This window comes from Actinoplanes hulinensis (genome assembly GCF_019429605.1).
Taxonomy (GTDB): Bacteria; Actinomycetota; Actinomycetes; order Mycobacteriales; family Micromonosporaceae; genus Actinoplanes; species Actinoplanes campanulatus.
The window spans coordinates 1-115,343 of record NZ_JAHXZI010000006.1; the positions used below are offsets into that span (position 1 = coordinate 1).

At 70.6% G+C, this 115,343-nt stretch carries 91 protein-coding genes and 2 pseudogenes (1 of these 93 running past the window's edge); 51 read left to right on the forward strand and 42 right to left on the reverse strand.

Going from position 1 to position 115,343, the window contains the following annotated elements; all coding sequences use genetic code 11:
- Nucleotides 1–258 precede the first annotated feature (258 nt).
- Nucleotides 259–3,156 carry a glycosyl hydrolase gene (locus KZ829_RS12515; RefSeq protein ID WP_220144042.1) on the forward strand — a complete coding sequence of 966 codons (2,898 nt, stop codon included), beginning with the start codon at nucleotides 259–261 and terminating at the stop codon, nucleotides 3,154–3,156.
- A gap of 19 nt (nucleotides 3,157–3,175) precedes the next feature.
- Here KZ829_RS12515 and KZ829_RS12520 read toward each other — a convergent pair whose 3' ends face one another.
- The 3 genes from KZ829_RS12520 to KZ829_RS12530 all read right to left on the reverse strand — a co-directional run bounded on the left by KZ829_RS12520 (nucleotide 3,176) and on the right by KZ829_RS12530 (nucleotide 7,366).
- Entirely contained in the window at nucleotides 3,176–4,345 is a 1,170-nt protein-coding gene (locus tag KZ829_RS12520; RefSeq protein WP_220144043.1) for a GGDEF domain-containing protein, read from the reverse strand.
- 44 nt (nucleotides 4,346–4,389) lie between these two features.
- On the reverse strand, nucleotides 4,390–5,724 hold the full coding sequence (locus KZ829_RS12525) for an extracellular solute-binding protein (protein WP_220144044.1): 1,335 nt from the start codon (nucleotides 5,722–5,724) through the stop codon (nucleotides 4,390–4,392).
- A 139-nt stretch (nucleotides 5,725–5,863) separates the two neighbouring features.
- Nucleotides 5,864–7,366, reverse strand: coding sequence for a PP2C family protein-serine/threonine phosphatase (locus tag KZ829_RS12530; RefSeq protein WP_220144045.1), 1,503 nt, complete (start codon nucleotides 7,364–7,366; stop codon nucleotides 5,864–5,866).
- Between the two features lie 48 nt (nucleotides 7,367–7,414).
- On the opposite strand from KZ829_RS12530, the gene KZ829_RS12535 reads away from it, so the two are divergent.
- Nucleotides 7,415–7,708: a ribosomal protein L7/L12 gene (locus KZ829_RS12535; RefSeq protein ID WP_220144046.1), complete on the forward strand. Its 294-nt coding sequence runs from the start codon at nucleotides 7,415–7,417 to the stop codon at nucleotides 7,706–7,708.
- 1,242 nt (nucleotides 7,709–8,950) lie between these two features.
- Here the strand turns inward: KZ829_RS12535 and rho are convergent.
- Nucleotides 8,951–10,030 (reverse strand): transcription termination factor Rho, encoded by a 1,080-nt coding sequence (gene rho / locus KZ829_RS12540; protein WP_220144047.1) that lies wholly within the window; start codon nucleotides 10,028–10,030, stop codon nucleotides 8,951–8,953.
- A 183-nt stretch (nucleotides 10,031–10,213) separates the two neighbouring features.
- Here rho and KZ829_RS42865 point away from each other — a divergent pair.
- Nucleotides 10,214–10,427: pseudogene (locus tag KZ829_RS42865) on the forward strand (helix-turn-helix domain-containing protein); the annotation flags it as partial.
- Between the two features lie 156 nt (nucleotides 10,428–10,583).
- Here KZ829_RS42865 and KZ829_RS12550 read toward each other — a convergent pair.
- The 3 genes from KZ829_RS12550 to KZ829_RS12560 are packed head-to-tail and all read right to left on the reverse strand — an operon-like array spanning nucleotide 10,584 to nucleotide 13,281.
- Nucleotides 10,584–11,438: a L,D-transpeptidase gene (locus KZ829_RS12550; RefSeq protein ID WP_246635544.1), complete on the reverse strand. Its 855-nt coding sequence runs from the start codon at nucleotides 11,436–11,438 to the stop codon at nucleotides 10,584–10,586.
- A 41-nt stretch (nucleotides 11,439–11,479) separates the two neighbouring features.
- A complete protein-coding gene (locus KZ829_RS12555) occupies nucleotides 11,480–12,628 on the reverse strand; it encodes a sensor histidine kinase (RefSeq protein ID WP_220144049.1) in 1,149 nt (382 codons plus the stop codon).
- On the reverse strand, nucleotides 12,625–13,281 hold the full coding sequence (locus KZ829_RS12560; RefSeq protein ID WP_220144050.1) for a response regulator transcription factor: 657 nt from the start codon (nucleotides 13,279–13,281) through the stop codon (nucleotides 12,625–12,627). The genes KZ829_RS12555 and KZ829_RS12560 overlap by 4 nt, the downstream gene beginning before the upstream one ends.
- A gap of 117 nt (nucleotides 13,282–13,398) precedes the next feature.
- On the opposite strand from KZ829_RS12560, the gene KZ829_RS12565 reads away from it, so the two are divergent.
- The 5 genes from KZ829_RS12565 to KZ829_RS12585 all read left to right on the forward strand — a co-directional run bounded on the left by KZ829_RS12565 (nucleotide 13,399) and on the right by KZ829_RS12585 (nucleotide 17,803).
- Nucleotides 13,399–13,851 (forward strand): beta/alpha barrel domain-containing protein, encoded by a 453-nt coding sequence (locus KZ829_RS12565; RefSeq protein ID WP_220144051.1) that lies wholly within the window; start codon nucleotides 13,399–13,401, stop codon nucleotides 13,849–13,851.
- Nucleotides 13,848–14,906: a peptidoglycan-binding protein gene (locus tag KZ829_RS12570; RefSeq protein WP_220144052.1), complete on the forward strand. Its 1,059-nt coding sequence runs from the start codon at nucleotides 13,848–13,850 to the stop codon at nucleotides 14,904–14,906. Before KZ829_RS12565 ends, KZ829_RS12570 begins: the two co-directional genes overlap by 4 nt.
- Nucleotides 14,903–15,571 (forward strand): ABC transporter ATP-binding protein, encoded by a 669-nt coding sequence (locus KZ829_RS12575; protein ID WP_220144053.1) that lies wholly within the window; start codon nucleotides 14,903–14,905, stop codon nucleotides 15,569–15,571. Before KZ829_RS12570 ends, KZ829_RS12575 begins: the two co-directional genes overlap by 4 nt.
- An 11-nt stretch (nucleotides 15,572–15,582) precedes the next feature.
- Nucleotides 15,583–16,758 carry an ABC transporter permease gene (locus KZ829_RS12580; RefSeq protein WP_220144337.1) on the forward strand — a complete coding sequence of 392 codons (1,176 nt, stop codon included), beginning with the start codon at nucleotides 15,583–15,585 and terminating at the stop codon, nucleotides 16,756–16,758.
- Between the two features lie 97 nt (nucleotides 16,759–16,855).
- Nucleotides 16,856–17,803 (forward strand): S-4TM family putative pore-forming effector, encoded by a 948-nt coding sequence (locus tag KZ829_RS12585; RefSeq protein WP_281428114.1) that lies wholly within the window; start codon nucleotides 16,856–16,858, stop codon nucleotides 17,801–17,803.
- A 142-nt stretch (nucleotides 17,804–17,945) separates the two neighbouring features.
- On the opposite strand, the gene KZ829_RS12590 is transcribed toward KZ829_RS12585, so the two are convergent.
- A complete protein-coding gene (locus KZ829_RS12590; RefSeq protein WP_220144055.1) occupies nucleotides 17,946–18,581 on the reverse strand; it encodes a TetR/AcrR family transcriptional regulator in 636 nt (211 codons plus the stop codon).
- 91 nt (nucleotides 18,582–18,672) lie between these two features.
- Between KZ829_RS12590 and KZ829_RS12595 the strand changes: the two genes are divergently transcribed.
- From KZ829_RS12595 to KZ829_RS12620, 6 genes are all read left to right on the forward strand, one after another.
- A complete protein-coding gene (locus KZ829_RS12595; protein WP_220144056.1) occupies nucleotides 18,673–19,821 on the forward strand; it encodes an acyl-CoA dehydrogenase family protein in 1,149 nt (382 codons plus the stop codon).
- A 17-nt stretch (nucleotides 19,822–19,838) separates the two neighbouring features.
- Nucleotides 19,839–20,588 carry a 3-oxoacyl-ACP reductase FabG gene (gene fabG / locus KZ829_RS12600; RefSeq protein ID WP_220144057.1) on the forward strand — a complete coding sequence of 250 codons (750 nt, stop codon included), beginning with the start codon at nucleotides 19,839–19,841 and terminating at the stop codon, nucleotides 20,586–20,588.
- A 15-nt stretch (nucleotides 20,589–20,603) separates the two neighbouring features.
- Entirely contained in the window at nucleotides 20,604–21,761 is a 1,158-nt protein-coding gene (locus KZ829_RS12605) for an acyl-CoA dehydrogenase family protein (protein ID WP_220144058.1), read from the forward strand.
- A 66-nt stretch (nucleotides 21,762–21,827) separates the two neighbouring features.
- Entirely contained in the window at nucleotides 21,828–22,793 is a 966-nt protein-coding gene (locus tag KZ829_RS12610) for an ornithine cyclodeaminase family protein (protein WP_220144059.1), read from the forward strand.
- 79 nt (nucleotides 22,794–22,872) lie between these two features.
- The gene (locus KZ829_RS12615; RefSeq protein ID WP_220144060.1) at nucleotides 22,873–23,481 is read left to right on the forward strand and encodes a CG0192-related protein; all 609 of its coding nucleotides are present in this window, start codon (nucleotides 22,873–22,875) and stop codon (nucleotides 23,479–23,481) included.
- Complete coding sequence (locus tag KZ829_RS12620) at nucleotides 23,478–24,329, forward strand: DUF4037 domain-containing protein (protein ID WP_220144061.1); 852 nt, start codon at nucleotides 23,478–23,480, stop codon at nucleotides 24,327–24,329. The genes KZ829_RS12615 and KZ829_RS12620 overlap by 4 nt, the downstream gene beginning before the upstream one ends.
- Here the strand turns inward: KZ829_RS12620 and KZ829_RS12625 are convergent.
- A complete protein-coding gene (locus KZ829_RS12625) occupies nucleotides 24,326–25,669 on the reverse strand; it encodes an FAD-dependent oxidoreductase (protein WP_504739914.1) in 1,344 nt (447 codons plus the stop codon). The two genes, KZ829_RS12620 and KZ829_RS12625, sit on opposite strands and share 4 nt — an antisense overlap.
- A gap of 214 nt (nucleotides 25,670–25,883) precedes the next feature.
- Between KZ829_RS12625 and KZ829_RS12630 the strand changes: the two genes are divergently transcribed.
- The 6 genes from KZ829_RS12630 to yicI all read left to right on the forward strand — a co-directional run bounded on the left by KZ829_RS12630 (nucleotide 25,884) and on the right by yicI (nucleotide 35,414).
- On the forward strand, nucleotides 25,884–28,784 hold the full coding sequence (locus tag KZ829_RS12630; protein WP_220144063.1) for a glycoside hydrolase family 3 protein: 2,901 nt from the start codon (nucleotides 25,884–25,886) through the stop codon (nucleotides 28,782–28,784).
- 90 nt (nucleotides 28,785–28,874) lie between these two features.
- Nucleotides 28,875–29,891, forward strand: coding sequence for a LacI family DNA-binding transcriptional regulator (locus tag KZ829_RS12635; protein ID WP_220144064.1), 1,017 nt, complete (start codon nucleotides 28,875–28,877; stop codon nucleotides 29,889–29,891).
- Between the two features lie 99 nt (nucleotides 29,892–29,990).
- Nucleotides 29,991–31,301, forward strand: coding sequence for an extracellular solute-binding protein (locus KZ829_RS12640; protein WP_220144065.1), 1,311 nt, complete (start codon nucleotides 29,991–29,993; stop codon nucleotides 31,299–31,301).
- Between the two features lie 61 nt (nucleotides 31,302–31,362).
- Nucleotides 31,363–32,262 carry a carbohydrate ABC transporter permease gene (locus KZ829_RS12645; RefSeq protein ID WP_220144066.1) on the forward strand — a complete coding sequence of 300 codons (900 nt, stop codon included), beginning with the start codon at nucleotides 31,363–31,365 and terminating at the stop codon, nucleotides 32,260–32,262.
- The gene (locus KZ829_RS12650; protein WP_220144067.1) at nucleotides 32,259–33,146 is read left to right on the forward strand and encodes a carbohydrate ABC transporter permease; all 888 of its coding nucleotides are present in this window, start codon (nucleotides 32,259–32,261) and stop codon (nucleotides 33,144–33,146) included. Before KZ829_RS12645 ends, KZ829_RS12650 begins: the two co-directional genes overlap by 4 nt.
- Nucleotides 33,147–33,155: 9 nt before the next feature.
- On the forward strand, nucleotides 33,156–35,414 hold the full coding sequence (yicI, locus tag KZ829_RS12655; RefSeq protein ID WP_220144068.1) for an alpha-xylosidase: 2,259 nt from the start codon (nucleotides 33,156–33,158) through the stop codon (nucleotides 35,412–35,414).
- Between the two features lie 45 nt (nucleotides 35,415–35,459).
- Here yicI and KZ829_RS12660 read toward each other — a convergent pair whose 3' ends face one another.
- Both KZ829_RS12660 and KZ829_RS12665 read right to left on the reverse strand, forming a co-directional pair.
- On the reverse strand, nucleotides 35,460–38,702 hold the full coding sequence (locus KZ829_RS12660; protein ID WP_220144069.1) for an NACHT N-terminal helical domain 7-containing protein: 3,243 nt from the start codon (nucleotides 38,700–38,702) through the stop codon (nucleotides 35,460–35,462).
- Nucleotides 38,703–38,829: 127 nt separating this feature from the next.
- Nucleotides 38,830–39,171, reverse strand: a complete 342-nt coding sequence (locus tag KZ829_RS12665; protein WP_220144070.1) for a hypothetical protein — start codon at nucleotides 39,169–39,171, stop codon at nucleotides 38,830–38,832.
- A 320-nt stretch (nucleotides 39,172–39,491) separates the two neighbouring features.
- Here KZ829_RS12665 and KZ829_RS12670 point away from each other — a divergent pair, with 320 nt between their 5' ends.
- Nucleotides 39,492–41,927 (forward strand): phosphoketolase family protein, encoded by a 2,436-nt coding sequence (locus KZ829_RS12670; RefSeq protein ID WP_220144071.1) that lies wholly within the window; start codon nucleotides 39,492–39,494, stop codon nucleotides 41,925–41,927.
- Between the two features lie 234 nt (nucleotides 41,928–42,161).
- Nucleotides 42,162–42,614, forward strand: coding sequence for a peptidoglycan-binding domain-containing protein (locus tag KZ829_RS12675; RefSeq protein ID WP_220144072.1), 453 nt, complete (start codon nucleotides 42,162–42,164; stop codon nucleotides 42,612–42,614).
- Nucleotides 42,615–42,620: 6 nt separating this feature from the next.
- Here the strand turns inward: KZ829_RS12675 and KZ829_RS12680 are convergent, their stop codons facing one another.
- The 6 genes from KZ829_RS12680 to KZ829_RS12705 all read right to left on the reverse strand — a co-directional run bounded on the left by KZ829_RS12680 (nucleotide 42,621) and on the right by KZ829_RS12705 (nucleotide 47,927).
- Complete coding sequence (locus KZ829_RS12680) at nucleotides 42,621–43,373, reverse strand: energy-coupling factor ABC transporter ATP-binding protein (protein WP_220144073.1); 753 nt, start codon at nucleotides 43,371–43,373, stop codon at nucleotides 42,621–42,623.
- Between the two features lie 4 nt (nucleotides 43,374–43,377).
- Nucleotides 43,378–44,127 (reverse strand): cobalt ECF transporter T component CbiQ, encoded by a 750-nt coding sequence (cbiQ, locus tag KZ829_RS12685; protein ID WP_183222077.1) that lies wholly within the window; start codon nucleotides 44,125–44,127, stop codon nucleotides 43,378–43,380.
- Complete coding sequence (locus KZ829_RS12690) at nucleotides 44,124–44,465, reverse strand: PDGLE domain-containing protein (protein ID WP_220144074.1); 342 nt, start codon at nucleotides 44,463–44,465, stop codon at nucleotides 44,124–44,126. Before KZ829_RS12690 ends, cbiQ begins: the two co-directional genes overlap by 4 nt.
- Entirely contained in the window at nucleotides 44,462–45,157 is a 696-nt protein-coding gene (locus tag KZ829_RS12695) for an energy-coupling factor ABC transporter permease (protein ID WP_220144075.1), read from the reverse strand. Before KZ829_RS12695 ends, KZ829_RS12690 begins: the two co-directional genes overlap by 4 nt.
- A gap of 64 nt (nucleotides 45,158–45,221) precedes the next feature.
- On the reverse strand, nucleotides 45,222–46,193 hold the full coding sequence (locus tag KZ829_RS12700) for an Acg family FMN-binding oxidoreductase (protein WP_372453864.1): 972 nt from the start codon (nucleotides 46,191–46,193) through the stop codon (nucleotides 45,222–45,224).
- 57 nt (nucleotides 46,194–46,250) lie between these two features.
- Nucleotides 46,251–47,927, reverse strand: coding sequence for a GAF domain-containing sensor histidine kinase (locus KZ829_RS12705; protein ID WP_220144076.1), 1,677 nt, complete (start codon nucleotides 47,925–47,927; stop codon nucleotides 46,251–46,253).
- An 85-nt stretch (nucleotides 47,928–48,012) separates the two neighbouring features.
- On the opposite strand from KZ829_RS12705, the gene KZ829_RS12710 reads away from it, so the two are divergent.
- The 5 genes from KZ829_RS12710 (at nucleotide 48,013) to KZ829_RS12730 (ending at nucleotide 52,977) form a co-directional block, all read left to right on the forward strand.
- The gene (locus tag KZ829_RS12710) at nucleotides 48,013–48,660 is read left to right on the forward strand and encodes a response regulator (RefSeq protein ID WP_183222082.1); all 648 of its coding nucleotides are present in this window, start codon (nucleotides 48,013–48,015) and stop codon (nucleotides 48,658–48,660) included.
- A 222-nt stretch (nucleotides 48,661–48,882) separates the two neighbouring features.
- Entirely contained in the window at nucleotides 48,883–50,283 is a 1,401-nt protein-coding gene (locus KZ829_RS12715; protein WP_220144077.1) for a flavin-dependent oxidoreductase, read from the forward strand.
- Nucleotides 50,280–50,723 (forward strand): MarR family transcriptional regulator, encoded by a 444-nt coding sequence (locus tag KZ829_RS12720; RefSeq protein ID WP_220144078.1) that lies wholly within the window; start codon nucleotides 50,280–50,282, stop codon nucleotides 50,721–50,723. Before KZ829_RS12715 ends, KZ829_RS12720 begins: the two co-directional genes overlap by 4 nt.
- A 27-nt stretch (nucleotides 50,724–50,750) precedes the next feature.
- Nucleotides 50,751–52,433, forward strand: a complete 1,683-nt coding sequence (locus KZ829_RS12725) for a CocE/NonD family hydrolase (protein WP_220144079.1) — start codon at nucleotides 50,751–50,753, stop codon at nucleotides 52,431–52,433.
- Nucleotides 52,434–52,503: 70 nt separating this feature from the next.
- Nucleotides 52,504–52,977 carry a DUF3237 domain-containing protein gene (locus KZ829_RS12730; protein WP_220144080.1) on the forward strand — a complete coding sequence of 158 codons (474 nt, stop codon included), beginning with the start codon at nucleotides 52,504–52,506 and terminating at the stop codon, nucleotides 52,975–52,977.
- A gap of 480 nt (nucleotides 52,978–53,457) precedes the next feature.
- On the opposite strand, the gene pflA is transcribed toward KZ829_RS12730, so the two are convergent.
- The 3 genes from pflA to KZ829_RS12745 are packed head-to-tail and all read right to left on the reverse strand — an operon-like array spanning nucleotide 53,458 to nucleotide 58,414.
- Nucleotides 53,458–54,192, reverse strand: coding sequence for a pyruvate formate-lyase-activating protein (gene pflA, locus KZ829_RS12735; protein WP_220144081.1), 735 nt, complete (start codon nucleotides 54,190–54,192; stop codon nucleotides 53,458–53,460).
- Nucleotides 54,189–56,429, reverse strand: a complete 2,241-nt coding sequence (gene pflB / locus KZ829_RS12740; RefSeq protein WP_220144082.1) for a formate C-acetyltransferase — start codon at nucleotides 56,427–56,429, stop codon at nucleotides 54,189–54,191. The genes pflA and pflB overlap by 4 nt, the downstream gene beginning before the upstream one ends.
- An 8-nt stretch (nucleotides 56,430–56,437) precedes the next feature.
- On the reverse strand, nucleotides 56,438–58,414 hold the full coding sequence (locus KZ829_RS12745) for a hybrid sensor histidine kinase/response regulator (RefSeq protein WP_220144083.1): 1,977 nt from the start codon (nucleotides 58,412–58,414) through the stop codon (nucleotides 56,438–56,440).
- A 108-nt stretch (nucleotides 58,415–58,522) separates the two neighbouring features.
- Here KZ829_RS12745 and KZ829_RS12750 point away from each other — a divergent pair, with 108 nt between their 5' ends.
- The gene (locus KZ829_RS12750; protein WP_220144084.1) at nucleotides 58,523–58,912 is read left to right on the forward strand and encodes an ATP-binding protein; all 390 of its coding nucleotides are present in this window, start codon (nucleotides 58,523–58,525) and stop codon (nucleotides 58,910–58,912) included.
- Here the strand turns inward: KZ829_RS12750 and KZ829_RS12755 are convergent.
- The 7 genes from KZ829_RS12755 to KZ829_RS12785 all read right to left on the reverse strand — a co-directional run bounded on the left by KZ829_RS12755 (nucleotide 58,909) and on the right by KZ829_RS12785 (nucleotide 67,139).
- Nucleotides 58,909–59,310, reverse strand: a complete 402-nt coding sequence (locus KZ829_RS12755) for an Hpt domain-containing protein (RefSeq protein WP_220144085.1) — start codon at nucleotides 59,308–59,310, stop codon at nucleotides 58,909–58,911. The genes KZ829_RS12750 and KZ829_RS12755 overlap by 4 nt on opposite strands.
- Nucleotides 59,311–59,361: 51 nt before the next feature.
- A complete protein-coding gene (gene rhaI / locus KZ829_RS12760) occupies nucleotides 59,362–60,513 on the reverse strand; it encodes an L-rhamnose isomerase (RefSeq protein ID WP_220144086.1) in 1,152 nt (383 codons plus the stop codon).
- Nucleotides 60,510–61,541 carry an ABC transporter permease gene (locus KZ829_RS12765; protein WP_220144087.1) on the reverse strand — a complete coding sequence of 344 codons (1,032 nt, stop codon included), beginning with the start codon at nucleotides 61,539–61,541 and terminating at the stop codon, nucleotides 60,510–60,512. The genes rhaI and KZ829_RS12765 overlap by 4 nt, the downstream gene beginning before the upstream one ends.
- Nucleotides 61,538–62,533 carry an ABC transporter permease gene (locus KZ829_RS12770; protein ID WP_220144088.1) on the reverse strand — a complete coding sequence of 332 codons (996 nt, stop codon included), beginning with the start codon at nucleotides 62,531–62,533 and terminating at the stop codon, nucleotides 61,538–61,540. The genes KZ829_RS12765 and KZ829_RS12770 overlap by 4 nt, the downstream gene beginning before the upstream one ends.
- A complete protein-coding gene (locus tag KZ829_RS12775; RefSeq protein WP_220144089.1) occupies nucleotides 62,530–64,035 on the reverse strand; it encodes a sugar ABC transporter ATP-binding protein in 1,506 nt (501 codons plus the stop codon). The genes KZ829_RS12770 and KZ829_RS12775 overlap by 4 nt, the downstream gene beginning before the upstream one ends.
- 3 nt (nucleotides 64,036–64,038) lie before the next feature.
- Nucleotides 64,039–65,067 (reverse strand): autoinducer 2 ABC transporter substrate-binding protein, encoded by a 1,029-nt coding sequence (locus KZ829_RS12780; RefSeq protein ID WP_220144090.1) that lies wholly within the window; start codon nucleotides 65,065–65,067, stop codon nucleotides 64,039–64,041.
- 1,109 nt (nucleotides 65,068–66,176) lie between these two features.
- Nucleotides 66,177–67,139: a DUF3618 domain-containing protein gene (locus KZ829_RS12785; protein WP_220144091.1), complete on the reverse strand. Its 963-nt coding sequence runs from the start codon at nucleotides 67,137–67,139 to the stop codon at nucleotides 66,177–66,179.
- Between the two features lie 160 nt (nucleotides 67,140–67,299).
- Here KZ829_RS12785 and KZ829_RS12790 point away from each other — a divergent pair, with 160 nt between their 5' ends.
- A complete protein-coding gene (locus KZ829_RS12790) occupies nucleotides 67,300–67,635 on the forward strand; it encodes a hypothetical protein (RefSeq protein WP_220144092.1) in 336 nt (111 codons plus the stop codon).
- A gap of 892 nt (nucleotides 67,636–68,527) precedes the next feature.
- Here KZ829_RS12790 and KZ829_RS12795 read toward each other — a convergent pair.
- The 3 genes from KZ829_RS12795 to KZ829_RS42870 form a co-directional block, all read right to left on the reverse strand.
- Nucleotides 68,528–68,944 carry a phage holin family protein gene (locus KZ829_RS12795; RefSeq protein ID WP_220144093.1) on the reverse strand — a complete coding sequence of 139 codons (417 nt, stop codon included), beginning with the start codon at nucleotides 68,942–68,944 and terminating at the stop codon, nucleotides 68,528–68,530.
- Nucleotides 68,945–69,257: 313 nt separating this feature from the next.
- The gene (locus KZ829_RS12800; protein ID WP_220144094.1) at nucleotides 69,258–69,938 is read right to left on the reverse strand and encodes a response regulator; all 681 of its coding nucleotides are present in this window, start codon (nucleotides 69,936–69,938) and stop codon (nucleotides 69,258–69,260) included.
- On the reverse strand, nucleotides 69,935–71,095 hold the full coding sequence (locus KZ829_RS42870) for a sensor histidine kinase (RefSeq protein WP_220144095.1): 1,161 nt from the start codon (nucleotides 71,093–71,095) through the stop codon (nucleotides 69,935–69,937). Before KZ829_RS42870 ends, KZ829_RS12800 begins: the two co-directional genes overlap by 4 nt.
- A gap of 180 nt (nucleotides 71,096–71,275) precedes the next feature.
- On the opposite strand from KZ829_RS42870, the gene KZ829_RS12810 reads away from it, so the two are divergent.
- The 3 genes from KZ829_RS12810 (at nucleotide 71,276) to KZ829_RS12820 (ending at nucleotide 76,843) form a co-directional block, all read left to right on the forward strand.
- Nucleotides 71,276–72,001 carry an ABC transporter ATP-binding protein gene (locus KZ829_RS12810; protein ID WP_220144096.1) on the forward strand — a complete coding sequence of 242 codons (726 nt, stop codon included), beginning with the start codon at nucleotides 71,276–71,278 and terminating at the stop codon, nucleotides 71,999–72,001.
- Nucleotides 71,995–74,241 carry an ABC transporter permease gene (locus KZ829_RS12815; RefSeq protein WP_220144097.1) on the forward strand — a complete coding sequence of 749 codons (2,247 nt, stop codon included), beginning with the start codon at nucleotides 71,995–71,997 and terminating at the stop codon, nucleotides 74,239–74,241. The genes KZ829_RS12810 and KZ829_RS12815 overlap by 7 nt, the downstream gene beginning before the upstream one ends.
- 190 nt (nucleotides 74,242–74,431) lie before the next feature.
- A complete protein-coding gene (locus KZ829_RS12820) occupies nucleotides 74,432–76,843 on the forward strand; it encodes a serine/threonine-protein kinase (protein WP_246635546.1) in 2,412 nt (803 codons plus the stop codon).
- A gap of 139 nt (nucleotides 76,844–76,982) precedes the next feature.
- Here KZ829_RS12820 and KZ829_RS12825 read toward each other — a convergent pair whose 3' ends face one another.
- Nucleotides 76,983–78,317 (reverse strand): aminotransferase class I/II-fold pyridoxal phosphate-dependent enzyme, encoded by a 1,335-nt coding sequence (locus KZ829_RS12825; protein ID WP_308285454.1) that lies wholly within the window; start codon nucleotides 78,315–78,317, stop codon nucleotides 76,983–76,985.
- 59 nt (nucleotides 78,318–78,376) lie between these two features.
- On the opposite strand from KZ829_RS12825, the gene KZ829_RS12830 reads away from it, so the two are divergent.
- The 9 genes from KZ829_RS12830 (at nucleotide 78,377) to KZ829_RS12870 (ending at nucleotide 90,283) form a co-directional block, all read left to right on the forward strand.
- Entirely contained in the window at nucleotides 78,377–79,867 is a 1,491-nt protein-coding gene (locus KZ829_RS12830; protein ID WP_220144099.1) for a CoA-acylating methylmalonate-semialdehyde dehydrogenase, read from the forward strand.
- 10 nt (nucleotides 79,868–79,877) lie between these two features.
- Nucleotides 79,878–81,215 (forward strand): aspartate aminotransferase family protein, encoded by a 1,338-nt coding sequence (locus tag KZ829_RS12835; RefSeq protein WP_220144100.1) that lies wholly within the window; start codon nucleotides 79,878–79,880, stop codon nucleotides 81,213–81,215.
- Between the two features lie 155 nt (nucleotides 81,216–81,370).
- The gene (locus KZ829_RS12840; RefSeq protein WP_308285455.1) at nucleotides 81,371–82,807 is read left to right on the forward strand and encodes a gamma-aminobutyraldehyde dehydrogenase; all 1,437 of its coding nucleotides are present in this window, start codon (nucleotides 81,371–81,373) and stop codon (nucleotides 82,805–82,807) included.
- Between the two features lie 45 nt (nucleotides 82,808–82,852).
- Nucleotides 82,853–83,977, forward strand: a complete 1,125-nt coding sequence (locus KZ829_RS12845; protein ID WP_220144101.1) for an ABC transporter ATP-binding protein — start codon at nucleotides 82,853–82,855, stop codon at nucleotides 83,975–83,977.
- Nucleotides 83,978–84,018: 41 nt separating this feature from the next.
- Nucleotides 84,019–85,227, forward strand: a complete 1,209-nt coding sequence (locus KZ829_RS12850; protein WP_220144102.1) for a polyamine ABC transporter substrate-binding protein — start codon at nucleotides 84,019–84,021, stop codon at nucleotides 85,225–85,227.
- A gap of 3 nt (nucleotides 85,228–85,230) precedes the next feature.
- Nucleotides 85,231–86,094 (forward strand): ABC transporter permease, encoded by an 864-nt coding sequence (locus KZ829_RS12855; protein ID WP_220144103.1) that lies wholly within the window; start codon nucleotides 85,231–85,233, stop codon nucleotides 86,092–86,094.
- Complete coding sequence (locus KZ829_RS12860) at nucleotides 86,091–86,885, forward strand: ABC transporter permease (protein ID WP_220144104.1); 795 nt, start codon at nucleotides 86,091–86,093, stop codon at nucleotides 86,883–86,885. Before KZ829_RS12855 ends, KZ829_RS12860 begins: the two co-directional genes overlap by 4 nt.
- A 156-nt stretch (nucleotides 86,886–87,041) precedes the next feature.
- Entirely contained in the window at nucleotides 87,042–88,421 is a 1,380-nt protein-coding gene (locus tag KZ829_RS12865; RefSeq protein WP_220144105.1) for an aspartate aminotransferase family protein, read from the forward strand.
- 722 nt (nucleotides 88,422–89,143) lie between these two features.
- Nucleotides 89,144–90,283 carry an endo-1,4-beta-xylanase gene (locus tag KZ829_RS12870; RefSeq protein ID WP_246635547.1) on the forward strand — a complete coding sequence of 380 codons (1,140 nt, stop codon included), beginning with the start codon at nucleotides 89,144–89,146 and terminating at the stop codon, nucleotides 90,281–90,283.
- 91 nt (nucleotides 90,284–90,374) lie between these two features.
- Here KZ829_RS12870 and KZ829_RS12875 read toward each other — a convergent pair whose 3' ends face one another.
- Nucleotides 90,375–92,462, reverse strand: coding sequence for a glycoside hydrolase family 3 protein (locus KZ829_RS12875; protein WP_220144106.1), 2,088 nt, complete (start codon nucleotides 92,460–92,462; stop codon nucleotides 90,375–90,377).
- Between the two features lie 170 nt (nucleotides 92,463–92,632).
- On the opposite strand from KZ829_RS12875, the gene KZ829_RS12880 reads away from it, so the two are divergent.
- Nucleotides 92,633–93,061, forward strand: coding sequence for a response regulator (locus KZ829_RS12880; protein WP_220144107.1), 429 nt, complete (start codon nucleotides 92,633–92,635; stop codon nucleotides 93,059–93,061).
- Between the two features lie 64 nt (nucleotides 93,062–93,125).
- Nucleotides 93,126–95,225 (forward strand): sensor histidine kinase, encoded by a 2,100-nt coding sequence (locus KZ829_RS12885; RefSeq protein ID WP_246635548.1) that lies wholly within the window; start codon nucleotides 93,126–93,128, stop codon nucleotides 95,223–95,225.
- A 6-nt stretch (nucleotides 95,226–95,231) separates the two neighbouring features.
- On the opposite strand, the gene KZ829_RS12890 is transcribed toward KZ829_RS12885, so the two are convergent.
- The 6 genes from KZ829_RS12890 to KZ829_RS12915 all read right to left on the reverse strand — a co-directional run bounded on the left by KZ829_RS12890 (nucleotide 95,232) and on the right by KZ829_RS12915 (nucleotide 103,496).
- A complete protein-coding gene (locus tag KZ829_RS12890) occupies nucleotides 95,232–96,503 on the reverse strand; it encodes an NAD(P)/FAD-dependent oxidoreductase (RefSeq protein WP_220144108.1) in 1,272 nt (423 codons plus the stop codon).
- A gap of 4 nt (nucleotides 96,504–96,507) precedes the next feature.
- Nucleotides 96,508–96,963, reverse strand: a complete 456-nt coding sequence (locus tag KZ829_RS12895; protein WP_183222112.1) for an Lrp/AsnC family transcriptional regulator — start codon at nucleotides 96,961–96,963, stop codon at nucleotides 96,508–96,510.
- 48 nt (nucleotides 96,964–97,011) lie between these two features.
- The gene (gabT, locus tag KZ829_RS12900) at nucleotides 97,012–98,280 is read right to left on the reverse strand and encodes a 4-aminobutyrate--2-oxoglutarate transaminase (protein ID WP_220144109.1); all 1,269 of its coding nucleotides are present in this window, start codon (nucleotides 98,278–98,280) and stop codon (nucleotides 97,012–97,014) included.
- 2 nt (nucleotides 98,281–98,282) lie between these two features.
- Nucleotides 98,283–99,719, reverse strand: a complete 1,437-nt coding sequence (locus KZ829_RS12905) for a gamma-aminobutyraldehyde dehydrogenase (protein ID WP_220144110.1) — start codon at nucleotides 99,717–99,719, stop codon at nucleotides 98,283–98,285.
- A 140-nt stretch (nucleotides 99,720–99,859) separates the two neighbouring features.
- Complete coding sequence (locus KZ829_RS12910) at nucleotides 99,860–101,065, reverse strand: PP2C family protein-serine/threonine phosphatase (protein ID WP_220144111.1); 1,206 nt, start codon at nucleotides 101,063–101,065, stop codon at nucleotides 99,860–99,862.
- 46 nt (nucleotides 101,066–101,111) lie between these two features.
- Nucleotides 101,112–103,496, reverse strand: coding sequence for a beta-xylosidase/alpha-l-arabinosidase (locus tag KZ829_RS12915; RefSeq protein ID WP_443611883.1), 2,385 nt, complete (start codon nucleotides 103,494–103,496; stop codon nucleotides 101,112–101,114).
- A 290-nt stretch (nucleotides 103,497–103,786) separates the two neighbouring features.
- On the opposite strand from KZ829_RS12915, the gene KZ829_RS12920 reads away from it, so the two are divergent.
- The 3 genes from KZ829_RS12920 to KZ829_RS12930 all read left to right on the forward strand — a co-directional run bounded on the left by KZ829_RS12920 (nucleotide 103,787) and on the right by KZ829_RS12930 (nucleotide 106,930).
- The gene (locus tag KZ829_RS12920) at nucleotides 103,787–105,097 is read left to right on the forward strand and encodes an extracellular solute-binding protein (RefSeq protein ID WP_220144112.1); all 1,311 of its coding nucleotides are present in this window, start codon (nucleotides 103,787–103,789) and stop codon (nucleotides 105,095–105,097) included.
- Between the two features lie 80 nt (nucleotides 105,098–105,177).
- A complete protein-coding gene (locus tag KZ829_RS12925; RefSeq protein WP_246635549.1) occupies nucleotides 105,178–106,023 on the forward strand; it encodes a carbohydrate ABC transporter permease in 846 nt (281 codons plus the stop codon).
- A gap of 10 nt (nucleotides 106,024–106,033) precedes the next feature.
- Nucleotides 106,034–106,930, forward strand: a complete 897-nt coding sequence (locus KZ829_RS12930; RefSeq protein ID WP_220144344.1) for a carbohydrate ABC transporter permease — start codon at nucleotides 106,034–106,036, stop codon at nucleotides 106,928–106,930.
- Here the strand turns inward: KZ829_RS12930 and KZ829_RS12935 are convergent, their stop codons facing one another.
- A complete protein-coding gene (locus KZ829_RS12935) occupies nucleotides 106,931–107,965 on the reverse strand; it encodes a LacI family DNA-binding transcriptional regulator (RefSeq protein WP_220144114.1) in 1,035 nt (344 codons plus the stop codon). It abuts the gene before it with no gap.
- A gap of 204 nt (nucleotides 107,966–108,169) precedes the next feature.
- Nucleotides 108,170–109,051 (reverse strand): LLM class F420-dependent oxidoreductase, encoded by an 882-nt coding sequence (locus KZ829_RS12940; protein WP_220144115.1) that lies wholly within the window; start codon nucleotides 109,049–109,051, stop codon nucleotides 108,170–108,172.
- A 68-nt stretch (nucleotides 109,052–109,119) separates the two neighbouring features.
- Here KZ829_RS12940 and KZ829_RS12945 point away from each other — a divergent pair, with 68 nt between their 5' ends.
- The 4 genes from KZ829_RS12945 (at nucleotide 109,120) to KZ829_RS12960 (ending at nucleotide 111,787) form a co-directional block, all read left to right on the forward strand.
- A complete protein-coding gene (locus tag KZ829_RS12945) occupies nucleotides 109,120–110,031 on the forward strand; it encodes a formylglycine-generating enzyme family protein (RefSeq protein ID WP_220144116.1) in 912 nt (303 codons plus the stop codon).
- Between the two features lie 122 nt (nucleotides 110,032–110,153).
- Entirely contained in the window at nucleotides 110,154–110,345 is a 192-nt protein-coding gene (locus KZ829_RS12950; protein ID WP_220144117.1) for a hypothetical protein, read from the forward strand.
- Nucleotides 110,346–110,458: 113 nt separating this feature from the next.
- Nucleotides 110,459–110,935 carry an Hsp20/alpha crystallin family protein gene (locus KZ829_RS12955; protein WP_220144118.1) on the forward strand — a complete coding sequence of 159 codons (477 nt, stop codon included), beginning with the start codon at nucleotides 110,459–110,461 and terminating at the stop codon, nucleotides 110,933–110,935.
- A gap of 660 nt (nucleotides 110,936–111,595) precedes the next feature.
- The gene (locus KZ829_RS12960; RefSeq protein WP_220144119.1) at nucleotides 111,596–111,787 is read left to right on the forward strand and encodes a hypothetical protein; all 192 of its coding nucleotides are present in this window, start codon (nucleotides 111,596–111,598) and stop codon (nucleotides 111,785–111,787) included.
- A gap of 33 nt (nucleotides 111,788–111,820) precedes the next feature.
- On the opposite strand, the pseudogene KZ829_RS12965 reads toward KZ829_RS12960, so the two are convergent.
- Nucleotides 111,821–113,924: pseudogene (locus KZ829_RS12965) on the reverse strand (catalase).
- Between the two features lie 38 nt (nucleotides 113,925–113,962).
- Between KZ829_RS12965 and KZ829_RS12970 the strand changes: the two are divergent.
- Nucleotides 113,963–114,799 carry a P1 family peptidase gene (locus tag KZ829_RS12970; protein ID WP_220144121.1) on the forward strand — a complete coding sequence of 279 codons (837 nt, stop codon included), beginning with the start codon at nucleotides 113,963–113,965 and terminating at the stop codon, nucleotides 114,797–114,799.
- Here KZ829_RS12970 and KZ829_RS12975 read toward each other — a convergent pair.
- Nucleotides 114,786–115,343, reverse strand: the 3' portion of a protein-coding gene (locus KZ829_RS12975; protein ID WP_220144122.1) for a MerR family transcriptional regulator. 258 nt of this gene lie beyond the right edge of the window; the window shows 558 of its 816 coding nt (coding positions 259–816); its start codon lies off the right edge, out of view; its stop codon occupies nucleotides 114,786–114,788. The two genes, KZ829_RS12970 and KZ829_RS12975, sit on opposite strands and share 14 nt — an antisense overlap.

The following is a 115,343-nucleotide window of genomic DNA, read 5'->3' on the forward strand; positions in this document are numbered from 1 at the left end:
ATCGAACTCCAAATACCAGGCCCGCGGCCCGAACATCGACCGGCGCACCTACCAAGCCACCATCGCCATCAACATCATCACCAACGGACCTTGACGAACCCGACGCTGGCCTAACTGAACGGCGTTGCGGCTAGATCTGGTCGAGGCTCGACCGCAAAAAGTCGGAAACATTGACGAAATCCATTGTACGCATTTACCGTCTGGGCCAGAGAGCGCTCTCACGGGCGGCTGCCACGGGTCGAATGCAGTGGAGGCGTGATGGGATCTGTCAGCGGCCGGGCCCTCGCACTGATCGCCGCCGCGGCTGTCGTGGCCGGATTCGGGGCGGTGGCGGTCAGCGGGACGGCGGACGCGGCCACCGTCGGCGCGGGCAGCTACACCGAGACCCTGCCGGCCGGCGCGAGTCTGCCCACCGGCTGCGGAGACCTGGCCACGAACCCCCGCCAGTTCATGACCGCCGGCGCGCCGGCCGGCCCGGTGCCGACCAACGACTGGTGGTCGTCGCTGGTCTACAAGAAGTTCGACTGCGCCTACAGCGAGAACCTGCACGCGCATCCGACGAGCTACGACACCACCGCGGGCGGGCTGGGCTTCTCCTACAACACCACGCCGCAGATCAGTGGCTCGTCCACCGGCGTCGGCGAGTACCACTACATCTACCAGGAGGATTTCACCGCCGGGGTGGCCGGGCTGAACGCCCCGCGGACCCTGGTCGACTCCTGGACCGACTGGACCGTCACGCCGTACTGGAGTGACGGCACCCGGACCATGAAGGCGACCATCGGGCACGGCCTGCCGTTCGCCTACTTCCAGATCACCGGCGGCAATGCCCAGATCACCGCGAAGAGCACCCCGGCCGTCTGGTCCAACAGTGGATCGCGGATCGGCTACTCGGTCGCCGGCAAGGACTACGTCGCGTACGCGCCGACCGGGGCCACCTGGTCGGTCAGCGGCACCGTCATCACCTCCACCCTGGCCGGCAAGGGCTACTTCTCCATCGCGGTGCTGCCGACCACGCCGGCCACCAGCGCCGCGGACAGGACCGCCCTGGCCGCCGGCTTCGGCACGTACGCGCACCACCACGTCACCGGCACCCAGGTCTCGTACGCCTACCACCAGGCCACCAGCCGGGTCACCACCACATACGCGTACACCACCACCGCGCGGGAGGGTTCCGGCGCCGGGACCGTCGTCGGCCTCTACCCGCACCAGTGGCGGGCGCTGACCGGCGCGACACCCCTCGCACAGACCTACGTCACCGCCCGCGGGGCCATGAAGCTGCTCGTCGGCGCCTCGTCGTACACCACCTCGGCGGTCTACCACGGAGTGCTGCCCGAGGTGCCCGCGGTCGCCGACAGCGGCGGGGCCGACCTGAGCACCCTCAACGCCTACCTCGACCAGGTCAAGGACAACCCGGTCAACGTGACGAGGAACGACACCTACTGGACCGGCAAGGCGCTCGGCATCGGCGCCCGGATCGCGGAGATCGCCGACCAGTTCGGCCGCACCGACGTACGGGACACCGCGCTGACGGCCATCCGGAGCAGGCTGACCGACTGGTTCACCGCCACCGCGGGCAAGACGGAGAAGCTGTTCTACTACGACCGCAACTGGGGCACGCTGATCGGCTACCCCGCCTCGTACGGCTCCGACGCGGAACTCAACGACCACCACTTCCACTACGGCTACTACATCGCCGCCGCCGCGACGCTGGCCAAGTTCGACCCGTCCTGGGCGGCGGGCTCCGGCTACGGCGGCATGGTGGACCTGCTGATCCGCGACGCCAACAACTACGACCGTGGCGACAACCGGTTCCCGTACCTCCGGGACTTCGACATCTACGCCGGGCACGACTGGGCGGCCGGGCACGGCGCCTTCTTCGCCGGCAACAACCAGGAGTCGTCGTCGGAGGGGATGAACTTCGCCAACGCGCTGATCCAGTGGGGGCAGGCGACCGGCGACACCGCGATCCGCGACGCCGGCATCTTCATCTGGACGACGCAGTCGGCCGCGATCAACGAGTACTGGTTCGACACCCGCGACGAGAACTTCCCGTCGGCGTTCGGCCACGGCACGGTCGGCATGGTCTGGGGCGACGGCGGCGCGTACGCCACCTGGTTCGCCTCGGCGCCCGAGCAGATCCACGGCATCAACATGCTGCCGGTCACCGGCGGGCACTTCTACCTGGGCGACGACCCGGCGTACGTCAGGCGCAACTACACCGAGATGGTCACCAACGCCGGGCACGAACCGGCGCTCTGGCAGGACATCGCCTGGCAGTACCTGGCGCTCGGCGACGGCGACGCGGCGCTGGCCAAGTTCCGGGCCGGCAGCGGCTACACCCCCGAGGAGGGTGAGACCAAGGCGCACACGTTCCACTGGATCCGCAACCTCGCCGCCCTGGGCACGACCGATCTCACCGTCACCGCCGACCACCCCCTCTACCGGGTGTTCAGCAGGAACGGCGCCCGGACGTACGTCGCGTCCAACATCACCGGCGCGCCGCTCACGGTGACCTTCTCGGACGGCAGGGTGCTGGCGGTGCCGGCCGGGCGGACGGTCGCCGGCGGCGCGGTGAACTGGTCCGGTGGCAACGCGACCGGCGGCGGCATCAACCCGACTCCCACCCCTACGACCCCCTCCGGCCCGACGCCGACGCCGACCACCCCCAGCCCGCCGGCCGGTGGGGGAGCGGTCCGGTACCTGCAAACCGGTGCCGTGCTGGCCGATGCCGCGGGTACGGCCGGCACCGCGACCGTGGCCAGGGCCTCGGGCGCCAACGACAACCAGCCGCACTCGCCGATCACGTTCACCGCGACCGGGCTGAACATGGCGTACCGTTCCGGCGCCGCGACCGCGTTCGGCATCTCGGTGGACGCCGGCACCTCGGTCGGCAACGCCACCCAGGTCCGTGTCTCGTACGACCTGACCGGCAACGGCAGCTTCGACCGGGTCGAGACGTTCCGCTACTTCGCCACCGATCCGGTCACCGGGTGGGAGCGGTACACCGGCGCCGTCGGTCAGGTCACCACCACGGGGACCTTCGGCGACCTGGCGAACGGCACGGTCAAGGTGGAGATCTGGAGTGCCATCGGCTCCGCGGCGAGCACGGTCTCGCTGGGCGAGCTCTCCACGGTGACCCTGCCGTATCAGTGAGCCGGCAACCTGGAGACTGTCAGGCTGACATCGGGGTGGACGGGACCGCCAGGTCCACACGATCGTGCCGCGGGTCCCGCATGGAATCGTCGAACACGGCGAACTGCCCCTTGCCGCGGTTCTTGGCCGCGTACATGGCCAGGTCGGCCTGGCGCAGCATGTCCGAGCGGTCCCGGTCCGGGGCCGCGCCCGCGATCCCCACGCTGCCGCGGGTGAGCACCCGCGTACCGCCGGCGTCGACAGGTTCGGCGAGCGCCGCGATGATCCGCTGCGCGAGACCGATCGCGGTGTCCACCCCACCGTCCTCGATCAAGATCGCGAATTCGTCCCCGCCGAGACGTGCCGGGGTGTCGCTATCCCGCAGGGATCCGCGCAGCCGTCGAGCCACCTCCACGAGCAGCGCATCGCCTGCCGCGTGGCCGAGGCTGTCGTTGACCCGTTTGAAGTCGTCGAGATCGATGAACATGACCGCCGGATCCCTGCCCGACCGCAGGGCCAGGTCCACACGTTCGGCGAAGAGCGAACGGTTGGGCAGGCCGGTGAGCGAGTCGTGCTCCGCCTGATGGCGAATCGCCTCGGCGTTCTGATTGGCCAGCACCAGCGCCGCGCGCTCCTGCCGCAGCAGTTCGGCGGTGGCGGTGGCGGCGGCGCGGTCCGCCCGCTCGAACCGGCGTAGCAGGGCGCCGATCATCAGGGCGGTTAGCGCCATCGTACAGACCAGAAGATAGTCGGCCGTGGCGGCCGCCCGCCGGCCGCCCGCGAGCGCGGTCTCCGACAACGCGGTGATCCGGGTGTTGAGCTGCTCGAACTTCGGGTCGGTCTCCTGCCATTCGACCTGGGCGGCGGCGGCGCTGTCGTCGACGACGAGCAGGGCCAACTGCTTGTCGAGCACGACGTGGTATTCGTCCACCAGCCGACTCAGTTCGAGACTGGTGGCGCCGGGCAGGACGACCGCGAGCCGTTCCAGGATCGCCCGTTCGCTTCCCCGGATGCCTCCCACCTCCCGGGCCACCTGGACCGGGGCATTGCCCGCGGCCAGCGTCTTCCATTGCAGGGAACTCTCCTCGTTGAGAAGCAGTCCGAGGCTGTGCAGTTGCGCCGCGACCTGGCTCTCGGTCGCGGCGCGCCGGTGGGAGACGATGTTGAGGTAGGTGACAAGTGCGAGGGCGATCACGACGGCCGTCAGCATCTTCCCCCACCGATGGTGTCGCCACCAGGCCAGGAAGCGGCGCATCACCGAGCCCGCATGATGGCGACACGGACGTTCTCATTGGCCGCGAGCAGCAACCGGCGAAGGTCGTCCGCGGGCATCGGCGTCCCCGACGTCATCACGAACTCCCACAACGTGCTGAAGTCCTTGGTCAGGGCTGCCTCGATGTCGCCCCACGCCGCGACGGCGGGGTACTGCCTGCCGAAGTTCTGCGCCTGCGCGAAGGCCCGGTAGACGGGGTCGGTGTCCAGCGCGGCAGCCCGCACCGTCTCCAGCCTGGCCGGCCAGATTCCCGCCGCCCGCACCGCGTACCGATCCTGGCTCTCCGTCCCGGTGAGGAACCGCACCCATTCCAGTGCCGCGGTGTGGTGTGCCGACCGGGCGAAGATCGCCAGGTCACTTCCCCCGAGGAAGGTGTACTGCCCCTGGGGCCCGGCCGGGAGCGGCGCGGTCGACCAGCCGGAGCGCAGGCCGGCCCGGTCCGTGCCGGTGCGGAACCTGGACACCGCGTCCGGACCCTGCATCAGGACCGCGGTCTCCCCGTCCGCGAACGCGGCCATGGCGGCATCGGTGTCCTTCGTCAGCAGGTCCCGCTTGTTGTAGTTGGCCATCAGGCGCTGGTAGTAGTCGACCCCCGCGAACACCTCCGGGGTGGACAACGCCGGCGTCGTGCCGTCGGCGGACAGCAGATCTCCACCGGCGCCCCAGATGAACGGGGTCACGTTGTGGACGACGTTCCAGTCGTTCTTGCCCGGCTGCCCGAGCGGTGCGACCTTGCCTTCGCGCTTGATCGCGGCGAGCGTCCGCTCCAGCGCGTTCCAGTCGGCGAACGCCTTCGCGGGATCCAGCCCCAGCCGGCGCAGCACGTCGGTGCGGTAGAACAATGCCCGGACGTCGACGAACCACGGCACGGCGGTCACGGCGCCGGTGCCGGCCGGCTTCGTCGACGTCCAGCTCGCCGGTACGAAGGCCGCCTGCCCACCCAAAGAGTGGATCTCGGCGTCGCTGTACGGTTGCAGTGCCCCGGACTTGGTCAGGTCACCCACCCAGGTCGTGCCGAGCTGTGCGACGTCGGGGGCATCGCCCCCGCCCACGGCGGTGCTGATCATGGTCAACGCGGCGGCCCAGTCCAGCATCCGCAGCCGCACCGTGATGTTGGGGTGCAGCCTGTGGAACTCCTCCGCCTCGGCCTTCATCGACTCCTCGGCGTTCACTCCGTTCGGCATGAACCAGAAGTTGATCGTCACCGGCGGTTCCGACGCGGCGTACGACAGCGCCGCCGCGGCCGGCGCGCTCTCCTTCGCGCACGCTGTGGTCCCCACCAGCGACAGCGGCAACACCAGGAGCGCGGCCGACACCGATCGCAGGCGCCGAGTCAAGCCTTTGGACGCGTTCACAACCACACCGCCAAAACATTGGATCACCGGGCGCTGAACCATCGGCGATCCCGTCCCCGGCTTTAGGCCGGTTCTCCACCGATCGTGATGCGGAGCGGGGCTAGCTCAGCACGCGGACGGCGAGGGTGCAGGTGTCGTCGTCCGGGCTCGGGGCGTAGAGCAGCCGGTGGAGGCGGGGCAGCGGCGCCGTGCCCGGGTCGGCGGAGACGGCCGACAGGTGGCCGCGGACCTCCCCGGAGCGGCCGTCGATGCCCAGATCGCGGCGCTCCACCAGACCGTCGGTGAAGAACACGACCAGGTCGCCCGGCTCCAACTCGGCGCTCACCTCAGGGAAGCTCGTCTCCGGCTCGGCGCCCAGCAGCAGACCCGGCGGACGGTCCAGCTCGTGGCTCGCGCCGGCCCTGCCGAGCAGCGGTGACAGGTGGCCGGCCCGGGCCCACGGCAGCGAGCGGGTTCGCGGGTCGTAGATCGCCACCAGCGCGGTGCCGGTGATGCCGAGCTGGGCGCACAGCCGGTTCATGTGCCGGAGCAGCTCGCCGGGCGCGTGGATGCCGATCGACAACCACGCCACCAGGGCGAACCGCAGATGCGCCATCCCGCTGGCCGCCTCCAGACCGTGCCCGGCCACGTCGCCGATGGCCAGCGCCACCCGGCCGTCCTCCAGGTTCTGTGCGTGGTACCAGTCGCCGCCCACCTGGACGGCGCTCTCGGCCGGCAGATAGCTGACCATCGCTTCCAGCCCGGCCAGTGTGAACGGCGCCGACGGCACCGGCTGGATCATGTTCTGCAACTGGCCGGCCAGACGGTGCTCGGCCAGCGCCGTCATCTCCCGGGTCCGCAACTTGTCGCTGAGCCGCTCGATCTCGGTCCGCGAGTCGACCCGCGCTGTCACGTCCTGCACCACGGCGTAGATCTTCACCGGCGCCCCGGCCGCGTCCCGGGCCACGTCGGACAGGATCCGCAGATGCTTGGCCTGCTCGCCGATCAGGAACCGGACGGTCACGTCGGAGGTGGCGCCGCTGTCCAGCGTCTGCCAGGCGGTCTCGGCGATGCCGCGGTCCTCCGGCAGCATGGCCCGCGCCTGATCGGTACGCGACAGCGGCCCGTCGGCCGGGCCCCGGCCGAAGATCCGGTACATCCCCGGGGACCAGTCGCTGCGGCCGGTGACCAGGTCGTACTCCGCCCAGCCGAGACTGCCCAGCACCTCGGTGTGCTCCAGCCGGCGCTGGTACTCGTCGACCCGCTGCCACCAGATCAGCAGCCCGCCCAGCACCCGGTAGACGCTGATCTCGAAGCGGGACTCGGCGACCGCGCCGGTGCGCGTCTCCTCGTGCCGGAACTCGTCCATCCGCCCCGGGACGCCGGTCTCCAGCACCTCGGTGTACAAATTCCACAACGGACCGCCGACCAGTGCCGGGTACAGCTCGCCGAGCAGACTGTCGACCCGCTGGGTGCCCCGGCCGAAGATGTCCCGGGTCCGGTCGCTGGTCGCCGCGATCCGGAAATCCCGCAGCTCACCGGAGGACCCGCGAACGGGCACGACCCAGGTGCAGCCCACCGGAATCGCGGCGAGCAACTCCCGCACCACGGACTCGTCCGCCATCCGAGCAGCCTATCGGTGCGAAGGGCGGTCGGGTGCCACCATCCTGCTGTGGACGTACTTCTTCTCCTGATGCCGTTTGTCCTGATCCTCTTCGTTCTCGTGGGCGCCCAACTCGGCAACGCCTCGCGGGACCGTGCCCGGACAGGCGCCCGCCTCGCCGCCGTCGAACGCAAACTCGACCTGCTGCTCGCGCACCTGAGCGTGGCCGATCCCGAGTCCGCCCACCCCGACGTCCTGGACCATCTCCGCAACGGCCGCAAGATTCAGGCGATCAAGGCCTATCGCGAGCACACCGGCGCCACGCTCGCCGACGCGAAGGCGGCCATCGATCGCATGACCTGAACCCGTTCCTTGTACGGTGTTCCCCGTCCCCAGCAACGGCGGCCGCTTTGCGGCACCCCGCGAGCACCTGCCACGCAAGCCTGTGCCGCGACCGCCGGGCTGAGCTCGGTTGGACACCCCCGCATGTGCCGCCACTCGCTCCGGGTGGGTTGTCGCGGCGGCGCTTCCCAGGAAACGGGGGCGCCGCTCCCGGCCGTCACGCCGCTCCCGCCAGGCGGGTGGTGGCGCTCGATGCCGGTCGCGCCACGGGAAACCCGCTGGGAGTCACTAACCGTGACCGCAATCTTGGGTACCTGAGGGTGCGTGGCACATCCGTGCTGTTCCGGAGTCTCTTCCTCGGTTGTCGCCGGGGTGGATGTCAAGTCGTCCGTTCGCGTGTTTCCCGCCTTCGCCGCGAGGTTTAGCCGGTCACCGCCAACCGTTCAAGCCACCCGCAGGTATCGATGTGGATCTTGGGTGATCGTCACCGAACGCGCGATCTTGCGCCATGGTGGTCATCCGGATGTATCCGATCACCCAAGGTCTTCCAGCGGAAATGGATCATGGGCGATGATCGACCGCCGGACAACAACCAGGAATCAAGATCGGCCCGACAGCCACCATCACCCAAGATCGCCGGTGAGCCGGGGTGACGCCACAGCCATCCGAATGCGCGACTCGACATCGCGGCCACCCACAACCGAGAAACAGGCTCTCCGGCGCCCTCGGCCCTCCACAAGAACCGGTAAACGAAGTTCCGGCCGGCCGGGCTTTCGACGGTGAAAGCACACAAACGCCGCCACGTGAGCGGCCGTCGCGGCGATAGGCCACGTCGGCGACCACGACACCGCCACCGTGCGCGCCCACCCTCGCGAAAGCGCGCCCACCCACCCCGGGCGACCGGCGCAACGGCAGAAAGCGGGCAGCTCTCGTGCCTGGGAAGCAAGGCCGTGACCACTCGCTGAGGGTGACCGGCGCGGAGGGGAGTGGGTACTCCGGTGTCTGGGAAGCAAGGCCGTGACCACTCGCTGAGGGTGACCGGCGCGGACGGGAGTGGGCAACCCCGATGCCTGCGAGCGAGAGGACGACCACCGCTCAGGGTGACCGAAAGGCTGGGCGGGTGAGGCCATCGCGCGGCCGTGACCGGCGGGGGACACCAGTGGCGGCGACGGGGCCGGCCCGCCTGGGCACCGATCTCAGCCCGGCGGGCGCGGCACGGTCTGGACGGCGCAGTGGGCTCGCGGGGAGCGGGCGGGACTCGGCTCACCCGTACGATGAAGAGATCTTGTGAAGGAAGACCGCGTTGCTGGGCGTCGCGCGAAGCTGTTCGAGCAGCTGGGCCATTTTTTCGCGGCCGGACAGGGCGCGGCGCAGGCGGGCGGTGGCGGCGAGTTCGTCCGGGTGCAGGAGCAGCTCGTCGTGGCGGGTGCCGGAGGCGGGCACGTCCACGGCCGGGAAGACGCGGGCCTCGGCGAGTGAGCGGTCCAGCTTGAGTTCGGCGTTGCCGGTGCTCTTGAACTCCTCGAAGATCACGCCGTCCATGGCCGAGCCGTTCTCCACCAGGGCGGTCGCGATGATCGTGACCGAACCGCCGCCCTCGAAGGCGCGTGCCGCACCCAGCAGGCGTTTCGGCGGATGCAGGGCGGAGGTGTCCAGGCCGCCGGTGAGAGTGCGGCCGCGGGCCGGCGCCAGCAGGTTGTGGGCGCGCGCCAGGCGGGTGATCGAGTCGAGCAGCAGGACGACGTCCTCACCCTGTTCGGCCAGGCGTTTGGCGCGTTCGGCGGCGAGTTCGGCGATGCGGGCGTGCTCGTGCGGCGGGCGGTCGAAGGTCGCGGCGATCACCTCGCCCTTCACCGAGCGGCGCATGTCGGTCACCTCCTCGGGACGCTCGTCGATCAACAGGACCATGAGGTGGCATTCGGGATGGTTGCGGGCGATCGCCTTGGCCGTCTCGTGCAGGATCGTGGTCTTGCCGGCCATCGGCGGGGCGACGATCAGGGCGCGCTGGCCCTTGCCGATCGGCATGAACAGGTCGATGACGCGGGTGGTCAGCAGGTGCGGTTCGGTCTCCAGGCGCAACCGCTCGTGCGGGTGCAGCGAAGTGCGCTGGTAGAAGTCGGGCCGGGGTCCGGGCGGGCGGCCGTTGACCGCGGTGAGCTGGAGTTTCGCGGGCCGGCCGAGGGCCTGGCCGGTGATGTGGTCGCCGCGGCGCAGATGCAGGCGGCGCATCTCGGACGTGGCGATCGGCAGGTCGGTGGGGGACGGCGCGTAGCCGTCGGTACGGATCCAGGGGCGGTCGTCGACGAGGTCGACGAGACCGTCCACGGGGACGGGACCGGTCATGGTGGTGACTCGTTTCGAGAATGCGCGCCGACGGCGCGGAAAGCCGGTGAACGGCTCGGGGAGGTGGATCAGCGGGGGCGATGAGAAACGCCTGCATCCGGGATCCGGTTGGGCCTACCGTAGCACCGCCGGGCGCGCCGGGCCATGATGGCAGCGGACGAGTCGGCGGAGGGGAGACGGGGCATGCCACTGTTGCGGCGGGTCATCGGGGCGGTGCTGCGGCGCATCCGGCTGGGTCAGGGCCGGACGTTGCGGGAGGTGGCCGCGGCGGCCGGGGTGTCGCTGCCGTACCTCTCCGAAGTGGAGCGCGGCACCAAGGAGGCGTCGTCGGAGGTGCTCGCGGCGATCTGCCGGGCGCTCGGCCTGCCGATGCCGGATCTGCTCGACGAGGTGCGCCGGGAGATGCTGCGCGAGGCGGCGCCGGCTTCGCCTCGTGCGGTGGCGCCCGCGCACGCGTCGAAGATGGTCACCCGGTTGGCGGTGAACCGGGGCGGCGGTGGGCCGCGGTGTTCGGTGGGCCGGTGGATGCGCTGCGCCTCGGTGGCGCAGCCGGTCAGGCTGTGACCACGACCGGGGTGCCCGGGTCCAGCTGAGCGAGCAGTTTCCGCTGGACCGCGGCCGGCGTGCGGACGCAGCCGTTGGAGACGTCCTTACCGAAGACCGAGCTGTTCGTCCACGCGTGGATGCCGGTGTGCGCCTTCCGCAGGCTGGCCGCCATCTTCTCCGGCTCCTCCGGGACCGAACCGAGCACCAGCGCGTCCAGCCCGGCGTAGACGCTGCCGGACGTGCCGGTGCGGCCCATCACGAAGGTGCGGCCGAGCGGTGTGGGGGTGGCGTCGGTGCCGATCGCCACGGTCCAGTGGGCCTGCTCGGCGCCCGCGCGCAGCCAGGTGAGGCGGCGTTCGCCGAGGTCGACGACGAGCTGGTCGCGCAGCGGCTCGGACTGCCAGCCGGCCTCCGGCACCCAGCCGACGGTGCGGTTGGCGGCCGGGACGAGCACGGCGGCCCAGCCGTTCTGCCGGGCGACGATCGGGGCGACGACCGGCAGGCCGCTGATCCGGGGCGGCAGCCAGGCGCGGGGGCGGCCGCCGGGGGCGTCGTACAGCGCCATCCTGGTCCGCGGGCGCAGCGCCTCGGTGAGGGCGGTCACCGACTCCGGGTCGGGGTCGGTGGGCAGGCCGCGCGGGCCTTCCGCGTAGGCGATCACCGGCAGGCCGTCCGGCGGCTCGGGGGCGGCCGGCACGGTCGGCGTGGTGGCGCTCGGCACGGTGGCGGCCGATGGCGGGGCGCTGAACGTGGCGGGGTCCGGCTCGTTTCCGCGGGCCAGCCCGACCGCCACGACCAGCGCCATGATCAGGGTGGCCGCCGTCAGCAGCAGGAGGTTGACGCGGGTCCGGCTGGTCGGCATCCGCCCAGGGTAACGTTGTCCCGTTAGAGGTAATTACCGCCCTATCCGCCCGCGACCGGCAGTGTGACCGTGACGACCAGGCCACCGCCGTCGCGCGGCCGGGCGGTGACCGTGCCGCCGTGCGCGTGCGCGACCGACCGGACGATCGACAGGCCCAGCCCGGAGCCCTTGGCCGAGGTGATGCGGTCCCCGTCGAGACGGCGGAAGGGCTCGAACAGGGTCGGCAGGTCGTAGGGCGGCACGACCGGCCCACTGTTGCCGACCGTGATCGACGGGCCGGGGCCGCTCTCCACCCGCACCCAGCCGCCGGGGCCGGTGTTGTGCCGGATGCCGTTCTCCACCAGGTTGCGGGTCATCTGTTCGAGCAGCAGGCCGTCCCCGACGGCCGGGGCCGGCCCGGCCACCACGGTGACCTTGACGTCGGCGGTGGCGGCCTCGGCGGCGGTCTGCTCGGCCACGTGCACGACCACGTCGGCCAGGTCGACCGGGGAGTGGTCGGCGAGTTCCTGTTCGGACCGGGCGAGCAGCAGCAGCCCCTCGATCAGCCGCTCGTGCCGGGAGTTGATCTTCAGTAGGTCCTCGCCGAGGCGCAGCACGTCGGGGGAGGCGGTCCGGCGGTGCATGGCCAGCTCGACCAGGGCCCGGTTCAGGGTGAGCGGGGTCCGCAGCTCGTGCGACGCGTTCGCCACGAACCGCCGCTGCGTGTCGAAGGTGTGCTCCAGCCGCTCCACCATGCTGTCGAACGTGTCGGCCAGTTCCTTCACCTCGTCGTCCGGGCCGTGCAGGTCGATCCGCTGGTGCAGGCCGCGCTCGCTGGCCGGGGCGGCGGCGATCCGGCGGGCCGTCGCGGTGACCCGGTGCAGCGGGCTCAGCATTCGGCCGGTCAGCGCCCACGCGGACGCGAACGCGACCACCGCGACCAGGACGAACGCCACCACCTCCATCTGCAGCAGCGAGCGGCTCACCTCGGCGGCCTGCGCCTCCATGAACCGGTCGGCGGCCTCACCGGTGAGCGTGACGTCGTTGACGTGCAGGATCCTCTTCAGCTCCCGGTCGCCGCTCGGCGGGATCAGCGAGAGCGGCAGCTTCTGGCGGAACAGCAGATAGGTGATGCCGAGCAGCACCACCCCGGCGATCATGAAGAAGCCGAAGTAGACCAGGGTCAGCCGGAGCCGCAGCGTCGGTCTCATGAGATCCGGTACCCGACGCCGGGCAGGGTCTCGATCACCTGCGGGTCGCCCAGTTTGCGGCGCAGCTTGAGGATGGCGAGCCGGACCGCGCCGGTGAACGGGTCGGCGTTCTCGTCCCAGGCCTTCTCCAGCAGATGCTCGGCGGAGACCACCGCCCCGTCCGCGCGCAGCAGCTCGAACAGCACGGCGAACTCCTTCTTCGACAGCGAGACGTACCGGCCGTCCCGGGTGACCTCGCGGCGGGCCGGGTCCAGGGTGATGCCGGCCCGGCGCAGTGCCGGCGGGCTGCCCGGCCGGGTGCGGCGGCCCAGCGCGAGCACCCGGGCGGCCAGCTCCGGCATGGCGAACGGCTTGGTCAGGTAGTCGTCGGCGCCCAGCGACAGCCCGCCCACCCGGTCGGTGACCTCGGCGGCCGCGGTCAGCATCAGGATCCGGGGCTCGGCGCCGGCCGACACCATCCGGCGGCAGACCTCGTCGCCGTGCACCCGGGGCAGGTCGCGGTCCAGGATCACCACGTCGTAGTCGTTGACGTCGACGCGCTCCAGGGCGGCCGCGCCGTCGCCGGCCACGTCGACCGCGTGGGTCTCCTCCCGCAGCCACTCGGCGATCGCGTCCGCCAGCAGCTGCTCGTCCTCCACCACCAGGATCCGCATGCGCCCGATGCTGCCACCAGCCGCGTTTCCGCGCTGTTGGCATTTCGGCAAACGCTCCGGAAACGGCACGCCGCGTTGCATCGGGGGCCCGAGTTCCCTTGCGAAGGAGAAGAGATCATGCGGTTGGCAATCGTGGGTGTTTCACTCGCCCTTCTGCTCGGCGGCTGCGCCGGCGGAGAGAAGCCGTCGACGGCGCCGTCCCTGGACCCGCACGCCCGTAACCTCAGGTTCGCCGAGTGCCTGCGGGAGCAGGGCCTGGACGTGCCCGACCCGGAGCCGGGCAAGGGCATGATGCTCAAGTTCGGGCCGGGCAGCGACCAGCGGAAGGTGCAGGCCGCCATGGAGGCCTGCCGGGAGTGGGCGCCGTCCGGGATGACCGGCGGAGGTGCGGCGGACCCGGAGCGTGACGAGCGGCTGCGCAAGCAGTCCCAGTGCATGCGCGACAACGGGGTCGAGGCCTTCCCCGACCCGGAGAACGGCCAGATCCGCATCGACGCCAGCGCCGGCGAGGACCCCGACTTCGAGGCCGCCGAGAAGGCGTGCGCGTCGATCATGCAGGGCAGCCGATGAGCGGCCGCATCCTCAAGGTCGTCGCCGGGGTGGTGGTGATCGCCTCGGCGGGGACGGCCGCGGTGCTGGTGGCCCGCCCCGAGGCGGGCGCCGGTTCCGGCACGGAGAACCGGCTTCCGCCGGCCGGCGCCACGGTCAGCCGGCAGACGTTGCGCGAGTCGGTGGAGGCCGACGGGGAGCTGGGGTACGGGCCGGCGCGCACCGCCGCGGCCCGGCGGAACGGGACCGTCACCTGGCTGCCGGACAGCGGCGCGACGGTGACCCGCGGGAAGCCGCTCCACCGCATCGACGACGATCCGGCGGTGCTGATGTACGGCACGACTCCCGCGTACCGGTCGTTGTCTCCCGGCGCGGAGGGCCGGGACGTCGCTCAGCTGGAACGCAACCTGGCCGCCCTCGGCTACGACGGCTTCACCGTCGACGACGAGTACACGAGCTCGACGGCGAGCGCGGTCGAACAGTGGCAGGAGGACAACGGCCTGCCGGAGACCGGGGTGGTCGCGCTCGGCCAGGTGGTCTTCGCCTCCGGCGCGGTCCGGGTGGACTCCCTGATCGCCGAGGTCGACCAGGCCGTCGGGCCGGGCCGGGACCTGCTCACCTGGACCCGCACCGGCAAGGTGATCACGGTACGCCTGGACGTGTCCGACGCCGGCGTGGCGAAGGTGGGCGCGGCCGCCGAGGTCACCCTGCCCGGTGGCAGGACCGCGGCCGGGAGGGTCACCGAGACGGCCACCGTCATCGAGCCCGCCGAGAAGGCCGGCGACGACCCCACCACCGAGGCCGAGGTACAGGTGACCCTCACCGACGCCGAGGTGGCCGAGGGACTCGGGTCGGCGGCCGTGGACGTCATGTTCACCGCCGCCGAGCGCCGGGACGTGCTGACCGTGCCGGTGGCGGCGCTGCTCGCGGCGCCGGGCGGCGGCTTCCTGGTCGAGGTGGTCGACGGCGCCGCGGTACGCCGGGTGCCGGTGCGGACCGGACTGTTCGCCGACGGCCGGGTCGAGGTCACCGCGGACGGGCTGGCCGAGGGCATGACCGTGGGGGTGCCCGGATGATCGAGCTGATCGAGGTGTCCAAGACCTATCCGGGCGGGGTGACCGCGCTGGACCGGGTGACCGCCCGCGTCGAGCCGGGTGAGCTGGTGGCCGTGGTCGGCCCGTCCGGCTCCGGCAAGTCCACCGTGCTCCACCTGATCGGCACCCTGGACCGGCCCAGCTCCGGCACGGTCCGCATCGACGGGCACGACGTGGCGGGACTGTCCGACCGGCGGCTGTCGGCGTTGCGGGCCACCCGCATCGGGTTCGTCTTCCAGCAGTTCCACCTGGCGGCCGGGACCAGCGCGCTGGACAACGTCGCGGACGGTCTGCTCTACCAGGGGATCCGGCGCGCGGAGCGGCGGAGCCGGGCGGCCGAGGCCCTGGACCGGGTCGGCCTCGGCCATCGGCTGCGCCACGATCCGCACGAACTGTCCGGCGGGGAGAGACAGCGGGTGGCGATCGCCCGCGCGGTCGTCGGCCGGCCGCCGCTGCTGCTTGCCGACGAGCCGACCGGGGCGCTCGACTCCCGCTCCGGGGAGGGCGTCATGGAGCTGCTCACCGAACTGAACGAGGCCGGCACCACGGTCGTGATCATCACGCACGACCGGGAGATCGCCGCGTCGCTGCCCCGCCAGATCCGGATGCGTGACGGCCGGGTCCTCGCCGAGCGGGTGGCGGCGTGAGGCCGGCCCGGATGCCGTTCGCCGACGTGGTCCGGGTCGGCGGGGTGGGCCTGCGGACCCGGCCGATGCGGGCGTTCCTGTCCGCGCTGGGCATCGCCATCGGCATCGCCGCGATGGTCGCGGTGGTCGGGATCTCCTCGTCGTCGGGCGCCGAGCTCGACCGCACCCTGTCCGCGCTCGGCACCAACCTGCTGACCGTCCAGCCCGGCAACACCATCCTCGGCGAGGAGGCGGAACTGCCGCTGGAGGCGGAGCCGATGATCGAGCGGGTGGACGGGGTGGAGCGGTCGTCCGCCATCGGGCGGGTCGACGGCGCCAAGGTCTACCGGTCGGCGGAGATCCCGGAGGCGCAGACCAACGGCCTGGTGGCCTACGCGGCCCGGGAGAGCCTGCCCGGCACGGTCGGCGCGACCCTGCACGACGGGGTCTGGCTGAACGCGGCGACCGGCGGCCACCCGGCCGTGGTGCTCGGCGCGGACGCGGCCCGGCGGCTCGGCATCGGCGCGGCCGGACCGGACACCCAGATCCTCGTCGGTGGCGTCCGGTGCACCGTGATCGGCATCCTGGACCCGGTGCCGCTCGCCGCCGAACTGGACAGCGCCGCCCTGCTCGGCTGGCCGGCCGCGATCCGGTGGCTGGACTTCGACGAGCACGCCACCACGGTGTACACCCGGTCGGTGGAGAGCCGCCTGGAAGCGGTGCGCGAACTGCTCCCGGCGACCGCGAACCCGGCCGCCCCCAACGAGGTGAGCGTGTCCCGGCCGTCCGACGCGCTGGCCGCCAAGCAGGCCACCAACCAGGCGTTCGCCGGGCTGCTGCTCGGCGTCGGGGCGGTGGCGCTGCTGGTCGGCGGGGTCGGGGTGGCCAACACGATGGTCATCTCGGTGCTGGAGCGTCGCCCGGAGATCGGCCTGCGGCGGGCGCTGGGCGCCACCCGTGGGCAGGTGCGGGTCCAGTTCCTGGCGGAGTCGCTGCTGCTGTCGGCGCTCGGCGGGGCGGGTGGCGTGCTGTTGGGGGTCACCGTGACTGTCGGTTACGCGGCGTACGAGCAGTGGCCCTGGGTGATTCCGGAGTGGGTGCTCGCCGGAGGACTGGCCGCAACCCTCCTCATCGGCGGGCTGGCAGGGCTCTACCCGGCGGTACGCGCCGCTCGGCTCTCCCCGACGGCGGCCCTCCAATCGCCTTAAACCTTACCGCCATCTGGAGATATAGAAGAACATGTCTGCTAAACGGAGCTAATCTTGGCGGTATCCGATGTGATCCGTGGTGCAGGCGGTGGCGCGCATGTCCGAGCGGAGATCTGTGGTGCGGCAGCGCCAGCTGGAGCCGACGCTCTGTCACCTTCTTCGAGCGATGACGGTGTCGCACGCCCGGGTGCGCCGCCTCGCCGCGTTACGGATCGCCATCTCGGTCACGCTCGCCGCGATCGGGCTCGGCACGGTCTTCGCCGGGTCGCTGAACTCGACGCCGTTCATCCGCTCGCTGAGCATCGTGGTGACCGTGGCCGGGGCGCTGTGGGCGCTGGTCTACTCGTTCGGGCTGGCGTCCTGGGCGAACCAGGAACTGCGCCGCGCCGCGCTGCTCCAGGAGGCCTTCGAGGTGCGGCTGTTCCACCTGCGGTGGAACCACGTGCTGGCCGCCGACGAGGTGCCGGCCGAGGACGTGCACAAGTTGAGCAGCCGGTTCCGCGGTTCGGAGACCTCGCTGCGGGCGTCGTACGCGATGCCGAACCTGCCGTCCCCGTTCGACGTGCTGATCCGCCAGCAGCTCAACCTCGCCTGGGGCGGCCGGGTCCGCCGCCGGTACGCCAAGGCCGTCCTGGTCGGGCTGCTCGCCTGGGGCGCGGTGGGCCTGCTCACGGCGATGGTCCGCGGCTCGACGGTCACCGACTTCGTGGTCCAGTGGTGCGTCCCGTCGCTGGGCATGCTGATGCTCGGCTGGGACACGTTCCGTGAGCAGCGCGGCATCTACGACGAACGGCGGCGGGTGGCCCGCTGGTCCCGGGGCCGCTGCCTGCAGAGCGCGGCGGCGGCCCAGGACCCGGTGGTGGCCCAGGACCTGTGGCTGCTGGCCCGGCAGGTGCAGGACCAGCTCTTCCTGGCCCGGCGGCGGGCGCCCCGCGTGCCGTCGTGGTTCTTCCACCGCTACTTCGTCCAGGACAGCAGCGACTTCACGGCCGGTCTGGCCGAGACGCGCCGCGATCTGCTGAACGCCGGCCTGCGCCGCTCGTGATCACCTTCGGGCGGGCCCCCCCCGCACACACCGGGCGCGACGGGGGGCCGGCCCCCGCGGGGGCGGGGGCCCGCGACGCGCCGCGATGTGCTGACCGCGGGCCGGCGCCGAGTGTGAACCCCTTCGGCCGGCCACCCCTGTCTCAGCGCTGAGACAGGGGTGGCCGGCCGAGGCGGGCGGCGAGGCCGTCGACGAACATCAGCAGGGCGAACTCGAAGCTGTCCCGGTCGACCGCGTCGGCGTGCTCGCGCAGCCGGTGGGCGTCGCCGAGGGACGGGTAACGATCCAGGTAGACCTGCACGTCATCGACGAACCCGCGGGAGAAGGAACCCATCGCCGCGCCGAGGACCAGGTATTTCGTGGAGGCGCCGATCATCGTGGCCTCCCGTGGCGGCCAGCCGGCGGCGACCAGGCCGCCGTGGATGGCGTCGGCGCGGCGCAGGGAGGCGTCACGCTGGCCGGGGCCGCGGGCCAGGAACGGGACGATGTTGGGGTGCTCGGCGAGCGCCGCCCGGTAGGAGCGGGCCCAGGTGAGCAGGCCCTCCCGCCAGCCGTGGGTGAAGGCGGTGACGTCGACCTTCTCCATGATCTCGCTGGCCACGTCGTCGAGCAGCTGCTCCTTGGTGGGGTAGTGGAAGTACAGCGCGGGGGCGCTCACCCCGAGGGCGGCCGCCAGCTTGCGCATGCTCAGCCCGTCCAGCCCCTCCCGGTCGATGATCTCCAGGGTGGAGGTGCGGATGCCGGCCTGGCTCAGCAGTGGCGTCGTCGGCCGGGGCATGCGTCCTCCCGAGGGGCTTGGTTCAACTAACGGTGTTAAGTTAGCATGGCCCGAGAAACCTGACAGTGTTCAGTAAATCCAGGGAGTCGCCGTGGATCTCAGCCTGACGGCGGAGCAGCAGCAGTTCCGTGACCTCGCCCGCGAGTGGGTCGACCGGGAGGTCGTGCCGCACGCGGCAGAGTGGGACCGCGCCGAGCAGGTCGACACGAAGATCGTCGGCAAACTCGCCGACCTGGGCTTTCTCGGCCTCGGGATCGACGAGGAGCTGGGCGGCTCGGGTGGGGATTTCCTCACCTACGCCCTCATGATGGAGGAGCTCGGGCGCGGCGACACCTCGGTGCGCGGCATCGTCTCGGTGTCGCTCGGGCTGGTCGCCAAGAGCATTCAGGCGTACGGCGTGGAAGCGCAGAAGACACGCTGGCTGCCGGCCCTGTGCTCGGGGGAGATGCTCGGCTGCTTCGGCCTCACCGAGCCGGGCACCGGCTCGGACGCCGGCTCGCTGATCACCAGGGCGGTCCGCGACGGCGACGACTGGGTGATCTCCGGCGAGAAGATCTTCATCACCAACGGCACCTGGGCCGGAGTCGCGTTGATCTTCGCGCGCACCGGGGGGCCGGGCCCGAAGGGCATCACGGCCTTCCTGGTGCCGACGGATGCAGACGGATTCGTCCGGAGTGAGATCAAGGGCAAGCTCGGCCTGCGCGGCCAGGCGACCGCGTCGATCAGCCTCGACGAGGTCAGAGTGGGTGACGACGCCCGTCTCGGCGCCGAGGGCGACGGTTTCAAGATCGCGATGACCGCGCTGGACAAGGGCCGGATCGCGGTGGCCTCGGGCTCGGTCGGCCTGGCCCGCGGCTGTCTCGAGGCTTCGATCGCGTACGCGAAGGACCGCACCCAGTTCGGCAAACCGATCGGCGGCTACCAGCTGGTCCAGGAGATGATCGCCGACATGGCGGTCGAGACCGACGCCGCCCGCCTGCTCGTCTGGCGCGCCGCCGGCCTGGTCGACCGGGGCCTGCCGTTCCGGACCGAGGCGTCGATGGCCAAGCTGTTCGCCACCGAGAGCGCCGTCAAGGCCGCCAACCAGGCCATCCAGATCTTCGGAGGGTATGGCTACGTCGACGAGTTCCCGGTCGGCAAGGCCATGCGGGACGCCCGCGTCACCACCCTCTACGAGGGCACCAGCCAGATCCAGAAACTGCTCATCGGCCGTGCGCTGACCGGGATCAGCGCGTTCTGAGACAGGGGATTCGCCACATGAGTCGGGTAGTCATCGTCACCGGAGCCGCGCGCGGCATCGGCGCGGCCACCGCCATCCAGTTCGCTCGCGAGGGCTCCGCCGTCGCGGTGCTCGACCTCGACGAGCAGGCCTGCGCCGAGACCGTCGAGCGGATCCGCTCGTCCGGCGGCACCGCCGTCGCGTTCGGGTGCGACGTCTCCGACGAGGCCCAGGTGGACGCCGTGATCAACAAGGTCGCCGGCGAACTGGGCGGGGTGGACGTGCTGGTGAACAATGCCGGAGTGCTCCGCGACAACCTGCTGCACAAGATGTCCGTGTCGGACTGGGACATCGTGATGAACGTGCACCTGCGCGGCGCGTTCCTGTGCAGCCGGGCGGCACAGCGGCACATGGTCCCGAAGCGGTCCGGAAAGATCGTCAACACGTCGAGCGTGTCCGCGCTCGGCAACCGGGGCCAGGCCAACTACTCGGCCGCGAAGGCCGGCATCCAGGGCCTCACCCGGACGCTGGCCATGGAACTCGGCCCGTTCAACATCAACGTCAACGCGGTGGCGCCCGGTTTCATCGTCACCGAGATGACCGACGCCACGGCCGCTCGGGTCGGCGTCTCGGCCGCCGATATGCGGGCGAAGGCAGCGGAGATCACGCCGCTGCGCCGGGTGGGGCGCCCGGAGGACGTGGCACGGGTGGTCGCGTTCCTGGCCAGTGACGCGGCATCCTTTGTCACCGGCCAGACGATTTACATCGACGGCGGACGCCGTCTCTAGCAAGAAGGATCATCAATGCGTCGAACCGTCTTCAACGAGGACCACGAAGCGTTCCGGCAGACCCTGCGCGCCTTCGTCGAGACCGAGGTAGTGCCCCGTTACGACCAGTGGTTCGTCGACGGTCAGGTGCCGCGGGACTTCTACAAGCAGCTGGCCGAGCTCGGCCTGTTCGGCATCGAGGTGCCGGAGGAGTACGGCGGCGCCGGTATCGACAGCTTCAAGTTCGCCGCGGTTCAGACCGAGGAGACGATGCGGGCCGGGGTCTCGTTCGGTGCGGCCGGCGCACACGTCGCGCTGGGCCTGCCGTACCTGCTGGAACTCGGCACCGAGGAGCAGAAGCGGCGCTGGCTGCCCGACTTCGTCTCCGGCGACACGATGTACGCGCTCGCCATGACCGAGCCGGGCACCGGCAGCGACCTGGCCGGCATGAGCACCACGGCCCGTCTCTCCGACGATGGATCTCACTATGTCCTCAACGGCGCGAAGACCTTCATCACCGGCGGTGTGCTCGCCGACCGGGTGATCGTCTGCGCCCGGACCTCCCCGCCCAAGCCGGACGACCGCCGCCACGGCATCACCCTGCTGAACGTCGACACCACGCTGCCCGGCTACTCGGTCGGCCGCAAGCTCGACAAGCTGGGCCTGCGCACCTCCGACACCGGCGAGCTGGCGTTCGTCGACGTGAAGGTGCCGGTGGAGGACCGGCTCGGCGAGGAGGACAAGGGCTTCTACTACCTCGGCAAGAACCTGCCGAAGGAGCGCCTCAGCATCGCCTACGGGGCGTACGCGCAGGCCGCCGCCGCCGTCCGGTTCGCCACCCAGTACGTGCGGGACCGCAAGGTGTTCGGGCAGGCGGTCGCCAGCTTCCAGAACACCAAGTTCGAGCTGGCCGCCTGCCAGGCCGAGGTGGACGCCGCGCAGGCCGTCGCCGACCGCGCCCTGGAGGCCCTCGACGCGGGCGAGCTGACCGCGGCCGAGGCGGCGTCGGCGAAGCTGTTCTGCACCGAGGTGGCGCACCGGGTCATCGACCGGTGTCTCCAGCTGCACGGCGGCTACGGCTTCATCAACGAGTACCCGATCGCCCGCCTCTACGCCGACAACCGGGTCAACCGGATCTACGGTGGCACGTCCGAGGTGATGAAGATGATCATCGCCAAGGACATGGGTCTGTAGGAACCACCCTAGGCGGTCACCGCTGTCTCAACGGCGAGACAGCGGTGACCGCCTAGGGTGGGCGGCATGCTCGTGCTCTCCGCCGCCGACGTGCACGCCCTGCTCACCCCCGCGGCCTGCCGGGAACTGATGCGTGAGGCCCTCGTCGCGCTCGCCGGCGGGCAGGTGTTCCTGCCGTTGCGCACGGTGGTCCGCCCGCCCGAGCTGGACGGGCTCATCGCCCTGATGACCACCCACCTGCACGGGCCGCGCCCGGCGTTCGGCATGAAGTCGGTCTGCGTCTTCCCCGGCAACCCGCGCGCCGGCAAGGACGCTCACCAGGGTGTGGTCACCCTCTTCGACCCGGACAGCGGCGAACCGCTCGCCGTCGTCAACGCCTCGGCCGTCACCGAGATCCGCACCGCCGCGGTGTCCGCACTCGCCACCGACGTGCTGGCCGGACCGGCCGCCCGAGTCCTCACCGTCTTCGGGACCGGCGTCCAGGCCCGCGCCCACCTGCACGCCCTCCGGCCGCTGCGCCCGTTCACCGAGATCCGCATCGTCGGCCGCACCCCGGCGGCCGCGGAACGCCTCGCCGCGGCGGAGCCCGGCACCGTGCCGTTCACCGATCCCGCCGCCGCGGCCGCCGGCGCCGACGTCATCGTCACCGCCACCACGTCGGCCGATCCGGTGCTGTTCGCCGAGTGGGTGTCGCCGGGCGCGCACGTCAACGCGGTCGGCTCGTCGATCCCCACCGCCGCCGAGCTCGACCCGCACCTGCTCGCCGCCGCCACCCTCGTCGCCGACCGCCGGGAGTCGCTGCTCAACGAGTCGGGCGACTACCTGCGGGCGGCCGCGGCCGGACTGATCGATCCCGGTCACGTGCACGGCGAACTCGGCGAGATCCTCACCGGCCGAGTCCCGGGCCGGACACGCCCGGGTGAGATCACCGTCTTCAAGTCGCTGGGCCTGGCCATCGAGGACGTCATCGTGGCCCGCCACCTCTACGAACAGGCCCTCACCACCGGCCGCGGCCACCACGTCGCGTTCTGAACACCCGGCCGGCTCCCAGGGCTGTTCGGTGGCGGCGGCCTCGACGTCGGATGTGTTCGCGGGGCATAGGCTGCCTGGCATGGCTCTTCTGCACAAGGCGACGATCGTTCCGTCCAAACTCGAACTCCTCGCCCGCTGGCTGCCCGGCCGGTCCTGGGGCGGTGACGGGGCGGTGACGCGGGTCGCGGCGGCCAGGTTCGACGACCCGGCCGGGCAGGTCGGCATCGAGACCTTGATCATCCGGGCCGGGGAGGGTGCGCTGCTGCACGTTCCGCTCACCTATCGGGGTGCGCCGCTGGCCGGAGCCGAGGCGTTCCTGATCGGCACCACCGAGCACTCGGTGCTCGGCACCCGCTGGGTCTACGACGCGGTCGGTGACCCGGTCTACGTGGCCCAGCTCGCCGAGACGATCCGGGCCGCCGGCCGAGAGGCGCCCGAGGAGGTGGAGAGCGGAGGCGTGCGGGTCTCCCGCGAACCGGATCTGGCGCTGCGCGGCTCGGGCGCCGAACCGCCGGCCTTCGGCGACGTCGTCGAGGTGACCGGCGACGACCCGGTGGCCGTGCGGTCGGCGACGCACGAGCTCACCGTGGCCCGGCGGCTCGGCGCGAGCCTGCCCGGCGCCACCCTGACCGGCGCCTGGGACGGTGACGGCGCCCCCGCGGTGCTCGCCGCACTGACCCCCCGATGATCGACGATCACCACCGGCTGCGTGGGCTCGGCGAGCGGTTCGCCGCCGGCTTTCCGGGTCTTTCCGGGGTGCGGGCGGTGCTGCTCACCGGCTCGGTGGCGCGCGGACTGGCGGATCGCTGGTCGGACGTCGAGCTGATGGTGTTCTGGGACGGCGAACCCGCCGACGGGTCCCGGCGGGCGGCGGTCGCGGCCGCCGGGGGAGAGCTGACCGCCTTCCACGGCTACGACCCGGACAACGACGAGTGGTCCGAGGACGTGCTGCTCGACGGGGTGGAGATCCAGGTCAGTCACCGTACGGTGGCGGGCGCCGAGGGCTGGGTCGCCGACGTGACCGAGCGGTTCGACCCGGACCTGACGAAACAGGACCTGATCGCCCTGATCCGGTACGGCGTGGCCCTGCACGACAGCGGTGTGGTCGCGGGCTGGCGGGCGCGTACCGAGGTGTACCCGGACGCGCTCGGGCTCGCCATGGTCCGCGCCCACCTGGAGTTCCGGTCCGCCTGGCAGCGCCGCAAGCTGCTGGCCCGCGGCGACGTGCTGCCGCTGGCCCAGGACCGGCTGGACACCGTCCGCAACGTGCTGCTGGTGCTGCTCGGCCTGAACCGGGTGTGGTTCCCGCACCTCGGCTTCAAGTGGGTGCGGGATCTCGCCGAGGGACTGCCGCTGGCTCCGGCCGCCCTGCCGGCGCGGCTCGAGGCGGTGCTGACCGCCACCCCGGCCAGCGCGGTCCCGGCCGCCGACGCGCTGATCATGGAGACCCTGGAACTGGTCGCGAAGCACCTGCCCACGGCCGGCGCCGAGGAGGAGATCACCCACCAGCTCACCCCTCGCCCGGGACCGGGCTAGCCCTCCAAGGCCTGCTCAGCCTTGCGGGCGGCGATCAGAATGGGATCCCAGACGGGGGCGTAGGGCGGGGCGTAACCGAGGTCGAGGGAGGTCATCTCGGTGACGGTCATCCGGTTCCAGACGGCGACCGCGAAGGCGTCGATGCGTTTGGCGGCCTCGGTCCGGCCGACGATCTGGGCGCCGAGGAGCATGCCGGTGCCGCGTTCGGCGAGCACCTTGACGGTCATCGGCACGGCGCCGGGGAAGTAGCCGGCCCGGTTGGTGGATTCGATGGTGGCGGTGACGTAGCTGTACCCGGCGGCGTCGGCCTCCCGCGAGGACAGGCCGGTCCGTGCCACCTCGAGGTCGCAGATCTTGGTGATCGCGGTGCCGACGACGCCGGGGAACGTCGCGTAGCCGCCGCCGATGTTGATGCCGGCCACCCGGCCCTGCTTGTTGGCGTGCGTGCCGAGCGGCACGTGTGCGGGCCGGCCGCTGATCCGGTGCAGGACCTGGGTGCAGTCGCCGGCCGCCCAGATCCCGTCGGCGACCTGTTGCCGCAGGTCGGTGACGAGGCCGCCGGTCGGGCCGAGGGGCAGTCCGGCGGCCTCGGCGAGGGCGGTGTTCGGGCGCACGCCGAGGCCGAGGACGACCACGTCGGCGGGAATGGTCCCGGCGTCGGTGACCACGGCCCGGACCCGGTCGCCGTCGGTCTCCAGCGCGCTCACCGTCACCCCCGTACGCAGGTCGATGCCGAGCCCGCGCACCGCTTCGGCGACCAGCGCGCCCATGTCCGGGTCGACCGTGGACATCGGCTGCGGCGCCTTCTCCACCAGGGTCACGGTGAGCCCGCGGCGGACCAGGGCCTCGGCCATCTCTACGCCGATGTAGCCGCCGCCGACGACGACCGCTGTCGAGAGGCCGGGCGCGAGCCACTCCCGCAGGGCGGCCCCGTCACCGAGCGTCTGTACGCCGAAGACCCCGCCGGCCGGGGTGTCGGCCCACGGTGGACGGACCGGGGTGGCGCCGGCCGCGTAGACGAGCTGGTCGAACCCCTCGTCGAAGACGCGGTCGCCGGCGCGCACGGTGACGGTGCGTTTGTCCAGGTCGATACCGGTGACCTCGTGCCCGGTGCGGACCTCGATCCCGTCCTGGCGGAACCTCTCGGGATCGCGGGCGATCAGCGCTTGCGGGCCGTCGACGAGGCCGCCGACCCAGTACGGGATCCCGCACGCCGAATACGATGTGTAGTCACCACGCTCGAAGGCGAGGATCTCCAGGTCGTCCGGCCCGCGGCGGCGCCGGGCCTGGGACGCGGCGGACATGCCGGCCGCGTCGCCGCCGATGACGATGAGTCGCACGCCGCCCATTCTGCCTCGTGTTACCGGCCGATTTCCGCTGAAGCCGCGGGCGGCGGTTGCCCGCCGCATCAGCCGGGATCTATGGTGACCTCACCGTACCCCGGAAACACCGTCGCATTTATCCGACCGCCCGTCGAAGCGCTTCGACCGATTCCTGAGAAATCGGATATCGCCGTGGACGGGTTATCAGCCGTGCCTTTAAAAGGAGACCACCATGCGTTTCCGACGCGGCCTCACCGCGCTCGCCGCCGCTCTGCTGGTCGTGCCACTGGCGCCGGGAGCGGCGCACGCCGGCCCCGCCTATCCGTTCCGCGACCCCACTCTGCCGCTCGCCACCCGCGTCGACGACCTGGTCGGCCGGCTCACCCTGGACGAGAAGATCTCCCTGCTGCACCAGTACCAGCCGGCCATCCCACGTCTCGGCATCGGACTGTTCAAGACCGGCACCGAGGCTCTGCACGGGGTCGCCTGGTCCAACGACCACCGCAACAACTCCGCCAAGATCGACGCCACGGCCACCGTGTTCCCGCAGGCCGTGGGCCTGGCCAGCACCTGGGACCCGGAGCTGATCACCCGCGTCGGCGAAGCGGTCGGCGACGAGTTGCGCGGCTTCCACGCGCGGGACCCGGTGGTCTGGGGCCTGAACGCCTGGGCGCCGGTGGTCAACCTGCTGCGCGACCCGCGCTGGGGCCGCAACGAGGAGGGCTACTCCGAGGACCCGCTGCTCTCCGGCGCGATCGCCACCGCGTACGGCGAGGGACTCCAGGGCGACGACCCGGACCACCTCAAGGTCGCTCCCACGCTGAAGCACTACGCCGCCTACAACAACGAGACGCTGCGCGACCGCACCTCGTCGAACGTGCCGCAGCGGGTGCTCAACGAGTACGACCGGAAACCCTTCGAGATCGCGCTGCGCAACGGGGCCGCGACCGGGGCGATGGCCTCATACAACCTGATCAACGGCCGGCCGGCGACCGTCGACCCGGACCTCGGCACGTTGCTGCGCGACTGGAGCGACCAGCGGCTGTTCAACGTCAGTGACGCGTGGGCGCCGACCAACCTGACCGGCTCGCAGGCCTACTTCGTGACCCAGGCCGAGGCGAACGCGGCCACCGTCAGGGCCGGGCTGGACAGCTTCACGGTCAACGACGCGAACGGGGCGCCCACGGTCACCGCGATCAAGGAGGCGCTCGCCCAGGGCCTGCTCGCCGAGTCCGACATCGACGCCTCGGTCGGCAACGCGCTGAGCATCCGTTTCCGGCTCGGCGAGTTCGACCCGGACGGCGGGCCCTACGCCGGCATCACGCCGTCCGTGATCGACAGCCCGGCGCATCGCGCGCTCGCCCGGGAGACCGCCGGCGAGGCGTCGGTGCTGCTCAAGAACAACGGCATCCTGCCGCTCAAGGCGGGCGGCTCGGTCGCGGTGGTCGGTCCGACGGCCGACAAACTTTACAGCGACTGGTACGGGGGACAGCTCCCGTACCGGGTCAGCGTCCTGGACGGCGTCACCGAACGCGCCTCGTCGGTGGCCACCAGCACCGGCAGCGACCGGATCGCACTCAAGGACACCGCCACCGGCCGGTACGTCGCCGCGCTGGACGGCGCCGTGATCGGCACCGCGGCGGAGGCCGGCCCGGCCGCCCAGTTCGACAGCGTGGACTGGGGCGACGGGGTGTCCACCTTGCGCAACGTGGCCAACGGCAAGCTGGTCACCTACGCGTGGGGCCCGTTCGTGGCGAACTCCGACGAGCCGAACGGCTGGTTCGTGCAACAACAGTTCAAGATCGAAGACCAGGGTGACGGTACGGTCGTGCTGCGCTACGCGGGCTACGAGACCCAGGAGCCGTGGTTCCCGGACACCGACTACGTGACCGTGGGCGCTGACGGCAACCTGACCCTGGGCGCCGCCTCCGCTGCCACCAGGTTCACCAGGGAACTGCTGGTCGACGGCGTGGCCGAGGCCGCCGCGCAGGCGAAGAAGGCGCAGACCGCGGTGGTCGTGGTCGGCACCGACCCGTTCGTGGCCGGCCGTGAGGCGCACGACCGGGTCTCCACCGACCTGGGCGCCCGCCAGGAGGCCCTGATCAAGGCGGTCCGGGCGGCCAACCCGCGGACCGTCGTGGTGCTCCAGAGCAGCTACCCGCAGACGGTCACCTGGGCGCAGCAGCACGTGCCCGGCATCCTGTGGACCACGCACGCCGGGGCGGAGACCGGGCACGCGGTCGCCGACGTGCTCTACGGCGAAGTCAACCCGTCCGGCAAGCTGACCCAGACCTGGTACTCGTCGACCGCGCAGCTGCCGGACGACCTGCTCCGGTACGACATCATCGCCACCAAGCAGACCTACCTGTACAGCGACGCGAAGCCGCTCTACGCGTTCGGTCATGGCCTTTCCTATTCAGTTTTCAAGTATGGAAAAGTTTCGGTGAACGGGACAAAGGTCTCCGTCACCGTGACGAACGCCGGCAAGCGGGCCGGTGACGAGGTGGTCCAGCTCTACACCCACCAGCGCACCTCCCGGGACGAGACCGCGAACAAGCAGCTCCGCGGTTTCCGCAAGGTCTCGCTCGCGGCGGGGCAGTCGAAGACCGTCACGTTCGACCTGAGGCCGTCCGATCTGGCCCGCTGGGACCAGACCCGGCAGCGCTGGGTGGTCGAGACCTCGGTGCACGACGTGCTGGTCGGCTCCTCGTCGGGCGACATCCGGCAGCGCGCCACACTCGCCGTCAAGGGCGAGACCGTCCCGGCCCGCGATCTCTCCGCTCCGACCAGGGCGGAGACCTTCGACGCGTACGCCGGGATCAAGCTCCTCGACGAGAGCAAGGCGAGCGGAACCGTGGTCGGCGCCTCGGCCGCCGGCGACTGGATCGCGTTCGAGGACGCCGCGCTGCGCGGTGGAACCACCTTCACGGCCCGCGCCTCCGGGGCCGGGACGATCGAGGTACGCCTCGGCTCGCCCACCGGCCGCCTGCTCGGCACCGCGACGCTGGCCGACACCGGCGGCGTCTACACGTACGCGACCGTGACGGCCGCGCTGGCCCGCTTCTCCGGCCGGCAGGATGTCTATCTGGTGCCCGGTCCCGGACTGCGGCTGGCGACGTTCAGCATCAACTGACGGCAGGCGGGGGTGTACCCGTCCGGGTGCACCCCCGCTGATCTCCTAGGATCGACGGAAGGGGAAGCCGTGGCGACTTGGGGAGGCGCAATGCCGACGATCAACGACGTCGCCAAGGCGGCCGGGGTCTCGCCCAGCACGGTGTCGTACGTGCTGAGTGGCCGCCGTCCGATCTCGGCCGAGACCCGCGCCCGCGTGCAGGCCGCGATCGCCGAGCTCGGCTTCCACCCGCACGCCGGGGCCCGCGCCCTGGCCAGCAGCAAGACCAACGTGATCGCCCTGGTGGCGCCGCTGCGCGTGGACGTGAACGTGCCGGTCATCATGCAGTTCGCCACCGCCGTGGTGACGGCCGCCCGCTCGTACAACCACGACGTGCTGCTGCTGACCAAGGACGAGGGCACCGCCGGGGTGGAACGCGTCGCGCACAGCACCATGGTCGACGCGTTGATACTGATGGACCTGGAACGGGACGACCTGCGTATCCCGGCGCTTCGCAGGCTCAAGCAGCCGTCGGTGCTGATCGGCCTGCCCGCCGACCACACCGGCATCGCCTGCGTGGACCTCGACTTCGGAGCCGCGGCCCGGGCGGCTCTTACACATCTGGCCGGGCACGGCCACCGCAGGATCGGCCTGGTCGGCCCGTCCCCGGCGGTGTACAAGCGGCAGACGACGTACGCCGACCGCTTCCTCACCGGCTTCCTGGAGGCCTCGGTCGACCTGGGCCTGCAGACCGTGACCCACCCGTGCGAGCCGGGCGCCGAGGGCGTCCGCTCCTGCATGGCCGACCTGGACGCCGAACTGGCCGGGCTGACCGCGCTGGTGGTGCACAACGAGGAGGCGCTGCGGCCCCTGCTCGATCTGCTGCACGCCACCGGCCGCCGGGTCCCGGAGGACGTCTCCATCGTCGCGATCTGCCCGCGGGACGTGGCGACGGCGATGCCGGTCAACCTGACATCGATCGACATCCCGGCCCACGACGTCGGCACGCTCGCCGTGGAGACCGTGATGCGGCTGCTGGACGGTCGTCGCGTGGAGTACACCCGTCTGCTCGAACCGAGTCTGGTCGAGCGGGACAGCTGCAGCGAAATCTCCGCGTCACACCGTTGACATGAATGGCGCTCGTTCCCTAGCGTCTGCTCAGAGCCCATCGTCGAAGCGCTTCGACGAAATTTCGCTTCCCTGATCAGTCCCCCTGGGAGGACGGCTATGTTCCGATCACGATCCGGCCTGGCGGCCGGTGCATTGTTGCTGGCAGCGTCCCTCGGCCTCGCCGCGTGCGGTGGCGACGACGGCGGTTCGGAGGAGGGCGCCGACGCGAAGGTCCTCACCCTCTGGCACTACGAGGCGCCGGACAGCGCCATGGGCGTCGCCTGGAACAAGGCGATCGAACTGTTCAAATCGAGCCATCCGGGCGTCGAGGTGAAGTTCGAGGAGAAGGGCTTCGAGCAGATCCAGCAGAACGCCCAGATGATCCTCAACTCCGACAGCGCGCCCGACGTCATGGAGTACAACAAGGGCAACGCGACCGCCGGCCTGCTCTCCAAGCAGGGCCTGCTCACCGACATCTCGGACGAGTTCACCAAGCGCGGCTGGGACAAGAAGCTGAGCACCAGCCTCCAGACCACGGCGAAGTACGACGAAGACGGCATCATGGGCAGCGGCAAGGCCTTCGGCGTGCCCAACTACGGCGAGTTCGTCACCGTCTACTACAACAAGAAGATGTTCGACCAGTACAAACTGGCCGTTCCCACCACCCTCGACGAGTTCACCAAGGTCATGGACACGTTCCTGGCGAACAAGGTGACCCCGCTGGCCGTCGGTGGCGCCGAGTACCCGGCCCAGCAGATCTTCTACGAGCTCGCGCTGGCGAAGTCCGACCGGGCGTTCGTGGACGACTACCAGCTCTACAAGAACAAGGTCGACTTCAAGGGCCCGCAGCTGACCTACGGCGCGCAGACCTTCACCGACTGGGTGTCGAAGGGCTACATCGGCAAGGACTCGGCCGGCATCAAGGCCGAGGACATGGGCGTCTCCTTCACGCAGGGCAAGTTCCCGATCCTGATCTCCGGCTCCTGGTGGTACGGCCGGTTCGCCAGCGACATCAAGGACTTCGAGTGGAGCACCTTCCTCTTCCCGGGTAACACCCTGCACCCGGGCTCCAGCGGCAACCTGTGGGTGGTGCCGGAGAAGAGCAAGGCCAAGGCGCTGGCGTACGACTTCATCGACATCACCATGTCGCCCGAGGTCCAGGCGCTGCTCGGCAACAGCGGCGGTGTCCCGGTCGCGGCCGACCCGGCGCAGATCACCGACCCGAAGAACAAGGAGCTCGTCGAGACCTTCAACAAGATCTCGACCGGTGACGGCCTCGCCTTCTACCCGGACTGGCCGGCCCCCGGCTACTACGACGTGCTGGTCGCCGGTGTGCAGGGCCTGATCAACGGCTCGAAGACCCCGGACGCCTTCCTCGGCGAGATCGCCAAGCCGTACAACGAGAACCTCGCCGACCTCGGCAAATGACCTTGCGTTAGGCGCGGCGTGGGCGGCCGACACCGCCCGCGCCGCGGAAAGGGGGCCCGGCATGGCCGGTAGCGTTGCCAAGAACCGCGGATACGCGGTCTATCTGATTCCCGGTGTGCTGGCCTCGCTGGGCGTGATCGTCGTGCCGCTGGTGATGACGGTCTACTACAGCTTCACGAAATGGACCGGTGTCGGCGACCCCCGGTGGGTCGGCCTCGAGAACTACAGCCGGCTCGTCGAGGACACCCTGTTCTGGCAGTCGTTCGGCAACATCGCGCTGCTCGTGATCGCGATGGCGGTGGTGCCGACGCTGCTCGGGCTGGTGCTGGCCGCGGTCCTGTTCGACTACGTCGCCAAACACTTCGGCGACCGGTGGGCCGGTCTGTTCCGGTCCGGCTACTACCTGCCGCAGGTGCTGCCGGTCGCGGTCACCGGCATCGTCTGGAGCTGGATCCTGCATCCCGGTTACGGCGCGCTCAACCAGATCCTCGACGCGGTGGGCCTGGAGGGCCTGGCGAAGAACTGGCTCGGCGACGAGGACTACGCGCTCTACAGCGTGATGGCGGTGATGGTCTGGTTCCAGCTCGGCTACCCGATCGTCATGTTCATGTCCGGGCTCTCCCGGATCGACCCGTCGCTCTACGAGGCCGCGGACCTGGACGGCGCGACCTGGTGGCAGCGGTTCCGCAAGATCACGGTGCACATGATCCGGCCCGAGTTCTACGTCGTGCTGGTGACCACCACGATCGCGGCGCTCAAGATCTTCGCGCAGGTGTTCGTGCTCACCAAGGGCGGTCCGGCCAACAGCACCATGGTGCCGTCGTACTTCGCCTACGAGAACTACTTCGAGAAGGCCCGGGTCGGCTACGGCTCGGCGATCTCCACGGTTCTGACCGTGCTGATCGTGATTCTCGCCTTCCTGTTCCTGCGACTCCAGCACCGGTCGGAGGAGCTGCGATGACCCTTGCCACGGCGAAAGCTCCCACCCGTACCCCCGAGGCCGGAGGCTCTGAAGCCCTCGAGCACCGCAACCCGGTTCGCTTCGTCGTCCTGGCCGCGCTGTTGGTGCTGCTCCTGCTGATGGTCGGGCCGATGCTCGCGGTCGCGGTCAACGCGTTCAAGAGCCCGGCCGACTACGCCGCCAACGGTCCACTGTCCGTTCCGGCGGACGTGTACTGGGACGGCATCGTCGACTTCTGGAACCGGGTGGACTTCGGCCGGAAGCTCTGGAACAGCTTCGTCACGGCGCTGGCCGTGTCGGTGTTCGGCGTCGTCCTGTCGATCCTCAACGCGTACGCGCTGGGCATCGGCCGGGTGCGGGGCCGGGTCTGGTTCCTGGTGTTCTTCCTGGTCGCCAACCTGCTGCCGCAGGAGGTGCTCGTCTACCCGCTGTACTACATCTCCAAGGAGGCCGGCCTCTACGACAGCCTGATCGCGATCGTCATCATCTTCACGGTCATCCAGAGCGCCTTCGGCACCTACCTGCTCACCTCGGTCTACACCGAGTTCCCCCGGGAACTGCTGGACGCCGCCGCCGTCGACGGCGCCGGGAAGTGGCGGACCCTGTGGCGGGTGGTGGTCCCGGTCAGCGGGCCGACCCTCGCGGTCCTGTTCACCTTCTTCTTCATCTGGACCTGGAACGAGTTCTTCCTGCCGCTGATCTTCCTGGTGTCCAACGACAACCAGACCGTCCCGGTGGCCCTCGGCGTCCTCCAGGGCGACCGAATGATGGACGCCACCACGACGAGCGCCTCGGCCCTGATCGGCATCCTTCCGGCGATCCTCTTCTTCCTGATCTTCCAGCGGACCCTCACGCGCGGCATCGCCGCCGGCGCCATCAAGTAAAGGATCTTCATGAAGTTCACCGATGGCTATTGGCGCAAGCGTGGCGGGCTGACCGTCCTGCACCCGGCCCATCTCCAGGACACGGCGACCGCGCCGGACTCGCTGACCGTCTGGGCGGCGACCCGGCCGATCCATCACCGCGGTGACACGCTGAACTCCGCCCTCATCACCGTCAACTGCACCGCACCCGCCCCTGACGTCATCCGGGTGACGGTGTCGCACTTCGCGGGAGAGCGTTCCCGAACCCCCAATTTCACTATTGATGAGGCGTCAGGCGATGTGTCGGTGGATCGGCTGTCGCTCACCTCGGGCGCGCTGACCGCACGGTTCTCCGACGGCGACAACTGGGGACTCGACTTCCTGGCCGACGGGCGGCGGCTCACCGGCAGCGGCTGGAAGGGCATGGGCGTCGTCTCCGGCCCCGACGGCGACTACATCCACGAGCAGCTGGACCTCGGTGTGGGGCACGTCGTCTACGGCCTCGGCGAGCGGTTCGGACCGTTGATCAAGAACGGCCAGACCGTCGACATCTGGCAGGAGGACGGCGGCACCAGCAGCGAGCAGGCGTACAAGAACGTCCCGTTCTACCTCACCAACGGCGGGTACGGCATCCTGGTCGACCACCCCGGCAAGGTGTCCTTCGAGGTCGCCTCCGAGATGGTCACCCGCACCCAGTTCAGCGTCGCCGGGCAGAGCCTGTCCTACCTGGTCGTCTACGGCCCCACCCCGGCCGACATCATCCGCAAGTACACGGCGCTGACCGGCCGGCCCGCACTGCCGCCGGCCTGGTCCTTCGGCCTCTGGCTGACCACCTCGTTCACCACCGACTACGACGAGGAGACGGTCAACAAGTTCGTCGGCGGGATGGCCGACCGGGACCTGCCGCTGTCGGTGTTCCACTTCGACTGCTTCTGGATGCGCGAGTTCAACTGGTGCGACTTCGAGTGGGACCCGCGGGTCTTCCCCGACCCGCCGGGCATGCTCAAGCGCCTCGCCGACCGGGGCCTCAAGACCTGCCTGTGGATCAACCCGTACATCGCCCAGCGGTCGCCGCTGTTCGCCGAGGGCGCTGCCAACGGCTACCTGGTCAAACGGGCCAACGGCGACGTCTTCCAGTGCGACCTGTGGCAGGCCGGCATGGGCCTGGTCGACTTCACCAACCCCGAGGCCCGAGAGTGGTACGCCGGAAAGCTGCGCGGCCTCGTCGAGATGGGCGTGGACGCCTTCAAGTCGGACTTCGGCGAGCGGGTGCCCACCGACGTGGTGTGGCACGACGGGTCCGACCCGGAGCGGATGCACAACTACTACACGCAGCTCTACAACGAGGTCGTCTTCCAGGTGCTGCGGGAGACGAAGGGCGAGGGCGAGGCCGTGCTGTTCGCGCGGTCGGCGACCGTCGGCGGGCAGCAGTTCCCGGTCCACTGGGGTGGCGACAACTCCAGCACGTACGAGTCGATGGCGGAGAGCCTGCGCGGCGGCCTGTCGCTCATGTCGTCCGGCTTCGGGTTCTGGAGCCACGACATCGGCGGCTTCGAGGGCATGCCCGACCCGGCCGTGTTCAAGCGGTGGGTCGCGTTCGGTCTGCTGTCGTCCCACAGCCGGCTGCACGGCAGCTCCTCCTACCGGGTGCCGTGGCTCTTCGACGAGGAGTCGGTGGACGTGCTGCGGCACTTCACCCACCTCAAGTACCGGCTCATGCCGTACATCTACGGCGCCGCCCGGGAAGCCCACCTGACCGGCCTGCCGGTGATGCGCCCGATGCCTGTCGCGTTCCCCGCCGATCCGGCCGCCACCTACCTGGACCGGCAGTACATGCTCGGCGCGGACCTGCTGGTCGCGCCGGTCTTCTCGGCCGGGGGAGAGGTGTCCTACTACGTCCCCGAGGGCAGGTGGACCCGCTACGTCCCGTCGACCGGCAACGCCGACGTTGTCGAGGGCCCCCGCTGGGTGCGCGAGATCCACGGTTTCGACAGCGCGCCGCTGCTGGTCCGCCCGGGCGCGGTCATCCCGGTCGGCGCCCGCAGGGACCGCCCCGACTACGACTACCGCGACGGCGTGACGCTGCGGCTCTTCGAGCCGGCCGAGGGCCGCACCGCGGTGGTGGTCCCCGGCCCGACCGGCGCCGACACGGTCTTCACGGTCTCCCGGTCCGGCCCGGAGATCGTCGTGGGCCGGATGGGCGACGCCCTCCCCTGGCAGGTCCAGATCGGCGACCAGGTCACCTCCCTGGCCGCCGACGAGGACAGCTGCACCCTCACCCTGGGCTGACAGCGCGTCCCCATGACCGGCGCCGCCCACCGGCGGCGCCGGTCATCAGCCCTGTGGCCGCAGCGGCGCGAGCCGCTGAACGAGGTCGGGCCGTTCGGTGGCGATCAGGCTGAGAAGGGTGTCGTACTGCCCTGGTTTGCCGAGGTCCGGGAGGGCCGGCACCGGTAGCCCGAGTTCATGCAGCCTGGCCAGGGCATCGGCGGCGGTGACGGCGTCGTGCATGACGGGGTAGCGGAGCAGCGTCGAGCCCAGGATGCCGGCGAGGCGGAGATCCGCGTCGCGGTCCCTGCCCAGGTGGCTCAGGCCGCACCGGATGAACCCGGAAGCCAGAGGGCCGCTGAAATCCTCCAGCAGCCGCTCCAGGAACCCGGCCGCCACGATCGGCTCCAGTCCGTTCGCTGTCATCCGATCAAGAACCACCGCGGCACAATTCATCCGGAGGTACTCCGCCCACCCGGGCGCCTCCCGCGTCGCGATCTCGACGCATCGCTCGTAGGCCTCGACCGACGGGTCGGTCCACAGCCGCAGGATCGCGCTCGACGGCGACTGGAGGCCGGCACCGGGGAGTTCGATGAAGCTGTTGAGATGCCAGACGGACGAGGACATCGTCAGCATGTCCAACAGATGACCGTTGACGTCACCGAGCGTGGTGCAGAGGAAGTTGACAGTCCGCCGGCGGTCCTCCTCTTCGGGGTAGGCGCCGGTGCGCAGCCAGGAGGACTGGGCGGGGTCCCTCGGATGCCCGCCGAGACTCCACGACAACCGAACCGATGACGGTGACCACACACCGCTGTAGAGACCTATCCGGATGTCGCGGCCCTGCGGTGTGGTGATCCGCTCGACGGCCAGGCGCTCGATGAAGCCGCGGAAGCCTCCGCTGGTGAGCTGCGACTGCCACAGCAGGGCCTGACTGCTCCAATCGCCGATGATGTCCGGCTGTCCCGGGAAGAGTTCGCTCGCGCGGACCTGGTCGCTCACACATGCCAGGAGCAGCAGAAGGTTGGCGCTGTAGGCGGCGTACCGCGACGGCTCACCGTGGCCGGACGGCCGATACCCGGCGTAGCGCTGGATCGGCGGGCTGTGCGGCAGGACGTGGAACAGCCGGAGCAGGAGCGCCTTCAGCGACTCCCGGACGGCGCTCGTCTCCGCCCAGGCCGTCTCGCTCAGAAAGTCGATGATGGTCGACCGGCGGCTCAGCGGCTGGTGTGACAGCAGCGCCCGCAGCAGATCGTCATGGACCGGCGCCGGCCCGAACGGCGAGGTGGACGCCGAGGCCTGGGCCGCCACGTCGAGCAGCACCTGCCAGGTGAGCCGGGCCACGAAGAACTCGGTGAAGGTGGCGTGCAGGAACTCGTAGGTCTCGATGGCGTTGATGGCGGCTCCGGCCCGCGCCCGGTGGACGAAGAAGAACCGTCCGAGGGTCAGCTCGGCCGGGCGCAGCGCGGCGCGAAGGCCGCCCGGCATCTGCTGGGCCGGGCCGAGGAGACCGGCCAGGTCCGCCTCCAGATCGGCCTCGCTGACCCACAGCGCCGACCGGTTGAACATCGCGAACGCCACCACGGCGAGCCGCCGCAACTCCTCCTCGACGGCCGCAGCGAGCTCCCGGGCGGGCAGACCGGGCCGCTGTTTGACCACCTCGCGGGTGGCGAAACTGCGGAGCAGCCGCTCGTAGAGCTGATCCTGCCGGAGGTTCGCGCCGACCCGCTGCAGGGCGTTGCCGTCGGCGTCGTAGAGGGCCAGCATGAGCAGCAGCAACGGCTGCTCGGCGAGATGCGGGTGGGCCAGCACGCTGTCGGTGGCCAGCGGCGCGAGCCGGCGGGCGGCGAAACCGGCCGTGTTCGCCCGGTTCCAGACAGCCAGCCAGGTCGCGATCTGCCGCTCGTCGAACGGCTCCAGCCGGATCGCCAGCGTCTGAGCCGGGGTCCGTGCCCGGTTCGCCACAGCGATCCGGCTGGTCACCACGACCGCGACGGGTCGACCCTGGGTGGCCTCCCGATGCTGGAAGGCGGCCACCCGCTCCAGATAGTCGGTCTGGCTCACGCCGGTGGCCTGGAGCAGCTCGTCGAAGCCGTCGAGCAGGACGACGGGCAGGGCGTCGCCGGCCGAACGGACCAGGTCCGGCCAGTCGAGCCGCTCCCCGGTGGCGGCGCGTATCGCGTACTCGACCTGGTCTTGAATCTGATCGAGCGACGGGGTGTCCCGCAGCGCGACACGGATCGGCAGGAACTCGTTGGCAGGGAGGCCGGCCGCCAGCACGCGGGTGAAGACCGACTTGCCGGAACCCGGCTGGCCGAGCATCAACAGCGGGGCGCGAGTGGCCCGTGGCGAGGTCAGGTGGCCGATCAGGAAGTCGCGCAGATCGTCCCGCACCGGGAACCGTGACCACCAGTCGTCGTCGCTGACCGGCGCGGACCCGGTGTCGTGGGGCGCCCGGAACCGGGGTGGCAGATAGGCCTCGCCGAGGGCGGGCACGATGATGCCCTCCGGCACGTCACCGGTCTCGACCACCGGCCGGTCCAGATCGTCGCGGTAGGCGGCGGCCAGCCCGGCCCGTCGCTGGTCCGGCGCCTGCCCGGTGTGGATCGCCAGCAGCACCGGGCCCATCTCGGTCAGGGCCGCGTGGACGGCCCGCTGCTCCTGCCGGGCCGCCCAGTAGGCCACCTCGGGGAACTCGGTGCTGAGCCGCAGCAGCGCCTCGTCATAGCGTGCGACCGACGAGTGGGCGACCGAGGTCAGCGCGTCGGAGACCCGGGCGCGGTCGGTGGCGGTCAGGCTCTCCGTGACGGCGAGACCGTCGAGGAAACGGGCCAGAACGTCCGCCAGATCGTGGTAATAGCCCCGCAGATCCCGGCGGAACTCGGTGAGCGAGCGCTCCGGGCCCGGCAGCAGCCGCCCCGCCGTCATGATCTGGGTGACGAAGTCGCCGGGAACGGCCGGGCCACCGGCACCCAGTGCGAGCTGCTCGCCGCGGGTCAGCGCGGCGGGCAGCCGCACCCCGGACAGGCCCTCGAAGAAGGCGGCGACCACGATGACCGTGTGGGCGGCCTCGATCCGCTCGGTGCGACCGTGGCGGGACAGGCCGGAACAGCGCTCGGACAGCCCGCGGACCAGCTGATGGCTGAGCCTGGTCAGCTCGGCCTTCGCGTCGAACCAGGCCAGCACCTCCTCGACCAGCGGCGACGTGCCGAGCATGAGCCAGCCGGCGGCCTTATCGAGGAGATTGACGACCTTGCTCTCCTGGCCGCCGAGAAGCCGGGCGGCGTCGGCGTAACTTAGCGACTTGGCCACCGATCCATCATGGACGGCCGACGGGAGGGCGGCGTCATGCCCGGGTTCGAACTTCGCCGTCATCCCGTGGGCGGAGACGGGGACGGACGCTGGCGAGCGCGAATGTCAGTGTGCGCATCCCCTGCTCTCAGGAGGTGAAGCGGCGGGCGATGTCGCGGTGGGCGGCGGCCGCGGTGGCGGCGTCCCGGTCGCTGAACGGTGAGCCGGGGCCGGCGCCCATCGTCTCGACCTGGTCGGCGAACCGGCGGTGCCTCTCGCCCGCGTGCTCCCGGCAGGGCAGGCAGGTGACGCTCTCCGGCAGGGTGGACGTCATCGCGTACGGCACGCGGCGGCCGCACGCCGTCGGGACCTCGGCCGGCAACTCGGCGGCCAGGCCGAACGTGGCGGCCAGCATGTTCCGCTCCGCGGCGCGGGACCGCAGCGCGCCCGCCTCGACGTGGATGTGCGGATCGTCCGACGGATTCGCCATGGCCCCACTGTGCCACGCGCCGCCGGAATCGTCCGGCACGGGTGATGCCGGCGGGTCCGCGGCCGGGAAGCCTGGACAACGTGAGCCTGTTTCGCCGCGCCGCCGCTGCGGACCGCCGGATCCTGGTAGAAGTTTCCCCAAGGGCCCGTGGCGCCGGCCACCTGCCGCTTAACGTGAGCTTCATGTTCCGGCCACGGCATACCTGCGGTCGGCGGGGGTAACGTCCCGATCGGGAGGGTCTTAAGGCCCGTGTCCGTTCTCCGGGCCGCCGATACGTTGATCGTGACCAGTCAGGAACTCGAAAAACTCTGTCGAGAGGAATGATCGTGACCGCCGTTTCGGATCACCGGGCCGCCACGTTCGACCAGCAGGAGCTCGTGCAAAAGCTCGCGGCTCCGAACGACGCCGAGATCGCCAGCTTGGACGCCTGGTGGCGGGCGAACAACTACCTGACAGTCGGGCAGATCTATCTCCAGGGCAACCCGCTGCTGCGGGAGAAGCTCACGTCGGAACACATCAAGCCCCGCCTGCTCGGGCACTGGGGGACCAGCCCCGGCCTGTCGCTCATCTACGCCCACGTCTCCCGGCTCATCAAGCAGACCGGGCAGCAGGCCATCTACCTGGCCGGGCCCGGCCACGGCGGCCCGGCCCTGGTGGCCGCGGGCTACCTGGAGGGCACCTACTCCGAGGTCTACCCGAAGGTCGGCCTCGACGAGGGCGGCATGCTGCAACTGTTCCGCCAGTTCTCCTCCCCCGGCGGCATCCCGAGCCACGTCTCGGTGACCACGCCGGGCTCCATCCACGAGGGCGGCGAGCTGGGCTACGTGCTGGTCCACGCGTTCGGCGCGGTGATGGACAACCCGGACCTGCTGGCCATCGCGGTGGTCGGCGACGGCGAGGCGGAGACCGGCCCGCTCGAGGGCTCCTGGAAGGGCGTCTCCTTCCTGAACCCGGCCCACGACGGCGCGGTCCTGCCGATCCTGCACCTCAACGGCGCGAAGATCGCCGGACCGACGGTGCTGGCCCGCAAGGACCCGGCCGAGGTGCGCAAGCTGTTCGAGGGCCACGGCTACGACGTCCTCGAGGTGGAGGGCGAGGACCTGCCCGGCATGCACCACCGGTTCGCGGCGGTCCTGGCCGAGGCATGGGGCAAGATCAGGAGCATCCAGACCGCGGCGCGCGGCGGTCAGTGGGACGGCACGCGGCCGAACTGGCCCCTCATCATCATGCGTACGCCCAAGGGCTGGACCGGTCCGGAGAAGATCGACGGCATCAAGGTGACCGGCACGTGGCGCTCGCACCAGGTTCCGCTCTCCGGCGTCAAGGGCAACGACGCCCACATGGCCGAACTGGAGAAGTGGCTGCGGTCGTACAAGCCGGAGGAGCTCTTCGACGCCACCGGCGCGCCGGTCGCCCAGATCATGGATCTGAACCCGCCCGGTGAACTGCGGATGAGCGCCACCCCGCACGCCAACGGCGGCCTGCTCACCAGAGACCTCGACATGCCGGACTTCCGGGACTACGCGATCGACGTGAAGGTGCCGGCCCAGGGCCGCGCCGAGTCGACCCGCAAGCTGGGTGAGCTGATGCGTGACATCTACACCCGCAACCCGGACCGGTTCCGGCTGTTCTGCCCGGACGAGACGAACAGCAACCGGCTGGGCGCGGTGTTCGAGGTGTCCGACCGCGGCTTCATGGAGTCGGTCAACGACGAGGACGTCAAGATCAGCAACACCGGCCGGGTCATGGAGGTGCTGTCCGAGCACAACTGCCACGGCTGGCTGGAGGGCTACAACCTCACCGGGCGGCACGGCATGTTCGCCACCTACGAGGCGTTCGCCATGGTCAGCGCGTCGCAGACGGTCCAGCACGGCAAGTGGCTCCAGGAGGCGGCGCACCTGCCGTGGCGGGCCAAGGTGCCCAGTCTGAACATCCTGCTCACCTCGACGGCGTGGCGCAACGACCACAACGGCTTCTCGCACCAGGGGCCCGGCCTGATCCAGGTGGTGCTCCAGCAGCGTGGCGACGTGGCCCGGGTGTACCTCCCGCCGGACGCGAACACCCTGCTCTCGGTGGCCGACCACTGCTTCCGCTCCCGGTCGTACGTGAACCTGATCGTCATCGACAAGCAGCCGCAGCTCCAGTGGCTGACCATGGACCAGGCGATCGAGCACTGCACCAGGGGCGCCGGGATCTGGGAGTGGGCCGGCAACGACGACGGCCAGCGCGACCCGGACATCGTCCTGGCCTGCGCCGGCGACGTGGTGACCATGGAGACCGTGGCGGCGGCGCAGATCCTCAGGGAGAAGCTGCCGCAGATGAAGGTCCGGGTGGTCAACGTGGTCAACCTGATGACGCTGCCGCGGCCCAAGGACCACCCGCACGGCATGGCCGAGACCATGTTCCGTGAGCTGTTCACCGACCACGTGGACGTGGTGTTCGCCTTCCACGGCTACCCGGGCGCCATCCACCAGCTGGTGCACGGCCGGCCGGACGCCGACCGGTTCCGGGTGCGCGGCTTCATCGAGGAGGGCACGACCACCACGCCGTTCGACATGACGGTCCGGAACAAGGCGTCGCGCTACCACCTGGTGATGGACGCGATCAACAACGCGAAGCGGCTCCCGGCCGGCGCCAGCGAGCTGAAGGCGTGGTGCGAGGCGAAGCTGGCCAAGCACGAGCAGTACGTGGTGGAGCACCTGGAGGACATGCCCGAGGTCCGGGACTGGTCGCTGGGCGACTGGGCGGAGCACTGATCTTGGTCGTGCGATATCCCACTGGGTATTGCACGTAGATGAGCGTTACGGCGCGCGAATCTCCACATTCGCGCGCCGTTCGCGTATCGGAGTTCGCGAATCGGTCAGCGGGCCGAAAAGATTTCCTCCGAAACTACGGCGGAGACCTGTCTCACCCTTTCAATCATCGGCGTGGGGAGCGAAAGTGAGGGAAGCACACACCCGTCGCTCGACGATGAGGAAGGGGACCCCCGTATGACCGCAACCCTGAACCCCTGGCCGACGACCCGGCAGGGATCCACTGACCACCCGGTGCAGACGCTGCAATACCTGCTGCTCGCCCATGGTCACACGGTCACCGTCGATGGCGTTTTCGGCTCCGAGACCGGCGACGCGGTGCGCGCCGTCCAGCGCGCCAAGAACCTGCCCGACGACGGCGTGGTCGACGCGGCCACCTGGCATGCACTGCTCGTCGCCGTGCGTCCCGGGATGCGCGGCAGCGCGGTCCGCGGCCTCCAGGAGGAGTTCGCCCTGAACGGCGCCGACGGCATCTACGGCCCCAAGACCGAAGCGGCGATCCGCGACCTCCAGGTCAGCATCCGCGACGGGGGCGTACCGGTCGAGGTGGACGGGGTGGTCGGCCCGCAGACCTGGCAGGCGCTGGTCAGCGGCCTGCGCGAGGCGGCCCCGCTGAGCAAGGCGGCCTGAGGAAACTCAGCGCCGGATCGTCGCGGGGTCGAACCCGAACGGGAGCTCCAGCCGGTGCGCGGCCATCAGGTCGCGGTCGGAGAGCAGCTCCCCGGTGGGTGCGTCCGCGACGATCCGGCCGCCGTCCAGGATCACCGCGCGCGGGCAGAGCTCCAGCGCGTAGGGCAGGTCGTGGGTGACCATCAGGATCGTCACCGGCAGCGACTCCAGGATCTCGGCCAGCTCCCGGCGGCTGGCCGGATCGAGGTTCGACGACGGCTCGTCGAGCACCAGGATCTCCGGCCGCATCGCCAGCACGGTCGCCACCGCGACCCGGCGGCGCTGCCCGAACGACAGGTGATGCGGGATCTGGTCGCGGTGCTCCAGCATCCCGACCGCCTCCAGCGCCTCGGTGACACGCTGGTCGAGTTCGTCTCCCCGTACCCCCAGGTTTGCCGGGCCGAAAGCCACGTCCTCCGCGACCGTCGGCATGAAGAGCTGGTCGTCAGGGTCCTGGAAGACGACGCCGACCCGGCGGCGGATCTCGGTGATCGCCTTGCGATCGCCGGGCGTGACCGGCAGCCCGGAGATCTCCACCCGGCCCGCGCCGCCGTGCAGGATGCCGTTGAGATGCAGCACCAGCGTGGTCTTGCCGGCGCCGTTCGGCCCGAGCAGCGCCACCCGCTCGCCCGGGGCCAGGGTCAGGTCGATCCCGCGCAGCGCCTCCCGCCCGTCGGGGTAGGCGAAGGTGAGGCCGGTGATCTGGAGCGCCGCGGTCATGACGTCATGCTAGGAGGGCCGTCACGGCGATCCCGGCGGAGGCCACCGGCAGTGCGGCGGACAGCACCCACTCAGCCGCCGGCGCCGGCGCGCCCACCGTGACCGGCATCCGGCCGGCGTAACCACGCGACAGCATGGCCAGGTAGACTCGCTCGCCGCGCTCGTAGGAGCGCAGGAACAGCGCCCCGATGCCGACCGCGAACGCCTTCACCTGCCAGAGGAACCGCGGATCGTAGCCGCGGGCCAGCCGGGCGATCCGCATCCGGCGGGCGTCGTCGGCCAGGACGTCCAGGTAGCGCACCATGAACGTCATGATCTGGGTGATCACGTCCGGGCAGCGCAGCCGGTCCAGCCCGATGATCAGGTCACGGGTGGTGGTGGTCGCGGCGAGCAGCAGCGACGCCAGCACACCGAGGGTGCCCTTGGCGACGATGTTCCATGCCCCGTAGAGACCCTCGACCGACAGCGACATGCCCAGCCACTCCACCCGCTCGCCGTGCCCGGCGAACGGCAGCACCACGGCGAGCAGCACGAACGGCAGCTCGATGGTGGCCCGCTTGAGCAGCCAGCCGGCCGGCACCCGGGCGAGCGCGGCGACGATCGCGATCAGGACGGCGTACCCGGCGAAGGCGGCGAACTCCTCGCGTGGCGTGACCACCACGATCACGGTGAAGAGCAGCACCGCCACGATCTTCACCTCGGGGGAGAGCCGGTGGATCGGGCTCTCCCGGTCGAGGTGCAGCGAGTTGTTCAAGAAGACGCCCTGTCCCGTCGCCGCAGCAGCCAGAACAGGCCGCCGCCGATCGCGAAGGTGATCAGCACACCGGCCACCCCGGACAGCCCGGTGGCCAGGAACTCGTTGTCGATGCCGGCGATCGCGTAGTCGGCCAGCGGGCTGTCACCGAGCTGGTGCTCGCCCTCCCGCTGGGCCATGCAGGCGCCGCCGGTGATCTCGTCGTCGGCGTTGAACGTGCAGCCCTCCCGGGCCGCGTGGTCCAGGCCGTCCGGGCTGCCGGAGGCGAAGTTGGACACCACTCCGGCCAGCAGCAGGGCCACCAGCAGACCGGCGATCAGGAACGCCTTCTTCCTCATGCGATCACCGCCTTGGCCAGGACCGGCCGGCGGAAGTGGCGCAGCGCGTAGACCAGGTCGGGGCGGACCCGGGCCACCGTGACGACGGTGACCGCGGCGATCAGGCCCTCACCGATGCCGATCAGGGTGTGCACCCCGGCCATGGTGGCGGCGATCGCGCCGATCGACAGCTCGGTGGTGCCGCCCAGCGCGTACTCCACGACGAAGCCCATCGACGCCAGCACCACGCCGGCGACCGAGGCGATCAGGGCGGTGGCGCCGAGCCCGGCCGGGTTCTTCGGGAGCACCCGCAGCAGGGCGGCGACCAGCACGTACGCCACCGCCGCCCCGATCAGGGCCATGTTCGTGATGTTCAGCCCGAGCGCGGTCAGCCCGCCGTCGGCGAACAGCAGGCACTGCACGATCAGCACGGTGGCGACGCAGAGGGCCCCCACGTACGGCCCGACGAGCATCACCGCGAGGGTGCCGCCCAGCAGGTGGCCGGAGACGCCGGGCAGGACCTGGAAGTTGAGCATCTGGACGGCGAAGATGAACGCGGCGACCAGGCCGGCCATCGGTGCGAGACGGTCGTCGAGGTCGAGCTTGGCACGCCACACGCAGAACGCGAGACCCACCGCCGCCACTATCAGGAAGATCGCGGAGACGGGACCGTCGACGATCCCGTTCGCGATGTGCATCGCCTGCGTGTCCATGGCGCCAGCATATGAGGACAACCTGGTTGTTGCATATCCTTGGCAACTGGCACAGTGATGATCTTCACCCGATCAGGACGTCGGCGACCTCCCGGCGTGGCGTCGGGTGGCCCTGGTGGCCGTACCCGATCCGGAGCGCGATCTGCGGGAACCCGGTGCGGCCCAGTGAACGCCGCAGTTGGTCACGGGCCGCCGGCACCTCGATCGGCTGGGAGATCAGCGAGCTCGCCAGCCCGGCGTCGGTCACCGTCAGCAGGATGTGCTGAAGCGCCTGGCCCGCCATCAGCTGGTCCAGCTTGCGGTCGCCGCCGGTTCCCAGGATGCCGACCAGCGGCTCCGGTTCGTAGTCCCGGCCCGGCGCGCGGCGCCGTCCGCCGAAGTTGCGCTGCGGCAGCAGGTCCTGCGCCTCGCCCGCGGCCGCGGCCGCGGCCACCGGGATGCCGTCGTACGCCGACTCGGTGTCCACCCAGGTGATCATCTCGGCCTGGTAGTGGGAGTCGCGCCGGAGCACCCGGTCGGCGCTGTGCGCGATCTCCGAGAACCCGGTCAGCGCCGTCATCCCGACCAGCAGGTCCAGCCAGGCGCCCTCGACCCGGGCCGCCTCGATCAGCCGGATCCGCACGTCGGCCGGCACCGGATCGGGCCAGAACGGGTCACGGTTGCTGTGCCGGCGGTCGATCGCGGCGTACAGATCCCGCTCTACGTAGGTGGGCGGCCGGCTCCGGCCGGGCGTGAGGCGGGCGATCACCTCAGGCCGCGCGCTGTCCGGAAGGAACATCACGTCGGCCGGGGTGCCACCCCAGGTCAGTGCCAGGCGGGCGTTGAAGGTTGCCGCGCCCAGAGCGAGCCGCATGGCCCAGCCTCCGCCGTCGGCCACGGACAACTGCCGTCCCGGGTCGGCCAGCACCTCGATGGCGCCGTCGTGCAGGCGGAACGCCCACGGCTGGCTGTTGTGCATGGAGGGGGCCTGGATGCCGGCCGCGGCGGCGCGCCGCAGGTCGGACTCGTCGTAGCGGGTCACAGCGTTCTCCTTCACTGTCCCCTCCCACGCTGCCCTTTGAGGGCATCGATGGTTAAGGGCCGAAGGTCCCGGTCAGCCGCCGATCGGGACCCGCCAGGTCAGTAGAGTTCCCGAACCGTCCGGGCGGGGGCCGATCTCGAACGAGCCACCCAGATCGCTGGCCCGCTCGCCCATGTTCAGCACACCGCCCCGTGCCAGGGCCGGCTCGATGCCGGCCCCGTCGTCCTCCACCATCAGTGTCAGCTCCCGATCGGCGGCGCGCACCGAAACCCGGACACTGCTCGCCTGCGCGTGCCGCGCCACGTTCGACAGGGCCTCCCGGAGCACGGCCATCAGCTCCGGCACGATGTCGTCCGGCACCGCGCTCTCCACCGGCCCGGACGTCTCCAGCGTGGGCCGGAACCCGAGCGTGTCCAGGGCCGCGTCGACGGTGTCCCGCAGCTCGGTACGCAGGGTCGCCCCGACCGGCGCCCGCAGCTCGAAGATCGATCGCCGGATGTCGCGGATCGTCGCGTCCAGGTCGTCGACGGCCGCGTTGATCCGCTTCACCACCTCCGGCTTCACCCCGGCCGGGGCGACCGCGCCCTGCAACTGCATGCCGGTCGCGAACAGCCGCTGGATCACCACGTCGTGCAGGTCCCGGGCGATCCGCTCCCGGTCCTCCAGGACCGCCAGCAACTCCCGCTCCTCCTGGGCGCGGGCCCGCTCCAGCGCCAGCGCCGCCTGCCCGGCGAACGACGACAGCAGGGCCGCGTCGTCGGTGCTGGCCGGGTTGCTGACGATCAGCACACCCTGCGGTGAGTCGGTGCCCGCCAGCGGGGCGAGCAGCGCCGGCCCGTCCGGCACCGGGCCCGGCCACTCGGCGGCGCCCCGCAGATCCTCCACCAGCCGGTACGTCGCCTCCGGGCCGAACGCCGGCAGCACCTTGCCGACCATCTGCGCGCACGACGGGTCGGTGCCCTCCACCACCTCGATGCGGTAGCGGTCGCTGTCGCCCTCGTACAGCAGCACCAGCACCAGTTCGGCGTCGGCCACCTCACGGGCCCGGCGGGCGATCAGCCGCAGCGCCTCGGTCCGCCGGACCGTGCCGAGCAGCACGCTGGTGATCTCGGCGGCCGCGGCCAGCCACCGCTGACGGCGCTGGGCCAGCTCGTACAGCCGGGCGTTGTCGATCGCCACACCGGCCGCGGCGGCCAGCGCCACCACGATCTCCTCGTCGTCATCGGTGAACTGGTCGCTGCCCCGCTTCTCGGCCAGGTACAGGTTGCCGAAGATCTGATCGCGGGTGCGGACCGGGACGCCCAGGAAGCTGTGCATCGGCGGGTGGTGGGGCGGGAACCCGTACGAATTGGGGTGTTTCGTGATGTCCGGCAGCCGCACCGGGTGCGGATCGGTGATCAGCAGACCGAGAACGCCGCGGCCGTGCGGCAGGTCGCCGATCTTCGCATGCGTCGCCGGGTCGATGCCGAACGTGACGAAGTCGGAGAGACTGCGCCGGTCCGGGCCGACCACACCGAGAGCTCCGTACCTCGCGTCGGCCAGCGCGCACGCCGCCTCCACGATCCGTTGCAACGTGCTGTTCAGATCCAGATCGGTGCCGATGCCGACGACCGCGTCGAGCAGCGCGCGCAGCCGCTCCCGGCTGGCCACGATCTCACCGACCCGGTCCAGCGTCTCCTGCAGCAACTCGTCCAGCCGGACCCGGGAGAGCGGGCTCAGCCCCAGCGACGGAGTAGATCCTTCAGCCACGCTCAAAGGCTATCCGCCACGGCAAAAGTACGGCGCGGGACCTAAGGCCCTTGGTCGCGGGCCGGGCGGGCGGTAGGAAGGAGACATGATCCGAGTCTTTCTCCTCGACGACCACGAGGTCGTCCGCCGCGGCCTCGTCGACCTGCTCCAGGCGGGCGGGGACATCGAGGTGGTCGGCGAGTCCGGGTCCGCCCAGGAGGCGGCCCGGCGCATCCCCGCCCTGCGTCCCGACGTCGCGGTGCTCGACGCCCGGCTGCCCGACGGCAACGGCATCGACGTCTGCCGTGACGTGCGTGCCGTCGACTCGTCGATCAAAGGCCTGATCCTCACCTCCTACGAGGACGACGAGGCCCTCTTCGCCGCGATCATGGCGGGCGCCTCCGGCTACGTGCTCAAGCAGATCCGCGGCACCGACCTGGTCGACGCGGTCCGCCGGGTCGCCGCCGGCCAGTCGCTGCTCGACCCGGCGGTCACCCAGCGGGTGCTGGAGCGCATCCGCAACGGCGTCGAGCAGCCGCGCGAGCTGGCGTCGCTCACCGACCAGGAGCGGCGCATCCTCGAGTTCGTCGCCGAGGGCCTGACCAACCGGGAGATCGCCGGCCGGATGTTCCTGGCCGAGAAGACGGTCAAGAACTACGTCTCCAGCCTGCTCGCGAAGCTGGGCCTGGAGCGGCGCACACAGGCCGCGGTCCTCGCCACCAAGCTGCTCGGCGAGCATCCCTCGCACCACTGACCTCGGGAATCCCTCACGGCCTGGACCTTCCGTCCAGGCCGTTTTCCATCCCTTCGTCCCCGCGCCGTGCGGCCTGGGCGGTCCTCGTCCGGGCCGTTGGCTTCGTTCTTGTACGGCAGAGCACGCGGCCGTCTGCCGGGTCCGGCCCGCGACGCGCCGCCGGGCGGTGCTGCCGGGCTGAACTGTTGACGGCCAACATTTTTGTCACAAAACTATCCGGCCATGGCGATCGTGATCATCGGAGCCGGCATCGGCGGCCTCACCACCGCGCTGAGCCTGCACGCGGCCGGATTCCCGGACATCGCGGTCTACGAGCGGGCCGAAAGGCTGCGGCCGCTCGGGGTGGGGATCAACCTGTTGCCGCACGCGGTGCGCGAGCTGACCGAGCTGGGCCTGGGGGAGCGGATCGAGAAGCTGGGTGCCGCCCCGGGGACGCTCGCCTACTACAACCGCTTCGGCCAGCCGATCTGGAGCGAGCCGCGCGGTCTCGCGGCCGGATACCGATGGCCACAGGTGTCGGTGCACCGGGGCCGGCTACAGATGGAGCTGCTGGCCGCGGTCGAGGAGCGTCTCGGCCCCGGAACCGTCCGCACCGGCCACCATTTGCTGACCGTCGAAGCCGTCGCCGCGGCCGGCGGGTCCGGTGGGGTGGCGCGGTTCGCGACCGCCGGGGGCGAGGTGGCGGTCGCGGCCGAGGTGATCGTCGGGGCCGATGGGATGCGGTCGGCGTTGCGGCGGCAGTGGTATCCCGATGAGGACGAGCCGGTCTGGAACGGGCTGACCCTGTGGCGCGGCACCGCCCGGATGCCCGGCTTCCTCGACGGCCGCACGATGATCATGGCCGGCGACGCCGAGCAGAAGTTAGTGGCATACCCGATCGGGTGCCCGGACGCCGACGGCAACGCCGAGATCAACTTCATCGCCGAGCGGCGGACCCACGGCCTCGCGGGCGAGAACGCAGACTGGAACCGGGCCGTCGACCCACGGCCGATCATCGACCTCTTCCAGGACTGGCGTTTTCCCTGGCTGGACGTGCCGGCGCTGTTGGCGGCGGCCGGCGAGATCCTGGAATACCCCATGGTGGACCGCGACCCGGTCGATCGCTGGGCGCACGGCCACGCCACGCTGCTCGGCGATGCCGCACACCCCATGTACCCGAACGGCTCCAACGGGGCGTCGCAGGCGATCCTCGATGCCCGTACCCTCGCGTTTCACCTGGCCACCAGCGCGACCGCGGCAGAAGGCCTGGCCGCCTACGAGTCCGCGCGCCGCCCGGCCACGACGGCGCTGGTGCTGAGCAACCGGCGGCAGGGCCCCGAGCAGGTGATGGTGCTGGCTCACGAACGGGCGCCGCGGGGATTCACGCACATCCACGACGTCCTCACGCCGGACGAACTCACCGAGATCGCCACTGGCTACAAGAAGGCGGCCGGCTTCCACCCGGACGCCCTCAACAACCGGCCCTCGCTCACCCCGCCCGGTGCGCTCCCGTCCGGTGCGGTCGACGACCGGCCCTCGCTCATCCCACCCCGCGTCCCCGGCTCCACGGCCGACGGCCTCGTGGGCGAGGCGTGCGGAGCGGGCGGGGAAGCGGGCGCGAGCCTGTACGGAGCGAGACCGTGAGTGAGTTCGACGCGGCGCGGCTCGCGGCGGTCATCTCGCCGTTGCGACGGACACTGCTGGCGGCCGCGCGGGCCGCGGAGCACCTGCCGGAGATCCCGGACGCGCAGATCGAGATCATCCGGGCGCTGCCGCGGGGCGCCGTCACCACCCCCGGTGAGCTGGCCGAGCGGCTCGGGCTGAGCCGCCCGGCGGTCAGCAACCTGCTCACCGCCATGGAGACCGCCGGGCTGGTGGAACGCCGCCCCCGGCCGGAGAACCGGCGGCAGGTGGAGGTCCTCGCCACCGCGAAGGCGCTCGACCTCTTCGACCGTTTCGACCTGGCCAGCGGCGATCTCGTCGGGCACGCGGCGGCCACCCTCACCGCCGCCGACCGGGCCGCGCTGGCCGCCGCCGTTCCCGCACTGGAACGGCTCCGCGACGCGCTCACCGAACAGCGATAACGCCTGTCCCCCCGTTAGGAGCCCCGCATGAGCACGCTCCGCCAGCGACTGTCCCGTTGGGTGCAGTCGCGGACCCTCAAAGGTCTCACCCCCGGCCCGTACGACATCGAGCTCCGCAAGGATCTGCGCGTCCCCATGGACGACGGTGTGGAACTGCTCGCCGACCTGATCACGCCGATCGGGGCGACCGGTCCACGGCTGCCGACGATCGTGATCCGCGGCCCGTACGGCCGTCGCGGCATGGTGGCGGGCCAGGCGCGGGCGCTGGCCAGGGAGGGGTTCCCGGTGCTGTTCCAGAGCTGCCGCGGCACGTGGGGCTCCGGTGGCGTCTTCACCCCGCAGATCGACGAGCAGCGAGACGGCATGGCCACCCACCGCTGGGTGCGGAAGCAGCCCTGGTGCACCGGCCGGGTCGTCACGTTCGGCCCGAGCTACATGGGGTTCACCCAGTGGGCGGTCGCCGGCCGGATGACGGCGGACGACCCGGAGAACGCGCCGGACGCCCTCTGCCTGCTCGTCACGATGCCCGACTTCGGGGCGATCACCTGGGACAACGCCGCATTCTCACTGCGCAACGCGCTGGGCTGGACGCAGATGATGAGCCGGATGATCAACCGGGAGATGTTGCCGCTGTTCCTCGGCATGCTGCGCCCGGACCGCAGGCTGCTGCGGGGCTTCGGCACGCTCCCGCTCAGCGGCGGCGACACCGTGGCCGCCGGGCGCGCGGTGCACTGGTACCAGGACTGGGTGGTCCACGAGCGGCTCACCGACGGCTACTGGACCCAGCAGTCGCACACCGCTTCGGTCGTGGACGTCACCGCCCCGATCTACATGATCACCGGCTGGTACGACATCTTCCTGCCCTGGCAACTGCGGAATCACGCCGCGCTCACCGAGGTCGGCCGCCCGCCGCTGCTCACCGTCGGGCCGTGGGGGCACTCGGCGCCGGGGATGGGCGCCGTCGCCATCCGGGAGACCGCGGCGTTCCTGCGGGACAGATTCGCCGGTGAGCCGGACGGCCGTACCGCCCCGGTTCGCGCCTTCCGTACCGGCGCCGACCGGTGGCACGACCTGCCGTCCTGGCCGCCGCCGGGAACCGCCGTCCAGGCCTGGCACCTGCACGAGGCGGGCCGCCTGCACCCGGACGCGCCGGACGGGGGAGTGTCCTTCTACGTCTACGACCCGGACGACCCCACCCCCGCGGTCGGCGGCCCGAGCCTGGAACCGAAGCAGGGCCCCGTCGACAACGCCGCCCACGAGGCCCGCGCCGACGTGCTGGTCTTCCGCGGCGACCCGCTCGGCGAACCGGTGACGATCGCCGGACCACCGGTGGCCCGGATCCGGTTCCGGTCGTCGCGGCCGAGCTTCGACGTGTTCGTACGGATCTGCGACGTGCACCCGGACGGCCGGTCGATGAGCGTCTGCGACGGCATCCGCCGGATCGGCGGCATCGCGGCCGCGGAGCCCGGCCCGGACGAGGACGGCTTCCGTGAGGTGACGGTGGATCTGTGGCCGGCGTTCCACACGTTCGCGGCCGGGCACCGGATCAGCGTCCAGGTCAGCTCGGGGGCGCATCCGCGCTACGCCCGCAACCCGGGCTCGGGCGAGCCCGCCGCGACGGCGGCCGAAACCCATCGCGCCACACAGGAGGTCTCGCACTCCGCGGCCCACCCGTCCCACATCGACCTGCCGATGTGGCCGTCATCATGACCGCGCCGGCGATGCGCCTGTCCCGAGTGGATCCGCCGGCGATGTGCCTGTCCCGAGTGGAGCCGCGGGGATGGCCGTCGTGACCGCGCCGGCGATCCCCGGGTTGGAGGCCGCGTTCGACGTCGAGGCCCGGCTCGGCCGGCTGGAGGATCACGGCGCGACCCGGGCCGGCCACCGGCGGGTGGTGCCGATCATCGGCGGCCGGGTGTCCGGCCTCTTCGCGGCCGAGGTGCTGGCCGGTGGCGCCGACTGGCAGGTGGTCCGCCCGGACGGCGCCATCGAGATCGACACCCGCTACTCGGCGCGGACGGCGACCGGCTCGCACGTCTACATCCGCACCTTCGGCGTCCGCAGTGGCCGCCCGGAGATCCTGGAGTCCCTGCTGCGCGGCGATCCGGTGCCCCCGTCCGACTACTACTTCCGCCTGGCCGTCCAGTTGGAGACCGCCGACCCGGCCCTCACGGTCCTGGAACAGTCGATCTTCGTGGCCTCCGCCGTTCGCGAGGCGAACCTGGTCCGCTACACGGCCTACCGGGTCACCTGAGCCTGACCGGGTGGCTGTTGCCGCACGGTCCGGCCCGGGCGGCTGGCGCCGCACGGGCCACCGGTCCGGCTGGTTTCCAGGGCTGTTTCGGGGGCCTTGCGGGACCGTTCGTGGCCAGGTAAACCCGGCGGGCGCGGCAGAGGCTGGAGTCGCAGTGGCTCGCGTGGAGCGGGCGGAACTGCCTTGAAAGGGTGGGGCGGGCACTTTCATGCAACAAAGGGGTGTTAATGAGTCTTTGATCTGGCTGCCTACGGCCGAATCCGCATTCCCTCGCCAGCAGGACGCGTCACCCGGAGCGATCTTGATCGATTTACCACCGGTTCGGGTGGCAAATCGTTCAAGATCATGCAATGTCAGCATGTAAAGCGGGCGAAACGGCGCCTGTTTCCGGCGAAAGCCCCATTTTCGCCTAGCGCGGTGGTCGGCGCCCCCGTTCGGCGATTCGCCCGACCCAGGAACCGCAAACACCAAGAAGAAGACTCAATAGACCGTCAGGCCGTGGGCGCGGAACTGGGCGCGGACCCGGTCGAGCAGCGCGGGGGTGGGCGCGTCGGTGCCGGCCAGCGGGAACGGCTGGTTGAGGGCGGCGTACTTGGCGGCGCCGAGGCGGTGGAACGGCAGGACCTCGACGCGTTCCACGGTGCTGATCGAGGCGGCGACGGCGGCTACCGCGTCGACGTTCTCGATCGTGTCGGTGAGACCCGGGACCAGGACGAAACGGACCCAGATCGGGATGCCGCGGTCGGCCAGGCGGTGCGCGAAGCTCACGGTCGGTTCGAGGGATCCGGTACGCGTGACGCGGTGGTACGTCTCCTCGTCGCCGGCCTTGATGTCGAGCAGTACCAGGTCGGTGACGTCGAGCAACTCGTCGGACGCCTTGGCTCCCAGGTAGCCGCTGGTGTCGAGGGCGGTGTGCAGCCCGCGCTCCCGGCACCGGGTGAAGATCTCGTGGACGAAGCCGGGTTGCTGCAGGGCCTCACCGCCGCTGAGGGTGACGCCGCCGTGCGCGACCTTGATGAAGCGCTCGTAGCGCTGGATCTCGGTCATCAGCTCGTCGGCGTCCATGATCTGCCCGCTGCGCCGGAACCACGTGTCGGGGCTGTGGCAGTACTGACAGCGCAGCGGGCAGCCGGCCAGGAACGCGACGAATCGCGTTCCCGGCCCGTCGACGCCCGTGGAGACGTCGAACGAATGCACACTTCCGGTGACGGTCACAGCGCGCCGTGGAAGGTGCGCGAGATGACGTCGCGCTGCTGCTCCTTGGTGAGCCGTACGAAGTTCACCGCGTAGCCGGAGACACGGATGGTGAGCTGTGGGTACTTCTCCGGGTGCGCCATCGCGTCCTCCAGGGTGGCCCGGTCGAGAACGTTGACGTTCATGTGGAAGCCGTGACCGTCGGTGTAGCCGTCGAGTACGCCGACGAGGTTGCCGATCTGCTCGTCGCGGGTGCGGCCGAGACCGTCCGGCGTCGAGGTGATGGTCAGCGAGATGCCGTCGCGGGCGCTGCGGTAGGGCAGCTTCGACACCGACAGGGCCGCCGCGACCAGGCCGTGCTTGTCCCGGCCGTTCATCGGGTTGGCGCCGGGCGCGAACGGCTCGCCGAGCCGCCGGCCGTCCGGGGTGTTGCCGGTGTGCTTGCCGTAGACGACGTTCGAGGTGATGGTCAGCACCGACATGGTGGGCTCGGCGCCGCGGTACATCGGCTGCCGCCGGATCTTGTCCATGAACCGGTTGACCAGGTCCACCGCGATCTCGTCGACCCGGTCATCGTTGTTGCCGAAGGTCGGGTAGTCGCCGTCCACCGCGTAGTCGACGACCAGTCCGGTCTCGTCGAGGACCGGCTTGACCTGGGCGTACCTGATCGCGGACAGGCTGTCGACGGCGACCGAGAGGCCGGCGATGCCGGTGGCCAGGAAGCGGTGCACCGGGTAGTCGTGCAGGGCCATCTCGATGCGCTCATATGCATACTTGTCGTGCATGTAGTGGATGACATTGAGTGCGTCAACATAGACCTCGGCAACCCAGTCGAGTGTCTTGTCGTACGCCTCGAACACCTCGTCGTAGTCGAGCACCTCCTCGTTCAACGGCTTGGACGCCGGCGCCACCTGCACGCCGCTGATCTCGTCGCGGCCACCGTTGATCGCGTAGAGCAGAGCCTTCGCCACGTTCGCCCGGGCGCCGAAGAACTGCATGTCCTTGCCGACCCGCATCCCGGACACGCAGCAGGCGATCGCCGCGTCGTCGCTCAGGTACGGCCGCAGCAGGTCGTCGTTCTCGTACTGGATGCTGCTGGTGTCGATGCTGACCTGCGAGCAGAACCGCTTGAAGCCCTCGGGCAGCCGCGGCGACCACAGCACGGTCAGGTTCGGCTCGGGCGCCGGGCCCAGGTTGTAGAGCGTCTGGAGGTAGCGGAAGCTGGTCCGGGTCACCAGCGGCCGGTCGTCGGAGCCGATGCCACCGATCGACTCGGTCACCCAGGTGGGGTCGCCGGAGAACAGCTCGTCGTACTCGGGGGTGCGCAGGAACCGGACGATGCGCAGCTTGATGACGAAGTCGTCGACCAGCTCCTGGGCCTGCTCCTCGGTGAGGACACCCTCGGCGATGTCACGTTCCAGGTAGACGTCCAGGAACGACGAGGTCCGGCCGAGCGACATGGCCGCGCCGTTCTGCTCCTTGGTGGCCGCCAGGTAGGCGAAGTACAGCCACTGGACCGCCTCACGGCCGGTGGTGGCCGGGCCGGAGAGGTCGTAGCCGTAGCCCGCGGCCATCGTCTTGAGCTCCTGGAGCGCGCGGATCTGCTCGGACAGCTCCTCCCGGTCGCGGATCACGTCGGCCACCGACAGGCGGGCGTTCAGCGCCGTCTTGACCTGCTTGCGCTCCTCGATGAGGAAATCCACGCCGTAGAGGGCCACGCGGCGGTAGTCGCCGATGATCCGGCCGCGGCCGTACGCGTCGGGCAGGCCGGTGATGATGTGCGAGCGGCGGGCGGCGAGCACGTCGGCCGGGTAGGCGTCGAAGACACCGGCGTTGTGGGTCTTGCGGTAGTCGGTGAAGATCTTGCGCACACCGGGGTCGAGCTCCCGCCCGTACGCCTTCAGGCCGCCCTCGACCATCCGCAGGCCGCCGGCCGGCATGATGGCACGGCGCAGCGGGGCGTCGGTCTGGAGGCCGACGATCAGCTCGCTCTCCCGGTCGATGTAGCCGGGCCCGTGCGCGGTGATCGACGAAGGGGTGGACGTGTCGGCGTCGTAGATGCCGTTGGCCCGCTCCTCGACGAACATCGCGGACAGCCGGTCCCAGACACGGGTGGTCCGTGCGGTCGGCCCGGCGAGGAACCCGGCGTCGCCCTCGTAGGGCCGCACGTTGTCGTGGATGAAGCCGGCGACGTCGATCCCGGTGCGCCACGACGTCCCGGCGAAGCCGCGCCACGCGTCCCTGTTTCCTGCCTGCATGACCCCTCCTAGTGGTTCCCTCCCAGCGTCTCGTCGGGCCGTCCCGGGCGGGCAGGGCCAATGGTCCCGGGACGGCGGGGAAGGCGGACCGTGGCGACTGTTCCGCCGCCCTCGTTCTCGTCCAGCGTGATGCTGCCGCCGTGCAGTTCGACGATGGCCCGGCTCAGCGCCAGCCCCAGGCCGGCGCCCGGGATGTCGCTGTGCCGGGCGTTGGAGGCGCGGTAGAGGCGGGCGAAGAGGCGGTCGCGCTCACCGGCCGGGATGCCGATGCCGCTGTCGGTCACGGTCAGCACGGCGGTGTCCTCGTCGGCGGTGAGGGAGACCCGGACCACGCCGCCCTCGGGGCTGTGCTTGACCGCGTTGCCGATCAGGTTCTCGGCCACCTGGCGCAGCCGGTCGCGGTCGCCGGGGACGGTCAGCCGCTCCGGCAGGTCGGGCCGCACCGAGAAGCCCGCGGCCGCGGCCGCCACCACCGATGCCAGGTCCACCTCGGCGGTGATGAGCTCGGCCTGCCCGGTCTCCAGGGCGGACAGGTCGAGCAGCCGTTCGACGAGCGAGCGCAGCCGGGCGTTGTTGCGCTCGATCACCGTCAGCAGCTCACGGATCTCGCCGACGGTCGTCTGGTCGGGCTCCTCGGCGATCAGGTCGGTGTAGGTGCCGATCGAGGTGAGCGGGGTGCGCAGCTCGTGGCCGACCAGGGCGATGTACTCGCCGACACTGGCCGCGAGCTGGTGGGACAGCTCCTCGGAGCGACGGCGCTCCAGGTAGGCGCCGAGGTGCCCGGCGATGCCGGTGAGCAGGAGCGTCAGGGCCGGGTCGGGATCCTGGTGCTCGAGGATGAAGCAGCTGAGCACGCCGACCACCTTCTCGGCGCTGCGCACCGGCACGGCCAGCGCCGCCCGGTAGTGCCCGGCCTCGACGAAGCGGGGCAGCACCGGCGCGTCGGGCGCCTGGAGGTCGGGCACCCAGATCGGCTCGCCGCGCTCCCAGCAGGCGCCGACCATGCCCTCCCCGCGGTCCAGCACGGACGGCAGCTCGATCGGCGGTGAGCCGTGCGCGAGGTGGGTGGCGGCCGGGCGAAGCCGGTCGGTGACCGGGTCGACCAGCCACAGCCGCAGGAACGGCCAGCCCAGCCCGTCCGCCATGGCGCGCAGCACCTGGGCGCCGGCGCTGGCCGTGTCGGGGGCGTGCACCAGAACCTTGAGGACCTCGCTCTTGCAGCGCTCGTACTGGCGCTGGTGGTGTTCGGCGGTGACGTCGTGGACGGCGGCGACCGCTCCGAGGACCTGGCCGGCGGCGTCGCGGACCGGGCGGGCGTTGACGGCGAACCAGCGGGGCCGGTCCTGCCGGTCGTGGGCGAGGATCACGTCGTGCTGGACCTCCTCGCCGCGCAGCGCCCGGTACAGCGCCACGTCGTCGGGGTTCAGCGGGCTGCCGTCGTCGCGGCGCAACTTGAACCGCTCGGCCCAGTCCCGGGCCGGCACACCCAGGCTGTCGTCGCCGAAGAAGTCGCGGACCGGCTGGTTGATCACCACGAGCCGGCCCTCCAGGTCGCACGCCACCACCCCGGCGTCGAGGCTGCGCAGCAGCGCCTCGGTGAAGTCCGGGCCCCGGGCCTCGGCCGGCGCCTCCAGGCAGCCGCGCAGCGTCTCGGTGAGCTCCTCGGCGCTGAACGATGTCGGCACCACGGCGACGGCCTCCGCCTCGGGCAGTTCGGTGTCGCCGGGCGACTGGTGGGCGGTGATCAGCACGACCGGCACGTCCGCGGTGGTGGGATGCTCGCGCAGCCCACGGCACATCCGGGCGCTGTCCAGGTGCGGCGTGTCGACGTCGGCGATGATCAGGTCGGGCCGGTGGGCGACCGCGGCGGTCAGGGCGGCCCGGCCGTCCCCGGCGAGGACCACCCGGTGGCCGAGCCGGCCGACCACCTCGGCGATGACCGCCTGGCGTTCCTGGTCGTCCTCGACGATGAGCACCGCTGCCATAACTGAAGCTTAAATCATGTTAAATACGGCAATAAGGACAACGACGTTTCGTGGCTATGGACCGCGGGGTACCGTGCGGCCGCACGCGAGCCATCCCTGGGGTCAATCATGTCCGAGCTGACCGCCCATCTCGACCTGCCGCTCAGCCGCGGCGCACCGGCCTCCGCCCGCCGCGCCGTGACCGCGGTGCTGGCCGGCTGGGGTCTCCACGACGCCGACTGGCTGGACGCCTGCGCCGTGGTGGTGAGCGAGCTCGTCAGCAACGCGGTCCGGCACGGCGGTGGCTGCGTCGAGCTGAGCATCGAGGCGCACGGCGGCCGGGTGACCGTCGCGGTGGCCGACGGATCCTCGGTGGTGCCCCGCCGCCGCGACCCGGACGGCGTCGGTGGGCGGGGCATCGCGCTGATCGAGGCCCTGTCGGCCGGCTGGACGGTGGAGAATCACCACGGCGGCAAGCGGGTCCGGGTCGAACTGGAGCACTACCCCGGAATGCCCTAGATCGATTCCTCGTACCCTTCGGTGACCGCCCGGACCGCCAGCAGCGCGCCACCGGCCTCGGCGCGCAGACGTTCCACGGTGTGGCCGGGATCGGCGACGATCCCGGCCCGGGCCCCGTCCTCGACCGTGGCGCAGAGGGCCGCGAGCCGGATCGCCCCGATGTTGGCGGCCGACCCCTTCAAACTGTGGGCGTGATCGCTGACCGGCTCCGGATCACCGGCCTCCAGGAGGCGGGCCAGCAGGTCCACCGCGCCCGGGGTCCTCGCGGTGAACGAACGGAGCAGCCGGAGCATGAGAGCCCGCTCGGCCGGTGACGGATCCCCCTCGGCGAACTCGGCGAGGCGGGCCCGGACCTCGGTCATCCGGGCCTCGTGCTCCGGCTGCCCAGCGGTCTCCATCCGCTCATGGTGCGCCCGGGCGGACGGTGCCCGGGGCCGATTCGCGGAGGATTACGCTCCCCAGCCCGCCTGCGTGCCACCGACCCGCTCGGCGGCCACGCTCTCCGCGTACCCCGTCGCCTGGAAGGCCCTGACCGGATCGCGCGGCAGGCCCCGCGCCTCCCGCCGGTCCGCGAGAGCGGACCGCACGTCGGTCTCGTAGGCGTCCATCAGCACCTGATGCGCGCCCAGCACGTCACCCGCCCGCTGTGCGGCGGCCAGCGCCTCCTGATCCACCAGCAATGCCTTGGCCAGCGCCGACTCGACGTTGAGCACCGAGCGGATCTGGCCCGGGATCTTCTCCTCGATGTTGTGGCACTGGTCGAGCATGAAGTTGACGCCCGACTCGGGCCGGTGCGCGCCCGCGGCCACGATCTCCGACATGATCCGGAACAGCTGGAACGGGTCGGCCGAGCCGACGATCAGGTCGTCGTCGGCGTAGTAGCGCGAGTTGAAGTCGAACGCGCCCAGCCGGTTCTGCCGGATCAGCTGCATCACGATGAACTCGATGTTCGTTCCCGGCGCGTGGTGGCCGGTGTCCAGCACCACGGTCGCCTTCTCGCCCAGCGCCAGGCAGTGCAGCAGCGAGGTGCCCCAGTCCGGGACGTCCATGCTGTAGAAGTGCGGCTCGAAGAACTTGTACTCGAGCAGCATCCGGTGATCGTCGTCCATCGCGTCGTAGATCGTCCGCAGCGACTCGGCCAGCCGGTCCTGGCGGCCGCGCAGCGAGTCCTGCCCGGCGTAGTTGAGACCGTCCGGCAGCCAGATCTTCAGATCCGTCGAGCCCGTCTGCCGCATCACGTCCAGGCACTGCAGGTGGTGGTCGACCGCCTTGCGCCGGACCGCGGCGTCCGGGTGGCACAGCGAGCCGAGCCGGTAGTCGTCGTCCTGGAACAGGTTCGAGTTGATCGCGCCGATCCGCACACCCAGCTTGTCGGCGTGCGCCCGCAGGTCCGGCCAGTCGCCGACCAGGTCCCACGGGATGTGCAGGGAGACCCGGTTGGCCAGCCCGGTCACCCGGTTCACCTGCGCGGCGTCCGAGATCTTCTCGTACGGGTTCCGCGGCCCACCGGGACGGGTGAACACCTTGAACCGGGTGCCCGAGTTCCCGTACGCCCAGCTCGGGACCTCGATCGTGAAGCCGTCGAGTCCGTCGAGGTTCATGATGCGCTTCCTCCGTACCTACGATTGGTGAGCCCGTTCAACAGCGCGGCGAACACCAGCACCGCGCCCAGGGCGAGAAGCTGGTACTGCGAGCCCTCGTTACCGACGAAGGCGAGCAGGATGCCGGCGTTGAGCCAGACGATGAGCAGCGTGGCCAGCACCACCCCGGCGACCCGGCCGATGCCGCCGGTGATCGCCACCCCGCCGAGCACGGCGATGGTGATGGCCGGCAGGGCCATGCCGTTGCCGGAGACCCCGGCGTCCGGGCGCGCCGAGGCGAACTGGCCCACGGTCACCACGGCCACCAGACCCGAGATCAAACCCGCATAGACGTACGCCTTGAAGCGCGTGTCCTTGACCGGAAGCCCTGCCCAGCGAGCGGCGACGTCGTTGGTGCCGATCGCGTAGAGCCGCCGCCCGTAGGCCGTCCGGGCCAGCAGCACCCAGACCGCGACGACGGTCGGCAGCAGGAACGTGAAGATGCCCAGCGGGACGTCCGGGACGTACTCGCCGAACAGCGGCAGCTCCACCGACTTGCTGATGGAGAACAGCTCCTGGATCGGCCCGGTGCTGATCGGCTGCTGATCGTTGATCACGATGGCCAGCGACTTGTACGCGTAGAACGTCGCCAGCGTCGCGATCAGCGCCGGGAACCCGATGTACGACACCAGGAAGCCGTTCACCGCGCCGAGCAGCGCGCCGAACCCGGCCGTCGCCAGGATCGCCAGCCACAGCGGCCAGCCCCACTCGCCGTACGCGAAGCCGAACACCATGCCGGCCAGCGACACGATCGCCCCGACACTCAGGTCGATGCCGCCCCGGCCGGACAGGATCACCAGCATCTCCGCCAGGCCCAGCATGGCCAGCGGCACCGCGGTGATCAGCGCCGCCGACATGTAGTCGAAGTCGTACGGCGCCGTCAGGTAGCCGCCCGCGTCGTTGACGAAGAACGTCACCACGACGGCCACGATCAGAACCGCGAGCAGCGCGATCCGCTGCGTGAGAAGAATCCGGACCGCCCTGCTCACCGGTTCCTCCTCGCCCGGGCACGCAGCAGGTCGGCCCCGACCGCCACGATGATGAAGATGCCGACGAACAGGTCGGAGAGCTGCGAACGCCAGCCCAGCTGGGTCACCCCGGAGGCGACCGACTGGACCAGCAGGGCGCCGAGCAGGGTGCCGAGCACCGAGCCGCGGCCGCCCATGATGCTCGTACCGCCGATGACCACCGCGGCGATCACCGCCAGCTCCTTGCCGGCGCCGACCGACTGGTCAAGCGTCGAGGTGCCCTGCGCGATCACGAAACACGAGGCCAGGCCGACCAGCAGACCGGTCAGCACGTAGGCCAGCAGGACCCGGCGCTGCACGCGGACACCGGCCAGCCGGGCCGCCTGCGCGTCGCCGCCGATCGCGAAGAAGTGCCGGCCGCCCGCCGTGTGCCGCAGCCACCACCAGGCGGCCGCCGTGAGCAGCACGGTGATCAGGAAGGCGTGCGGGACGCCGAGGGTACGCCCGTCCGGTCCGCGGCCGAAGAACGCCAGCGTGCCGGGGATGCCGTTCACCGTCCCGGAGCCGAAGATCCGCAGGCCCAGGAACATGAACAGGTTCGCCGTACCGAAGGTGATGATGATGGCGTGCACCCGGCCGTAGGCGATCAGCACGCCGTTGACCAGGCCGAGCAGGCCGCCCGCCGCGACCGACAGCAGCACCGCCACGGCGAGGTTCACCTCGGCCCCGACCAGCGCCTTCGCGGTCAGCACGGAACAGACCATGATCGCGCCGCCGACCGAGACGTCGATGCCGCCGGTGATGATCACGATGGTCATGCCGACGCCGATCAGCGCCACCGGGGCGGTCGCCACCAGCAGCGGCTGGATCGAGCCGGCGGTCAGGAACGCCGGGGTGCTCACCGCGAGCGTGGCCCACAGCACGGCGATCACGCCGACCAGCACCACCTCCTGGCCGGTGACCGGTGACGGCAGCACCCGCTTCCTGATCTTCGCTTCCGCAACCGCGGTCATTCGCTGCCTCCCGCGGCTGCGGCCAGCAGGTCCACCTGGCTGGCGTCCGGGCCGAACTCGTCGGTCGTCGTGCCGCCGCGCACCACCTGGATGCGGTCGGCGATGCGCAGCGCCTCCGGCAGGTCCGAGGTCACCACCAGGACGGCGGTGCCCTCCTCGGCCAGCTCGGTGATCAACCGGTGGATCTCCTCCTTGGCGCCGACGTCGACACCCTGCGTGGGCTCGGCCAGCACCAGCACCCTGGGCCGCTCGACCAGCTGCCGGGCGAGGATCACCTTCTGCGCGTTGCCGCCGGACATCGCGCTGATCGGCTGGCGCTCGTGCGGCGTCTTCACCGCGAGCCGCTCGATCAACTTGAGCGCCACCGCCTTCTCCCGCGCCCGGTCCACCCAGACGCCCAGCCTGGAAAGCAGCCTGAGATGACCCGCGGAGATGTTGAACGCGATCGACTGGAACCCGAACATGCCCTCGACCTTGCGGTTCGCCGGCAGTAGAGCGATGCCCAGTCGTTGTGCGTGCTCGGGGTTCTTGATGTCGACTTGACTTGAGTTGACTAGAAGCTGTCCATGTGTAGCGCGATCAATGCCGTACACACATGCGGCGATCTCGGATACACCTGAACCGACCAGTCCGTACAGTGCGACGATCTCGCCGGCCCTGACCGTCACATCGACGTCGCGGAACTTGCCGGTGCGGCCCAGACCGCGCAGCTCCAGAGCGGCCGGTCCGTCCGGGACCTCCCGATGCGGCCGGGCGTCCGACAGTTCCTCGCCCACCATCAGGTGAGCGATCTGGCGCACGCTCAGATCCTTGATCGGGTACGTGCCGATCGTCCTGCCGTCACGCATGACCGTCACCTCGTCAGCGATCCGGAACAGCTCGTCCAGACGGTGCGAGATGTAGATGACCGCGACACCGGCGGCGGTGAGCCGCCGGACCACGTCGAAGAGCACCTCGATCTCGGCGTCGGTCAGGATCGCCGACGGCTCGTCGAGGATCAGCACCTTCGCGTCGGCGGCCAGCGCCTTGGCGATCGAGACCTGCTGCTGCTCGGCCACCGAGAGGGTGCCCACCTCGGCGGTCGCGTACCGCTCCGGGAGGCCGAGCAGCTCCAGCAGCTCGACCACCTTCGCGTTCTGCGCCGCCCAGTCGACCTTCTTGAAAGCCGATCGGATCTCCCGGCCCAGGAAGATGTTCTCCGCCACCGTCAGCTCGGGGAACAGCTGCGGCTCCTGGTAGACGGTGGCGATGCCGAGCGCGATGGCGTCGGTGGTGCTCTTGATCTCGGCCGTCACGCCCTCGAACTCGATCTGGCCCGAGTCGGCGGTCTCCGCCCCCGCCACGATCTTGATCATCGTGGACTTGCCCGCGCCGTTCTCCCCGACCAGGGCGTGCACTCTTCCCGCCCGTACCGTGAAATCGGCGTGCTGAATGGCCCGGACCGCGCCGAACCGCTTCGAGATAGCGGTCAGGCGCAGTCGGGGCGTCGTCTCGTCGGTCATCGATCAGTAGTTGAACTTGTCGACGTTCTGGTCGGTGATCGCCAGGGCCGGGCCGAGCAGCAGCATCTTGTCGGCCTCGGTGTAGGCGACCGCGGACAGCTCGCTGGACACGTTGTTCGTCGCCGCGAACGGCTTGCCCTGCGCGATCTGGGCGCCGGCCCACGCGGTCAGGTAGCCGAGGTTCTCGACGTCCCAGAGGATCGCCGCGCTCGACGACTTGTCCTGCAGGTACGGCTTCATCGCCTGCGGGGTGCCCAGGCCGACCGTGAAGACCTTGCCGATCTTGCCGGCGTCCTTGACCGCCTGCGCCACACCCGGCGCGGACGAGGTGCACTCGCCGACCAGGCCGGTCAGGTCCGGGTGCGCGTTCATCAGGTCGGTCGCCATCTGGGTGGCCTTCGCCTGGTCCTCACCGGCGTAGACCACGTCGACGATCTCCGCCTCCGGGTACTTGGTCTTGGTGTACTCCTGCTGCACCTTGATCCAGGCGTTCAGGTTCTCCGCGGTCTGGCCACAGGAGACGATCGCATACTTGCCCTTGCCGCCCATCTCCTTGAGCAGCGCGTCGGTCAGGCCCTCGCCGATGCCCTGCGCGGTGGCCTGGTTGACGAACACCTCCCGCACACTGCTCGGCGCGTCGGTGTCGGCGGTCGCCACGTGGATGCCGGCGTCCTTGGCCTGCTGGAGCAGCGGGGCCATCGAGTCCGGGTCGTTCGGGGCGACGATCAGGGCGTCGACCTTCTGCTGGATGTACGACCGGACGATGTCGGCCTGCGCGGCCGCGTCGGCCTGCGTCGGACCCTGGTAGAGCCACTCGACGTTGCCGAGCGCGGCGGCCGCCTTCTTGCCGCCCGCGTTCATCGCCTCGAAGTAGGGGACACCCTGCAACTTCGGGACGAAGGCCACCTTGTACGTTTTATCGCCGGACCCGCTGGAAGCGGCCGTGTCGGTGTCGTTCTTCTTGGTACAGCCGGACAGAGCTATGGCGGCCGTCGTGGTGAGCACGACGGCGGCGGTGAACCGAGGGCGCATGAAGCCTCCCGAAGAGGAGTTCTTGAAACGTTCTAGCTGAGGTGTGACTCACGTTACGAGGCAGTTAGGGCAGGGTCAAGAGTTGATTCTCCGGGTGCCCTTGATTTCCACTTCGAGTAGGCCAATTGCCCCATGGTGTCTAGTGAGACGTTTCAAGGCTTGCTCTCGACTGAACTCCTACGTGCCTTCCCGGTCGCCGGCGTGCCGTCCGCCGTCTTTCCCGCATCGGCCCGCCCGGCGGTACGGCGCCCTCCTCGGCGGGTCCGTGTCCGGGCGTCCCGCCGCTCCGCCCGAGTCCCTCCAGCCACCCGGTTGCGGCCGCGTGGCGTACGGCTGTTCCGCCCGTGTCCTTCCGGTCCGCCGGTTGCGGCCGCGTGGCGTACGGCTGTTCCGCCCGTGTCCTTCCGGTCCGCCGGTTGCGGCCGCGTGGCGTACGGCTGTTCCGCCCGTGTCCTTCCGGTCCGCCGGTTGCGGCCGCGTGGCGTACGGCTGTTCCGCCCGTGTCCTTCCGGTCCGCCGGTTGCGGCCGCGTGGCGTACGGCTGTTCCGCCCGCATCCCTGCCCAGGTGCCGTGTTCGGCCTCAGCGTGTTCGGTGCGGCGTCCTTGTAGTCACCGCCGATTGGCGGGTCGGCGTATCCGGCCGTTTCGCCCGCGTCTACCCGATCGCCGTGTCGTTGCTGTTTAAGCGGATCTTTCCGTTGAGGCCCGGCCGGCGGGTCGCCGCCCAGCGGTGCTTCGGTGGTGGCCGTCCGCTCATGGCTGGGCACTCAGAGAAAGCCGGCTGATCTGCCATTCGTGCCGGTCCGCATGATGGGAACAGTCGGCTCGCACCCGGCTGGCAAATTCCGCACGCTGGCAGATCGGCCACCTACGGGGCCTTACCGTGTTGCGACGAGTCCCGCCGTGAAGCGGTGGCCTTGCCGATCTGCGGTGGCCTTGCCGTGAAGCGGCGGCCTTGCCGGGGTGCGGCGGCCTTGCCGGGGTGCGGCGGCCTTGCCGGGGTGCGGCGGCCCTGCCGGGAAGTGGTGGGCTTGCCGAGATACGACGGGTCTCATCATGACGAGACGGGGGTCCCGCCGTGGTGCGGCGGGGCCCCGTCAACGAACGATCAGCGGAGTCTTCGGATGACCGCCACGGCGATTGCGGCAACCACCAGACCTACGCCGATCCAGACGTAGCGCTTCCGCTTCTCGGGCATCCGGTCCGGCATCGTGCCGATCGCCGACGAAGCGCGTTCGCGCATGGTGCCGATCGCCTCGGAAGCACGCCCGGGCAGAGTGCCGATCGCGGTGGTGGCGCGCTCCGCCGCATCAGCGGCGCTCTCGGCGAGGTGGGTCCGGGTCTCCGCCGTGGCCTGCCGCATCCGGCCGTGCTTGGCTGGATCAGCCGCCCGATGATGGCCGTGATCCTGCCCGGATTTGCCGGTCAGGGAGCCCATCACGTCGCCCGCTGCCTCCTTGAGCCGGGTCGGTTCGGCTTTCGAAGCCAGGTTGCCCGCCGACTCCGCCAGCCGGCTGCCCTTATCCGCGACCGTCGCGGCGATCTGTCCGCTCTTCTCGGCCACGGTGTCGGAGACCTTCCCGCTCTTCTCCGCCACGGTGTCAGCGATCTGCCCGCTCTTCTCGGCCGCGGCCTGCTTGATCCTCCCAGGCACGTCCAACTTCGCGACCAGGGCCGCCGCCGTCTCGCCCAGTTCGGCCCTGGTCTGCTCGATCTCGGCGCGCAGTGCGTCGGCCCGCTCCGAGGCGTCCCCACCCTCACCGTTGCGGACTCGCTCGGCCGCGGCGTGCACTTCCTCGTTCCGCTTGTCCTTCCGGGCTGCGTCTGTGGTGGTCGAGGTCTGGTCGGGCTTGTCCTTCCGTTCCGCGTGGGCGCTGGCCGGTGGCTCGCCCCGCTGCTGCGTGCTCACCGTCCTCGATGTCGCGATGTGCTCAGCCGTCTCCACGTCATGCGCAGACCGGGTGGCCGCCGACTGCGTTCCAGGCGCGCTGGCGCTCATATCCGTGACGCGGGCTTCGGCGGGGCTTTCCGTGCCCGGTGCAGTGTTGGAAGCAGTTCCCGTACCGGACATGGCGACGCTCCCAACTGCGCCCGCCGTTGCCGTCGAGCCCGGCGTGGGCACGCTCGCCCGGCCCGTCGCCCGCTCATTGGCCGCCTCGGGCGAGCCGGTGCCCGGCCTCGAGTGACCACTCGCGACGACGCTCGACGGCGTCGGCCTGGCCGTCGCACCGGTGTCCGACGCCGTTGCCGATTCGCCCGCGCCCATCGGTGAGGTGGACCTGGGTGCTTTCGTGTCCGACGTTGTTGCCGGCCGACCGGCCCTGGAGCCTGATGGCGGTGTTGGTTTGGTCGATGTGCTGGTGCCTGTTGTCGACGGGCTGCCGGTCCCGGAGCTTGCCGGTGGTGTGGGTTTGGCCGCCGGGCTCGTTCCCTTTGGCGATGGGCTACCGGACTCCGAGCCGGGCGCTGTGGGTTTGGGCCCTGGAGTGCCGCTCGTCGTTGTGCCCTCTTTGCCTGTTTTTGTAGTGGGCAGGCCCGGTTTAGGTGTGGCAGAGGCGCCCGAGTGAATCGGCGTGGTTGAAGCCGACTTTTGCGTTCCCGGCCTGCCCGCGTGCTCTCCGCCGGTGGCCGGCGGAGGAGTGTCGGGTGTTTCCGTGCCGCCGTACTGTCCCGAATCGCTGCCCGGCTGCCCGGCACCCGCTGGTGGAGTGGGCTCAGCCGCCGCGCCGGTGGGCGACGATCGATGCCCCGAGGTGGCTGCGGTCGGCGGCGTCGGTTTGGGTGTGCCGGCATTGCGTGGAGATTCCGTGTGGCTGGGCGGGATGCTCGCCGGCGGCGGTGTGGGTTTGGGCGTCCCCGGACCACCGGAACGCGCGGTACCTCCACCCGCCGATGAGGCGCCCCCCGCGGACGACGCGTTTCCCGCGGCCTCTCCCACGGTCCCGGCGGCGCCGGTGGTTACCGTGCTGCGTGAGGCCGGTCCCGGAGTCACGGTGCTGTGTGAACTCTGCTCCGTTGCCATGGTGTTGTGCGAACCCGACGCCGAGGATGCGGTGCCGTGGGCACCCGTTGTGGGTGTCGGGCTGCTGTGCGCACCCGTTGTGGGTGTCGGGCTGCTGTGTGTCCCGGGTCCGGGTGTCGGTTTGCTTTGTGCGCCTGATCCGGGTTTCGGTTTGCTGTGTGCGGCCGGGACGTTCTTGGCGCCAGCCCGATCACTCCGCAGACCGCTGGTCGGCTTGTTTGTCTCCGACCTGCTCACCGGGGTCGCCCCCGAATGTCCGGTCACATCACCCGTGTTGGGCTTACGGCTGCCGGCCGGTGTGGCCGTGGACGCCTTACCCGCGTCGCCCGTCGGGGCGGCGTTGTCGGGTGCCCGGCTCGATGCTGGTGGGCCCGGCTTGGGCCGGTTGTGGCCGGCGGAGGACCGGCGTGCCTCTGCGCGGTTGCCGTTGGAGGCGTTCATGCGTGCGTCCCACGCCGGGCAGCCGACATGAACTCGTTCACGTCCTTGCGGCCGCTGGCGAGCGCCGCGTCAGGAATCGGCGGCACCGCCTCTCGTATCTCCCGTCTGCCGGCGATCGCCGTGATCCCGGCGGCGCAGAGCAGAATGGCCGTCACGGTCAGGGCGGCCGCCCACATCGGCATGACCAGCGACAGGGCCGCAACAGCGGTGAACAGCAGGGCGCCCATCCCGTACAGCGCGATCACCCCGGCTCCGCCGAGCAGACCCGCGCCCTTTCCGGCCTTCTTGCCCTTCTCGACCATCTCCATCCGGGCGAGTGCCAGTTCGTCCCGAGCCAGGGTGGTCACCTGCTCACTGAGCTGACTGACCAACTCCGCAGTCGATTGGTCGATTCGTGGGTCTGTGTGGGTCATCGTCCCCCTCCGTCCTGCACGGTTCTCCGTGACAGGCGTACCCCGGCTAATGCTGACTAATCGCCCTTGCTGCCTCCCGAAATGCCAGAAAAGTGATGAACCGTCGGATTGGCGGCGCATGCTGGATTCTCGGCGGTTGCCGGTGGGCCCACCTGGAGAATGCGACCGGCCCGCCGCGATGCCGATCTCTGTTAGGTCGCAGACGCTTCCGTTCAGAACCGAGCCGGAGAGCGCGGACCTGTCCCCGCCCTGCCGAGGTCTTCCGCCACTCCGAGTTTGCCGGGGTTCCGAACCGCGGAGGCGAAGGGCCAACTCACCTGGCTGGGACCACCAGGCCGGTTTCGTAGGCGACGATGACGAGCTGGGCTCGGTCACGCGCCTGTAGCTTGGCGAGCAGCCGCCCGATGTGGGTCTTGACCGTGGCGAGGCTGAGCTGCAGGTGTGACGCGATCTCCAGGTTGGAGAGGCCGCTGCCGACCAGAAACAGCACCTCACATTCGCGATCGGTGACGTTCTCCAGGTCGGTGGAGGGCCGTCCGGCCGGCTCGGGCAGATCGGCGAAGTGCGCGATCAGCCTCCGGGTGATCGCCGGCGCGAGTAGCGCGTCGCCGTCGGCGACCACCCGGACAGCAGTGATCAGGTCGGCCGGCACCACATCCTTGAGAAGGAAGCCACTGGCACCGGCCCGCAATGCGGCGAAGACGTACTCGTCGTAGTCGAACGTGGTGAGGATGAGGACCCTGGTCTCCGGGTTGGCGGCCGAACCGCAGATCCGGCGGGTGGCCTCGATCCCGTCCATGTCCGGCATGCGAATATCCATCAGGATGACATCCGGCTTCTCCTGCCGTGCCAGCGTGACCGCCTCCACTCCGGTGCCGGCCTCGCCGACCACCACCAGGTCGGGCGCGGTGTCGAGGAGCAGCCGAAAGCTGGCCCGCAGTAGCGCCTGGTCGTCGACGATCAGCACCCGGATCGGCGGCCCCGGGGCGGTCATGACGGTGATCCGTACGGCAGGGTCGCGACGACGGCGTAACCGCCCCCGGGACGCGGGCCGGCGCTGAACGTGCCGCCATGGGCCGCGACGCGTTCCCGCATCCCGGCGAGGCCCGTCCCGCCGACCGCCGGAGCGGGATGCCGTCTGCCGTCGTCGGTGACCTCGATCCGCAGGTGGTCGACGGCACCCAGGACGTCGACCCGGCACGTCGCCGGGGCGGCATGCCGGACCACGTTGGTCAGCGACTCCTGGACGATGCGGTAGGCGGCCAGCGCGACCGGCTCGGGAAGGTCCCGGCTTCCGTGGACGTCCAGGTCCACCGCCACCCCGGCAGCCTGGGCCCGGTCGGCGAGCCCGGTGAGGTCCCGCAGAGTCGGGGCCACGTCGTACACCGGCTCGGTCCGCAACGCGCCGACCGTCCGCCGTAACTCGGCAAGCGCGCTCCGGCTCGCCGACTCGATCACCTCGAGGGCGGCGAGCGCCTCCTCCGGCCGCTGCCGGGCGACATGGTTGGCGACGCCCGCCTTCACCGCGATCAGGCTCAGGCTGTGCCCGACCGCGTCGTGCATCTCCCGGGCGATCCGCAGTCTTTCCTCGGCGACCGCCCGGGCGGTCGCCTGCGCGGCTGTCAGCTCGGAGTGGCGTCGCCGCTCCCGCAGCGTCCATCCGACAGCCCAGCTGGCGCCACACACCAGCGTGGTGAACGCCGTCCCGGCGAGCCCGGGACCCTCCGGTGTCCGGGTTCCATACCAACTTCCGAACACCACACCGCAGAGCAACAGCGCCGACGCGCCCAGGGCCGTCCGCTGCCCTCGCGAACCGGCCACATGGCGGCCGACGTTGTAGAGCGCGGCGCCGACGGCGAGCAGCGGAGCGGGCGAGGCGTAATCCGGGATGATCACGGTGCCCAGGAGCGCGGCCGTGGCTACCGCGACGGCGACGGCCACCGAGACCGGCCACCGGCGCCGCACGGCGAGCGGCGCGCTGATCAAGGCCGCCGTGACCACGGCCAGCCAGCCCGGTTCTGCCAGCCGGTCCGCTGGGGTCTCCGCCGCCGCATACCAGCACAGCACACCGGCACCGGCGGCGAGTGAGAGATCCGCGGCCAAACGCGCCACCGGACCGGGGCGCAGTGTCAGGAACGACGAAGCGGGCACGGAGCGAGCGTAGCCATCGACGTCGCCGGAGCGCGTCGGTCCACAGTCGGTCAGACCCTGGTATGACCTGGCGCTTCACGCCCACCCGTGGTCGGACGCCGCAAATCGGCCCACGGCCCGACGACTTCCGCGCACCGAACCGCGAACCTCGATTCCAGCACCGCGACCCGAGGAGAGGGCATGACAGTCCGGTTGGATGACGTGGGCAAGACGTATGACGGCGGCGCCGGCCCGGTGACCGCGCTGGACGGGGTGACCGCCACTTTCGACGAGGGCACCTTCACCGCGGTGATGGGGCCGTCGGGCTCCGGCAAGTCGACCCTTCTGCACTGTGCGGCCGGGCTGGAGCCGCCCACATCGGGAGCGGTGACGATCGCCGGGACGCGTCTGGGAGAGCTGGACGAGACCGCGCTGACCAGGCTGCGACGGGACCGGGTCGGCTTCGTCTTTCAGGATTTCAATCTGGTGTCCTCGCTGACCGCCGCACAGAACGTTGCTTTGCCACTACGGCTCGCCGGACGGCGGGCCGACAGCGAACGGGTGCGGGCGGCCCTCGCCGAGGTCGGGCTGGAGGACCGGATCGGGCACCGCCCGCGCGAGCTCTCCGGAGGCCAGCAGCAGCGGGTTGCGATCGCCCGGGCCCTGTTCACCAGGCCGGCGGTGCTGTTCGCCGATGAGCCGACCGGCGCTCTCGACAACCGCACCTCACATCAGGTCCTGACGCTGCTGCGTGAGCTGGTCGACCGGCACGGGCGCACGGTGGTCATGGTGACCCACGATCCGGTGTCGGCCGCTGTCGCCGATCGGGTGGTGCTCCTGGTGGACGGGCGGATCACCGACGAGTTGACGGGCGTGGACGCGGCCGGTGTCGCGGACCGGATGACCGCGCTGGAGCGGTCGTGCTGACCCGGGGCCGGGCCGGCACATTCGTCGCGGTTCTGATCGGCACGTTCATCGTCACCACGTTCCTGCTGCTGCTGACGTCAGGCCGGCCACGAGTTCCGGATCGCTTCGCCGGATCCGCTGCCGTGGTGCAGAGTCCGGCGCCGGACAACCGGCCCGACGAGTTCGCCGAGCCGGTGCCCTGGCCGGCCGAAACCGTGGCGTCGCTGGCGGAGCGCCTCCGTGCGGTGCCCGGAGTCACCGGTGTGACCGTCGACCGTGACTTCTACGCGCAGCCGGTGCTCGACGGGCGCGCGGTCGCCGACAGCATCCACGGGCACGCCTGGCACGGGACGGACCAGGCCGGGGCCGTCGTCGACCGAGGACTGGGTGTCGCGGTCGGCGATTCGGTGACCCTGCTGACCGGGGCCGGTCCGGAGCAGTGGCTGGTCACCGGGCACACCGACTGGCCGGGCGTCCATCTGCCGGAGGCGGCGGCGGGTCGCTTGGCACCGGGGGTCCGGGCGATCAGCGTCGAGGGAACCGCGGATCCGGTGGCGCTCCAGGCCGTGGTCGGTGCCGACGGGACCGTGCTGACCGGCGACGAGCGAGGGCTCGCCGAGCCGCGATCCGACGCCCGGACTCGCTGGATCGGCATGCAGATCCTCACCGCGACCGCCGCGGTCGCGGGGTTCGCGTGTGTGTTCCTGGTGGCGTCTACGTCCGCCTACGAGGTGAACCAGCGCCGGCGCGAGATCGGCTTGCTTCGAGCGGTGGGCGCCACCCCGAGGCAGGTCCGCGCCATGCTCTACCGGTCGGCACTGATGCTCGGTGTCGTGGCGTCAGCGGTGGGTGTGCTTCTGGGATCGCTCGCCGCCGTGCCACTGGCCGCCGTACTGGTGGCGGTTGGTCTGGAGCCGGCCGGATACACGGTGCGCTGGGACCTGGGAGTGCTTGCCGCAGCACTCGCCGTCGGCCCGCTGCTGTCGCTGGCCGGCACCATGACCGCGGCGCGCCGCGTGTCACGGGTCGGCCCGATGGAGGCACTGCGGGTCGCCGAACTGGAGCAACGCGCGATGAGCCGCGTGCGCTGGGTGTTCGGGTCGGTCGCCGGCGCCGCCGCGGTCACCGCCGGCGTCGCGGCGGCGGCCTCCGGTGACATGCGGGAGTTCGGGACGTACGCCCTGCTCGGCGCGATGGCGTTGATCGCGGCGTTCGCGCTGCTCGCACCGGCCGTGGTGCCCGCGTTGATCCGGGTGCTGCTCGCACCGCTCTCGGGGGTCGTCACCACCCTGGCGCGGGAGAGCGCCCGGACCGCCGTGCGGCGCACCGCATCGACGGCCGCGCCCGTGCTGTTCACGGTGGCGTTCGCGGTCTTCGTCACGGGCACGGTCCAGACCTCGAACGCCGCCTTCGACTCAGAGCGCGCGGCCACAGTCCCGGCGGGACAGATCCTGGTTCCGGACGGCACTCCCGGCCTACACGACGGTGTCGCGCCCGACGCTCCACTCGACACCACCGCCTACCTCGGCCGGCGTGCCGTGACCGTCATCGGCGATGAGCGGGTCGCCCAGGGGACCGCCCTGGTCGCGGGGACGGAGACCGAGCGGGTCGCCTCGGTTCCCGGCCAGGTCATCGTGACGTTCGACGACGGATCAACCGAGACACTGCGGGTGACCGGGACAGCACCGGCAGGCCCGTTCGCCTCCGGATTGATCGTGGCTCGCGACACGGTCCGGAAGCACGACCCGTCAGCGCTCGCTCCCGCGGCCTACCCGGCGCCGGACAGCACGCCCGATCCCGGGGCCCGGAAGACGGCGCCGGCCGATCTGGCCCGCCAGATCGAGGCCGAGGACGACCGGCTGATCGGCGTCTTCACCCTTCTGCTGCTTGCCGTCTCGGCCGGTGCCGGGGCGATCACCGTGGCCAACACGCTGCTCATGACGGCCCGCCACCGGCGTTCCGACTATCGGGCGCTTCGGTTGGCCGGCGCGACCCGCGGCCAGGTTCTCCGGCTGGTGGCCCTGGAGACCACCTTGGCCGTGGCGATCGGCTCCCTGCTGGGCGGCACCGCGGGTTTGATCGCGATCGCCGGTTCGGCGCGTTCCCTCAGCGCCCAGACCGGCCAGGACGTGCCGGTCCTGGTGTCGTGGCCGGTGCTTGCCGCGACCGTGCTGACGTGTCTGCTTCTCGCTGTGGGCGCCGCCACGATCCCGGCCGCCCGCCTGGTCCGCCGCCAATCGTCGGCAGGCCTGGCGACCTGACGAGTGACGCGTGGTGCCGGCGGCCAGCCGGAGCATTGGAAAGGAGTACCCCGAGATGGCCCTGGTAACGGGTCGGCGTCAAGAGGGGCGGCGCAGCGGGAGGGTTGTGCTGGGCCGGACAGAGAAGGACCGGGCGGGAGGACGGTGGTGCGGGTCCGGTGCAGCACCAGTCCGTTTTGAGGGCGAAGGCATGTCCGATGTGCTGCATGGAGCGAATGGGGGGCTCGCATCACGGGTGCGCCTGGCGGGTATAACGGTGCGCATGCCTGATGCGCCCGTGCTCCTCGCCGGACGGTACCGACTAGGCGAAAGCCTAGGCCGCGGAGGAATGGGGCAGGTGTGGCTCGCCCGGGACGAGACCCTGCAGCGGGACGTCGCGATCAAGGAGATCGACCAGCCGCTCGGTGGGGACGGCGCGAGTTCCGCTCGGCGCACGCTCCGGGAGGCGCGCGCGGCGGCCCGGATCAGTCACCCCAACGTCGTCCAGGTGTACGACGTGCTGCAACTCGACGACCGCACCTGGATCGTCATGGAGTACGTGCCGTCACGGTCGCTGCGGGAGGAGATCGCCGAGCAGGGGCGGCTGGATCCGTACCGGGTGGCGAGGATCGGCCTGGACCTTCTCGCCGCCCTGCGTACCGCACACCGGCTCGGTGTGGAGCATCGCGACGTGAAACCGGCGAACGTGCTGCTCGCCGACAACGGACGGGTGCTGCTCACCGACTTCGGCATCGCGGCCGTCGACGACGACGGAGTGATCAGCCGTTCCGACATCCTGGTCGGTTCGCCGCAGTTCATGGCCCCGGAGCGGGCGCAGAGCGTCGCCAGCGGCCGGGAGGCCGATCTGTGGTCGCTCGGCGCGACGCTGTACGCGGCCATCGAGGGCCACGCGCCCTATCAGCGAGGTTCCACCATGGCAACCCTCGCCGCCCTGGCCACCGAGGAGCCTGACCCGTCGAAGCACGCCGGTCCGCTTCGGCCGCTGCTCGATGGTCTGCTCAGGAAGAATCCGGCCATCCGCCTCACCGCGGAGGACGCCGAAAGCCTTCTCCGCACCATCCTCGCCAATCTGTCGCCGGAGAGCAGCCGTGGCGTGGCCGGACCGATCCGGCGGGCCACCGGCAGAGTTCCCCACCCACGGGCCGAGAGCGATCCACTGCCGGCCGCAGGCGCGGTCGGCGCTACCGGAGACGGTGAGCCCGCCGGCGGTCGGGCGTCCGTGGCCGCCACCGGACCGCATCGCGGGGCGGTACCGGCGGCCGGGCAACCTGCCGCGGTCGCGGGTGAAGGCGGCACCGCGGGGTCGAACGTCGTCCAGGCTCCGGTGGTTGTGGACGAGGGCGGTGCGGCGGCGTCAGATGTCGCCCACAATTCGGCGGTCGAGGCAGGAGCCACCGCCGGTGACGCTCAGGCATCCGAGGACAAGGCACTGTCCGACGAGGGCGCCATCGTCGTGGGCCTGAGCGCAGCAGTTGCGGGCGGCACCAACGAGGACGGCAGGTCGGGGGATGCTGCGAGGTCAGGGCTTGACGCGGCGCTCGATGTGGATGGCGGGTCGGGGGACGCTGCGGGGTCAGAGCTTGACGCGGCGCTCGATGTGGGCGGCGGGCTGGGGGACGCTACGGGGTTGAGGCACGAGGCGGCGCTCGATGTGGGCGGCCGATCGATGGACGCTGCGGGAAAGGGTGCCCGAGAGCCTGACACGGTGGTAGACGGAGCCCCGCCCGGTGGCGGCGCGGGCGATGGCGGCGCGCCCGGTGGCGGCGCGGGCGATGGGTCCGGCGCTGCGGAGACCCCCACCAGGGTCGATGGCAAGCCGGTGGGTGGGGCGAGCCGTGTGGGCGGTGGCGTGTCCCGAGGGGTGGCGACATTCCAGGGCGCGGCCGGTCGTGGCGAGCATTCGACGGTTCGGACGGCGCCCGGCCGGCCTCGTCGCCTGATTCTGGTGGCCGCGGCGATCGTCGTGGTCCTTCTGACTGGGGGGATCTGGCTCATCACCGGCCGGGGCGGCGGAACCCCGGCGTCGGACGAGAAGGAGGCGGGCGCTACCGCTACGGCGGGCACCCCGAAAGCGACTCCGTCGCGGGCCCCGGAGAGCGCGCCGGCCACACAGAACGCTCAGGCGCCGTCACCATCGCCGTCGCCGGAGGGGGACGGGCGACCGGTGCTGCCGGCCGGCTGGGAGCTGTACACGGACAGGACAGGTTTCTCGCTGTACGTGCCGAAAGGCTGGAGGCGGACGAAGGAGGGCACGATCGTCTACTTCCGTGGGGACGGCAAGGTTCTCGGCATCGATCAGACGAACAAGCCTCGGTCGAACCCGGTGGCCGACTGGCGTGAGCAGGCCCGGAACCGGGTGTCGGGAGGCGACTTCCCGGGTTACCGGGAGGTGAAGATCGCGGCGGTGGACTACTTCCGGAAGGCCGCCGACTGGGAGTTCACCTTCAACCGTGGCGGTGCCCGCCAGCATGTCAACAACCGCGGCACGGTGGTACGTGATGACAAGGCCTACGGCTTCTACTGGCAGACCCGCGACGACGTCTGGGACGAGTCCCGCAAGGATCTCCAGCTGGTGTTCGACAGTTTCCAGCCGGCGCGGTGACCGGCTGGGCGCGGGGACTGGCTGGGCGCGGGGACTGGCTGGGCGCGGGGACTGGCTGGGCGCGGGGACTGGCTGGGCGCGGTGACTGGCTGGGCGCGGTGACTGGCTGGGCGCGGTGACCGGAACGGGATGGCGAGGGTCAACGGGGGATCGGCCGGGCTGCCGCCCGAGCGGCTCTGGCCAAATGGTCCGCCACCGCCGCGTGGTCTTCGGTGATCAGCCCGACGGTCAGCCGGAGGTGCGGCGTCATGCCCGGCCCGACCGCGAAGGCGGTGCCCGCGGCGGCCCCGATTCCGGCGCTGGCCAGGCTCAGCAACGCGGCCTGCTCGTCGGCGACCGGCAGCCAGATGTTGAGGCCCTCGCCGGGCGGCAGTTCGATGCCCGACGCCGCTAGGCCGGTGGTGATCAGGCACCGCCGTCGGGCGTACTCGTCCCGGGCGGCGCGTACGGCCGCGATCGACGCCGGGTCGGTGAGCAGGCTGAGCAGGAGGTGTTGCAGGAGCCGGCTGGTCCACCCCTGGCCGAGCAGCCGCCGCTCCAGGATCGGGTCGAGGACGGTGGCCGGCCCGCTCACCGCCGCGAGCCGCAGGTCGGGCCCGTGCGACTTGGAGAAACTGCGCACGTGCACGGTCTGCCGGGGCAGTCTGGCCCCCATCGACAGGAGCGGCCCGGATGCCAGGTCACCGGCGGAATCGTCCTCCACCACGTACACCTCGGGGTGTTGAGCGAGAACCTCGGCGAGTGCGCCGGCCCGCGAGGGTGACCACGACGCGCCGGTGGGGTTGAGGGCCCGCGGTTGCAGGAAGACGGCGGCGGGCCGCCGGGCCAGGCCCGCGGCGAGCTGGTCCGGCAGCATGCCGGAGCCGTCGGTGCCGACGCCGGCCACTGTCACGCCGAGCGTTTCGAGCAGGTCGAGCAGCGGGGGGAAGCAGGGGTTCTCGACGAGGGCCAGGTCGCCGAGCCGCAGCAGCGCGGAGGCCACGTGGTCGATGGCGTCCATCGCCCCGTCGAAGATCGCGAGACGTTCGGCGGGGTACGGCCACCGCTCCCGCAGCAGCGCGCCCAGCTCGGGCAGAACCGGCTCGTCGAGGTAGCTGGTCGGCGCCGGGGACAGTCCGTGCAGCGCGGGGATCGGGGGCAGGAGCCGTGGATCAGGCACCCCGGTCGACAGGTCGAGCCCGAATCCGGTGGTCTGCCGCAGGGCGGCCCGGTAGCGCCCGGGCCCACCGGCGCCGGGGGTGGCGACGATCGTGCCGCGCCGTCCGTCGGTGCGGATGGTGCCGGCCCGTCGCAGCAGCTGCCATGCCGCGTTGACCGTGCTGGGGGAGAGGTGCAGCTCGGCCGCGACCGAGCGCACGGGCGGCAGTTTCGTGCCTCCGGTGAGGGCGCCTTCGCCGACGGCGCGGCTCACCGCCTCGGCGAGACCGCGTGCGCCGGGTTCGGCCAACCGCTCCATGACGGCCTGGTAGAACACTTTGTGACAGTACAACCGGAGCATTGTTCGGTCTAGTGCCGTCACATAATCTCGGCGGCATGATTCACATTGCGCACTGGATCGGCGGCGCGGAGCGTGCCGGCGAGTCCGGCCGGTTCGGCCCGGTTTTCAATCCCGCCACCGGCGAGCAGATCGCTCAGGTCGATCTGGCTTCGGCCGCCGAGGTCGCGGGCGCCGTCGCCAGCGCCAAGGAGGCCGCGAAGGCGTGGCGGGAGGCGAGCCTCTCCAAGCGCTCGGCGGTGCTGTTCAAGTTCCGCGAGCTGCTGGCCGCCCGCACCGGCGAGCTGGCCGCGATCATCACCCGCGAGCACGGCAAGGTGCTCGCGGACGCGGCCGGCGAGGTGGCCCGCGGCCTGGAGAACGTCGAGTTCGCCACCGGCGTCCCGCACCTCATGAAGGGCGGCTTCTCCGAGCAGGCCGCCACCGGGGTGGACGTCTACTCGATCCGCCAGCCGCTCGGTGTGGTCGCCGGCATCACCCCGTTCAACTTCCCGGCCATGGTCCCGCTGTGGATGTGCGCCACCGCGATCGCCTCGGGCAACGCCTTCGTGCTCAAGCCCAGTGAGAAGGACCCGTCGGCGGCGAACTGGCTGGCCGCGCTCTGGGCCGAGGCCGGTCTGCCGGAGGGTGTCTTCACCGTCGTGCACGGTGACAAGGAGGCGGTCGACGCGCTGCTCACGCACCCGGACGTCGCCGCGGTGAGCTTCGTCGGCTCGACGCCGATCGCGAAGTACATCTACGAGACCGGTACGGCGCACGGCAAGCGGGTGCAGGCCCTGGGCGGCGCGAAGAACCACATGATCGTCCTGCCGGACGCCGAGCTGGACGCGGCCGCCGACGCGGCGATCAGCGCGGGGTACGGCGCGGCCGGCGAGCGCTGCATGGCGATCTCGGTGGTGGTGGCGGTCGGCGAGATCGCGGATCCGCTGGTCGAGGCCATCAGAGCCCGCCTGCCGAAGGTCAGGATCGGTGACGGCGCCGATCCGAACTCGGAGATGGGCCCGCTGATCAGCGCCCAGCACCGGGACAAGGTCGCGGGCTACATCGCGGCCGGCGAGGAGGCCGGCGCGACGGTGATCACGGATGGCCGCAAAGCGGACAATCTTCCCGAGGGGGGCTTCTTCCTGGGCGCCACCCTGCTCGACGACGTCACCCCGGAGATGACCGTCTACACCGACGAGATCTTCGGCCCGGTGCTGAGCATCGTCCGCGTGGACACCTACGCCGAGGCCGTCCAGCTGGTAAACGACAACGAGTACGGCAACGGCACCGCCATCTTCACCCGGGACGGCGGCGCGGCCCGGCGGTTCCAGTTCGAGGTGAACGCCGGCATGGTCGGCGTGAACGTGCCGATCCCGGTCCCGGTCGCCTACTACTCGTTCGGCGGCTGGAAGGCGTCGCTGTTCGGCGACACCCACATGTACGGCCCGGACGGCATCCACTTCTTCACCCGCGGCAAGGTCGTCACCTCCCGCTGGCCCGACCCGGGGACCTCGTCCGTCGACCTCGGCTTCCCGCAGACCCGTTGAGGATGATCCTGTGACATCTGAATCCCAGGTGCGCGCCGATGACCGCGCCCACGTCTTCCATTCCTGGTCCGCGCAGGGCCTGATCGACCCGCTGCCTGTCGAAAGAGCATCGGGCAGTCACTTCTGGGATTACTCAGGCCGCAAATATCTGGACTTTTCGTCTCAGCTCGTCAATATCAACATTGGGCACCAGCATCCGCGCCTCATCGAGGCGATCCAGGAACAGGCCGCCAGACTCGCCACCATTGCGCCCGCCTTCGCCAATGACAAACGCGGCGAAGCGGCCCGGATGATCGCCGAGATCGCCCCCGCCGACCTGAACAAGGTGTTCTTCACCAACGGCGGCGCCGAGGCCAACGAGAACGCCATCCGGATGGCCCGGCTGCACACCGGCCGGCACAAGGTGCTCTCCACCTACCGCAGCTACCACGGCTCCACGGCCACCGCGATCACCGCCACCGGCGACCCGCGGCGCTGGCCGAACGAGCCGGTCGCGATCGGGGTCGTACATTTCTGGGGTCCCTATCCCTACCGGTCGCCGTTCCACTCGGAGAGCCCGGAGCAGGAGACCCGGCGCGCGTTGCAGCACCTGCGCGACACCATCGTCTTCGAGGGCCCGGCCACCGTCGCCGCGATCCTGCTGGAGACCGTGGTCGGCACCAACGGCATCCTGGTGCCGCCACCCGGGTACCTGGCCGGCGTCCGGGAGATCTGCGACGAGTTCGGCATCGTGTTTATCGCCGACGAGGTGATGGCGGGCTTCGGCCGGTGCGGCGAGTGGTTCGCGGTCGACCGGTGGGGCGTCGCACCCGACCTGATCACCTTCGCCAAGGGGGTCAACTCCGGCTACCTGCCGCTGGGCGGTGTGGTGATCTCCGACGAGATCGCCGAGACGTTCCGGGAGCGGCCGTTCCCGGGTGGACTCACCTACTCCGGGCACCCGCTGGCCTGCGCGTCCGCGGTGGCCAGCATGCAGATCTTCAAGGAGGAGGGGATCGTCGAGCACGCCCGCGCGCTCGGCGACGACATCATCGGCCCTTCTCTGCACAGGATCGCCGAGAAGCACCCGAGCGTGGGCGAGGTGCGCGGTCTGGGGGTCTTCTGGGCCATCGAGCTGGTGCGTGACAGGACCACCAGGGAGCCGCTGGTACCCTTCAACGCCGCCGGGCCGGCCGCCGCGCCGATGAACGCGGTCGCCGCGGCCTGTAAGGAACGGGGGCTCTGGCCCTTCGTCCACTTCAACCGGCTCCACGTCGTGCCGCCGTGCACGATCACCGCGGAGGAGCTGCGCGAGGGGCTGGCGATCCTCGACGAGGCCCTCACCGTGGCCGACGAATACAGCGCCTAAAAAACCGGATTGCGTCGTTGGAACGGGATCGGAGGTTCTGATTCCGTTTCAGCTCTGGAAATTACTTCGGATTCCCTTGCTAGCTCACTCGCCGGTGTGACAAGGTCCCTCCAGTCCGGGTGAGATCGCCCCTTCACCGGAAGGCCTGAATCCCTGTGAGCACCCCTTTTCCCGTGCTGCGCAACTTCGTCGCCGGGGCCTACACCGACGCCGAGGACGGTGTCACGTCCCCGGTGATCGACCCCAGCACGGGGGAAATCTACGCACAGGCCCCGGTCTCCTCGCCGCGGGATGTCGAGAAGGCGGTGGCGGCCGCCGAGTCGGGCTTCGAGACGTGGCGGGACAGCACCCCGGCCGAGCGGCAGCGGGCGCTCCTGAGGATCGCCGACGCGATCGAGGCGCGGTCCGAGGAGATCATCGCGGCCGAGGTCCGCAACACCGGCAAGCCGGTGACGGCGACCCGCGCCGAGGAGATGGGCCCGCTTTTGGACGAGCTGCGTTTCTTCGCCGGCGCGGCGCGCGTCCTGGAAGGGAAGTCCGCGGGGGAGTACCTGCGGGACCACACCTCCTTCGTTCGCCGTGAGCCGATCGGCGTCTGCGCACAGATCACCCCGTGGAACTATCCGATGGTGATGGCCGTGTGGAAGTTCGCCCCCGCGATCGCGGCCGGCAACTCCGTGGTGCTCAAGCCGTCGGACACGACCCCGGTGAGCACGCTGCTGCTGGCCGAGGTCGCCGGTGAGTTCCTGCCGCCGGGCGTGCTCAACGTGGTCTGCGGCGACCGCGACACCGGCCGCGCCCTGGTCACCCACCCGGCCCCGCGGTTCGTGTCGATCACCGGCTCCACCCGGGCCGGCATGGAGGTGGCCGCCGCGGCCGCGCCCGACCTGAAGCGGGTCCACCTGGAGCTCGGCGGCAAGGCGCCGGTCGTGGTCTTCGACGACGTCGACATCGCCGCCACCGCGGAGGCGATCGCCGGCGCCGGCTTCTTCAACGCGGGCCAGGACTGCACGGCCGCCACCCGGGTGCTGGTGCACGAGCGGATCGCCGGCGACTTCACCTCCGCCCTGGCCCTGGCCGCCAAGAACACGAGGGCCGGCGCCCCGTCCGACCCCGGCGCGTTCTTCGGCCCGGTCAACAACGCGAACCAGCTGGAGCGGGTCACCGGCTTCCTGGACCGGACGCCGGCGCACGCCGAGGTGGCCGCCGGTGGGCACCGTATCGGTGAGCGTGGTTACTTCTTCGAGCCGACGGTGGTCACCGGTCTGCGCCAGCGGGACGAGATGATCCAGGACGAGATCTTCGGCCCGGTCATCACCGTCCAGACGTTCACCGACGAGGCCGAGGCCGTGCGCTGCGCCAACGACGTCCGGTACGGGCTGAGCGCCAGCGTGTGGACGCAGAACCACGGCCGCGCCATGCGGGTCTCCCGGCGCCTGAACTTCGGCGCCGTGTGGATCAATACCCACCTACCCTTCGTCTCCGAGATGCCGCACGGCGGATACGGTCACTCCGGTTACGGCAAGGACCTTTCGATGTACGGGTTCGAGGAGTACACCCGGATCAAGCACGTGATGAGTTTCAACGGTTGATCCGCCCCACCCCAGACGCCAAATCCGCCCCGCTCGAGGTGATAGATGACCACTCCTCCCCCCAAGCCGGCCGCTCATCCGGCGATCGAGTTCGTCGGCGTGCGCAAGGACTACCTGTCGCACGGTGAGGCGGTGCCCGCCGTCAGGAGCCTGGATCTGGCGATCGGGCAGGGGGAGTTCTTCTCGCTGCTCGGCCCGTCCGGCTGCGGCAAGACGACCACGATGCGGATGGTCGCCGGCTTCGAGGAGCCGACCGCCGGCCGGGTCATGCTCGACGGCAGGGACGTGACCGGGGTCGCGCCGAACAAGCGTGACGTCAACATGGTCTTCCAGTCGTACGCCCTCTTCCCGCACCTCACCGTGCGGCAGAACGTCGCCTTCGGCCTGGAGCGCAAGAAGGTCGCCAAGGCCGAGATCACCAAGCGGGTCGGCGAGATGCTCGAGATCGTCTCGCTGACCGGCATGGAGAAGCGGCAGCCCAGGGAGATGTCGGGCGGTCAGCAGCAGCGGGTCGCGCTGGCCCGGGCACTGGTCAACCACCCGCGGGCGCTGCTTCTCGACGAGCCGCTCGGCGCGCTCGATCTCAAACTGCGCCAACAGATGCAGATCGAGCTGAAGCGGATCCAGCGCGAGGTGGGCATCACCTTCGTCTACGTCACCCACGACCAGGGTGAGGCGCTCACCATGTCGGACCGCATCGCGGTCATGAACAGCGGCCTGATCGAGCAGCTCGGCTCGCCGCGGGACATCTACGAGCGCCCGTCGACCCGGTTCGTGGCCGGCTTCATCGGCACCTCCAATCTCATCGACGGCCGCGTGAGCTGGGCGGACCAGGGCTACGCGGTCATCGACAAGGGCCCCGGCGAGCGGGTCGTGGTGCCCGTGCCGGCCACCGTGCCGGTCGGCCGTGACCTGGAGGTCTCGGTGCGCCCGGAGAAGATCGATCTACATCGGACGTTGCCCTCGGGTGTCACCGGCAGCCTGCTCTCCGGCACGGTCACCGAGGTGGTCTATCACGGCACCTCGACCAATTACACAGTGGCCACCTCCGATGGAACCGACCTCGTGGTGTTCGATCAGAATGCTCACGATGCAGAGGATGTCGCGTCTCGTGGTGAGCGCGTCTTCCTCACCTGGGCCCCGCAGCACTCGTACCCGATCGGAGTCTGATGTTCCAGTCCAACAAGCCGGACCCCTCCCTCCTGCGAGGCATGACGCGTTCCCGGCTCGGCCGCCGTGACGCGCTGCGCCTCGGCGGGTTGTCGGCGATGGGCGCATTCCTCGCCGCGTGCGGCGTGGAGGGCAAGGGCAAGCCGCAGGCCAGTATGGCGCCCGACGCCGTCGCCAAGTTCTGGGCCAACAGGACGCAGAACGGCAAGCTCAACTTCGCCGGCTGGCCGCTCTACATGGACCCGAAGAAGCCCGAGCTCAAGAAGTTCACGCAGAAGACCGGCATCCAGGTCACCTACGACGAGGTCATCCAGGAGATGGCGCCCTGGTTCGCCAAGGTGCAGCCGCAGCTGTCCGCCGGGCAGTCGATCGGCTACGACGTCATGGTCATCACCAACTCGAGCCAGTTCGGCCAGTTCCGGGACTCCGGCTTCCTGGCGCCGCTGGACCACGCGAAGCTGCCCAACTACGCGGCCAACGCCGCCAAGTCGTACGCGAGCTCGTCGTACGACCCGGGCAACGTGTTCAGCATCCCGTACGCGTCCGGCATCACCGGCATCGCCTACGACCCGGCCAAGATCAAGGAACCGATCACCAAGTTGTCCGACCTGTGGAACCCGAAGTACAAGGGCAAGGTCGGCATGTTCCGCGACCTCCAGGAGCTCGGCAACTTCGGTCTGCTCGCGGCCGGCATCGACCCGGCCAAGTCGACCGAGGCGGACTGGCAGAAGGCGGCGGCGGAGCTCAAGAAGCAGAAGGACGCCGGCATCGTCCGCAACTACTACGACCAGAGCTACATCGACGCGCTCGGCAAGGGCGAGGTCTGGATCACGATGGCCTGGTCCGGTGACGTCTTCCAGAAGAACGTCTCCGACGGCACGAACTTCAAGTTCGTGATCCCCGAGGACGGCGCCACGATCTGGACCGACAACATGGCCATCCCGGTCACCGCGGAGAACCCGGTCGACGGCATCATGCTGATGGACTTCCTCTACGAGCTGGAGAACGCCACCACGCTCGCCGAGTACATCAACTACGTGTGCCCGGTCCCGGCCGCGCAGGCGCAGATGAGGAAGCACGCCGCCGCGCTGACCGGCGAGGACAAGGACTACCTGCTCTCGGTCGCGGAGAGCCCGCTGGTCTTCCCGGGCACGGCCGAGTACGACCGCCTGCACTACTACGTCGACTTCAACACCGCGGAGGAGAAGAAGGACTTCGAGCGGGTGTTCCAACCGATCGTGCTGGGGTAACGGATGGACCGGGTAAAACGTACACTCACCCCCTACCTGCTGGTGCTCCCCGGCGGGCTGTGGCTGCTGCTGTTCTTCGCGGTCCCGATGGCCACCATGCTGTCGCTGTCGCTGCAGGAGGGCGACATCGTCAACGGGTTCGTCTTCACCGGCCACTGGCAGAACTATGTGGATTCGATCTCGGCCTACCAGACCCAGTTGATCCGCTCGCTGGTGTACGGCGCCATCACGTCGGTCGTCCTGATCGTGCTGGCGTTCCCGGTCGCGTACTGGATCGCCTTCTACGGGGGTAAGAAGAAGGCGACCTACCTGTTCCTGATCCTGCTGCCGTTCTTCGTGTCGTTCGTCCTGCGCACCATTTCGTGGCGGATGCTCCTCACGGACGACGGCGTGCTGCTGCACCCCTTGAAGGAGGCCGGGTTGCTCCCGGCCGACTTCCAGGTCCTCGGCACGGCGACCGCGGTCATCGCCGGCCTGGTGTACAGCTTCCTGCCGTTCATGGTGCTGCCGATCTACGTGGCGCTGGAACGGATCGACCCGCGGGTGGTCGAGGCGGCCCGGGACCTGTACGCGTCCCCCCTCACCTCGTTCCGGAAGGTCATCTTCCCGCTGGCGCTGCCCGGTGTGTTCGCCGGCGTGCTGATGACCTTCGTACCGGCCACCTCCGACTACGTGAACTCGGAGCTGCTCGGCAGCTCCGAGACCACGATGATCGGCCAGGTCATCCAGTCGCAGTTCCTCTCGAACTCCGACTACCCGTCGGCCTCGGCGCTGTCCTTCACCCTGATGACGGTGCTGCTGATCGGCGTCTTCGCCTACGCCCGGGCGCTGGGCACGGAGGACGTCATGAAGGTGGCGGCCCGATGAGACTCCGTATCGGCGGCGACCGCCTGCTCCACGTCTACACCTGGATCCTGATCGCCTGGCTCGTCCTGCCCATCGCCGTGATGATCCTGTTCGGCTTCAACGATCCCCAGGGCCGGTACAACCAGACCTGGCAGGGCTTCACGCTCAAGTGGTACGGCGAGGTCTTCGCCCTGGAGGCGCTCACCGACGCCCTGGTGGTGTCGCTGCTCGTCGCGGTGGCGACCGCACTGATCGCCGGCGCCCTGGGCACCGGCATCGGGTACGCGCTGGGCCGCTGGCAGTTCCGCGGCGCCGGCGCGCTGAACCTGCTGATGTTCGCGGCGATCGCCTCGCCCGAGCTGGTGATGGGCTCGTCGCTGCTGAGCCTGTTCGTCTCGCTGGGCGCACCGCTGGGCCCGGTGAGCATCACCATCGCGCACGTCATGTTCTCGGTGTCGTTCGTGGCGGTGGTGGTCCGGGCCCGGGTGGTGACCCTGGACCGGTCCCTCGAGGAGGCCGCGGCCGACCTCGGGGCGAGCGGGTGGACCACGTTCTGGAAGGTGATCTTCCCGATCATCCTGCCGGCCATCCTCTCCGGCGTGATGCTGGCGTTCGCGCTCTCCATCGACGACTTCGTGATCACCAACTTCACGGCCGGAACCACGCAGACGTTCCCGCTGTGGATCTGGGGCTCCACCCGGGTCGGCCTGCCGCCGCAGGTCAACGTCATGGGCACGATGATTTTCGCGGGTGGCGTGCTGCTCGCCGTCCTGTCGAACATCCGCTCACGGCCCCGCAGGAAGACCGCGTAGACGCAGGCGAGCAACGGCCCGGCATCCCGGTAGGGGTGCCGGGCCGGTGTTGTTCCATCACAGAAACGGCGCGGAAATAGTCGTTCCTGGACTTGTGCGCCACGGATTCCGTGGGCAGGATCATGCATACCTCTGGAACTAGTGGGAGAGATATCCGTGACCGATCGACCTGCTGATGTGGACGCGCTCTCCGCGACCGCCCGTGACCACCTGTGGATGCACTTCACCCGGCTCTCCACGTACCAGGACAACCCGGTCCCGGTGATCACCCGTGGCGACGGCTGCTACGTGTGGGACTCGACCGGCCGGCGCTACCTCGACGGCCTCTCCGCGCTCTTCGTCGTCCAGACCGGCCACGGCCGCCAGGAGCTGGCCGAGGCGGCCGCCAAGCAGGCCGGGGAGCTGGCCTACTTCCCCATCTGGTCGTACGCGCACCCCAAGGCCATCGAGCTGGCCGGCCGCCTCGCCGACCTGGCCCCCGGCGACCTGAACCGGGTCTTCTTCACCACCGGCGGCTCCGAGGCCGTCGAATCCGCGTGGAAGTTGGCCCGCTCCTACTTCAAGCGGGTCGGCAAGCCGCTGAAGACCAAGGTCATCTCCCGGGCCGTCGCCTACCACGGCAGCTCGATGGGCGCCCTGTCGATCACCGGCATCCCGCCCTTCAAGCAGGACTTCGAGCCGCTGGTCCCGTCGACGATGCGCGTGCCGAACACGAACTACTACCGCCGTCCCGACGAGAACATGACGCCCGGGCAGTTCGGGATCTGGGCCGCCGACCGCATCGCCGAGATGATCGAGTTCGAGGGCCCGGACACGGTCGCCGCCGTCTACCTCGAACCGGTGCAGAACGCCGGCGGCTGCTTCCCGCCGCCGCCCGGCTACTTCCAGCGGGTCCGCGAGATCTGCGACCGCTACGACGTGCTGCTCGTCTCCGACGAGGTGATCTGCGCCTTCGGCCGCCTCGGCGAGTACTTCGGCGCCGACCGCTACGGCTACCAGCCCGACATCATCACCGTCGCCAAGGGCCTGACCTCCGGCTACGTCCCGCTCGGCGCGATGATCGCCTCCGACCGCCTGGCCGAGCCGTTCCTCACCGGCACCAACTGGTTCGCCCACGGCATCACCTACGGCGGCCACCCGGTCGGTTCCGCGGTCGCGCTGGCCAACCTCGACATCATGGAGCGGGAGGGCCTCAACCAGCACGTCCGCGACAACAGCCCGCTCTTCCGCTCGTACCTGGAGAAGCTCCTCGACCTGCCGATCGTCGGCGACGTCCGCGGCGACGGCTACTTCTTCGGCATCGAGATGGTCAAGGACAAGGCCACCAAGGAGACCTTCAACGCCGAGGAGTCCGAGCGCCTGCTCCGCGGCTTCCTGTCGACGGCCCTGTTCGACGCCGGCCTCTACTGCCGCGCCGACGACCGCGGCGACCCGGTCATCCAGCTCGCCCCGCCACTGACCGCGACCGAGACCCAGTTCGCCGAGATGGAGCAGATCCTCCGCGCCGTGCTGACCGAGGCCCACAACCGCCTCTGACCAGCCAGGCGGCTCTCTCACTCTTCCTTTTCCGGTACGGGACTCGCGAACCCGCCGTACCAGACCCGCGAGGCGCTGCCCGGTCCGGACCGTGCCGCGCCCGCCGGGCGTGAGTGGGTGGTCCGGCCGGCCCGCAGGGCTGTCTCAACCGCGTTGAGACAGCCCTGACAGCATCGCTAAAAGTTACGGAATTCTTTCGCAAGTTCAGGCGCCAACCGGACGCTCATTCGCGCTCGTCGTACCGGTGAAGGTGGCCCGATTCCCGGTAGTCGGCAGCGATAATTCTTCGAAACTTCCGGAAGTTTCGGAGGTGGGGTTCCGTGTCGCGTCTTCCCTGCTCCGCCGCGCGCACCCGGTCACCGAATTGCTCACCGAGCGCATTCCGTCCGCACGCAACGGCATCTATTCCGACGATTCCCGCGCGGGATTTCCGAAATGCATTACAGCGTGCCGATCGGCAGAATGAACAATGCGTTTCCAAGGTGGCGCGGCAGTGCTCGACCAACCTGTCACCAGCGAGCATGCCGGGACTGACGTGCTCGTACGCAGCGTGGCGGCGCTCAGGAAGCGCGGCCGCCGGCGGGCTGAGATCTTCTTTTCCGTATTGACGCCGTCAATTGGACGGGCTTAGCGTACGGGTGGTTTAACGCTCTCTTCCGCGTGCGGCGACGTCCCCGTCGCGCGCCACTTCCCCGTTTCCGATTCCCGTCAGGAGTGAACCCTTGACGAAGGCATCCCGCGTCGCGGTGGCCGTCCTCGCCGCCTCGACGCTCCTCACCATCGGCGTCCAGCCGGCCCGGGCTACGAGCGCCAGCGGCACCCCGGAGGCCGGGCACGGTGGCCACGCCGGCGTGCCGCTGCGCCGCGTCACCCCACGCGACCTGAAGATCGGCACGGCCGTCGCGGGCGGCGGCCACCATCTGGAGCAGGACTACCCGGACCCGTTCACCTACGACAAGCCGTACCGCCGGGTGCTGGCCCGGGAGTTCGACTCCGCCTCGCCGGAGAACCAGATGAAGTGGGAGTTCATCCACCCCGAGCGCAACCGGTACAACTTCGGCCCGGCCGACGCGATCGTGCGGTTCGCCCGCCGGCACGGCCAGGCCGTCCGCGGGCACACCCTGCTCTGGCACAGCCAGAACCCGGCATGGCTGGCCGAGGGGCAGTTCAGCAAGGCCGAGCTGCGAACGATCCTCAGGCAGCACATCTTCACGGTGGTGGGCCGCTACCGGGGCCAGATCCACCAGTGGGACGTCGCCAACGAGATCTTCAACGAGAACGGCGAGTACCGGCAGGAGAACATCTGGATCCGGGAGCTCGGCCCCGGCATCGTCGCCGACGCCTTCCGCTGGGCACACCAGGCCGACCCCCGGGCGCAGCTGTTCCTCAACGACTACGGCGTGGAGTGGCCGGGCGCCAAGGTCGACGCCTACGAGGCGCTGGCGAAGCAGTTGCTGGCCGACCGGGTGCCGCTGCACGGGTTCGCCTCGCAGGCCCACCTGAGCATGCGGTACGGCGCCCCCGACCAGCTGCGCGCCGTCCTCCAGCGATTCGACGACCTGGGCCTGTACACCGCGATCACCGAACTGGACGTCCGCATGGACCTCCCGGCGAGCGGTGTCCCCACGGCCGAGCAGCTGACCACCCAGGCCCAGTACTACAAGACCGTCCTGGACGCCTGCCTGGCCGTCGACGACTGCAACTCCTTCACCCTGTGGGGCTTCACCGACAAGTACTCCTGGGTCCCCGTCTTCTTCCCCACCGAGGGCGCCGCCACCGTGATGTGGGACGACTTCGCCAAGAAGCCCGCGTATTCCACCCTCCAGCAGACCCTGGCCGCCGCTCGCCACAACGGCCGCTGACCACCCGCCCGGCTGGCTGTGGGAGCTGTTTCGAGGGGGTTGAGACAGCTCCCACAGCCAGCCTGAGCGGCGTGCGACGGCGCCCGGAGGGTCAGCCGGCCAGCTGCTTCAGCAGGGCGGTTGCCTTCGCGGTGTCGCCGGACTCCTCGGCCAGCTGGCCGTCGGCGAACCTCTGCTGCCAGCCGGACGGCGCCCGTCCGGCGGCCGCCTTCTCCTGCGCGGCGTCGCGGGCGTCGGGGGCCGCCATGGTGCGCAGGCCCCAGCCGTAGGGGAACTGCGGCTCGTACGCCTGGTCGCCGACGTTGACCGGAACCTGTTTCACCGAGCTCGGCCAGCTCAACGGCAGGCGGCCGGTGAACGGGCGCTTACCGAAGAGGACGTCGGCGACGCCGCCGCCCTCGCTGCCGGGCAACCAGGAGGCCACCAGGGCGTCGATCTCGCCGAGCTGGTCGGTGATCACCTGCGGGCGGCCCGAGACGATCAGGACGACGCACCTGGCGACCGCGCCGCAGACCCTGTCGACCACGGCCCGGTCGGCGGGTTGCAGGGTGAGCGACTTCGGCTCCTTCTGCTCGTCGGTGCCGCGCGTCCAGGTCGTGCTGCCGACGTCACCGAAACCCTCGGCGTACGGTGTCTCGCCGACCACGACCACACCGATGTCGGAGCCGCCGATCGGCGCGGAGGCGTCGGCGCTGTACGTGACGGACGCGCCCGGCGCGACCTCACGGATGCCCTCGAGGACCGTGGTGCCGGGGATGATGTCGCCGTTGCGGCCCTGCCAGTCGACGGTCCAGCCGCCGGCCTGGTTGCCGATGTCGTCGGCGTTGCGGCCGGCCACGTAGATCTTCGCGTCGGCGGCGAGCGGCAGCAGGTCCCCGCTGTTCTTGAGCAGCACCTGCGACCGGGCGGCGGCCTCGCGGGCCAGCGCTCGGTGTTCGGCGCCGCCGACCTCGCCGAGGGTGACGTACGGGTTCTCGAAGAGCCCGAGCCGGAACTTGACGGTGAGGATCCGCTCGACCGCGTCGTCGATCCGGTCCGTGCCGATCCGCCCGGCGTCCACCTCGTTCTCGAGCACCTCCTGGAACCGCGGTGCGGTGTGCGGCTCCATGAACATGTCGATGCCGGCGCCGACTCCGGCGCGGACCTGGCTGGGGGTGGGTTCGGCGGTGCCGTCCGGGTCGGTGGACGGCAGCTGGTGGATGCCCTCCCAGTCGGTGATCACGAAGCCGCCGAAGCCCAGGTCGCCCTTCAGCTTGCCGGTGATCAGCTCCTGGTCGGCGTGCATCTTGACCGGGTTGCCGGTGCCGTCCTCGGTCCAGTCGACGCTGGAGTAGGACGGCATGACGCTCTGCACGCCGTGTTCGGTGACGGCGGAGACGTACGGCGCCAGGTCGACGCGCTCGAAGTCGGCGCGGTTGGTGACGGTGACGCCCTGGTCGATGGCGTAGTCACTGTCGCCGGTGCCGTGCTCGGTGTCGCCGTCGCCCGCGTAGTGCTTGACGGTGGCGACGACACCGTCTTTCTGGAGGCCGTCGACGGCCGCGCCGCCGAGCCGGCCGACCAGGGCGGGATCCTCGCCGAAGCTCTCGAAGGTGCGCCCCCAGCGTTCGTCGCGGGAGACGCAGACGCAGGGGGCGAAGTCCCACCGGATGCCGGTGGCCCGCATCTCCCGGGCGGTGGCCTGGTAGACCCGTTCGACGAGCCGCGGGTCGCGGCCGGCGCCGAGGCCCACGTTGTGCGGGAAGACGGTGGACCCGTGCACGTTGCCGTTGCCGTGCACCGCGTCGATGCCGTAGAGCAGCGGGATCCTCAGCGGGGTGGCGAGCGCCGCGCGCTGGAGCGAGTTGATCATTTCGACCCAGGCCTGCGGCGTGTTCGGGTCGGGCACCGAGCCCCCGCCGGAGAGGACCGAGCCGAGACGCCACTCGGTGACCAGGTGCGGGTCGCCGGCCACCTTGACCCGCTCGGCCTGGGTCATCTGGCCGATCTTGTCGGCCAGGGTCATCCGCCCGAGCAGGTCGGCGACCCGGCTCTCGACGGGCTGCCCGGCGTCCAGGTAGAGCGCGCCGGTGTCCTCGGAGGTGGAGCCGTTCCGCGCCAGCACGGTGGCCACGCCCGCCACGACGGCCACCGCCAGCACGATGCCCCCGAACACCGCCGCCCGGTTCCGTGATCGCATTCGTCTCCTTGATGGTTCGGGTGGAGCGGATCCGAGTCTGCCGGAGCGCTCCCACGGCCCGTCGCGCGGGTCGCGGCGGCAGGGACATCCGTGTTCGTAATTGTCCGGAAACGCCCCGGGTCACGGCTGGCCGGCGCATGCTGGGACGAAGCACTTCCGACGGAGCTGACATGGTCGCATTGCTGATCGCTGAGGACGACGAGGACATCTCCCTGGTTCTGGCCAGGGTGTTCAAGCGAACCGGAATGACCGTCCTGCGCGCATCGGACGGATGGGCGGCGTTCGAGACGATCGTCGAACAGCGGCCGGACGTCGTGCTGACCGATCTGGGCATGCCGCGGATGGACGGCTGGGAACTGATCGACGCCATCCGGGCGCACGAGGACGGGGGGATCCGGCGTATCCCCGTGGCGGTCCTGAGCGGGCACCTGCGTCCCGGGGACCCGCGGGCCGCCTCCTCCAAGGTCTGCGCCATCCTGCTCAAGCCCTGCCCCAACGACCAGTTGCTGGCGACCATGGACGAGCTGGTCACGATCGGGCCGCACGACCATGACAGGGCCGACTCCCGCTGTCCCGCCGACATGCCGGTTTCAGTATGAAAAAGTGTGAGATATGGTTGCTTGGGTAAACCCATGAGCCTGGGTCGGGAGAATCGGGCGGGTCATGGTGGTGGTGCTGGACGAGGCTGTGCTGACGGACCCGGTACGTCTGCGTGCGGTCGACCGCGCCCTCCTCTCGCTACCCGGCCGGTCCACCCCGCTCGACGACACCGCCCGGCTGGTGGCCCGGCTGCTGCACACCTCGATGGCCTGCGTCACCCTGATCACCGAGGACGAGGAGCTGTTCGTCGGCGAGCACGGCATCCCGCTCGAGCTGAGCCTGCCCCGCCGGGTCCCGCTGCACTACTCGGTCTGCAAGTACGTGGTCTCCGCCGACGAGGTCGTCCTCAGCCGGGACATGACCGAGGAGCTTGACGAGATCCTCTACCGGCACCCCCTCGTTCTCGAGTTCGGGGTCAGAGCGTTCCTCGGTGTGCCGGTCCACGACCACGACGGCCGCGCGATCGGATCGCTGACCGCGCTGGACCGCCGCCCCCGGGACTGGACCGCTGATGAGACCGACATCCTCACCGCGGTCGCCGACACGATCCGGGTGCGGGACGACAGCGCCTTCCACGCCACGCTGCTGGAGAGCATGGAGGCCGGCGTGGTGGCCTGCGACCGCTCCGGCCGGATCGTCTACGCCAACCGTTCGGTGCGGGAGGTCATCGGTTTCGGCCCGGACGGACCACTGCCGCCCGAGTTCGAGAAGGAGGCCTACCGGCTGCTCGCCACCCCCGACCACCGCCCGATGTCACCGGCCGAGAGCCCGCTGATGCGCGCCCTCAACGGCGAGTGCGTCGTCTCCGAGGACGTGCTGGTCCGCCGGCCCGGCCACCGGACCCAGATCTTCGACACCAGCGCGCAGCCCGTCCTCGGCCTGACCGGTGACGCGCTCGGCGCGGTGGCGGTCGCCCACGAGGTCACCGCGCTGCGCCGGGTCGAGCGGTTCCGCAACTGCCACATCGCCGTGCAGCACGTGTTGCAGAGCGCCGCCACGGTGGCCGAGGCGACCCCCGAGCTGCTGCGGGCGGTCACCGCCACCCTGGGCTGGCCGGCGGCCGAGCTGTACCTGATCGACGAGGCGACCGGGCTGCTCCAATCGGCCGGGCACTGGGACTCCTCCGGGCTGGATCCGGACGGCTTCTTCGGGCACACCCCGGTCCACGGGCAGGGCATCACCGGGCGGGCGTGGGAGTCCGGGCGGCCGGTCTGGATGCCCGACCTGAGCCTGAGCACCGATCTGCGGACCGCCCACGAGCGCGAACGGGTGGAGATCTGCCTGCGGCGCGGCGTCCGGACCGCGCTGGCCGTGCCGGTCCGCGACGGCGGGACCCTGCTCGGTGTGCTGACCTGCTACGCCGGCACCCAGGAGTACGAGCCCGACCTGCTCACCGTGCTGCTCGACGGGGTGGCCGCGCAGGTCGGCGTCTTCGTGGCCCAGCGCCGTGCCGAGGAACTGTCCCGCCAGCTGGCCCGGGCGCAGGCGGACTTCGTCGACCTGGTGGGGCACGAGCTGCGCACCCCGCTCACCTCGATCACCGCGAACGCCGCCCTGCTGGCCGAGGAGACGTCCGGTCTGGACGCCGATTCCCGGCACATGGTGGAGAGCGTCGCCCGCAACGCGGGCACCCTTCAGCGGATCGCGGACACCCTGCTCGACCTGGCCGGGCTCGACGCCGGGCACCTCGAACTGGACGTCGACGAGGTGGACCTGGCGGCCCTGCTGTGCGACGCGGTGACCGAGGCCCGGCGCACCGCCGACCGGCTGACCCTGGTCACCGAGCTGCCCGCCGAGCTGCGCCTGCCCGGCGACGCGGAACGGCTCCGGCAGGTCGTCGACGACCTGTTGCTCAACGCGGTCCGGTACAGCCCGCCGGGCGAGCCGGTGCACGTCACGCTGCGCGCCGACGACGCGATGGCCGATCTGTGCATCGCCGACCACGGCATCGGCACCCCGCCCGGCGAGCACGACCGGGTGTTCGACCGGTTCTTCCGCGGCAGCAACGTGCGCCACCAGGGCACCCCGGGCAGCGGGCTGGGACTCAGCCTGGCCCGGGCCATCGTGCTGCTGCACGGCGGCACGATCCGGCTCTGTGACAACCGGCCGTCCGGGACGATCGTGTGCGTGCGCCTGCCCCTCGCCGGGCCGCCCGGCCTCTGACCCCGGTCAGGCCGCCCGGCGGCGGTCCAGGGCGTCGAGCAGGGCGGTGGCGCGCAGGCCCGCGTTGATGCCGAGCCAGCGAGCCGGTTCCGGCTCCCAGCGGCGCGAGCGATGATTCACCCACGGCAGGGCGGTCAGGTCACTGTCGCGGCCGAGGATCAGATCAGCGAGGGTACGCCCGGCGAGGTTCGCGGCCGCGACGCCGTCGCCCACGTAGCCCCCGGCCCAGCCGATCCCGTCCCGCAGGCCGACCGACGGCATCCAGTCGCGCGGGATGCCGAGCGGCCCACCCCACCGGTACGCGATCGGCGGGTCGATCCCGAACAGGTCGGTGAGCGTCGCCCGCAGCGCCTCGAAAACCCCGGGCACCAGGTCGTACTCCGGCCGGACCCGGGACCCGAAGTGGTACGGCGCCCCGCGCCCACCGAAGGCGAGCCGGTCGTCGGCGGTCCGCTGACCGTAGATGACCAGCCGCCGCTCGTCCGTGAACGTCTCCCGGCGGGCCAGGCCGGCCCGCTGCCAGAACTCGGTGGGCAGCGGCTCGGTGACGATCATCAGCGAGTAGACCGGGGCCAGGTCACGGCGGTGACCGGCGAGCCCGGCGGTGTAGCCCTCCAGTGCCCGCACCACGTGCGCGGCGCGCAGCGTACCCCGCCCGGTCTTGATCTGCCCGGTCTTGATCTGCTCGACGCGGGTGCCCTCGTGGACGGTGACGCCGAGCCGCTCGACCGTCTCGGCGAGGCCGCGGACCAGCTTGGCCGGGTGCAGGGCGGCGCAGTGCTCGCTGTAGACGCCGCCGAGCACGCCCCCGGCGGCGCACATGGCGCGGGCCTCGCCGGCGCCGACGAAGCCCGGATCCCGCCGGGCCCGCCGCAGCTGGACCGGGTTGCGGACCAGCGAGATGACGCCGCCCTTGGCGTAGTCGCAGTCGATGCCCTCGGCCGCGGTGACCCGCCCGACCTCGTCGACGGTGTCCTCGAGCGCCCGGGTCATCGCGGCGGCCGCGCCCGGCCCGAAACGGCGGGACAGCCTCGCCTCGGAGACCGGGAACAGGCCGGACGCCCAGCCGCCGTTGCGGCCGGACGCGCCGAAGCCGCAGTACTCCGCGTCGACGACGACGATCCTCGTCTCCGGGGCGGCCCTGGCCAGGTAGTACGCGGTCCAGAGGCCCGTGTACCCGCCGCCGGCGATGGCCACGTCGGCTTCCCGGTCGCCGTCCAGCGGCGGGCGTCTCTCGATCGGGCCCAGGGAGTCGAGCCAGAAGGAGGGGCTGCTCATGCGGCTACCGGGTCCCCCAGGCGTAGGTCTGTTTCGCGAGGCGCAGGTACATGAAGGTGTCGGTCTCGCTGACGCCCTCGATGGCCCGGACCTTCTCGTTGAGGATGTCGAGCAGGTGCTCGTCATCCGTGCAGACCAGCTCGACCAGCAGGTCGTAGCGGCCGGCACAGATCACCACGTAGTCCACCTCGGGGATCTCGGCGATCCGGTCCGCGATGGCGCGCAGGTCACCGTTGACCCGCAGGCCGACCATGGCCTGCCGGGCGAAACCCAGCGTGAGAGGGTCGGTGACCGCGACGATCTGCATGAGCCCGTTGTCCAGCAGCCGCTGTACGCGCTGGCGTACCGCGGCCTCGGAGAGCCCGATCGTCTTGGCCAGCGTCGCGTACGACATCCGCCCGTCGCGCTGCAGGTGCTCGATGATCAGTTTGTTGGTGTCGTCCAGGGTCACGTCCGTCACGGCGCGATTCTTCCCTGTAACGCTTGTCGTAGGCAAAGGGGTCGCCCGTCAGGTTCGCAGCGCGGCGCGCAGGATGTCGAGGCCACGCCCGAGATCCTCGTCGGAGATGACCAGCGGCGGCAGGAAACGCAGCACGTTGCCGTAGGTCCCGCAGGTGAGTGTGAGCAGGCCGGCGTCGTGGCAGGCCTTCGACACGCTCGCGGTCCGGGTGGCGTCCGGCTCGATCCCGCCCGGCAGCACCAGCTCGATCGCGATCATCGCGCCCCGGCCGCGGACCTCGGCGACACCCGGATCCCTCATCTTTTCGAGGGCCGGCTTGAGGATCGACTCGATCCGCCTGGCCTGGGCGCTCAGATCCAGCTCGCGCATCGTCTCGATGGCGGCGAGCGCGGCCGCGCAGGCGACCGGGTTGCCGCCGTACGTCCCGCCGAGCCCGCCCGCGTGCACCGCGTCCATCAGCTCGGCCCGGCCCACCACACCGGCGATCGGCAGCCCGCCGCCCATGCCCTTCGCCGTGGTGATCAGATCCGGCTCCAGGCCCTCGTGCTCGGAGGCGAACCACTGACCGGTACGCGCGAAGCCGGTCTGGATCTCGTCGGCGATGAACACCGCCCCGTTCGCCTTCGCCCACGCCGCGATCGCCGGCAGGAAGCCCGGCGCCGGCACCACGAAACCGCCCTCGCCCTGGATCGGCTCGATCAGCACGGCCGCCACGTTCGGCCCGCCGACCTGCTTCTCGATCACGTCGATGGCACGGCGGGCCGCCTCGGCGCCGGACAGGCCGCCGTCGCGCAGCGGGTACGACATCGGCGCCCGGTACACCTCCGGGGCGAACGGGCCGAACCGGTGCTTGTACGGCATGTTCTTCGCGGTCAGCGCCATGGTCAGGTTGGTCCGGCCGTGGTACGCGTGGTCGAACACCACGACGGCCGGCCGCCCGGTCGCGTGCCGGGCGACCTTCACGGCGTTCTCCACCGCCTCGGCGCCGGAGTTGAACAGCGCGGCCCGCTTCTCGAACGAGCCCGGCGTCAGGGCGATCAGCTGCTCGCAGACCGCCACGTACGACTCGTAGGGGGCGACCATGAAGCAGGTGTGGGTGAACCGCTCCACCTGCGCGCGGACCGCCTCGACCACCCTCGGCGCGGCGTTGCCCACGTTGGTCACCGCGATGCCGGAGGCGAAGTCGATCCACTCCCGCCCGTCGACGTCGGTGATCGTGCCGCTGTGCGCGTGGTCGACGTAGGCGTTCACCACCGAGCCGACGCCCTTGGCGACGGCCGCGAGCCGCCGCTTGTGCAGGTCTTCGGAGGACGTCACGGTCAGCCTCCCACGTTGTGCATGACGTGCTTGATGCGGGTGTAGTCCTCGAACCCGTACATCGACAGGTCCTTGCCGTGGCCGGAGTGCTTGAAACCGCCGTGCGGCATCTCGGCGACCAGCGGGATGTGGCAGTTGACCCAGACGCAGCCGAAGTCCAGCCGCTGGGTCATCCGCATCGCGGTGCCGTGGTCCTTCGTCCACACGCTGGAGGCCAGCGCGTACTCCACGCCGTTGGCGTGGCGGACCGCCTCGTCCTCGTCGGTGAACCGCTGCACCGTGATGACCGGGCCGAACACCTCGTTCTGGATGATCTCGTCGTCCTGCCGCAGGCCGGAGACGACGGTGGGGGAGTAGAAGAAGCCGCGGTCACCGACCCGGGCGCCGCCGGCCTGGAGCACCGCGTGCTCCGGGAGCCGCTCGATGAAGCCGGCGACCCGGGCCAGCTGGTCCGCGTTGTTGACCGGGCCGTAGAGCACGTCCTCCTCGTCCGGGGCGCCGGTCCTGATCTCGCGGGCCTGCGCGGCGAGCGCCGCCACGAAGTCGTCGTGGACGCCGGCGCCGACCAGCACCCGGGTGGCGGCCGTGCAGTCCTGCCCGGCGTTGAAGTAGCCCGCCTCGGCGATCGACGCGGCGGCCGACTCGACGTCGGCGTCGTCGAAGACCACGACCGGGGCCTTGCCGCCCAGTTCGAGGTGGGTGCGCTTCAGGTCGGCGGCGGCGCTGCCGGCCACCTCCATGCCGGCCCGCACCGAACCGGTGATCGACACCATCCGCGGCGTCCGGTGGGTGACCAGGGCACGGCCGGTGTCGCGGTCGCCGAGGACCACGTTGAACAGGCCGGCCGGCAGGAACTCGGCGGCGATCTCGGCCAGCATGACGCTGGTGACCGGGGTGGTGTCGGACGGCTTGAGCACCACGGCGTTGCCCGCGGCCAGCGCCGGAGCGATCTTCCACATGGCCATGAGCAGCGGATAGTTCCACGGGGTGACCTGCGCGCAGACGCCGATCGGCTCGCGCCGCACGTAGCTCTCGAAGCCGGACATGTACTGCCCCGCGGAGCGGCCCTCCAGCACCCGGGCGGCGCCCGCGAAGAACCGCAGGTGGTCGATGGCCGGCGGCAGCTCCTCGCTGGCGGTCAGGCCGAGCGGCTTGCCGGTGTTCTTCGACTCGGCGGCGACCAGCTCGTCGGCGCGGCCCTCGATGGCGTCGGCGAACTTGAGCAGGGCGCGCTGCCGCTCGCCGGGGGTGGTGTCACGCCACGTCTCGAAGGCGGTGGCGGCGGCCCGCATGGCCCGGTCGACGTCGGCGTCGCCGGAGACCGGCGCCGAGGCGAAGACCTCTCCGGTGGACGGGTCGACGAGATCCTCGTACCGCCCCTCGGCGGGCGCGACAGCCTCGCCCCCGATGAGGTTGTGCAGCACCGTCTTCGACGTCATTCCGCCTCCAGGGCCGTGGTATCAGCGCATTCGGCCCCATCTTTTCCGCTGAATCCGTTGTGAACAAGAGGTCTGAGGAATATTTCCGCACCGACCGGGGCCGGGCACCAGCCTGCCACGGAACGGTGACACACCGGCCGTCAATCGCGGCGGCGAACGGCCAGAACCGCCACGTCGTCGGTCGGGGGATCGGCGACCGTGTCCGCCATGACGGTAGCGCAGACCTCCTCCGCGGTGCCGTCCCGGACGATGCTCAGCAGGCGGTCCAGCCCCTCGTCGATCACCTGGACGCGCCGCTCCACGAGGCCGTCGGTGTAGCAGAGCAGCAGCGCGCCGGGTGGCATCGGCACCGCGGTGCTGCGCCGCGGCCTGCCCGGGTGGGCCACCCCGAGCGGCGGGTCGACCGGCACGGCGGCCAGGACCGGCGGGCGGCCGGGCACGGCCAGGACCGGGCGCAGATGCCCGGCCGTGGAGATCACCGCGCGGTCCCGGCCGGGACTGACCATCGCGTAGAGGGCGGTGGTCATGCTGCCCGCCTCGAAATGCAGGACCTTGCGGTCCAGCAGGGTGAGCGCCTCCGCCGGGTCGTCGCAGATCAGCGCGTACGCCCGGAGCGCGCTGCGGATCCGCCCCATCACCACGGCCGACGCCAGCCCGTGCCCGGAGACGTCGCCGATCACCACGCCCAGCCAGCCGGAGGGCAGGAGGAAGACGTCGTACCAGTCGCCGCCGATGCCGGTGGCGTGGCCCGGAACGTACCGCGCGGCGAGCTCGACGCCGGGCACCTGCGGCAACCGCGTCGGCAGCAGGCTGCGCTGGAGGGCCAGGGCGGCCGCACGGTCCAGTTTGGCCGAGCGGATCCGCCCGGCCACGGCCGCCCGGTCGGCGACCAGCTCCAGCAGCTTGACGTCGTCGTCGCCGAACTCGCGCCGGGTCAGCGAGCCGATGTGCAGCACACCCAGGAGGTCCCGTCCGGCCAGGACCGGCACGCCGAGCAGCGACCGCACGCCCTTCTCCAGCAGGAACGGATTGACCACCTCCTCCGGGGTGACGTCGGTGATCCGGACCGGGCGGCGGGTCTGGGCCACCCGGCCGGCGAAACCACTGCCCATGGCCACCCGGAAACCGGCCCGCACCTCCTCCTCCAGGCCCTTGGCCGCGGTCGCGACGAGCTGCTGGGCGTGCGGATCCATCAGCAGGATGGCCGCGGTGTCCACGTCCAGCAGATCGCACACCCGCTCCAGCAGCTCGTCGAGCAGGTCGGAGGTCTCCAGGCGGGACAGCGTCGCATCGGTGACCGCTTCGAGACGGCGGAGCCGCTCGTCGTCGTTGATGCGTGGGGGCACGACAGAAGCCTAATGTGCCGCGGTCCCGCCGGAGTGCGACCGGGTGTCATGAATCGGCGGGCCGCACCTCCACCCCGGTCACCAGGCGGCGATCCGCCCCGGCCGGGCGGACCGGGCCGGTCAGCTCGACAGAGCCCTCGCACGGCAGGTCGCCGGCCGAGGTGCCGACGAGGATCCGCAGTTCGCCGGGCTCCACGAGGCGCCGCATGTCGCGGCCGGTGAAGGCCGTACGGTCGGTGTGGACCGCGAACGTGACGTCGGCGGCGGCGCCCGCGGCCAGTTCCACCCGCTGGAAGCCGGCCAGCTGGCGGACCGGGCGGGTGACCTGGGCGACCGGGTCGGCGAGGTAGAGCTGCACCACCTCGGCACCGGCGCGGTCGCCGGTGTTGCGGACCCGGACGGTCACCGTGAACTCGGCGTCGGTCGGCACCCGGGTGCCGGAGATCCGCAGGTCGCCCACGGTGAACGAGGTGTAGGACCGGCCGTGCCCGAACGGGAACATCGGGGTGGGGTCCAGGTTGCTCACGCCGGTGTGCTCGGCCCCGAGACGCGGTTGCAGGTAGGTGCCCGGCTGGCCGCCCGGGGTGCGCGGGATCTGCACCGGCAGCCGGCCGCTGGGCTGGACCCGGCCGGACAGCACTCCGGCGATCGCGGGGCCACCCTCCTCGCCGGGCATGAACGCCTGCACCAGGGCGGCGGCGCGGCCGTCCAGGTCACCCAGCGCGTACGGCCGGCCGGAGACGACCACGACCACCACCGGGGTGCCGGTCGCCAGCACCGCGTCCAGCAGCTCGCCCTGCACGCCGGGCAGCCGCAGGTCGGCGGCGTCGCAGCCCTCGCCGGAGGTGCCCCGGCCGAACAGCCCGGCCAGGTCGCCGACGAACGCCAGGCACACCTCGGCGGCCGCGGCCGCGGCCACCGCGTCGGCGAAACCGGAGCGGTCGTCGCCGTCCACGGCGCAGCCCTTCGCGTACGCGATCCCGGCGTCCGGGAACTCGGCCCGGACCGACTCGGCCGCGCTGGGCATCGCGATGCCGGCCGTGACCCCGGGATAGCGGGGGAGCACGTGGTTGGGGAAGGCGTAGCAGCCGAGGAAGGTGCTCGCGTCGTCGGCGCACGGGCCGATCACCGCGATCCGGCCGGGCCCGGTGCGGCCCGGGCCGGTCAACGGCAGCGCGGTGCCCGGGTCGAGCAGCACGATCGAGCGTTCCGCCAGCTCGCGGGCGAGCCGCCGGTTCTCCTCGGAGTCCAGCGTCACGGCGCCGGCGGCGGCCACCGATGCCTCCGGCGTCCAGCCGGCGTCGAGCAGGCCGAGCTCCGCCTTCTGGGTCAGCAGGCGGCGGGCCGCGCGGTCCACCAGCTCCTCGGGCACCTCGCCCCGGCGGACCCGGGCGACCAGCTCGTCGCCGTAGCCGACGGTGTCCGGCAGCTCCACGTCGATGCCGGCGGCCAGGGCCAGGGCGCCGGCCTCGCCCGAGTCGGCGGCGACCCTGTGCATGCCGGTCAGGAACGGGATCGACCAGTAGTCGGACACGACCGTGCCGGTGAAGCCCCACTCGTCGCGCAGCAGCTCGGTGAGCAGCCACGGGTCGGCGCCGGCCGGGACGCCGTCGATGTCGGCGTACGAGTTCATCACCGAACCGGCGCCGCCGGCGCGAATGGCCGTCTCGAACGGCGGCAGGATGACGTCCAGCAGCTCCCGGCGGCCCATCGGCACCGGGCCGTGGTTGCGGGCGCCGCGCGAGGCGGAGTAGCCGGCGAAGTGCTTCAGCGTGGCGATCACCCCGGCGCTCTGGAGACCCCGCACATACGCCGAGCCGACCATGGCCACCAGGTACGGGTCCTCGCCGATGGACTCCTCGACCCGGCCCCAGCGGTAGTCGCGGACCACGTCGAGGACCGGGGACAGCCCCTGGTGCACGCCGAGCGCCGCCATGTCCCGCCCGATCGCGGCGGCCATTCGTTCGACCAGTTCCGGATCGAAGGTGGCTCCCCAGTTGATGGCCGCCGGGTACACACTGGCACCGTGCATGGTGAAACCGGTGAGGCACTCCTCATGAACGATCGCGGGGATCCCCAGGCGGGACGACTCCATCACGATCCGCTGCTGGCGGACGAGTTCGGCGGTGCCCTCGGCGACCGACACCGGGTAGCTGCCGTAGACCCGGGTGAGGTGGCCGAGCCCGTGCCGGCTGGCGTCCTCCAGGGCGGCGCCCGCGCCGAACTCGCTCTCCATCGGCGCGACGTCGTGCCCGTCCTCCGGCTCGGGGCCGGCCGCACCGGTCGCCCCCTTGTCCTTGCCGAGCCAACGGCTGCCGAGCTGCGCGACCTTCTCCTCGAGCGTCATCTCGGCGAGTAGCGCGCCGACCCGCTCGGACACCGGAAGCCCCGGGTCGCGCCACGCGGGCGACGGCGCTTGGTCTGTGCTCAACGGTACCTCCGATGGTTTCCGAAACTTCCGAGCCGCGCCAGGCCTCGGCGGCGCCCGTGGAAAGGGCACGTGAGCGGCTGCGGGATGCCGCCTACTCTCGCGCTCAGGGCACTGTTACGGCAAGGGACTTGACACTCGTCACAGCGAAACTCTACGTTTACGAAACCTCACCTTAATTTACATCAGTCGCGCGAAACTTTCGGAAGCTTAACCGGTTTTGAAAAGTTTGCGGCAGGACTCGCGCGGTATCGTCAGCCGCCCCGCGGCTTCGTTCGAGTACGGAGATCAGCGTGAAGCGCAGGAATTTCTTGACCCTCTCTGCCGGAGCCGCCGCGGGTGCCGCGCTGGCCGCCTGTGGTAACGATGGCCCGGGCGGTAGCGAATCCGGTGGTGGCGGCTCGGCCAGCTACTGGTCGCTGAGCGGAGAGCCGGGCCAGCCCTACCGCCAGGCCGCCATCGACCGGTTCAACAAGGCCAACCCGGACTCCAAGATCACTCCCACGTTCTTCCAGAACGACGCCTACAAGCAGAAGATCAAGACGGCGCTGGGCGCGAACCAGGCCCCGACGCTGATCTGGGGCTGGGGCGGCGGCGGTCTGAAGAGCTACGTCGAGGCCGGCCAGGTCGAGGACCTGACCTCCCTCTTCGGCGACGCCAGCCTCAAGGGCAAGCTCCTGCCCGGCTCGTTCGGCGCGGCCACGGTCGACGGCAAGATCTACGCGATGCCGGTGGAGACGGTCCAGCCGATCGTCCTCTACTACAACAAGAAGATCTTCGACCAGGTCGGCGTCAGTGCCCCGCAGACCTACGGCGACATCCTCGACCTGATCCCCAAGTTCAACGCCAAGGGCATCGCGCCGTTCTCGCTCGCCGGGCAGTCCCGCTGGACCAACATGATGTGGCTCGAGTTCATGCTCGACCGCAACGCCGGCTCCGAGGTGTTCGACAACGTCTTCGCCGGCAAGGCGGGCTCCTGGTCGGACCCGGCGGTGCTGGACATGCTGACCAAGGTCCAGGACCTGGTGAAGATGAACGCCTTCCAGAAGGGCTTCTCCTCGACCGTCGCGGACACCAACGCCGACCAGGCCCTGCTCTACACCGGCAAGGCCGCGATGATGGTGCACGGCTCCTGGTCGTTCGGCATCCAGAAGGCCAACGGCGGCAAGTTCGTCCCGGACGGCGGCCTCGGCTGGATGAACTTCCCGCCGATCGACGGCGGCAAGGGCGACCCGTCCAACACCGTCGGCAACCCCGGCCAGTACCTGTCGATCTCCTCGAAGGCGACCGCCGCCGACAAGGAGACCGCGAAGAAGTTCTTCTCCACCACGCTCGTCGACGACGAGGAGAAGGCCGGCTGGGTCAAGTCCGGTGGTGTGCCGGTGCTGGCGAACAGCGACAGCCTCTACACCGGCGACGACGCGCAGTTCCAGAAGGACATGTCGGCGATCGCGGCCGGCGCCAAGACCTTCGCGCAGTCGTGGGACCAGGCGCTCAGCCCGACCGCGGCCGAGGTGCTGCTGGACAACATCGCCAAGCTCTTCCAGCTCCAGGTCAGCCCGCAGCAGTGGGTCGACAACATGAACGGGGTCATCGGTAAATGACGACGCTCGCTCCGCCCGTCGTGCGCGGTCAGGAGCCCACCAGATCACGCGGCGGGCGGAGCGGCTCCGTCCTGGTATGGATGGTTCTGCCCGCGTTCATCATGTTCGTCTTCTTCGGGATCGTTCCGCTGCTCGGCGTGATCGTGCTCAGCTTCGCGACGTGGAACGGCATCACGCCGGAGATCGAGCTGACCGGCCTGACCAGCTGGAAGGCCGCCCTGACCAATCCGGGGCTGCCGAACGCGCTCTGGGTCACCTTCCTGATCATGGCGCTGTCCTGGCTGGTGCAGACCCCGATCTCGATCCTCCTCGGGACGTTCATGGCCCGGCAGAGCCGCTACCGGGGCTTCCTGGCGGTCTTCTACTTCATCCCGTTGCTGCTCAGCTCCGCGGCCATCGCGATCACCTACAAGTCGCTGCTGGACCCGAACTTCGGGCTAGGCGCCGGCCTCGGGATCGAGGCGCTGAACCAGGACTGGCTCGGACAGGCCAACCTGGCCATCGCCACGCTGATCTTCGTGGTCTCCTGGCAGTTCATCCCGTTCCACTCACTGATCTACCAGGGCGCGGTCCGGCAGATCCCGCAATCGATGTACGAGGCGGCGCAGATCGACGGCGCCGGCCGGGTCCGGCAGTTCTTCAACATCACGCTGCCGCAGATCAAGTACACGATCATCACGTCGTCGACGCTGATGGTGGTGGGCTCGCTGACCTTCTTCGACCTGATCTGGGTGCTGACCGCCGGCGGTCCCGGCGACGCCACCCGGGCGCTCGCCGTGCAGATGTACCAGCTCGGCTTCCAGGCCAGCCTGATGGGCCCGGCCAGCGCGATCGCCGTCATCCTGGTCCTCGTCGGCATCGGGCTCTCGCTGCTGCTGCGGCGGATCGGCGGACGGGCCGACGAGAGCCAGATGGAAGGAGTCTGAGGTGGCGACCATGACCCCCACCCCGGCCGGGACACGGGCCGGTCAGGCCCCGGAATCCGCGGCCACCGGCACCCGGGCGAGCCGCAAATTCGCCGAGCGCAACTGGGCCGGCGGCAGCTTCGCCTGGCTCTGGCTGATCGTGGTGATGGTGCCGCTCTACTGGCTGGTGATCACCAGCTTCAAGACCCAGGCGAACTACTTCATCACCAACCCGCTGAAGCCGCCGAGCGAGTTCACCTTCGAGAACTACCAGCTGGTGATCGAGAGCGACTTCGTCCGGTACTTCATGAACAGCGTCATCGTCACGGTCGGAGCGGTCCTGCCGGCGACGCTGATCTCGTTCATGGCCGCCTACGCGGTCGTCCGGGGCGCCGGCAACCGGTTCCTCCAGGGGGTGAACGGGATCTTCCTGATCGGGCTGGCCATCCCGCTCCAGGCGGTCGTCATCCCGGTCTACCTGATCATCATCAAGATGGAGCTGTACAACACGCTCCAGGCGATCATCCTGCCGTCGATCGCCTTCGCCATCCCGCTGTCGGTGCTGGTGCTGGCCAACTTCATCCGGGACGTCCCGAAGGAGCTCTTCGAGTCGATGCGGATGGACGGCGCCACCGAGTGGGGGACGATGTGGCGGCTCGCCTTCCCCCTCACCCGGCCCGCGCTGGTCACCGTGGTGATCTACAACGCGGTGGGCATCTGGAACGGCTACCTGCTGCCGCTGATCCTCACCCAGAGCCCGGAGAAGGCGACCATCCCGCTCGCGCTCGCGTCCTTCCAGACGCAGTTCGGTGTGAACGTGCCGGCCGTCGCCGCCTCGGTCACGCTCACCACGGTGCCGATCGTGCTGCTCTACGCGATCGGGCGGCGCCAGCTGGTCAGCGGTCTGACCGCCGGTTTCAGCAAGTGACTAGGGAGTGACGCCGTGGCCCCGGGCAGGGGCCGCGGTGCTCTCCCTGATCTCCAGCTTGGTGACCAGCTCCACCCGGGGGGTCTCGATGGTCTCGCCGCGCGACAACCGCAACACGGTCCGCGCGGCGAGCCCGCCCATCTCGGCGAGCGGCTGGCGCACCGTGGTCAGCGGCGGCGACGACCAGCGGGACTCGGGCAGGTCGTCGAAGCCCACCACGCTGAGCTGGTCGGGCACCAGGATGCCGCGACGGCGGGCCGCCTCGTAGACCCCGAGAGCCATCAGGTCGCTGCACGCGAAGACCGCCGTCGGGGGATCGGGCAGGTCGAGCAGGCGGCCGCCGGCCACGAAACCCGACTCGTGCCGGAAGTCGCCGGTCATCACCAGAGCCTCGTCGACCGCCATGCCGGCGGCCTCCATGGCGGCGCGGTAACCGTCCAGCCGGGCCCGGCTGCACAGCAGCTCGCGCGGGCCGGCCACGATCCCGATCCGCCGGTGCCCCAGCGACAGGAGATGATCGGTCGCGGTGCGGCCGCCGGACCAGTTCGTCGCCCCGATCGTCGGGACGTCCGCCGCCACCCCGCCGGCCGGATCGATGATCACCACCGGCACCTTGAGCCGGTGCAGCTCGCTGTGGATGGGCTCGGCCACGTCCGAGGTCACGAAGATGACCCCGTCCGACGCGCGGGCCCGCAGATTCTGCAGCCACTGCCGGGTCGCCGTGCTGCGGTGATGCACCTGCGACACGACGGTGCCGACGCCGGCCGCGTGCGTCACGTCCTCCACGCCGCGGACCAGCTCCAGGGCCCACGGGCTGTCCAGGTCGTTGAACACCAGATCCACCAGGCGGGCACGGCCCGGATGCCGAGAGTTGCGAGGCCGGTAGTCGTGCTCGCGCAGCAATCGCTCGATCAGCTCACGTGTGGTCGGCGACACATCGGAACGCCCGTTGAGCACTCGGGACACGGTGGGCACCGAAACCCCCGCGGCCTCGGCGATAGCCGCGATCGTCACTCTTCCCCTGCCAGCGGCCACAGGTGCGCTCCTTACCGCGGGCCTGTCGCGACTGCAACTTTCGGAACCCGGCACCGGAATTCTGCCACGCCTCGCCCGCCCGAGAAATGCCTGGTGACCCTGGAATCGCTCCCAGTTCCGTTTCGCGCCGCGAAACGTACATTTCCCCGGGCCTTTCCCTCTTCCCGGTACGCCCACGCGTACCGGAAAGGGGGATGAGCGACCTCAGGAGAGCTGGGGGATGACCTCCTCGGCGAGGCGCAGCAGCGGCTCGTGGTCGTAGGCCACCCGCGGGATGTAGATGATCACGTAGTCGGCGCCCGCCTCGGCCAGCCGCTCCAGCTTCCCGATCGTGTCGGCGGTCGGCTCGCTGAGGTCGAGGTGGTGGCTCGTCGACTTGGTGATCCGGTCGTAGTCGCGGCCCAGTGTGTCGCAGTGCTGCCGGAGCACGGCCGCCTTCTGCCGGAACACCTCCGGGTCGCCGTTGCCGAAGTTGCAGCCGTCGGCGTACTGCGCGACCAGCTTGAGGGTCACCTTCTCGCCGCCGCCGCCCAGCCACAACGACGGGTGCGGCTTGCGGGCGCCCTTCGGCTCGTTGATCGGCCCGTCGATGCGGTAGTGCCGGCCGGTGAACACCGGGCGCTCCTCGGTCCACATCCGGTGCACGATCTCGACGGCCTCCCGGAAGGCCCGCATCCGGTCCGGGACCTCGGCCCACTCGTAGCCGTAGGCCTTCCACTCGTGCTCGTACCAGCCGGCGCCGAGCCCCGCGTAGAGGCGGCCGTGGCTGGCCACGTCGACGGTGGAGGCGATCTTGGCGTACAGGGAAGGGTGCCGGTAGCCGTTGCAGCCGACCATCTGGCCGATGTTCACCCGGCTGGTGTCGCGGGCCAGCGTCGACGAGACCGTCCACGCCTCGAAGGTGGTGTTGATCGTCGGTTCCGGAACGGTGTGGAAGTGGTCGTAGACCCACACCGAGTCCCACGGGCCCGCGTCGGCGAGCTTCGCGACGGCCGTCATCGCCTCGTACTGCTCGACCGGGTCGGCGATCTCGGTCAGGTCCATCCGCCATCCCTGGGGCACGAACACCCCGAAACGCATGCTCATGATCTCCAACCTACCGGCCGGGCCGCCCGCGGCAGGGCCGGTCACGATTCCTATCTATTCTGTAGGTCATGAGCTGCTGCACGCCGTCGTCCGGCCGGTCGGCCTCCGCCGATCCGGCTCCGGTCCTCGCGACCGGAACCCACGGGATCGACCAGATCCCGGTGCCCGGCCAGACCTACGCGATGGGTGACGCTCACGGCGACGGGGTACGGGCGGACGGCGAGCAGCCGGTGCACGACGTCCGGATCCCCGCCTTCCGGATCGACGCCACCAGTGTCACGGTCGCCGACTTCCGGTCGTTCATCGAGGCCACCGGCTTCCGGACCGACGCCGAACGGTACGGCTGGTCGGCAGTCTTCCACCTGGCGCTGACCGATCCCGATCACGTGGCCGGGCGGATGCACGGCACCCCGTGGTGGCTCGGTGTCGAGGGCGCCGACTGGGCGCACCCCGGCGGGCCCAGTGACGCCGCCGTCGACGATCACCCCGTGGTGCACGTGAGCTGGAACGACGCTTCGGCGTACTGCCTCTGGGCGGGCCGCCGCCTGCCGTCCGAGGCGGAGTGGGAGGCCGCGGCCCGGGGTGGACTGCCCTCGAAGCGTTACCCGTGGGGCGACGAACTGCCCGCCGACGGCTACGCGGTCAACATCTGGCAGGGCGACTTCCCGGTGCGCAACACCGGCGCCGACGGGTGGACCACCACGGCGCCGGTACGCTCCTTCCAGCCCAACGGCTACGGGCTGTGGCAGGCGGTCGGCAACGTCTGGGAATGGTGCGCCGACTGGTTCTCCCCGGTCTACTACGCACAGTCGCCGGTGGACGATCCGCGCGGGCCCGGCGCCGGCTCGGCGAAGGTCATCCGCGGCGGCTCCTACCTGTGCCACGACTCCTACTGCAACCGGTACCGCAACGCCGCCCGGTCCTCCAGCACGCCGGACTCCTCGACCGGGAACACCGGGTTCCGTACAGTGGCGGCATGAACGGCGGATGGGTCTCGGTGTACTCCTCGAACGGTGGCGGTCGTTTCTCGCTGGCCGATTGACTGGCCCACCGCGGCATCGACTGGGACCCCTTCGAGGAGGGTGAGGTCCGCGGCGGCGTCATGTGCGGCCGCAACGACGAGACCGGCCGCTCGTGGTGCCGTTACTACCTGGACATCGACGCGGGCGCCCTGTGGCGGCTCGGCCTGCACCCCGAGCAGCCGCTGTCCCGGATCGTCAGCCGCCCGCCGGCACCCTCGCACGTCAAAAAAATCTTGGCGGAACGGTTGGCACTCGAGGCGTGGCAGTGCTAAAAAATGTCTTGTCGGACCTGGTCAGAGAGTTCCAGGGATGACCTCGGCGAGAGTTGTCAGCCGAGCGCCACGAGCCGCCGGACCGTCCGGCGGCTGTCCTGAGGAGGTGCATCGTGGTGCTGACTTTCGATCCTTTCCGCGAATTCGACCGCCTGGCCGGCCAGATGCTCGGCGCCCCCGGCGTCGGCGGCGGCACCGCCGTGGCGATGCCGATGGACCTGTACCGGTCCGGTGACCACTTCGTCCTGCACTGCGACCTCGCCGGCATCGACCCCGGCTCGGTCAACGTCGACGTCGACGGCCGGGTGCTCACCATCCGGGCCGAGCGCTCCGCCCGCACCGACGCCGACGTCCAGTGGCTGCGCCGCGAACGCGTCACCGGCACCTTCGAACGGCGTCTCACCCTGGGTGACGGCCTCGACCTCACCAAGATCGATGCAACCTGGCAGGACGGCGTACTCACCGTGACCATCCCGGTCGTCGAAGCCGCCAAGCCGCGCCGCATCGAGATCACCACCGGCCGGGCGCCGGCGCTTCAGCCCGCCGACCAGCCGACCATCGAGGGCGAGTCCAAGTCCCTGGCCGACTGACCTTCCCCGCGCCGGCCCGGTCCTCGCACTTCTCCGTCCGGGCCGGCGCGCCATAAGCCTTCGTGGTCGAGGTCCGCGTTCCGCTTCCAGCTTCTCTTCTCTTGTACGCGTGTCCTCGTCCCCGCCTGTTCAGGGCCGTTCCGTCCGGTCAGCGCGTGCTTGCTGCCCGCTGCGGCCTGTGCCGCGCCCGCCGGGCGTAGATCGGTTGGCCACTCCCGCAGGCGCTGCCGCTCGCGCCGGGTGGGTGGTTGCGGTGGTGGCAGCGGTAGATCATCGTCCAAGATCTATCTACCCTGGTAGACCTTGGGTTATCGGATACGCCCGGATAACCGCGATCACCCAAGATCGCGCCGTCCGGCAACGATTATTCAAGAGCCCGCGGTGACCGGCCGAAGGTCAAGCCCTGGAAGTGGTGTAACGGCTGTTGTGCCGGTCAGAAGGGTTGGCCGCCGCGCCGCGTCGGCTTGTGGGCGCACGTGCTCATCGGCCGGCCGGCTTTGCGGGGTCTGCCGGTAGGACGAGGGATTCAGGACGGGTGGGTGGAATCCCGTTGCGGGCGGTGGAGGGAACGGCCGTTGCGGCTGTTGCCGAAGGATCCGGTGATACGGGAGGGTGGCGGCTCCCCGTTTCCGTACCCTCGGAGTCCGCATGGTCAGCCAGATGTCCGCCCACCGTGGCTACCTCCAGGTGGCGGTCGTCGCCGCGCTCGTCTTCATCGTCGCCGCACTGGTGGTCTTGAGCGTTTCGCCCGCCGGGATTCTCGGCATGCTGACCTACAACCTGCTGCCGATCGCCTGGCTCACCGCCTGTTGCAGCATCGCCGGCCTGGCGCTGGCCTCCATCCGGTACTGAACCGGATGGAGGCCGAGCCGCACCCTGGTCGTACTAGGCCCCGGCGGACGACGCCCGCGGCTTGAGCAGCGGCATCCGCTCCCAGACCCGGTGCCGGCCGAGGGCCGCCACGATCGTCTCCGGATCCGGGTCGAACAGGATGCCCGGCGCCTTCACGTCGATCCCGGCGTTGATCAGGGTCTGCTCGCCCTCGCCGTGCACCGCGATCGCCTTGCCGTGCCGGAACGCCTCCTGCAGCAGCACCGTCATCTGCATGTCGGTGGTGGCCGCGGCGACCATGATCGCGTCGAACTCGACGGATCGGGCGGTCTGGAACGTGCGTTCCACCCCCTCGCCGCCGACCGGCGCGATCACCCGTACCACGACACCGTGTGCCTTCAGTGCCTTCTGCAACGCCGCGGTCTGCTTGTCCGGCGTGCCGATCACGCCGACCACCCGGCCGGTCACCGGCCAGGCCCGTTCGGTGATCTGCGTGAGCGCCGGCGACGGCGTGACGTCCGCGACCGGCTTCCCTTCGGGAACCGGCAGACCCAGTCCGGCGGCCACCTTCGCGGTCAGTTCGGCATCGACGTTCGCCAGAACACCGAGCATGCGTACGCGGATCGCCTGTTCGTAGCACTTGCTCAACTCGAACGTGAACGCCTCGGCCACGTGGTCCTGCTCGAGGGGGCTGAGGCTGCGGTAGAACAGGGCGGCCTGCGTGTGGTGGTCGGCGAACGACACCGGGTTGGCCCGTACCTTGTCGCCGCGGACCGGCTCGGGCAGGTGCACGTAGCCGCCGTTCTCCGGTCCGGCCGGCACCGGGCCCTCCGAGCCCGCGAGGCTGTTCGGCAGGTAGTGGGCGATGCCCCGGTGCACGACGCTCTGGTGCATGCCGTCCCGCTGGTTGTCGTTCACCGGCGCGTGCGGCCGGTTGATCGGCAGCTGGTTGAAGTTCGGCCCACCGAGGCGGCTGAGCTGGGTGTCCAGGTAGGAGAAGAGCCGGCCCTGCAACAGCGGGTCGTTGGTGACCTCGATGCCGGGCACCAGGTTGCCGATGTGGAACGCGATCTGCTCCGTCTCGGCGTGGAAGTTGTCCGGGTTCCGGTTGAGCACCAGCTTCCCGATCGGCTGCACCGGCGCCAGTTCCTCCGGGACGATCTTCGTGGGGTCGAGCAGGTCGATGCCCTCGAACGACTCGTCGGCGTCGTCCGGCATCACCTGGATGCCCAGCTCGTACTCGTAGAACAGGCCGGCGTCGATCGAGTCGGCCAGGTCGCGGCGGTGGAAGTCGGGGTCGACGCCGGCGGTCAGCTGGGTCTCCTCCCACACCTGCGAGTGCACCCCGGCCGCCGGCTTCCAGTGGAACTTCACCAGCGACGTCTTCCCGGCCGCGTCGACCAGCCGGAACGTGTGCACGCCGAAGCCCTCCATGGTCCGGAACGAACGTGGGATGCCCCGGTCCGACATCGCCCAGAACACGTGGTGGGTGGCCTCGGTGTGCAGTGACACGAAGTCCCAGAACGTGTCGTGGGCGGTCTGCGCCTGCGGGATCTCACGGTCGGGGTGCCACTTGGCGGCGTGGATGATGTCCGGGAACTTGATGGCGTCCTGGATGAAGAAGACCGGCATGTTGTTGCCGACCAGGTCGAAGTTGCCCTCCGCGGTGTAGAACTTCACCGCGAACCCGCGCACGTCGCGGACCGTGTCGGCCGACCCGCGCGAGCCGAGCACCGTGGAGAACCGCACGAACACGTCGGTCTCCCGGCCCTTCTCGGCGAGGAAGCCGGCCTTGGTGACGGACGCGGCGTTGCCGTAGGCGGTGAACGTGCCGTAGGCCCCGGATCCGCGGGCGTGAACGACCCGTTCCGGGATCCGCTCGTGGTCGAAGTGGGTGATCTTCTCGCGCAGATGGAAGTCCTCTATCAGCGCCGGCCCGCGCGGCCCGGCCTTCAGGGAGTGGTCGGTGTCCGGCAGCCGGACGCCCTGGCCGGTGGTCAGGTAGTCGCCCGTCTGCAATCCGCGGTCCGGGGCCAGGGACTCCTTCACCGGGCTGGTCTCGGCCGGCTGCTTCTCCGCCGGACTCGGAACGGTCGGCTCCATGTCGGGTTTCCTTCTCTGTGACGTTCGGTGACGAGCCGTCTGCATACCCCGGCATTCCGCGCCGGAACGTGATCGCCCGATACGGTTCGTCTCATGGCCGAACCGCAGCTGCTCAACGCGTACGCCGGGCACTGGACCGGCGACGGCACCGGGGTCACCGTGATCCTTCCGCCGCCCGGCACGGTCGGCTCCGGCGAGGTCCGCGGCGGCGCCCCGGCCACCCGCGAGTTCGCCCTGCTGGAACCGGGCCGCCTGGTCGAGCGGGTGGACGCCGTGGTGCTCTCCGGCGGCTCCGCCTTCGGCCTGGCCGCCGGCGACGGCGTGGCGGAACTGCTGCGCGAGCGCGGCCAGGGCTTCCCGACCAGCCTCGGCCCGGTGCCGATCGTCGTCGGCATGTCGCTGTTCGACGCGTCGGTCGCGGGGACGCCACCGGGTGCCGCTCAAGGCCGCGAGGCGGCTCTCGCCGCGTTGAGCGGACAACCCTTCCCCACCGGTACGGTCGGCGCCGGCACCGGAGCCACCACCGGCAAGTGGCGGGGTCTCGCCGAGCCCGGTGGGCTGGGCCGCGCCACCGGGCGGGCCGGCGGCGCCACGGTGGAGGCGATCGCCGCGGTGAACCCGTGGGGCGACGTCCTCGGCGCCGACCGGCCGCCCGTGGAGCGCGTGGCCACCCCGTTCCCGGGGGAGAACACCACGCTCGCCGTGGTGCTCACCGACGCCCGGCTCACCAAGACCGACTGCTACCTGCTGGCGCAGAGCGGCCACACCGGGTTCGCCCGGGCCCTGCACCCGGCGCACTCCCGCTACGACGGGGACGCCGTGGTGGCGCTGGCCACCGGCGCGGTGGAGGCCGACCTGGACCTGCTGCGCGCGGTCACCGCCGAGGTGATGGCGGCGGCGATCCGCGACGCCGTGGTCAGGCGGCCGTGACCGGGGCCTGGAGTTCGGTGACCCACCGGTCGCGGTCCTCCGGGCACTCCAGGGTCACCTCGCGCGGGTAGCCGGCGGCCCGGAAGCCGTTGCCGTCGATCCACCGGGCCAGGGCCTGGCCGGTCGGCACCACGGCGTCCATCGAGCCGCGGTGCACGATGGTGGCGGCCTGCCCCACGGCCGGCAGGTCGCGGACCTCGAAGTCGCCGGCGCCGGGCGCGACCGAGACGGTCATGCCGGCGTGCACGGTGATCCGGCCCTCGGGGGCGTCCTCGTACCAGGCGATGCCAGGTCCGGCCGGGGTGACCCCGGCGGTCTCCAGCCGCCGGCACAGCTCCTCGTAGAGCGGCCCGATCACCGGGCTGATGTCCTCCGGCTGGTAACTGGCGGCCGTGGCGGTCAGCGCGGCGACCCGCACCGCCGGGACGGACTTGAGGACGACGTCGTTCGTGGGCATGTGCCCCTCACTCTCGATGGCACGGAGACGCGCCTCGACCTGGACCAGCCGGGCGGTGGCCTCGGCCACCGACGTCGCCAGCTCGGC

Bases quoted from the DNA above. Each gene is read 5' to 3' on its own strand.
- KZ829_RS12515 (WP_220144042.1), top strand. From the start codon at position 259: ATGGGATCTGTCAGCGGCCGGGCCCTCGCACTGATCGCCGCCGCGGCT.
- KZ829_RS12520 (WP_220144043.1), bottom strand. From the start codon at position 4,345: ATGCTGACGGCCGTCGTGATCGCCCTCGCACTTGTCACCTACCTCAAC.
- KZ829_RS12530 (WP_220144045.1), bottom strand. From the start codon at position 7,366: ATGGCGGACGAGTCCGTGGTGCGGGAGTTGCTCGCCGCGATTCCGGTG.
- rho (WP_220144047.1), bottom strand. From the start codon at position 10,030: ATGACCGGTCCCGTCCCCGTGGACGGTCTCGTCGACCTCGTCGACGAC.
- KZ829_RS12550 (WP_246635544.1), bottom strand. From the start codon at position 11,438: ATGCCGACCAGCCGGACCCGCGTCAACCTCCTGCTGCTGACGGCGGCC.
- KZ829_RS12555 (WP_220144049.1), bottom strand. From the start codon at position 12,628: ATGAGACCGACGCTGCGGCTCCGGCTGACCCTGGTCTACTTCGGCTTC.
- KZ829_RS12560 (WP_220144050.1), bottom strand. From the start codon at position 13,281: ATGCGGATCCTGGTGGTGGAGGACGAGCAGCTGCTGGCGGACGCGATC.
- KZ829_RS12565 (WP_220144051.1), top strand. From the start codon at position 13,399: ATGCGGTTGGCAATCGTGGGTGTTTCACTCGCCCTTCTGCTCGGCGGC.
- KZ829_RS12570 (WP_220144052.1), top strand. From the start codon at position 13,848: ATGAGCGGCCGCATCCTCAAGGTCGTCGCCGGGGTGGTGGTGATCGCC.
- KZ829_RS12575 (WP_220144053.1), top strand. From the start codon at position 14,903: ATGATCGAGCTGATCGAGGTGTCCAAGACCTATCCGGGCGGGGTGACC.
- KZ829_RS12580 (WP_220144337.1), top strand. From the start codon at position 15,583: ATGCCGTTCGCCGACGTGGTCCGGGTCGGCGGGGTGGGCCTGCGGACC.
- KZ829_RS12585 (WP_281428114.1), top strand. From the start codon at position 16,856: ATGTCCGAGCGGAGATCTGTGGTGCGGCAGCGCCAGCTGGAGCCGACG.
- KZ829_RS12590 (WP_220144055.1), bottom strand. From the start codon at position 18,581: ATGCCCCGGCCGACGACGCCACTGCTGAGCCAGGCCGGCATCCGCACC.
- fabG (WP_220144057.1), top strand. From the start codon at position 19,839: ATGAGTCGGGTAGTCATCGTCACCGGAGCCGCGCGCGGCATCGGCGCG.
- KZ829_RS12605 (WP_220144058.1), top strand. From the start codon at position 20,604: ATGCGTCGAACCGTCTTCAACGAGGACCACGAAGCGTTCCGGCAGACC.
- KZ829_RS12610 (WP_220144059.1), top strand. From the start codon at position 21,828: ATGCTCGTGCTCTCCGCCGCCGACGTGCACGCCCTGCTCACCCCCGCG.
- KZ829_RS12615 (WP_220144060.1), top strand. From the start codon at position 22,873: ATGGCTCTTCTGCACAAGGCGACGATCGTTCCGTCCAAACTCGAACTC.
- KZ829_RS12620 (WP_220144061.1), top strand. From the start codon at position 23,478: ATGATCGACGATCACCACCGGCTGCGTGGGCTCGGCGAGCGGTTCGCC.
- KZ829_RS12630 (WP_220144063.1), top strand. From the start codon at position 25,884: ATGCGTTTCCGACGCGGCCTCACCGCGCTCGCCGCCGCTCTGCTGGTC.
- KZ829_RS12635 (WP_220144064.1), top strand. From the start codon at position 28,875: ATGCCGACGATCAACGACGTCGCCAAGGCGGCCGGGGTCTCGCCCAGC.
- KZ829_RS12640 (WP_220144065.1), top strand. From the start codon at position 29,991: ATGTTCCGATCACGATCCGGCCTGGCGGCCGGTGCATTGTTGCTGGCA.
- KZ829_RS12645 (WP_220144066.1), top strand. From the start codon at position 31,363: ATGGCCGGTAGCGTTGCCAAGAACCGCGGATACGCGGTCTATCTGATT.
- KZ829_RS12650 (WP_220144067.1), top strand. From the start codon at position 32,259: ATGACCCTTGCCACGGCGAAAGCTCCCACCCGTACCCCCGAGGCCGGA.
- yicI (WP_220144068.1), top strand. From the start codon at position 33,156: ATGAAGTTCACCGATGGCTATTGGCGCAAGCGTGGCGGGCTGACCGTC.
- KZ829_RS12665 (WP_220144070.1), bottom strand. From the start codon at position 39,171: ATGGCGAATCCGTCGGACGATCCGCACATCCACGTCGAGGCGGGCGCG.
- KZ829_RS12670 (WP_220144071.1), top strand. From the start codon at position 39,492: ATGATCGTGACCGCCGTTTCGGATCACCGGGCCGCCACGTTCGACCAG.
- KZ829_RS12675 (WP_220144072.1), top strand. From the start codon at position 42,162: ATGACCGCAACCCTGAACCCCTGGCCGACGACCCGGCAGGGATCCACT.
- KZ829_RS12680 (WP_220144073.1), bottom strand. From the start codon at position 43,373: ATGACCGCGGCGCTCCAGATCACCGGCCTCACCTTCGCCTACCCCGAC.
- KZ829_RS12690 (WP_220144074.1), bottom strand. From the start codon at position 44,465: ATGAGGAAGAAGGCGTTCCTGATCGCCGGTCTGCTGGTGGCCCTGCTG.
- KZ829_RS12695 (WP_220144075.1), bottom strand. From the start codon at position 45,157: ATGGACACGCAGGCGATGCACATCGCGAACGGGATCGTCGACGGTCCC.
- KZ829_RS12710 (WP_183222082.1), top strand. From the start codon at position 48,013: ATGATCCGAGTCTTTCTCCTCGACGACCACGAGGTCGTCCGCCGCGGC.
- KZ829_RS12715 (WP_220144077.1), top strand. From the start codon at position 48,883: ATGGCGATCGTGATCATCGGAGCCGGCATCGGCGGCCTCACCACCGCG.
- KZ829_RS12725 (WP_220144079.1), top strand. From the start codon at position 50,751: ATGAGCACGCTCCGCCAGCGACTGTCCCGTTGGGTGCAGTCGCGGACC.
- KZ829_RS12730 (WP_220144080.1), top strand. From the start codon at position 52,504: ATGGCCGTCGTGACCGCGCCGGCGATCCCCGGGTTGGAGGCCGCGTTC.
- pflB (WP_220144082.1), bottom strand. From the start codon at position 56,429: ATGCAGGCAGGAAACAGGGACGCGTGGCGCGGCTTCGCCGGGACGTCG.
- KZ829_RS12745 (WP_220144083.1), bottom strand. From the start codon at position 58,414: ATGGCAGCGGTGCTCATCGTCGAGGACGACCAGGAACGCCAGGCGGTC.
- KZ829_RS12750 (WP_220144084.1), top strand. From the start codon at position 58,523: ATGTCCGAGCTGACCGCCCATCTCGACCTGCCGCTCAGCCGCGGCGCA.
- KZ829_RS12755 (WP_220144085.1), bottom strand. From the start codon at position 59,310: ATGGAGACCGCTGGGCAGCCGGAGCACGAGGCCCGGATGACCGAGGTC.
- rhaI (WP_220144086.1), bottom strand. From the start codon at position 60,513: ATGAACCTCGACGGACTCGACGGCTTCACGATCGAGGTCCCGAGCTGG.
- KZ829_RS12770 (WP_220144088.1), bottom strand. From the start codon at position 62,533: ATGACCGCGGTTGCGGAAGCGAAGATCAGGAAGCGGGTGCTGCCGTCA.
- KZ829_RS12775 (WP_220144089.1), bottom strand. From the start codon at position 64,035: ATGACCGACGAGACGACGCCCCGACTGCGCCTGACCGCTATCTCGAAG.
- KZ829_RS12780 (WP_220144090.1), bottom strand. From the start codon at position 65,067: ATGCGCCCTCGGTTCACCGCCGCCGTCGTGCTCACCACGACGGCCGCC.
- KZ829_RS12785 (WP_220144091.1), bottom strand. From the start codon at position 67,139: ATGTCCGGTACGGGAACTGCTTCCAACACTGCACCGGGCACGGAAAGC.
- KZ829_RS12795 (WP_220144093.1), bottom strand. From the start codon at position 68,944: ATGACCCACACAGACCCACGAATCGACCAATCGACTGCGGAGTTGGTC.
- KZ829_RS12800 (WP_220144094.1), bottom strand. From the start codon at position 69,938: ATGACCGCCCCGGGGCCGCCGATCCGGGTGCTGATCGTCGACGACCAG.
- KZ829_RS12810 (WP_220144096.1), top strand. From the start codon at position 71,276: ATGACAGTCCGGTTGGATGACGTGGGCAAGACGTATGACGGCGGCGCC.
- KZ829_RS12820 (WP_246635546.1), top strand. From the start codon at position 74,432: ATGTCCGATGTGCTGCATGGAGCGAATGGGGGGCTCGCATCACGGGTG.
- KZ829_RS12830 (WP_220144099.1), top strand. From the start codon at position 78,377: ATGATTCACATTGCGCACTGGATCGGCGGCGCGGAGCGTGCCGGCGAG.
- KZ829_RS12845 (WP_220144101.1), top strand. From the start codon at position 82,853: ATGACCACTCCTCCCCCCAAGCCGGCCGCTCATCCGGCGATCGAGTTC.
- KZ829_RS12850 (WP_220144102.1), top strand. From the start codon at position 84,019: ATGACGCGTTCCCGGCTCGGCCGCCGTGACGCGCTGCGCCTCGGCGGG.
- KZ829_RS12855 (WP_220144103.1), top strand. From the start codon at position 85,231: ATGGACCGGGTAAAACGTACACTCACCCCCTACCTGCTGGTGCTCCCC.
- KZ829_RS12860 (WP_220144104.1), top strand. From the start codon at position 86,091: ATGAGACTCCGTATCGGCGGCGACCGCCTGCTCCACGTCTACACCTGG.
- KZ829_RS12875 (WP_220144106.1), bottom strand. From the start codon at position 92,462: ATGCGATCACGGAACCGGGCGGCGGTGTTCGGGGGCATCGTGCTGGCG.
- KZ829_RS12880 (WP_220144107.1), top strand. From the start codon at position 92,633: ATGGTCGCATTGCTGATCGCTGAGGACGACGAGGACATCTCCCTGGTT.
- KZ829_RS12885 (WP_246635548.1), top strand. From the start codon at position 93,126: ATGGTGGTGGTGCTGGACGAGGCTGTGCTGACGGACCCGGTACGTCTG.
- KZ829_RS12890 (WP_220144108.1), bottom strand. From the start codon at position 96,503: ATGAGCAGCCCCTCCTTCTGGCTCGACTCCCTGGGCCCGATCGAGAGA.
- KZ829_RS12905 (WP_220144110.1), bottom strand. From the start codon at position 99,719: ATGACGTCGAAGACGGTGCTGCACAACCTCATCGGGGGCGAGGCTGTC.
- KZ829_RS12925 (WP_246635549.1), top strand. From the start codon at position 105,178: ATGGTTCTGCCCGCGTTCATCATGTTCGTCTTCTTCGGGATCGTTCCG.
- KZ829_RS12930 (WP_220144344.1), top strand. From the start codon at position 106,034: ATGACCCCCACCCCGGCCGGGACACGGGCCGGTCAGGCCCCGGAATCC.
- KZ829_RS12940 (WP_220144115.1), bottom strand. From the start codon at position 109,051: ATGAGCATGCGTTTCGGGGTGTTCGTGCCCCAGGGATGGCGGATGGAC.
- KZ829_RS12945 (WP_220144116.1), top strand. From the start codon at position 109,120: ATGAGCTGCTGCACGCCGTCGTCCGGCCGGTCGGCCTCCGCCGATCCG.
- KZ829_RS12950 (WP_220144117.1), top strand. From the start codon at position 110,154: ATGTGCGGCCGCAACGACGAGACCGGCCGCTCGTGGTGCCGTTACTAC.
- KZ829_RS12960 (WP_220144119.1), top strand. From the start codon at position 111,596: ATGTCCGCCCACCGTGGCTACCTCCAGGTGGCGGTCGTCGCCGCGCTC.
- KZ829_RS12970 (WP_220144121.1), top strand. From the start codon at position 113,963: ATGGCCGAACCGCAGCTGCTCAACGCGTACGCCGGGCACTGGACCGGC.